The sequence below is a fragment of the Kosakonia sp. LAM2021 genome (assembly GCF_016620385.1).
GTDB lineage: Bacteria > Pseudomonadota > Gammaproteobacteria > Enterobacterales > Enterobacteriaceae > Kosakonia > Kosakonia sacchari.
Map to the genome: position 1 here is coordinate 1263148 of NZ_JAENHT010000001.1, position 99700 is coordinate 1362847.

Genomic DNA, 99700 nt, shown 5'->3' on the forward strand with positions numbered 1-99700 from the left:
TCGGATATGTGTTTCAGAATTTCAATTTATTCCCGCATCTGACGGTGCTGGAAAACCTGATTGAAGCGCCGATTGCGCACAAAAAGCTGAGCCGTAAAGAGGCCATCGAGCAGGCATACGATCTGCTGGATGTGGTGGGATTGCGTAATAAAGCCGATGCCTGGTCGCGTCATCTTTCCGGCGGACAGCAGCAGCGCATCGCCATTGCCCGCGCGCTTTCGCTGCGCCCGCGCGTGATGTTGTTCGATGAGCCGACATCGGCACTGGATCCGGAACTGGTGGGCGAAGTGCTGGATGTGATCAAAAAGCTGGCGCGCGCTGGTTCCACGCTGGTGGTGGTGACGCATGAAATCGGTTTTGCGCGCGAAGTCGCCGACCAGGTGGTGTTTATGGTCGATGGCAAAATTGTTGAACAGGGAAGCAGTGACGAGGTGCTGAATCACCCGCAGCATCCGCGCACGCGCCAGTTTTTATCGAAGGTCTTATAAGGAGCCACCATGAAACGATTACTGGCGCTGCTGCTGGTCAGCACAGGCAGCTTCGCTGCCGGGCAACTGGATTTAAAGGCCAATGAACAGCCGATCACAGTGCAGCGCAACGCGGCGGCGATTGCGAAAATCCCGGCGGATTATCGCTTTGTCGAACCGGGGACATTAACCGTGGCGATCTCGGCGCTTAACTCACCGCCACTGGCGCTGGTCGCCAGCGATAATCGTACACGCATCGGCAGCGATCCGGATATCGCGCGTTTACTGGCGCAGAGCCTCGGTTTAAAGCTCAGGCTGGTGCCAACCGCATGGGAAGACTGGCCGCTGGGCATTACTTCCGGGCGTTATGATGTCGCGCTGGTGAATATCGCGGTTACCGAAGCGCGCAAAGAGAAGTTTGACTTTGCCACCTACCGCGCGGATTCACTGGCGTTTTCGGTGAAATCCTCCAGCGCTATACAGGCGATCCGCTCCGCCGAAGATCTTGCCGGGCGCAAAGTGATTGTCGGTTCTGGTACCAATCAGGAGCGTATTTTGCTGCGCTGGAATGAAGAGAACCAGGCCGCCGGTCGCCCGCTAGCACAGCCGATTTATCTGACAGATGACGCCTCGGGGAATTTGTATATTCAGTCCGGGCGAGCGGATGTGGTGTTTGGCCCGCAATCTGTCGCGGCCTATAAAGCAGCGCTTAACGGCAGCACGAAAGTCGTCGGACTCGGGCCGAAAAAAGCGTGGGTGGCAACCACCACGAAAAAAGGGAACGGTCTGGTGTATGCCTTGCAGGCGGCGCTGGATGGCGCAATCACGCGCGGAGAGTATCAACAGGTGCTGGCGCGCTGGGGAGAGCAGGGGGAAGCGGTTGAACATTCGCAGGTCAACCCACCGGGGATCACTTACGATTAAACTAAAAAAACGCTGTTCCGCCGGGAGTACAGCTTGCGGAACAGCGTGGCGCACCCGAGTCGCCAGTGTCAGGCTGTGGTCGGCGTAAGCGTAATTCGCTCCAGCGAACCAACAATAAACAGATAAGAGAAGAGACCAATCAGCCCCATTGAGCCGACATAGAGGATCGCGTAATCAAAGGAATGGGTATTGGCGAGGATCACGCCAATCACCAGCGGTGTAACAATACTCGCCAGATTGCCGCACATATTGAACACGCCACCGGCTATCCCCAGCACCTCTTTTGGTGACGTATCGCTAAGCACGCACCAGCCAAGATTGCCAAAGCCTTTGGCGAAAAACGCCACGCTCATGGCGGCAATCACCACCACTTCGGAATCGGTGTAATTAGCGAGCACAATCACGCAGGAGAGCAGCATGCCACAGATAACCGGGAATTTACGCGCGGTGGTCAGGCTGTAGCCGCGCGTCAGCAGCCAGTCGGATACCACGCCGCCCAGCAGGCCACCGATAAAACCGGCGATAGCCGGAATGCTGGCGACAAAGCCCACTTTTAAAATCGACATCCCTTTGGCCTGATAAAGATAGGTGGGGAACCAGGTGAGAAAAAACCAGGTAATCGACGTCACGCAGAACTGACCAATATAAACGCCGATCATCATGCGATTCACGCAGACACTTTTTATTTGCGCGAAACTGATTTTCGCCGGACCTTTTTTACTGCCTAATTCCGGTTCGCCACCGCCATCACGAATATATTCAATTTCCTGCTGGTTAATCTCTTTATGGGATAATGGATCGCGAACTTTAATTAACCAGAATATCCCCAGCACTACGCCAATCACGCCAATATAATAGAAAACATAATGCCAGCTAAGAGTGTGCAAAATAATCGTCATCAGCGGCGTGATAATGCCTAACGAAATATATTGTGCAGCCTGGTAAACCGCCGTCACAAAACCGCGCTCTTTATTAGGAAACCACTGCACGCTAAGACGGCTATTGGCCGGGAAGGCAGGCGCTTCAATGGCACCCATCATCAGGCGCAGCACGACCAGCACAATGAGCGGGCTGGCATAGAGATAAATCGTACCCTGAAACATCGTGACGATTGACCAGCCAATTAACGCCGCACCATAAACTAACCGTGAACCATATTTATCCAGCAGCCAGCCGCCGGGAATTTGCATTACCACATAGGAGATGCCGAATACGGAAAATGCAAGGCCCAATGCTTCGGGATCAAAACCTAACTCTTTACTCATAATTGGCGCGACAACGGAAAGCGTCGCGCGGTCGGCGTAATTAAATACCGTGGCAAGAAATAAAAATAACAGGATGCTGTAACGCACATTGGTGCGTTTAATTATTGTATTCATCACAACTCCTTTTAAAGGGTTGAATGTCGGTGTAGGGAACAAAAAAGACGGAAGGAGCCTCCCGTCCGCAATCTATTGTTATGGGCGTTTGCCGAATTCGCAGCTTTGCTGAGTCCAGGCGCGCGCCTGTTCGCTCAGCGTGAAGCCCAGACCGTGGCGGTCGGAGACATACATCCGCCCATCGCGCAGTTCCAGCTGTTCGTTAAACAACGGATTCAGCCATTCGAAATGCTCCAGCCACGGTTCCAGCGGGTAGGCGGCGGAAAGGTGCAAGTGCACTTCCATGGCAAAATGCGGTGCCAGTTTGCGGTTGTGCTTGGCCGCCAGATCCATAATTTTCAGGAACGGCGAGATGCCGCCAACGCGCGGTGCGTCTGGTTGCACAAAATCACTGGCGTTACCGAGGATCAGTTGCTCATGTTCGCGAAAACTGGTGAGCATCTCGCCGGTGGCGATCGGCGTATCCAGCGCGGCAGCAAGCTGGGCGTGGCCTTCAACATCGTAGGCATCGAGCGGCTCTTCAATCCAGATAAGGTTAATTTTCTCCATCTGGCGTCCCATACGAATCGCCGTTTCGCGATCCCATTGCTGGTTGGCATCCACCATCAGCGGGAAGTCATCGCCCAGCGCTTCGCGCACAGCGGTAAGGCGGCGAATGTCCTCTTTGGTGTCCGGCTGACCGACTTTAATTTTGATACCGCCGATGCCGTTTTCACGCGAGATAATGACGTTTTTCAACACCTGATCCAGCGGCGTATGCAGGAAACCGCCCGAGGTGTTGTAGCACTGCACGGAGTCGCGGTGCGCGCCGAGCAGCTTCGCCAACGGCAAACCGGCGCGTTTGGCTTTCATATCCCACAGCGCAATATCAATAGGGGAGATGGCCTGCACCGCCATGCCGCTGCGCCCAACGGAGGCACCTGCCCACAATAGCTTGGTGTAAATCTTGTCGATATCGTTCGGATCTTCGCCGAGCAGGTTATCGGCAATCTCTTTGGCATGGGCGTAAATCCCCTGGCCGCCGGCGCGTTTGGAATAGCTAAAACCGACGCCTTCAAAACCGTCGCGGCTGCGGATTTCGGCAATAATAATCGCCACTTCGGTCAGCGGTTTTTGCCGCCCGGTCAGCACTTTCGCATCACTTACCGGCGTCGCCAGCGGTAAAAAGGCGAGGGAAAGTTTTACCCACTCGATGCGGTCGCCGGTTTCAGCCGCGGTTTTGACACCGGACGCGCGGGCGTAGGTTACGGCATCGGAATTAGCACTTACGGTCATGGTTTTGCTCCTGTGAATAATAATAATGTTTGCGCTAACATTTGTAGATCGACAAAAAAATAATCACCAGCGAAACGAGAAAATTTTGTACAACCGATCACAAACCCAGCGCTAAAAAGGGGGCTTATTGCTACGGCAATCACATTTTTTCGCTGATGGTGTCTCGTTACACCTCAAAATGGTAGCGATAACATTATGTGAAGGATATGCGAGTTAACTCACTGATTTATGAGGGGCGACAGGTAATGAAAGGAGAAAAGGGTATAATACAAAAACGCGAATTATTAATAGCCAATAACCGTCTGGTTCTCTGTGAGTGAACATGTCGAAAACCGCCCGTCCTGTGCCGCCGCGCGCACCCACGCTGGAAGATGTTGCCCGTGCCGCGGGGCTTTCCTCAATGACCGTAAGTAGGGCGCTTAACACGCCGCAACTGGTGCGCCCAAAAACGGTGGAAAAAGTGCTCGCCGCCGTTAAAGCAACGGGCTATATCCCGAATGCGCTGGCAGGTGGCCTGGCGTCGCGGCGCAGCAAATTGATTGCCGTGGTTGTCCCGCAGATTAACAACAATATGTTTGTCGATACGATCCAGGCCATCAGCGATGAACTGGCCAAGCGCGGTTACCATATGCTGTTGTGCGTCGCCGGTTATACCCAGCAAACCGAAGCGGAGCTGGTCGCAGCGCTGTTATCGCGCCGCCCGGATGGCATTGTGCTGACCGGTATTCACCACTCAACCGATCTAAAAAAAGTGATCCTCAATGCCAGTGTGCCGGTAGTGGAAATCTGGGATTTAACGCCCACACCGCTGGATATGCTGGTCGGTTTTTCGCATGAAAAAGTGGGGCAGGCTACCGCAGAATATCTGCTGCGCAAAGGGTATCGCCGTCCGGGGTTGCTATGGACGGTTGATAAGCGCGCCTCGCAGCGTAAAGCCGGGCTGTGTGAAACGCTGGCGCGTCATGGCATAACCGATCCGCTCAGTGTGGATGTGGCGCTGCCAGCAAGGTTTACCTCAGGGCGCGAAGGGTTGTCGCAGTTACTGGCGCTGGGTGAGTCCGACGTGATTGTTTGCAGTTCCGACACGCTGGCGCAGGGGGCCATTGTTGAAGCGCAAGCGCGTGGCCTGCGCGTACCGCAGGATGTGGCGGTTATTGGTTTTGGCGATCTCGATTTCGCCGCCGGGAATAACCCTGCCATCACCACGGTGAGCGTCGACAGGCAAATCATTGGCCAGCGCGCGGCAACCCTGCTGATGGAGCGTATCGAAGGGACAAGTTCCGGGGAGGAGATCGTGGATATCGGTTTTCACTTTATTGAACGGGAATCAGCCTGATCTCATGAGAATTAACGTTATCGGCACCAGCGGCAGTGGAAAATCGACGCTGGCGAAACGTCTGGCCAGCCAGCTCAACGTGCCTTACATTGAAATGGATCTGCTTTACTGGCGTCCCAACTGGCAGGGGACGCCGGATGAGGAGTTGTATTCGCGCCTGGAAAAACTGCTGGAACAACCCGGCTGGGTGCTCGATGGCAACTATAACCGCAGCCGCGACATTAAATGGCGGAACGTTGATCTGGTGGTGTGGGTCGATTACGGCTTCTGGCGCACGTTGCGCCAGGTGACGCTGCGCGCCATTGCACGCGCCAGAAGTGAACAGGAGTTATGGCCGGGAACCGGTAATCGCGAAAGCCTGCGTCGTGCTTTTTTGAGCCGTGAGTCGATCATTCTCTGGTCGCTAAAGACCTGGCGCCAAAACCGTGAACGTTATGCGCGGGATATGGCCGATCCGCGCTATCAGCATTTGCGCTTTGTCCGCCTTACCACGCCTCAACAAGTTGACGAATTTCTCGCCAGTCTGACCTAAGCTTAAGGCTCATCCTGAACTTAAGGAGCCCTTATGATTACGGTTTATGGTGTTCCCGGCTGGGGATCGGCCATCAGCGAAGTGATGCTGACGCTGGCAGAGATCCCTTATCACTTCGTCAATGTCGATGGCTTCGACAAACCCGGCCCACAGCAGGATACCCTGCGAAAATTAAACCCGTTGTGCCAGGTGCCAACCCTGCAACTGGATGATGGCAGCGTGATGACGGAATCCGCCGCCGTAGCGCTGATGATCCTCGACCAGCGCCCGGATTTCGCTCCCGCCGCCGGCACCGCACAACGCCAGCAATTCTGGCGGCTGTTGGTGTGGCTTGTCGCGAATGTCTATCCCACTTTTACCTACGCTGATTACCCGGAACGCTGGGCTGCGGATGCGCCGGATCAACTGGTAGAAAATTGCCAGAAGTACCGTAAATCGCTCTATTTGTGGCTCGACACGCAATTGCAGGCGGCGCCTTATGCTTTTGGCCAACAACTGACGCTGCTGGATATTTATCTTTGCGTTATGCGCACATGGGGGCCGCGTCATGCATGGTTTGCCGAGCACGCGCCAAATATTACCGCCATCGCCAACGCGGTATGCCAGTTACCGCAATTGCAAACCGTGCTGCGAAATAATGAAATTATCCGTTAACCCGTAATTTCGGATTATTTTAATATTCTTAGCATCTCGTATAAGTTGAAGCGGTATATAAACAGAGGGCGAGAAAAAATAATTTGAAATCGCCCCGCTTATATGAGACAACATTTGGCGAATTTTCGTAGTTGACGCAATATTGCATCTTTACAGCAAAATCGGAATAGTAATTTAACAGGGTGAAAGTGATGGAATATATTCATTCGTATTTGAAAGGTGGTTCATGGTTTACACTTGGCGACAGCATAACAGAACGAGGATGGTATCAACCAATCGTTGCAGAGAATTTAGGGCTGGCACACTGGACAAACTATGGTATTGGTGGAACCTGTATTGCGCAAAAAAATGAGCATGATAATTCCGCTATCTGCTTACGCTATAAAACCATGGGGGAAGATCCTGACCTTATTACTATCTGGGGTGGAGGCAATGATTTCGGTTTTAACTTCGGCTCGGAAGGCGGCACCGAAATAGGCGACAGAAACGATAAAATGTCATTAACCTTTTATGGCGCAATGGATCTACTACTTACCGGCGTCATAAAAAAATATCCGTTGGCCAGAGTAGGGTTTGTTGTTACGACACCCGTTTCAATTGCGCGTGGTCATGGGCAAAAAAATGCCAAAGGATATTATCTGGCCGATTATTGTAACGCTAGCAGAGAAAAGTGTGAGGAATATTCCATACCTTATCTCGACCTGCAAAAGAACTCCGGCTTTAACGAACTTAATATGGATATTATGACCAGTAATACAACTGGCGTGATTTCCGATGGTTTGCACCCTTCAAAATTAGGCATGGAAAGGCTGGCAACTAAGATTACGCACTTCATCTTATCGCTGTAGGAGAGGTGGCTATGAGAATTGCTTCCATCGACCTTCTGAAGATACTCGCCATCTTTCTTGTCATCCTGGCGCACGTGACGTTGTTTTTTCTCAATCGCGACGAAAGCGATGTCGTGTTGTGCTTTTTCAGACAGGCGGGGCTATCTGGTGTTGCCCTGTTTTTTATCTGTAGCGGCTATTTTTTATTAAATAACAAACACGAAAATCAAGCGAACTATGTGGTTGCCAAAATTAAAAGCATCGTTGGGGTATTGATTTTCTGGTTACTCTTTTATTACGCCTATGACACCTGGTGGATAAGTCGATTTACCGACATGCCGGAAATAGATCTCTTCAATTACCTGAATGTCAGCAAAGTCACCACGGAAGCAACACCGCTCTGGTTTATATTTTCCATTATCCCGCTGTATGTTTTTACGCCTTTAATGCGACATGCTTTTAAGAAAGAACGCGCAAATGAAATTCTCAAAGTTGTTGTATTAATGGTGATCATTGCCAACTTGACATTAATCAATGCATGGACTGAAGCCAGTTTCCATTTCTCGCTATTTGCATTTAACTTACTCATTCCTTTTCAACCCGAAGGACTGATCTGTTTTTTAATTGGCGGTTATCTCGGGCTGGTTAAAACAATCCTCAGGCCATTCTCCGTTGCGCATATTATGACGTTAGCACTGGCAATTACCGCATTGCTAATATTGGCGTTCATTTCGTCCAGCGCGGGAATTGCCATCTTTTATGGTAAGTTTTATAACCTATTATTACTTATCACATCGGTCGGTTTGTTTTTATTTGTGGTTAATCTGAATATTAACGCCTTGCCGCGCTGGGTCAGTAATGTGAGTGACAGTGTGTTAGGGATCTACCTTGTACACAACATCTTTGTGGTGGAGGTACACAGCGCGTTTATTCATGAAAAGCTGTTGAGAATCATCCCTGGAGCGAACCGTTATCTTTATATCATTGCTTATTCATTGCTGGCTTTTATCCTGGCTTACGGCCTCTGTGCGCTGCTAAAAAGATCAAAGATAACAGCCAGAATTGTCACACTTTGATAACCTGTAGGCGGCGCAATGAGCAGTAACTTGTGCTACTGTCACTCTCTTTATAAAACAAGGAGTTTGCTATGCCGCACGTTGATATCAAATGTTTTCCCCGCGATCTGACCGAGGAGCAAAAAACCGCGCTGGCGAGCGATATCGCCGAGGTTATTATTCGCCATTTAAACAGCAAAGATAGCGCTGTCAGCGTCGCCCTTAACGAAGTCACGCCGGATGACTGGAAAGCGCAGGTATGGGACACCGAGATTGCGCCGCATATCGACACGCTTATCAAAAAGCCTGGCTATTCACTGTAAATTTCCTGCCGCCTGCGCCTGTTGCGTGGGCTTTTTTTATCAATAAGTAAAAAATACTGTTATTTTTTTGAACCACCGCCCGGAATATATAATACGCGGCAATCTGATTATGCAGGTAAGCGCATCAGTTTTTTCATTATTTTTTCTTTCAGAAAATTCATATTTGCGCGTTCTTAAATACAACTCTAGAGTTTTTATTATCTCGCTCAGGCTCATAACCAGAGCACTATAATTATCACGGAAAGCGCTGATTCGATTAATTTCGCCAGCAAGATAGTAAACAAGGAACGTCTTTCATGAAGCCATCCCGTTCTTTCATATTATTATTGCCCCTGTTTGCAGCATTGCCGTTGCAAGCCACAGAACCCGCAGCGGAATCACAAAACTGGTATCCATCAATTTATGGTGCAAATGACGAAATAGGTGCCGCGAACTTGCTCACGCCCGAGGAGGTTTTACAAGCCGTTCACCTTGTGAAACAAGGCGTTGTGGTACCGCTGGCGGTACCGATTGATAAGGATTTCCCGGCGTTTCGCCACCGCAGTTTTCATCTTTACAATATTCAGCCCGGCCAGCAGGATGGGAAAACGCTTGGGCCGAATAAATTCACCTTTAACGATGAACTGGTCAACGCATGGACAGGCGTGGGCACGCAATTAAACGGAATCGGCCATATCGGCATTAATAATATCTATTATAACGGCAACAAAGCGGCAGATTTCGTCACTATTGATGGTGTTAAAAAATTAGGCATTGAAAAAGTTCCGCCAATGGTAACGCGAGGCGTGGTGTTAGATATGACCACTTATTATAAACAAAAGATTGTTCCCGGTGGCACAGAGTTTAGTGTCGAGGATATTCAGTCGGTATTAAAAAACCAGGGATTAACCTTAAAGAAAGGCGATATCGTTTTATTTAACACAGGATGGCTGGAACTTGTTGGTAAAGACAATAAACAGTTTCTGGAAAAGGAGCCTGGTATCGGCATGGAAGCAGCAAAATGGCTGGCGGACCAGCAGATCGTCGCGTTTGGCGGCGATACCTGGGCGTCTGAAGTGTATCCAAACCCTGCAACTAAGGAGGAATTCCCGATCAATCAATATCTGTTAGCAAAACGGGGGATCTACAACCTGGAGTTGATCGATACACGTCCACTGGTAGGCAAACAAGTTTGGGAATTCTTGTTCGTCCTTGGCCAACCGCTGTACACCGGTTCAACACAGGTCAACATCAACCCTGTGGCGATTTATTAGTTGTTTGTTGTTAGCGCTACCCTGAAGTGTTTTTCATTTTTAGTAAAACATTGTTCTGTGGAGCGGCTCGAATTTCATTTACCGGGTTAATGGTACATAAGCATCTTTGACATGGAGATGATTATGTTCCGGAAACTCAGTTCACTGACATTCGCGCTGCTCCTTTTTTCGCACCCTACATTTGCCGCTCAAGAGAGTTTTTCCATCTGGCCGCAGGGCGATGCGCCAGGCGCCAAAAATAGCCCGGTCAGTTTCGTGTTAACCGAACGCAGTAAAGATCCTGCGCTTCCCGACCGCGCTGTGACCGGCATCCGCGCGCCGCAAATCACCGTTTATCAACCGCAAAAACCCAACGGTATTGCCATTCTGGTAATTCCGGGTGGCTCTTATAAACGCGTGGTGCTGGATAAAGAGGGCAGTGATTTAGCCGCGCCATTCAATGCGCGCGGTTACACCTTATTTGTGATGACCTACCGCATGCCGGAAGATGGCCACGCCGAAGGTTCAAACGCACCGCTGGCGGATGCACAACGTGCGTTGCGTACCTTGCGCGCGCAGGCGGAATCACGCCATCTCAACGCGAAAAAAATCGGTGTAATGGGTTTTTCTGCGGGCGGGCACGTTGCGGCAAGTCTGGAAACGCGTTACGACGAGAAGGTTTACACGCCGGTGGACAACATTGATAACCAGCACGCGCGGCCAGATTTTGTGGTGTTGGGTTATCCGGTGATTTCAATGGATCAGGCGATTGCCCACGCCGGCTCACGAAAAGCGCTTATTGGCGAAACGCCAACGGCGGAGCAGATCAAACACTACTCGCCGGAACAGAATGTCACCGCGCAAACCCCACCGACATTTTTGCTGCATGCCGTGGACGATCCCTCCGTGCCGGTTGCCAACTCGCTGGTAATGTTCAACGCGCTGCATGCGAATAACGTGCTCACCGAATTACATCTGTTCAGTAAAGGGCAGCATGGGTTTGGCGTACGCGGTGTGAAACACCTACCGGCAGCGGTCTGGCCAGAACTGACGATGAACTGGATCGAGGCACTGCCGGAGTAAATGCTTCGTTACTCACCAGCGGTGATACGCTTGCCGCTGGTGACGAATGTGCCGCCTCCAAGGTGATGAATGGTGTTCAGTTTATCGTCATCAAAGTGCCAGCGCCCGTTGATAAATGCCCGTTCATCGGCGGCGGCGGAGACCACTTCGCCAAACAGCGTGTCATATTTTTCCTGCGCGGCGGTCGGTGGAAGCAAACGACACTCCATCCACGCCAGGCACTTCTCTTCGATAACCGGCAAGCCCAGCACCGGCCCGGCGAACGCAGGAATGCCATAGCAATTAAATTTATCTTCATCGCGCCCGGTGACGCTACCGACCGCGTAACTCCAGTTGGTTGCCGCAACGCCCGGCACCACAATGCCAAACATACCGCTGCGTTCAATTAATTCGCGCGACCAGGCGCTTTTATCTACCACTATCGCAATTCGCGGCGGAGAGAATTCAACCGGCATCGACCACGCGGCTGCCATCACATTGCGCCGGTCAATCTGCTCATCGCGGCTGGTAATCAGAATGGTCGGACCGTGGTTTAGCAGGCGGCTGGCATGTTCTAACGCCACCGGGCGGAAATAGCTCATAGCGGTTCCTCTGTGTAAACGTTTCTGCCATTAAATGGCCGAACAGGCGGAAAAATCAAGGCGTGGCGCATTATCCGGCACTCCTGGCCACCACAATCTGGCCGCGACCTTGTTCTTTCGCCAGGTAGAGCGCCAGGTCGGCCGCCCGCACCAGATTATCCGCGCGCGCGTGGCGCGGCCAGGTCGCCAGCCCAATAGAAACAGACACCGGGCCAATATCCTGTGACTCATACAACATGTGATGATTGAGGACATTATGCAGCAGCGTCTCAGCCACTTTTTTCGCCTGTACTTCATCCGCGCCGGGCAGAACAAGCAGGAACTCTTCGCCGCCATAACGGAACGCAACACTGTTGTCATCCAGCGTTTCGGTAATCAACCGTGACAACTCGCGCAGCACTTTGTCACCCGCGTCGTGACCATACTGATCGTTGAGTTTTTTGAAATAATCCACGTCGACCATCAAACAGCTCAGCGTTGTGCCTTCCACCATCGCCTGGTCGAGCATGTTGCGCAGCGTCTCATCCAGGCTGTGGCGGTTGAACAGGCCGGTCAACGAGTCGTGCATGGCGCGTTCCGTCAAGGTATCGCGCAGGATCTGGTTTGCCAGCGCCAGCGCCAGCGTTTCCGCCAGCAGTTCCAGGTAGATATAGGGTGGCTCTTTGCCTGGTGTGTAGTTATCGAAGGTGAGCAAACCAATGCTTTTATTCTGCGCGTTAAGCGGCACGCAAATCGCACGGGAGGCAATTTCGGGCTGAATATGCTCGCACGGCATGTCAACGCCGCCTTTCGCCGGGCTATGCAACTGCCCACGTTTTAACGCCCAGCAGTGCTCTGCCGGGAAGGGGGCGTCCTCGCCCGGCGGCAACCCCCAGCGCGCCACACATTTCATGCGCTTAGTGCGGGGATTGAGTACAAACAACCGGCCACCCATATCGGGGATGATTTGCGGTGCAAAGCGGCTGACCACGCGAAAAATCGCGCTATGTGAATCACATCCCTGCAGTCGCTGCGTCATTCGCGCCAGCAGCGTGCGCGTGGCCCACTCCGCATCACGCTCCTGTTCCAGCCGCTGCCGGGTCAGGCCATTTTCGCGAAATATGCGGATCGCCTGAGCCATATCGCCAATCTCATCGACCTGCGCCAGCACCGGCGCTTCCACATTGTAATCCTGGGTCGCGAGGCGGTTAACCACATCGCTTAACGTCACCACCGGGCGCAAAATGCGGTGTTTGATAATAAAACCGAGCACAAACAGGAACAGTAGCGCCGTCAGCCCGACCATAATTTCTGACAACGTACGCAAGCGCAAAGAGCGGTCAGTTGCTTCGGTTATCGCCGCCTGGACACGCTGATCTGACAAACTACGGAAGTGGGCGAAACGGTACTCTGTTTCGGAAAGCCGCTCTTCATAGCTGGCGCTATACAAAAGATTCATCGCCTCGTCCGTTTTTCCGGCTTCAATATCGGCAATGGCGATGCGCTGCTCATCTTCCAGCTGATCCAGCGTCGACAGCCCATCGCGCAGGATCAGTAGCTCTTCATCGGAAGCGCCACGGTCACGCAGGGCAACCAGATGATTTTCCAGAGCGATATCCTGCTGCTGGCGGGTTTTCCAGCTTTGAATCACTTCCGGTTGCTTTTTGATCACAGCTTCACGCGCCAGCTCAGTTAACGCATATGCCTCTTTTTCCAGATCGTCTATCAACTCATCGAAAACGCGGTTTTGCGCCACGGCGTCACGCTCGGCACGTTCCGCATTCGACGCCATGAACAGCGCCACGCCGGAGGTCAGCGTTAATACCACGGTCGCGGTATAAGCAAAATTGGTGATCGTCGCGATGCGCACGGGGGATCCTTTTCGACTTGAGTGCGGGAAGATGCCTATCAGTTTAGACATTCAGTTAAAAATCAATGCGCAATATTGACGTCATTTCTTCGTCATATTCGCTGCCTATAGTCAGCCGCAATCAAATCCCAAAGAGGATAACAATATGTTTGCTCCCCTGACTTTTGTGCAGGTGGATGCGCCCCGTCGGATGAAGACCACGGGAACGTCACGGCTTTCTGTTACGGGAGGGCGTGAATGAGCGCATTCACAGACATCCGCTTACAAGGCATTTCGTATGCCTTTGGCGCACATACCGTTCTTAATCACATCGATTTACATATTCAACCTGGCAGCATTGTCGCGCTGCTCGGCCCGTCTGGCTGCGGCAAAAGCACGTTGCTGCGCTTGCTGGCGGGGCTGAGTGAACCGGCGGAAGGCGAGATCTGGTTTGGCGATCGCCTGGTGGCGAAAGCGGGCTGGACGCTACCGCCGGAAGCGCGCGACATCGGCATGGTATTTCAGGATTACGCGCTGTGGCCGCATATGAGCGTCGTGCAAAACGTCGCTTTCCCGCTAAAAATGCGCAACGTACCGCGCGCTGAGCGCGAACTGCGCGTGTCGCAAGCGCTGGAAAGGGTTGGGCTGGCGGAATTGGCCGGGCGTAAACCCGCAGGCCTTTCCGGCGGGCAGCAACAGCGCGTTGCGCTGGCGCGCGCCATTGTTGCCGAACCCAGCGTTCTGTTGTTCGACGAGCCGCTCTCCAACCTCGACACCGCGCTGCGCGAATCCTTATGTCTTGAGATGGCGCGTCTGCTGCGCCAGCTCGGCACCACCGCCGTGTATGTCACTCATGACCACCGCGAAGCACAGCTACTTGCCGATCGCATTGTGCATTTAGCGTCCGGGACCGTTGAATCTGTACGAACCGTTACTTCATCCTCAGGGGAAATTGCATGAAAGCCTTACTGTCCGTGAAAAAAGGAGTCGCTTTAGCCATGGTGCTGTCGTCGATGATGATCTCCAGCGCGCACGCGCTGACTGTATACACCGCCGGTCCTGGCTCGCTGGCAAAAAGCCTGGCCAGCGGCTTTGAGCAAAAAACCGGCGTTAAAGTCAATATCTTCCAGGCCACCACCGGTAAAGTGATGGCGCGTCTGGAAGCCGAACAGGCTAATCCGCAGGCCGATATTCTGATTTCTGCCTCGTGGGACACCGCCGAAGATCTGCATAACCGTGGCTGGCTGCTGCCGTTTACCAGTGCCAATGCCGGAAATGTCCCGCAGACGTTAAAAAGCGCCGACTATGTGGCGCAGGGCATCTCCGCACTGGGGATTGTCTGGAACACCAAGAGCGGCACCCCGGAGCCAAAAGAGTGGAACGATCTGACATCACCAGACTTTAAAGACAAAGTGACAACGCCGGATCCGTCACTTTCCGGCGCATCGCTTGATCTGCTGATCGGTCTGCAAAACGGCATGGGCGACCGCGCCTGGCAGTTGTTCGATGCGCTGAAAAAGAACGGCATGGTGGTGAGCGGTCCGAACGCCCAGGCGGTAACGCCGGTGATGCAAGGGGCGAAAGCGGCGGTGTTTGGCGCGGTCGACTATGTGACGTATGGCAATATCGCGCAGGGAGAATCGCTGAAAGTGATCTTCCCGGCCAGCGGCACCGTCATCGCTCCGCGCCCCATGATGATCCTTAAAACCACTCAGCATGCCGACGACGCCAAAGCGTTTATCGATTACGTGCTGTCACCGGAAGGGCAGAAAATGGTCGCCGACGCCTGGCTGATGCCGGCCCGCACGGACGTGGAAGCGAAACGTCCGCTATTTACTGAGCTAAAAATATTGCCGACACAAAGCAGCGGCACCAGCGAACGCGGCGAAGTGCTGAAGCGCTTTAACGCGCTCTTTGCACAGTAATCCTTTCGATCTTTGCGGGGGCAACCCCGCTTTCAGGATACCCGTTGTGAACCAAAGATTAATTGCGCAAGCAACGCTGGCGCTGCTGCTGATACTGGTCGCGCTGCCGCTGCTGTTTATTCTCTTGCAGGCGGTATTTCCGCACTTTAGCTCGGGCGAGTTTGGCGGCGCTTTTTCCGCCATCCCCACATTGCTGGCCGAGCCGCAACTGCCCGCCATGTTCGGTGGCACACTGCAAATTGCCTGCGGTGTGGCGCTTTGCAGCGCGCTGATTGGCTTGCCACTCGGCGTCGCGCGCGGCTTATTTGATTTACCGTGCCCGAAACTGTGGGATCTGCTGTTTTTGATTCCCTTCTTAACCCCGCCCTATATTGCCGCGCTGTCGTGGATGCTGGTATTGCAAACCCAGGGCTACCTGATGCAGCTCACCGGGCTGGATCTCAATAATCTGCTGTTTAGCAAGAGCGGTATCATTCTGGTGATGACGCTGAATATTTTCCCGGTGGTTTACTTTGCCGTATCGCGCAGTTTGCTCGCCAGCGGGCAGCGCCTGGCACAAGTCGCCCGCGTTCATGGCGCCACGCCGTGGCGCGCTTTTTGCCATATCACGCTGCCGTTACTTTCTCCTGCGCTGGCGGCAGGTATGTTGCTGGCGTTCACGCTGGCGGTGGAAGAGTATGGCGTGCCCGCCGCACTGGGCACCCGTTCCGGCGTGGTGATGCTGACTGTCGGCATCGAAGAGAAACTGGCCGACTGGCCGATCGATTTGCCCGGCGCGTCGCTACTGTCGGTAGTGCTGATCGTCATTGCGCTATGCGGATGGTGGCTACAGCGCAAACTGACCGGCGATAAAGATGTCACCAGCGTATCCGGGAAACCGACCGAGCATGTCGGAGCGAAACTCGGCTTTGCCGTCTTGCCGGTACTGCTGGTGATGGCGGCGGTCGGCTTTCTCGCCGTGGTGCTACCGGGATTGTCGATGGCACTAACCGGCTTCAGCGCCACGCTTTCCGGCGGCGTGTCGCTGGATAATCTCACGGTGAAACATTTTGCGGCGCTGTTCGAACAGCGTGGTGATGCGCTACCCGCGCTGGGCACCAGTTTGTCGCTGGCATTCGGCGCGGCGCTGATTACCGGCGCGCTGGGCTTGTGCGCGGCCTGGTTGGTGGTGATGCAGAAGATAAAAGGGCGCTCGGTAATGGATGCGCTATCACTGATGCCCGCCGCATTGCCCGGCGTGGTGGTTGGCGTTGGCTTGATTTTGCTGTGGAACCGCAGTTTCTGGCCGGTTTCACCCTACAACAGCTGGGCAATTTTGCTCCTCTCTTACTGCTGCCTGCTGTTGCCGTGGCCGGTGCGTTATATCGGCAGCGCTATGCGCCAGTTGGGCGGCAATCTGGAGCCTGCCGCGCGGGTTCACGGTGCCAGCGCGTTCCAGGCGCTACGGCTGATTGTGCTGCCGCTGATTTTCCCGGCGATGCTCGCCTCCATGTTAATGGTGTTCGCCATTGCCTCGCGCGAGCTGGTCACCTCGCTGTTGCTGGCACCAGCGGGGACACAAACCGTGGCGGTATTTATCTGGCGGCAATTCGAGCAAGGTTCAGTAGGTCAGGGGATGGCGATGGCCACACTGACGCTGCTCACCGGGCTGGCGTTGATGCTCACCGCGCTTGGCATTTTGCAACGCAGCACAAAGGGATAAATCAAGGGCACGAAATCGACGGTAAAGCGAAAAAAATGCGCTATAACAACGGGACACCATTCGCAAGGAGCCTGTATGCCCCCTTTTTTGACCGCTTATCTGGCCCGTATTGGCTGGGAACAAACGCCCGATGTCTCTCTGGAAACGCTGCGGGCGCTGCATTTGCATCACAACGGCGCCATCCCTTTTGAAAACCTCGATGTGGTGTTGCCACGCGAAATTGAACTGAGCGATGAGGCGATTTTCCATAAACTGGTGGTCGCCCGTCGCGGCGGTTACTGTTTTGAGCAGAACGGGCTGTTTGAGCGCGTGCTGAAAGAGGTTGGTTTTACGGTGCGCAGTCTGTTAGGGCGGGTGGTAATTGCCAATCCTCCGCAGATGCCACCGCGCACGCACCGTATTCTGTTGGTGCAGATTGCGGGCGAGCCGTGGATCGCCGATGTCGGTTTCGGTGGGCAAACGCTAACGGCGCCAATTCGCTTGCGGGAGGATATCGAGCAGGCAACTCCGCATGGCGTCTACCGCTTGCAGCGTAAGGAGGAAGACTGGGTGCTCCAGTTCCGTCACCACGAGCGCTGGCAATCAATGTATCAGTTTGAGATGGGGCAGCAGTATCAGGCCGATTTTGTCATGGGGAATTTTCACTCCGCGCACTGGCCGGCATCCCATTTTCGCCATCACCTGTTGATGTGCCGCCATCTGCCGGACGGCGTCAAACTGACGTTAACCAACTTCCACTTTACCCACTGGAAAAACGGCCAGGTGCTGGAAGAGGTGACCTTTGCGGACGTCCCGGCGCTGTATGACGCGCTGCAACAGCGCTTTGGGCTGGGCGTGAGCGACGCACAGTACGGCTTTAGCCTGCAACAGCTGGAAACGGTAATGGCCGGTTTCGATTTGCACGGCGAAAAAATTTAACCAAGCTCTTTGTCGATCATGACGGCCAGATGGCGATTGAAGGCGGCTTCATCGACATCTGGCATGCCCAGCATGCAAATGCCGTCCAGCCCGCAGACCAGCGCAATCAGGCGCCAGGCAACGTTTGCCGCTGTATCGGTATCTGTGAATTCACCCGCCGCACGGCCTTGCTCAATCAATTGCACCACTTTGACGTGCCACATCTCCATGGTCAGCAGATATGCGCCTTTGATTTCCGGCTCTTTACTCGCCAGCAATAACGCTTCGCGCCACAAATGCACATAGGGTTCGAGGCCACCTTCATCGCTGCCCAACATCGCGTGCAACTGCTCGCGCCATGGCGCGGTCGCGGGTACCACTTCCACCTCCAGCAGTTCGGCAATCAGGCGGATAAACGCCTCAGCTTTTAATGCATTTCCCGAAGTGAAATGGTGGTGAACCTGGCCGGTGGCCACCCCGGCAACCGTTGCGATCCGCCGGACAGTCATGGCGGCAAAACCGTCTTCCAGCGCCACGCGCATCGCGGCTTTGAGGATCACTTCACGGCGATCGTCCTTGTTCAGGTAGCGCATACAACCTCGGCTAAATAGGGGGTAAACGGAGTGTAACAAAAAGCTGGACATGTGTTCAACTTTCCGTAGGATCGCCATTTTGGACGTCTGTCCAGGAATGAAAAACGATGGAGAGAAGTATGTTTCGTCAGTGGTTAACGCTGGTCATCATTGTGCTGGTTTATATTCCGGTCGCTATCGATGCGACGGTGCTGCATGTTGCCGCGCCCACACTGAGCGCAGTGTTAAATGCCAGCGGAAATGAGCTGTTATGGATAATGGATATCTACTCGCTGGTGATGGCCGGAATGGTGCTGCCGATGGGCGCGCTGGGCGACAAAATCGGTTTTAAGCGCCTGTTGCTTATCGGCAGCGGCCTGTTTGGCGCGGCCTCGTTGCTGGCGGCTTTTGCCGCGAGCGCCAGTTGGCTTATCGCCTCGCGCGCGCTGTTAGCTGTAGGCGCGGCGATGATCGTGCCGGCAACGCTTGCCGGGATCCGCAACACTTTTGCCGAGGCTTCGCAACGCAATACAGCGCTCGGCGTCTGGGCGGCAATTGGTTCCGGCGGCGCGGCGTTCGGCCCCTTAATTGGCGGTATGTTACTGGAGCATTTCTACTGGGGGTCGGTATTTTTAATTAACGTACCGATCGTCATTGCCGTAATGGCGCTGACCGCGCGCTTCGTGCCGCGCCAGCAGGGCCGCGCCGATCAGCCGTTACACCTGAACCAGGCGTTGAGCTTAATTGTCGCCATCTTACTGCTGGTGTGGAGTGCCAAAACGGCAATGAAAGGCACGCTTCCGCTGTGGATCGTGGCGAGCACATTGCTCATAGGCGCAACCTTGCTGACCGGGTTTGTCCGCATTCAGCTGGCCGCCAGCACGCCGATGATCGATATGCGTCTGTTTACACATCGCGTGATTTTAAGCGGTGTACTGATGGCGATCACCGCGATGGTGACGCTGGTCGGTTTTGAGTTGCTGATGGCGCAGGAGCTGCAATTTGTTCACGGTTTCACGCCATTTGCCGCCGGGGTGTTTATGCTGCCGGTAATGCTGGCGAGCGGGTTTAGCGGGCCGATTGCCGGGGTTCTGGTGTCAAAACTGGGCTTACGCCGCGTTGCCGCAGGCGGGATGGCGCTTAGCGCGGTGAGTTTTCTTGGTCTTTCCGCGACCAACTTCGCCACCCAGCCATGGCAGGCCGGAATATTGATGGCCCTGCTCGGCTTCAGTGCGGCGAGCGCGTTACTGGCTTCAACGGCGGCGATTATGGCCGCTGCGCCCAAAGAGAAAGCGGCAGCCGCCGGGGCGATTGAAGCGATGTCTTACGAACTGGGTGCCGGTCTGGGCATTGCCGTGTTTGGGCTGATTTTGAGCCGCAGTTTCTCCGCCTCGATCCAGCTTCCGCAGGGGTTAAGCCGCGAGGCCGCCGCGCAGGCGTCCTCGTCCATTGGCGAAGCATTCCGCCTGGCGCAAGAAGCACCGCCCGCAGTTGCCGAGGGGATCATCGCGGCGGCGAAAACGGCGTTTACCGGTTCGCACAGCGTGGCATTGAGCACCGCAGGCGCGCTGTTAATGCTGCTGGCGGTGGGGATCTGGTTTAGCCTGGCGCGAGTGGAAAACGCGTAGCGTTTGGCCGGATCACGCGCGCTGGCGGGTTGAGTACCAGCAGAGCAGCGATCCGGCGCACACCATCAGCGCGCCCTGCCAGAAGGAAAAAGAGAGCGGGGCGCTTAACACTACCGCCGCCAGCGCGGACGAGAGCACCGGGGTGAAATACGATGCTGTCGCCAGCACCGTGACGTTGCCGTGCAAAATCCCGATATTCCACGAGGCATAACCGAAACCGAGCGCAATGCCGGTCATCAGTAATTTCACCACCACCGGCAGCGTAAAAACCATTTCCGGTTGCGGTGTGAGGGCGAATTTGACCCATAATGTCGCGGCCGTCAGCAAGACAAATAGCGTAATGCCGTTCGCGCCGTTGGCATATTTGGTGGTGACAGTGCAGTAAATCGCCCAAATAAATGCCCCGGCAAATGCCAGTGCATAGCTCAACGGGCTGGAGATAATATTTTGCTGGATTTCCGTAATATCAAGACCGCGTTCGCCGCCAAGCACCCAGCACACGCCCAATATCGCCAGCAATAAACCGGGGATAACCCACAAACTCGCTTTTTGACCGTTGAATAATATTGCGCAAAGGATCGTCAGGCTCGGCCATAAATAGTTAACCATGCCCACTTCAATCGCTTGTTGTCGCGTCGCGGCAAAGCCCAGCGAGAGCGCCAGACACAGTTCATAACTGACAAACAGCACGCTGCCGACAATAAGATAACGCACTGAAAAACGGCGTAAATCCGGGATGCCAACGGTGACAATCAGCAGCAACCCGCTCAGGGTATAGATCATCGCAGCGCCGCCAACCGGGCCAAGACCTTCACTGACGGCGCGGATAAAACCGACCATCGTGCTCCAGAGTAATACCGCCAGTAAACCAATTAATGTTGCGCGTTTTTTATTCATTACTGCCATTAACCGCCGGAAATAAACGCACATTTTATAACACGGCTGAATGATTAAGCGAAATTCACCGTGCCACACCTACTCCTTTTGAGGGATAAAAATTCGACACGCGAAACTATTAGGTATCAAGCGCCAGGCGTTATTGATTTACCGCAATTAATTCACCCTGTGAAATGTTTAGTTTTCCGGCCGCAGTCAAAGACAATAATTGAGGAAAGCAATGGACGTCAGCCGCAGACAATTTTTTAAAATCTGCGCGGGCGGAATGGCAGGAACCACAGCGGCCGCGTTGGGATTTGCTCCCAAAATGGCGCTGGCGCAGGCGCGAAATTATAAATTGCTGCGCGCCAAAGAGACGCGAAATTCCTGTACATACTGCTCCGTGGGTTGCGGGTTATTAATGTATAGCCTGGGTGATGGTGCGAAAAACGCGAAAGAGGCCATCTATCATATCGAAGGCGATCCGGATCATCCGGTCAGCCGCGGCGCGCTGTGCCCGAAAGGGGCCGGTCTGCTTGATTACGTACACAGTGAAAACCGCCTGCGCTACCCGGAATACCGAGCGCCAGGCTCTGACAAATGGCAGCGCATCAGTTGGGATGAGGCCTTTAGCCGCATAGCCCGCCTGATGAAAAACGACCGTGATGCCAATTTCGTCGAAAACAATGCCGCAGGCGTAAAAGTGAACCGCTGGCTCTCAACCGGTATGTTGTGCGCCTCAGCGGCGAGTAATGAAACAGGCATGCTGACGCAAAAATTCGTGCGTTCACTCGGCATGCTGGCGGTAGATAACCAGGCGCGCGTCTGACACGGACCAACGGTAGCAAGTCTTGCTCCAACATTTGGTCGCGGTGCGATGACCAACCACTGGGTTGATATCAAAAACGCCAACGTGGTGATGGTGATGGGCGGTAACGCCGCTGAAGCCCACCCGGTCGGTTTCCGCTGGGCGATGGAAGCCAAAAACAATAACGACGCCACGCTGATTGTGGTCGATCCGCGCTTTACGCGCACGGCATCCGTTGCCGATATTTATGCGCCAATACGTTCCGGGACGGACATCACTTTCCTCTCCGGCGTGCTGCGCTACCTGATCGAAAACAACAAAATCAATGCCGAATACGTCAAACACTACACCAACGCCGCGTTGCTGGTGCGGGATAATTTTGCCTTCGAAGACGGCTTGTTCAGCGGCTACGACGCGCAAAAACGCCAGTACGACAAAACCTCGTGGAACTATCAGTTTGATGAAAACGGCTACGCCAAACGCGATGACACACTTAGCGATCCGCGCTGCGTCTGGAATTTGCTGAAACAACATGTTGCCCGCTATACACCGGAAACGGTGGAAAATATCTGCGGCACGCCAAAAGCGGATTTCCTGAAAGTGTGTGACGTGCTGGCCTCAACCAGCGCGGTGGACAGAACCACCACCTTCCTGTACGCCCTGGGCTGGACGCAACACACCGTCGGCGCGCAGAACATCCGTACCATGGCGATGATCCAGTTGCTGCTCGGCAATATGGGGATGGCGGGCGGCGGGGTAAACGCCTTGCGCGGGCACTCCAACATTCAGGGGCTGACGGATCTGGGTCTGTTATCGACCAGCCTGCCGGGTTACCTGACGCTGCCGTCGGAAAAACAGACCGATTTGCAACAGTACCTGGCGGCAAATACGCCAAAAGCGCTGTTGCCGGACCAGGTGAACTACTGGAGCAACTATCCCAAGTTCTTTGTCAGCCTGATGAAGTCGTTCTACGGCGACGCGGCGCAGAAAGAGAATAACTGGGGCTTTGACTGGTTGCCGAAATGGGATCAGGCCTGGGATGTGATCAAGTACTTCAACAAGATGTCGAAAGGCGAAGTCAACGGCTATATCTGCCAGGGCTTTAACCCGGTGGCGTCGTTCCCGGACAAAAACAAAGTTGTCAGTACGCTGAGCAAGCTGAAGTACATGGTGGTTATCGATCCGCTGGTGACAGAAACCTCCACCTTCTGGCAGAACCACGGCGAGATGAATGATGTCGATCCATCGGCTATCGCCACCGAAGTGTTCCGTCTGCCGTCAACCTGTTTTGCAGAGGAAGATGGCTCGATCGCCAACTCCGGTCGCTGGTTACAGTGGCACTGGAAAGGCCAGGACGCGCCGGGCGAAGCGCTGAACGATGGCGAAATCCTCGCCGGGATTTACCACCGCCTGCGCGAGATGTACCGCACTGAAGGCGGTAAAGGCGCGGAACCGCTGCTGAAGATGTCCTGGAATTACCGCCAGCCGCACAACCCGCACTCGGAAGAGGTGGCGAAAGAGAACAACGGCTACGCGCTGGCAGATCTCTATGACGCCAACGGGCAACTGCTGGCGAAAAAAGGCCAACTGCTCAATAGCTTTGCGCTGCTGCGCGATGACGGTACCACCGCCTCATCTTGCTGGATCTACAGTGGCAGCTGGACAGAGCAGGGGAACCAGATGGCGAACCGCGATAACGCCGATCCGTCAGGACTTGGCAATACGCTCGGTTGGGCGTGGGCGTGGCCGCTGAACCGCCGAGTGCTCTACAACCGTGCGTCTGCAGATGTACAGGGCAAACCGTGGGATGCGAAACGGATGCTTATCCAGTGGAACGGGGCGAAGTGGGTCGGGAATGATATTCCGGATTACAACACCGCGCCGCCGGGGAGCAATACCGGGCCGTTCATCATGCAGCAGGAAGGGCTGGGGCGGTTGTTCGCCCTCGACAAACTGGCGGAAGGGCCGTTCCCGGAACACTACGAGCCGATGGAAACACCGCTTGGCACCAACCCGCTACACCCGAATGTGGTTTCCAGCCCGGTGGTGCGTCTATTCGAGGACGATGCCAAACGGATGGGGAAAAAAGATCAGTTCCCCTATGTCGGCACAACCTACCGCCTGACGGAGCATTTCCACACCTGGACCAAGCATGCGCGCCTCAACGCCATCGCCCAGCCGCAGCAGTTTGTCGAAATCAGCGAAACGCTGGCGGCGGCAAAAGGCATTGCCAACGGCGATCGCGTGACGGTGAGCAGCAAGCGCGGCTTTATTCGCGCGGTCGCGGTGGTGACGCGTCGTCTGCGTACTTTGCAGGTACACGGTCAGCAGGTGGAAACCATTGGCATTCCGCTGCACTGGGGCTTTGAAGGGGTGGCGCAGAAAGGCTATATCGCCAATACGTTGACGCCAAACGTCGGCGATGCAAACTCGCAAACGCCGGAATACAAAGCGTTTTTGGTCAATATCGAGAAGGCGTAAAGGAGCGAAATAATGGCTATGGAAACGCAAGACATTCTAAAACGCTCCGCAACCAACCCGGTCACGCCGCCCCCACGGGCACGTGATTACAAAGCGGAAGTCGCCAAGCTTATCGACGTTTCCACCTGCGTAGGCTGCAAAGCCTGCCAGGTGGCCTGTTCGGAGTGGAACGATATTCGTGCTGAGGTCGGGCACTGCGTCGGGGTTTACGATAATCCGGCCGATCTGAGCGCCAAATCCTGGACGGTGATGCGTTTTAGCGAAACCGAGCAGAACGGCAAACTGGAGTGGCTGATCCGCAAAGATGGCTGTATGCACTGCGCGGAACCGGGCTGTCTGAAAGCCTGCCCGTCGGCGGGCGCGATTATTCAGTACGCCAACGGCATTGTCGATTTCCAGCAAGAGAACTGCATTGGCTGCGGCTACTGCATTGCTGGCTGTCCGTTCAACGTGCCGCGCCTCAACAAAGAGGATAACCGCGTTTACAAATGCACGCTCTGTGTCGATCGCGTCAGCGTCGGCCAGGAGCCTGCCTGCGTGAAAACCTGCCCGACCGGGGCGATCCATTTCGGCACCAAAGCTGAGATGCTGGAGCTTGGCGAGCAGCGCGTGGCGAAACTCAAAGCGCGCGGTTATGCCAGTGCGGGCATCTACAACCCGCAGGGCGTGGGCGGCACGCATGTGATGTATGTGCTGCATCACGCCGACCAGCCGGGCTTATACCACAACTTGCCGAAAGATCCGCAGATCGATACCTCGGTCAATCTGTGGAAAGGGGTACTGAAGCCATTGTCGGCGGCGGGATTCCTCGCCACCTTCGCCGGGCTGATTTACCACTACATCGGCATCGGGCCGAACAAAGAAGTGGACGACGATGAAGAGGAGCATCATGAGTAAGTCAAAAATGATTGTGCGCACCAGGTTTATTGACCGCGCCTGTCACTGGACGGTGGTGATCTGCTTTTTCCTTGTCGCGCTGTCCGGCATTTCGTTTTTTTTCCCGACGCTGCAATGGCTGACGGAAACCTTCGGCACGCCGCAGATGGGGCGTATTTTGCACCCGTTCTTTGGCGTGATTGTCTTCCTGGCGCTGATGTTTATGTTTGTGCGTTTTGTGCATCACAACATCCCGGACAAGCAGGATCTGCCGTGGCTGAAAAACATTGTCGAAGTGCTGAAAGGCAACGAACATAAGGTCGCGAAAGTTGGTAAATACAATGCCGGACAAAAAATGATGTTCTGGACCATCATGAGCATGATTTTTGTGCTGTTGGTGACCGGGGTAATTATCTGGCGTCCGTACTTTGCGCACTACTTCCCGATTCAGATAATCCGCTACAGCCTGCTGCTGCACGCGACTTCGGCGATCATTTTGCTGCACGCTATCCTGATCCATATGTATATGGCGTTCTGGGTAAAAGGCTCCATAAAAGGCATGATCGAAGGGAAAGTGAGCCGCCGCTGGGCGCAGAAACACCACCTGCGCTGGTATCGCGACGTGGAGCGTCTGGAAGCGAAGAAAGAGAGCACCGAAGGCATTAAATAATCCCAAACCGCTCCGGATAACCGTTCGGAGCGGTTTTTTATTTCTTCACACCCGCATTTCCCGTTTATTGTTTGCGCTCTCCCGTTTATTCATAAACCTGCCTGAATCCATGGATTTATAGGTCAGCCGGGGCATTTCAACTGGTCTGCCTGAAGTGAATAGTCAATAATGCCTGTCGCAAACTTTTAACAAGTGGTTAGTGGTATGAAAAAAACCGTTTTTTCGTTGGCACTTGCGACCTTTGGTCTGGGCATGGCGGAGTTCGGCATTATGGGTGTATTAACCGAACTCGCGAATAATGTTGGCATTTCAATTCCTTCGGCGGGGCACCTGATCTCTGCTTACGCGTTTGGCGTGGTGATTGGCGCGCCGATCATGGCGCTTTTTTCGAACCGCTTTTCGCTGAAAAACACGCTGCTGTTTCTGGTGGCGCTGTGCCTGGTGGGTAACGCCATTTTTACCTTCTCCAGCTCCTACACCATGCTGATTATCGCCCGTCTTATCTCCGGTTTCCCGCATGGAGCGATTTTTGGCGTGGGGGCGATCATCCTCTCTAAAATCGCGCCGCCAGGAAAAGTAACCATGGCGGTAGCCGGGATGATAGCCGGGATGACCGTTGCCAATCTGATTGGCATTCCGCTCGGCACGTGGATCGGTCACGCGTTCAGCTGGCGCTATACCTTCTTGCTGATCTCCATCTTTTTCGCGCTGGTGATCGTCTCAGTGATTGTGTGGGTGCCGTCGCTGTTTGATACCAGCGAAAGCCGCCTGCGCGAACAGTTTCACTTCCTGAGAAAACCGGAACCGTGGCTGATTTTCGCCGCCACGATGTTTGGCAACGCGGGCGTATTCGCCTGGTTTAGCTATGTGAAGCCGTTTATGGTCAATGTTTCCGGTTTCACCGAGAGCGCGATGACGCTGATCATGATGCTGATGGGGCTCGGCATGGTGCTGGGCAATATGTTCAGTGGTCGCTTATCAGTGAAATTCAGCCCGGTGCGCATTGCGGCGGTGACGGAATTACTGATTATGCTGGCGATGCTGGCGCTGTTTGTCGCCGGTGAAAGCAAAGTAGGGGCGTTGTCACTTGGTTTTATCTGCTGCGCCGGGCTGTTCGCGCTCTCTGCGCCGCTGCAAATCATGCTGCTGCAAAATGCAAAGGGCGGTGAAATGCTCGGCGCGGCGGGCGGGCAGATGGCGTTTAACCTCGGTAACGCGGTCGGTGCCTGGTTCGGCGGTCTGATTATCGCGTTTGGTTTCACTTACAGCTACCTGACGTTACCGGCGGCGGTGCTGACGTTTGCCGCCATGACCTCGCTTCTGATCTATGGTCGCAGAAAAACGAAGCATCAACCGGAACAGGTCGTTCAGCATTAACCCACCACCCGGTGAGCCTGCGCCCACCGGGTCAGTACTCACGGCAAATACGGCTCGCCAAGCGTTAACATCAGGCGGTTCGCCCAGGCGAAAAACGCAGCGGACTGGATAAGATCAAGTTGCTGCAAGGTATCCAGGCCTTGAGCATTGAGTTTTTCCAGGTGCGCCACCGTCAGCGCGGGCGGCGTTACCGACAGCGCGGCAGCGGCATCAATTTCCGCCTGCCAGCGCGCCGATTGCCTCTCGCTTAAAATCTCGCCTGGCTGTACGGCCAGCAAAGTTTCCACGGCATTATCATCCTTCGATAGCTGGCTGGTTTTACGCGCATGGACCGAGGCGCAGTAGATACAGCCGTTGATTTTACTGGCCGCCGTTGCCGCCAGTTCGCGCTCCGCACGCGGTAAGCCACCCGGCGTATAGAAAATGCCTTTATCGGTTAACGTGCGCTGTTCAAGCACCGGCAGGTTACGGCCCAGCAGGCGGAAATAGTCGGAATCCGTATGGCCAAATTTCGCCAGGATCGCCTGTTCATCGGGCGTAAACTCCGCCAGCGGTTTTGCCGCCAGCCACGGCTCCCAGCCTAATTCCTGCTGCGTAAATTGTACCGGCGCGGTTTTGCCGCTTTGCGTTTTCGCGTTGGTGTGCCAGACACCGGCCACCACCGGGATGTCGCTGTCAGCCACCGTTTTCCCGTTTAACAGCCGCAGCCCGGCCAGTAACCGGCTCTGGAAGCTGACAAACGCAACCAGTTGCGCCAGCGTGACAATGCTCTCTTTCTTCCAGCCCGCGGCAACCAGTGTATTGAGCGCCTGAGGCGTCGCTTTCACCGGCGAAAAAGTCAGTAAACGGGCGAATTCCAGCGCCGGAGTTAAACGTGCCGATGTCGGGTCGGCGAGGCCAAAACCGGCGTAGTGCGCCGCCAGTTCATTGGCGTTGTGCCACTTCGCCACTTTCGCCGCCACGCTATAGCGCTCATCGGCGGTGAATGCGTCTTCCTGAATATCAAACAGCGCCTGGTAACTGCCTTGCGCATGCTGCGTTGCGGCATCGCGCGTGTCGCGCGCCTGGGCCACAGGGGAACCAGGGGCGATTTCCGCCAGTTCAGAAAGAATGTCCTGAGTAAACGCCATAACGACTCCTTATAAAATCTGCGGGGCGATCTGCCCGGCGATCAGTTCGATGGAACGCAGGGTGTCCTGGTGCGAAGGTTCGACCGAATGCACCTGGAAAGAGATATCGGTTGCGCGCGCCAGCACGCTGTCTTTGCCGAGCGAATCCAGTACGGTTTTCGCATCGCCGATATGGGCATCAAATTGCTGAATATAATCAGTGACGTTGTCACCATTCACGCGATAACCCGCCGCGCGGTGTTGCTGCGCTTGCTTCGTAAGACCCGGTGTGGCGACCTGTAGCGCGTAATCAACGCTGTCGGCGACAAACGCGGTGCGCGACGCGAGAATACGCGGCGTAACGCCGGATGGCAGCGCGGCCAGATAGGCATCAATCATCGGATTCTGGATAGCATCCAGCGGCAGGAAGGGTTCATCCGCAGGGCGCGGTTGCGTGCGCGACAGCATCAATCCGTGACCGCCTTGCGCCGCACGGATAGCGCCTTCCACCGAAAAGGTGGCGATCCACACGCGCTCCGCCAGCTGCGGCGCGGGCGGATAGAGGTGGTTATCCGGGTGAGTGAGCGAATCCCCACGCCATGCACTCTGGATCAGATGCAGACCATCGGCAAAGGCCGCCGCGCGCTCGTTAATCGTCAGACCAAACGGCAGAAAGGATGTCGGCGTCCCGCCGGAGCCAAAGCCCACTTCCAGCCGTCCGTCGCTGAGCAAGTCCAGCACCGCCGCGTCTTCCGCCACCCGCAGCGGGTTTTCCAGCGGCAGGGTGATGATGGCAGTGCCGAGGCGAATGCGTTCAGTGTGCGCGGCAACGTGCGCCAGAAAAACCAGCGGCGAGGGTAATCCGCCTTCGTGTTCATGGAAATGGTGCTGCGCAATCCACGCCGTATCGAAACCGTGGCGCTCGGCATGGCGGATCTGTTCCGTCGCCAGCCGGTAACGCGCTTTCGGCGCGGCGTTATCGAGCAGGCGGGTAAAAAAGCCCAGGCGTTTTCGCGTCATGCGAACTCCTCCGTAGCGGGTGAAAAATGGGGAATGGCGTTGATTAATTCGCGGGTATAGTCGTGCTGCGGCGCGGCAAACAGCTGCTCAACCGGACCGTGTTCGACAACACGACCATTACGCAGCACCGTGACGCTGTGGCCAATACGACGCACGGTCGCCAGATCGTGGGTAATAAACAGATAAGTCAGCCCCAGTTGCTGCTGCAGTTGCTGAAGCAGGGCGAGGATCTGCGCCTGTACCGTGACATCCAGCGCGGAAGTGGCTTCATCCAGCACCAGAATACTCGGCTCAAGGATAAGTGCGCGGGCAATCGCAACGCGCTGACGCTGGCCGCCGGAAAGCTCCCGCGCCGTGCGTTCAAGTAACGACAGCGGCAGCGCGACCCGGCGAGCAACCGCCTCCACGCGCGCTATGCGTTCTGCTTTCTCAATGCGCTCAAAGTTTTTTAACGGCTCTTCGATAATCTGCGCCAGCGTCTGGCGCGGATCGAGCGAGGCGAAAGGGTTCTGATAAACGAACTGGATTTTGCGCCGCAGTTGCCGGTGCGCCTCTGGGCGCAACTGCGTGGCATCAATATCATCAATGATCACTCTGCCGCTGTCCGCTTGTTCAAAACCCAGCAGGATACGTGCCAGTGTGGTTTTACCCGAGCCAGATTCGCCCACCAACGCGTGGGTGCTGCCGCGCCGCACCTCAAAGCTCACGGCGTCCAGTGCCTGTAATGTATGGTCCTTACCGAGCGAAAAGCGTTTATGGATATCCAGCAAACGGATTGCCGGCGAGGACAGCGGCTGGCCGGAAACCGGCGCGATAGTCAGTGATTGCCCGTGTACATCGCTGAGTAACTGGCGGGTGTAAGCATGCTGCGGCGTACGCAAAATATCCGCCGTTTCACCCTGTTCCTGAATTTCACCGTCACGGAAAACCAGCAGCCGGTCGGCACGCTCGGCGGCTAGCGCCAAATCATGCGTGACAAATAGCACCGCCGTGCCGGATTCGCGTCGCAGCACGTCCAGCAGATCGAGAATACGTTTCTGCACGGTGACATCCAGCGCGCTGGTCGGTTCGTCGGCGATAATCACATCTGGTTGCAGGGCGATAGCCATCGCGATCAGCACACGCTGTTTCATGCCGCCGGAAAGCTGGTGCGGATACTGTTTGATGCGTTGTTCAGGATGGCTAAGTCCCACTTTGCTCAGCAGCGCCAGCACCTGCGCGTCGCGCTGTCGGGCAGTGAGTTTGCTGTGCAGATGGAGCACTTCCGCCACCTGCGCACCGATCGTTTTGACCGGGTTGAGCGAATTGCCCGGATCCTGCGGCACCAGGCTGATGCGCGCACCGCGCAGACTGTTCAGCCGCTTTGCCGACCACTGGCTTATCACTTCGCCGTTAAGCACAATGTTGCCGCTGTCGCGCCGGGCATTTTCAGCGAGCAGGCCAATAATCGCCTGCGCGGTGGTGGTTTTACCGGAACCCGACTCGCCGACAAATGCCAGCATTTCACCACGTTTGAGGGTAAAACTGACCTGATGCACCACTTCGCGCCATTCTCGCCCGGTGCGATAACTGACGCGTAAATTTTCTACCGATAACACAGTCATGCGCGGCCTCCGCTAAACTGGCGGCTGATGCGGTTGACCGCCAGCACCACCACAACCACTACCACACCCGGGAAGGTCGTCAGCCACCAGGCGGTGGATAAATAATTGCGACCTTCTGCAATCAGTAAGCCCCATTCCGGCACCGGCGGCGGGGTGCCGTAACCGAGGAAACTGAGAGTGGAAAGGGCGAGGATCGCCTGGCCGAATTGCAGCGTGGCGAACGCCAGCACTGCCGTGAGCGAGTTGGGTAAAATGTGCCGCCACAGCACGGCCAGAAAGGTGCCTCCGCTGCCTCTGGCCGCTTCGACATAATCGGTATGACGAATGCGCACCACTTCACCGCGTGACAGGCGAGCAAAACTGGCGACCGAAGCCACGCCAACGGCAATGGCTGCGTTCACCGTGCCAAAACCAAGCAAAATGATGACCGTCAGCGACAGCAACAACGACGGAATCGAGAGCAGCACATCGACCAGACGCATCAATACCGATTCGACGCGCCCGGCAAGCGCTCCGGCGACAACACCGGTCAGCGTGCCGATAATCAATCCCATCGCCACCGCCGCCAGTGCAGCAGAAAGGGAATGCGATGCACCATAAACAATGCGCGCATACAGGTCGCGCCCTAACTGGTCGGTGCCCAGCCAGTGCCCGGCTTGTGGCGACAACCGCTGCGCCCCGGCGATACCTTCTACCGGGCTATACGCGGTAAACAACGCAGGGAATAAGGCGGCCAGTACCGCCAGAATAATCACCGTCCACGCCAGCCATAATCCCGGCTGCCAGCGCAAACCCGACCAGACAGGAACTCGCTTGCGTGCGGCGATAGCATAATCAACCAGACTCATAACGCCCCTCCGCTAACGGTTTGCAGCCGCGGGTCGAACCACGGCATCAGTAAATCGACCAGCAGGTTGATCAGTACAAAACCGAGCGCCGAGATCATCACCACCGCCTGCAACACCGCGATATCCTGGTTATTTACCGCCTGCTGCGTGAGCTGACCTAACCCGGAACGGCCAAACACGGTTTCGGTAATGAGCGCCCCGGCAATCAATTCGCCCAGCAGCAACCCGGCAATATTCAGCACTGGCAGCAGGGCGTTGCCCGTCACATGTCGCCATAGCACGCCGGTTTCGCTAAAGCCTTTCGCACGCGCTACCGCAACAAAGGGTTGTGCGGCAATCTGATCGAGACTGCGCATTAAAATTTGCGCCAGCGGTGCACTAATCGGCAGGGCAACGGTAATAATCGGCAGGATCAGCCCCTGTAGCGGCGAAGGGTTAATGACCGGAATCAACCGCCAGTGAAATGAGAACAGCTGAATCAGCGCGATACCCAGCCAGAAGGTCGGCAGGGAGATCAGCAGCACCGGAACAGACTGAATTGCATTACTTAGCCAGCGCAGCGCCGGAAGTCGGGAGGCAAACGCCAGCGTGAAGGCCAGTGCTACCGCGAGCGCAAAGGCGGGAAGCGCCAGCTGAAGCGTGTCCGGCAAATTGCTGGCGATAAGCTCGCTTACCGGCACGCCCGCTTGCACCGAGTAACCAAAATCTCCGCGCACCATGGCAAACAGCGTATGAAAGTATTGCTGCCAGAGCGGGCTGTTTGCGCCGTAGGCCACGCGCATCTCTTCAATTTGCGCCGGGCTAAGACCCAGATCCGGGTTCTGAAACTTAATCAACACCGCGTCGCCCGGTAGCACCTGAAGCAGCACGAAGGAGAGAGTAAACGCGGCCCATAACACCAGCAGACCTTGCCCGGCGCGCCGCAGAAGATAATGGCTCATCGCCCGCCTCCTCAGTGTTTTTCAATCCACGCGCCGTAGAATGACGGGCGACCTACGGCTTCAAAACTTGCGCCTTTCAACCACGGCGCGCCGGCAAACACCTGCGGCTCTTCAAAAATTGGGATCACATAGGCGTTATCCAGCAGATAGCGCTGTGCGTCGCCGGTGAGTTGCAGCCGTTTTTGCCCGTCCACTTCGGCAGAAATGCTCACCAGCAAGTCGTTGAGTTTGTCATCGCGGAAATTTTTTACCTTGTCGCTGGAGCCGCCTTTTTGCAGCAGCGCGTCGCGGTTTGCCGGATAGAACATGCTTTTCACCACATCCGGATCGGCACGCCCGACTTCGGAAACGGTGAGCGGTGTTTTCAACGGATCGAGGTTATCCAGCGTGTGGCTACCCGCATCGCCTGCTTTTACGCTTAACGCCACACCGACCTGGCGCCACTGCTGCGCCACCAGTTGCAGCACCTCTTTGTTTTGCGGCTGCGGCAAGGATTCATACACTGCCAGCGCCAGCCGTTGTCCGTCTTTGCTGCGAATACCGTCCGCGCCGGTTTTCCAGCCCGCGGCGTCCAGCAGTTGCTTCGCTTTCGCTGGATCGAATGTCAGTTTGTCGCGCAGATTGACGTAACCGGCGGCAGAATGGGCAATTACAGAGGTTGCCTGCGGATAATTAGGTGAGAAAAGGGTATCCACCACTTGTTTAGCGTCGGTGGTGTGCAGCAGTGCCTGGCGGACCCGCACATCGGCAACCAGCGGGTTATCAGGGCGGAAACTGATGCTATCGTTTACGCCGCGTGTCGGCGCGGCATAAATTTTGAAGCCCTGATCGGTGGCCTGCTTTTCATCGTACGCCTGCACCTGGCGAATAAAGCCCGCCTGACCCGACAGCAACGCGCCAATGCGCACACTGTCTTCCGGCGTGACAATAATTTTTATGCCATCGAGATTCGCCGGGCCTTGCTGGGCGAGGTTTTTCGGCCCCCACTGATAATCTTTACGCGCGGTAAGGGTGACTTCACGCCCCAGTTTTTCATCGCTGACGACGAACGGCCCGGAACCAATAATCTGGCGCGCGTCGCCCAGTTGTTCAAAGTTACGCTGTAACGTACTGAGCGATACCAGACCGGAGCCGATAGTGGCGGTGCCTTGCAGGAAGCCCGGCGACGGCTTCTTAAAGTAGAATTTGACGGTCTGCGCATCGATCACTTCACTGTGATCATAGTTATTGATCACTTCCGATACCGGCAAGCGTTGCGCTTTGTTGCCAAGGCCGTAGGTGTCGAAGTTTTTCGCCACCGCATTGGCATCCAGCGGCGTGCCGTCGGAGAAGGTCACCCCTGGACGAATTTTAAATGTGTATTCGGTCTTATCGGCGTTGGTGCTCCAGCTTTCAGCAATCCACGGCTCCACCTGCAATGTTTTGGGGTTCTGCCAGGTCAACTTGTCGGTGATTTGGTTAAGAATGCCACCGTTGGGGTAAAAACCGCCGGCAGGAGGGTATAAATTGGTGTGCGCCTGCTGCTCAAGATATATTAGCGTGCCACCTTTAACCGGCGTCTGTGCCGCCCAGCTCTGAACGGAAGCGGCCGTTATCAGCGCCGTCAGCAGCGGCAAGCGAAAAAGGATGTGCATGGTGAATTCCTTTGTTATCTATTGTCTTAACGTCGGATTCATCATCCGGTGCGCGCTATAACAAGGGAACAAAGGAATTGAGATAAGCATTTCAGGAAAGCGCAAAACCGGGGCATGCCCCGGTAAGACAGTGTGTTAACGCAGCCAGGGCGTAATGGTCAACCCAACCAGTACCCCTTCAGGTGCAAGCAGGCGCGTGACGCTCTGCCCCCAGGGTTCCAGACGGTTAGCAACCAGCAGTTGATACCCTTTGTTGACCAACACATCGGTAGCGATAGCCAAATCCTGTACTTCGAATTCAACCCAGCTTTGCGGAACGGGGTGGGAATCCGGCCATTTCTCTGCGCCAAAGCACGACGCGGCGGCGTGATGCAGCGGCCACAGGGCAAAGTGTTTTGCGCCGTCGAGCGCATCGTGGTCGGCGACGAGGTAATCGCTCGCGCCCTCCATCGGTTTCAGCGGCAACCCAAGGGTGTGCTGGTAAAACGCCTGGCTGTCGGCCACGTTCTGGGGAATTGGGCCGAAACCTGCGATAAACAGCACTTCAAGCCCGGGAATAGTGGGGGTCATAAGCACCTCTGTGTCAGAAAAAAGGGGGCAGTAACGCCCCCGATTATAGGCAATGCCCGGCAATTAATGGCGGAGATCGATCACCATACGACCACGGATCTGGCCTTGTTCCATCTCTTTAAAGATGGCGTTGATATCTTCCAGCGGACGCAGCGCCACTTTCGGCACCACTTTGCCTTCCGCGGCGAACTGGAAGGCTTCGTTCAGATCCTGGCGCGTACCGACCAGCGAGCCAACGACCTGAATGCCGTCCAGTACCAGGCGCGGAATATCAAGGCTCATTGCTTCTGGCGGCAGCCCCACAGCCACCACGCGCCCACCGGCGCGCACGGCATCAACGGCTGAATTAAATGCCGCTTTCGCCACCGCCGTGACCACGGCGGCATGCGCGCCGCCGGTTTTTTCATGTACCACTTTTGCCGCATCTTCGCTGCGCGAGTTAATGGTCAGGTCTGCGCCCATGCTGGCAGCGAGTTTAAGCTGTTCATCATTTACGTCGATGGCGATCACTTTGGCGTTAAAGACATTCTTTGCGTATTGCAGCGCCAGATTGCCCAGCCCGCCGAGGCCATAAATAGCAATCCACTGGCCCGGTTTGATCTGCGAGACTTTCACCGCTTTATAGGTGGTCACGCCTGCGCAGGTAATGCTGCTGGCTGAGGCGGAATCCAGCCCGTCCGGCACTTTCACCGCGTAATCCGCGACCACGATGCACTCTTCCGCCATGCCGCCGTCAGCCGTATAACCGGCGTTCACCACCTCACGACACAAGGTTTCATTGCCGCTGTTACAGTACTCGCAGTGACCGCAGCCCTGAAAAAACCACGCCACGGAAGCACGATCGCCCACTTTCAGCGAGGTCACGCCTTCGGCCACCTGGGTGACAATGCCAATGCCTTCGTGTCCGAGGATCACCCCGGTTTTGTCGCCGAAATCCCCGTTTTTCACGTGCAAATCCGTATGGCAAACGCCACAGCACTCCATTTTCAGCAACGCTTCGCCATGTTTCAGCGGACGTAAGGTTTTTTGTGTCACTTCTACCTGATGATCTTTTGTAACAACAGCAGCCTTCATGGTGTTTCTCCTGTTATGAGGCATGGAACAGAGATCCGGGTGTGGCGTCTGGCTTCATCCGTAATATACGTCTTTAGAATTAATGGCTTAGGAGTGAAATTCAAGAGCAGGGCAACATGTTGTAATACTTTCTGCTCCTTTCCCCTGGTTTAGGTAGGGTAAACGGTCAGTAACCGTGCTGTTAATAAGGTTATGAAGCTCGGGGTGAAAATGTCATGCTACTGTCATCAATTCCCGCCAATTTGTTGCTTTCTAAAACAAATGAGTGACTAACAATGCATCTGGTGAAAAAACTGCTGGCCGTCAGCGTTCTCTTATCTGCCTCGGTTCAGGCACACAATATTCTTGAATTTCCGCAGCCGGAAAATAACCCGGAAGCGTTCTACGCGGTAACGGAAATCCCGGCGGGCGGCATCATTAAGTATGAAACGGACGCCAAAACCGGTTTTATCGTGGCCGACCGCTTCCAGTCAATGCCGGTGGCTTACCCGGCGAACTACGGCTCGCTGACGCAGTCGCTGGCGGGAGATGGCGATCCGCTGGATGTGATTTTCTACACTCGTGCGCCGCTGGCACCGGGAACGCTGATTAAACTGCGCCCGATTGGCGTGCTGAAAATGATTGATGGTGGTGAAACGGACGACAAAATTGTTGCCGTACCGGACAGTAAAATCGACCCGACCTATGACGACATTAAAAACATCACCGATTTGCCTAAAATCGAGCAACAACGGCTGGAGGCATTCTTCCGTGTTTACAAACAGTTGCCAGACGGACGTAAAAAAGTGGAGCTGAACGGTTTTAACGACGCGGCAACCGCGAAGCAGGAAATCAAACAGGCATGGGAGGCCTGGAAAGCGAAAAAACCGCAGCAGTAAGAAACCGCCTGCATGCTGCTGGCATGAGTTGCGCTTTTGAGTGACGTACCCACTAAAAAATCTCTGCCGGTTCTGCACGATGTCGATCCGAAGAGAATAAACCAGTGCCTGTTGCTGGCTCACGGCACAGGCTGGTGTTAAAAAAACAGGCACCTTGCGGCGCCTGTTTGCTGGGGTACTACAACCTCTGTTGAAGGCGGGCAATCTCCTCGCGCCACTGCGCCTGAAGCTGCGGTTTCTGGTGCTTCACTTTTCGCGCCAGATCTTCTGCCAGTTGGGTTTCAAGCTGAATTAACCGTTCCAGAAGGGCATCAATATCCTCTGGCTCAGCGGCGACGCTAAGCGCCTCCGGCGCTGCCTGTTCCTGGCGGACACTTTCACGCAGACGTTCAAACACCGCTTCAGCATCATGCCATTCGCTCAGCTCACCGTTTTCCACCAGCCAGAAGCGGTTACAGCTACTGCTGATAAGCGCTCTGTCGTGGCTGACCAGCAACACGCCGCCGCTGAACTGTTCAAGAGTTTGCGCCAGCGCCTCTTTGCCTGCCATATCCAGATGGTTGGTTGGCTCATCCAGCATCAGCAGGTTAAAGCGCGCCAGCGACAGACCGACAAACAGCAACCTGGAACGCTCACCACCGCTCAGTGTCGCCACGCGCTGCCCGTGGCGCGCCCAGGCAAAACCGGCGCTGATGAGCGCCATTTTGCGATCCTGCGGCGTGGGGGCAAACGGCTCTAATGCGTCAAACAGCGTCGCGTCATCCGGTAACTGATGCAGCGTCTGGTCGTAGTAACCCGCGTTTAGCCGGGGATGCAAACGCAACCCCGATGTGCTTTCCTGCTGGTAAGCCCGCCAGATAAGACGCAGCAGCGAGGATTTCCCGCAGCCGTTACGCCCGACAATGGCGACCCGATCGCCGCTTTTGAGCCGCGCGATGGGCACCTGAAACAAGTCGGGTAACCCTGGCGCAGGCGGAACAGCGAGCTGTTCCATCTCCAGCAGACGGTCAGCCCTGAGCTCCTCGCCATGCAACGCCAGCCGCCACTGACTGCCCTCAGTCAGCTCAGTCTGGCTTTCTTTCAGGCGCTCGACCTGGCCTTCCATCTGTTTCGCTTTGCGCGCCAGATCTTCGTTGTCGTAGACGCGCCCCCAGGTGGCCAGCCGTTTGGCGCTGGCGGTAACGCGGTCTATCTCCTTTTGCTCCGCTTTGTGACGCAGGGCATCGCTCTCATCGCGCGCTTCCAGCGCCTGACGCGCCGCGCTACAGGGTAGTGCGAAGTAGTGCAGCGTATGATCACGCAGGATCCAGCTGCCATTGGTCACCGCATCCAGTAACGCCGCGTCGTGTGACACCATCACGAAACTGCCGGACCAGCTTTGCAGAAACTGTTCCAGCCACAGCAATGTGGGCAGATCGAGGTGGTTACCGGGCTCATCCAGGAGCAGCAGATCCGGTTCGCGGATCAGCGCCCGCGCCAGCAGCAAGCGGGTATGTTGCCCGCCGCTCAGCGTGGCGGCCGTTAAGGTGATTTCCTGCGGACTCAGCCCCATGCTGGCCAATAATGCTTCGCCGCGCCAGCGCTGGCTGTCGCGCTCTGTCAACGGGAGCTGCGCCAGTACCGCATCAAGCAGCGTCATCGATAACAGGGCATCGGGCAGATGCTGTTCGACGCGCGCCAGCAGGCACTGGTTCGCCACCGTCACATTGCCGGAAAGTGGGGACAGCGAACCGTCCAGCACTTTTAGCAGCGTACTTTTGCCACAGCCATTGTCGCCAATAAGCCCAAGGCGATCGCCTTTTTTCAGGGTAAAGGAGAGATCGGAGAATAACGGACCAAACGCCGTTTCAACACGGATTGATTGTGCAGATAATAATGTGCTCATTGCTTACTCAAGAGTTACAGGCACGAGCGTGCCTCGTCAAACATCGCTGACGATAACCTGGTAAGCCCAAGGGAAGGGATTGTTGTCTTCGCTCAAGCCGAAGTTATCGCAGCACGATACCGATAACGCTTGAGCTGGCGCGATCGCCAAAGGCATGTGAATAGTCAAACAATTCACAATACAGCATAAGTAGCCTCCTTTTTTATATTCAGTAAGTTAATGGGTGAAAAGGAGTTTAGCGGGGAAATGAATATTTTACCAGCAGGGAGAAACCCGGCGCACAGCGGCGCCAGGTGCGGAGATTAAATAGAAGTACGGCGGTAGCTGCGGTACTTCGGCTCCCAGAAGTTATCATCAATGGATTGCTTCAGCGCTTCCGCCGAGGTTTTTGCCGCCAGGCCTTGTTGTTGCGCCATTTTGCCAACAGCAAACGCGATGGCGCGCGAAACTTGCTGAATGTCTTTCAGCTCCGGCAGTACCAATCCTTCGCCGTTCAGCAGCAGCGGGGAGTATTCCGCCAGCGTTTCGCTTGCCGCCATCAACATTTCATCCGTAATGCGCGATGCGCCACTGGAGATAACGCCGAGGCCAATGCCTGGGAAAATGTACGCGTTGTTGCACTGGGCAATCGGGTAGGTTTTTTCTTTCCACTGCACCGGTGAGAACGGGCTGCCGGTGGCAACCAGCGCCATACCATCCGTCCAGCTAATGATATCCTGCGGCGTTGCTTCCACACGCGAGGTCGGGTTCGACAGCGGCATGATAATCGGGCGCGGGCAGTGTTTGTGCATTTCGCGGATGATCTCTTCCGTGAACAGCCCGGTCTGGCCGGAGACGCCGATCAGAATATCCGGCTTCACATTACGCACGACATCAAGCAGGGAAAGGGCTTCGTTCTGCGTGCCGGTGTCCCAGTTTTGCAGGTTTTCGCGCTTTTGCACCAGCTTGCTCTGGAACGGCAGCAAATTCGGCATTTCGTCGGTCAGCAGGCCGAAACGGTCAACCATGTAGACTTTCTGACGGGCGTCCGCTTCGCTCAATCCTTCACGTTGAGTCTGGGCAATGATCTGTTCGGCGATACCGCAGCCAGCAGAACCCGCGCCAAGGAAGACGATTTTCTGCTGGCTGAGCTGGCTGCCCGCCGCACGGCTTGCGGCAATCAGCGTACCGACGGTCACTGCCGCCGTGCCCTGGATGTCATCGTTAAAGCAGCAGATTTCATCGCGATAACGGTTCAGCAACGGCATGGCATTTTTCTGCGCGAAGTCTTCGAATTGCAACAGCGCGTCCGGCCAGCGCTGTTTCACCGCCTGAATAAATTCATCCACAAAAGCGTAGTAATCATCGCCAGTGATACGCGGGTGACGCGAGCCCATATAGAGCGGATCGTTAATCAACTGCTGGTTGTTGGTGCCAACATCCAGCACGACGGGCAGGGTGTAAGCCGGGCTGATGCCGCCGCAGGAAGTGTAAAGTGACAGCTTACCAATGGGAATGCCCATGCCGCCAATGCCCTGGTCGCCAAGACCGAGGATACGTTCCCCGTCGGTTACCACGATCACTTTGATGTTGTGGTTAGGCACGTTTTGCAGAATGTCGTCCATGCTTGCGCGGTTCTGCCAGGAGATAAACACCCCGCGGGCGCGGCGGTAAATATCAGAGAAACGCTCACACGCCCAGCCAACGGTAGGGGTGTAGATCACCGGCATCATCTCTTCGAGATGGTTTTCCACCAGCCGATAGAAGAGGGTTTCATTGGTGTCCTGAATATTGCGCAGATAGATGTGCTTATCGATGTCGGTTTTAAAGCCCTGATACTGCAACCAGGCGCGTTCGGCTTGTTCTTCAATGGTTTCAACCACTTCTGGCAGCAGGCCAAGCAGGTTGAAGTTGCTGCGTTCTTCCATGCTGAAGGCACTGCCTTTGTTCAGCAACGGAAATTCCAGCAACACAGGTCCAGCGTAAGGGATATATAACGATCGGTTTTTATTATGCTTTGCATTCATCTTACAGCTCCTTGTTCAACTTTCTCCCGTGGGGGTGCGTCACGGGCGGGTACTGCGGCGGGCGCAAGTATAAAGCATCGCTTCAGCAAATACTTCCCGATTGCGGTATTCGTTGATTGAATTTTTAGCAATAACAAGGAGAGGGGGACAAAACACCACCCCGGATGGGGTGGTGAGGGTGGACAAATCAGCCTGCGCGGCGATGACGCCCGGAGCGGTGAGCGATCACCGTCTCTTCCTGGTTGTCTTTCGTGACAACTTTGCGGGTGTTCGACACTTTATAATCCAGCCCCATAAGATGACGTGCCTGACGGTTCGATTTCATGCTTACTCCTTAATCCAGTTCAATGTTTCAAGGACAAGCCCGGCGACTGACCGGGCGAAATTCAATCTCATCATTGCGCGGTACAAAAAACATACCGAGCTGTTATCCTCGGACATCCCAGCACAAAGTGCAATAAGAAAAGTTACCTTTAGGCTTTATAGCAATAAATAACTAAAGCATCGTTAACAGATTTAATTCTTACACACCATAGGGTTAACGAAAAAATACTCCGAACAAACTCTATTAAAGTAGAATATTCTTGGACTTGAGCACCTTCGCGTAGTTACTTAATGGTTACAACAATTAACGTTATATATTAAGGGTGAAACATCATTTCGCTTTTTTGTGTGACGAAAAGTAAAAAAATGGCATTATCTTCAATATTGCGATACCCACCTCTTTAATCCCTGGCTGTAATATGCTTTTCTTAACACCAATGGAATAATTAAAAATATCTTCGCAATGAGAAAGAGGTAATTCCATGGACGTCCGAAATGGAGCGATTTTTATTTCTTTTGATGCTGTTGCTTTTTCTGGTATCACCGTTGAAGCATTTAAAACGGCACAAGAGTTAGTACACAAGGGATTTAAACCTTATCTTGATCTGGGTTACGACATCAAGATAGATAAGGGTAGATTCAATAAACCATATGAATGGGAGAATGCTATATATAAAGGTGGTTTTATACTTGTGCGAATAAATGACATTACCAGCTTGCCTGATTACAACACTCATTTTATCGAGTACTCGCATAATGTATTGATTAGCCAGAAAATATCCGTTTCATCAACGGAGCGTAAAAGAATCCTTTCTGTTATTGATAAAACAGCGTACCAACTGGCAAAAAAAATCGTGCGGCAATGGGAGCAACTCAATATCGGTACTGTTTTCGTCGAAAGCGGAACGCTTCCGGAAAATATTATCTATACAAAAGCTCTATACATTGCGATTGACGCATATGGTAAACGCTATGATTTAGAGCAGTTCGTTACCTGGCGTGACCATGATTTAATGTGGAATAGCGAAAAAACGGTGATGAAGTATGGTGCCTATCCATACCCTTACGCCATTAAACCGATAAAATCTCGGTATATCACGTACTTTACGCTTAATGAGGATTTGAAAGAAAAACTTGAAGAGTGGTGCAATTATGCTGTTGAAATTAAAGTTAAAAAGAATGCTTATAACTTTACAGACGCGCGAAGTCATAGTGACATGAGGCGCAGTCTTGGTATTGGCTGTAATGATATATTGATTGCCCGGACCACACGTCTTATCCCGCAAAAACGGCTTGACCGTGATATTTACCTGGTTTCAAGGCTTAACCAACTCTTTCAACAACACGGACTTGAGCAGCGCGTATTTCTGGTTGTCGCAGGCGATCCCCATGAGGCGCCAGAGTGTTATCAATCACTGGTTGATTTAGCAAGGAAATTACAGGCTGAACCGTTTATACACTTTATTGGCTGGTTGCAGCACGGTTATATGCCACCAGGCATGAACACCTACACCATTGAAGATTTATATTACTCGTGCGACATCGTCTCTTTTCTAACGTCGTGGGATTATGACAGTTATGGCAATCCAATTGGTGAAGCGATTAGTCACCGGCGATGTTACATTTCGACACGTTACGAATATTATGACGAGGTCTATGGGCAATATGGTTTCTTTGCGCCAATTATGGACATCTCGGCCGAGAAAGATGATTTACCGGACGATGAGTTTATTCTTAGTGTTTATAAACTCATCACTAACAAACCATTAATGTCAGAAATGGCTTATCAAAACTTTCTTATTGGTAAGAAAATACTTAGCAGTAAGAGCATTGAGTCTTAATTATTACTCAGGGAGAGTATATATGCGTAACAATGTTTATGTTTCGATTGTTTTACCCGTTTATAACGAGAGAGACAGAATTAACGCTGTACTTATGTCGTTACTTAATCAAAAAACGCGTAATAACATGCTGACGCATGATAACTGGGAGCTGATCGTGGTGGATAATAATTCCACCGACGATTCAGTGGCGCAAATACATGATTTTCACCGACTCAATCCGGCAATGGATATTCATATCATCAAGGAAACCACGCAGGGTGTCTCCTCCGCGCGAAAATGCGGAATGGACTACGCATCGCTGCGTTCAAAAGCGCGTGATAAGCGCCTTGGCATAAACCGAAAGCACTATATCGTTTCGGCCGATGCGGACTGCACCGTGGACAGCTGGTGGCTGCATACGCTGATTGCAAAAATGATCGAGGAAGAAGGAGACTTAGGCACCTGTAATTACTACTACAACGAAAACGACTTCCGTCTGCGCCCAAACCTGTTTGCCGAGATCCAGAAAACGCTGCGCTGCCGTGATGTCTCATTCTCGCTGTTTGGCGGCTTCCCGGATGGCAAAGGTTTTGCCGTTGAACGCACAATGTACGATAACGTTGGCGGCATTGAGATCTTTTACCAGCTCAATAATGGTCGGTTTGTCGAGCATCTTTCCGATGACTGGGATTTCGGTATTCGCGTCATCGCCGCAGGCGGAAAACCTGTCTACGCACGTGATTCCCACGTTGAAATCAACAGCCGCCGCGTGGACACCATTCTGCAGGAAGTGATAACCGGTGTCGCCTACGGGCAGGATGGCATCATCATCATGAAAGATGTCCGCCCGGAAGGGGGGCAGCAAACCTCGCTGAGCGACACGACAGCGGAACAGTCATTGCAGGCCTGGCACTACTCGATCAAAGATTACGTGCCGAAAAACATTGTGCTGCCAGTGCTTCTCAACCCACACCTGCTATTAGATAGCGATGCCGTGCGTGACTTCTTCGGTCCGGTGGTGGCCGACCGTCTGTTCCGGCGCATTGAGGCCATCAAACACGAAACGCGCATTATCGATTTCACTCCCATCCATGCTTATAAAACGCCCGCTTACCGGCTCTATTTCGAGTTTCGCGACGAGATTTTCAGCGCCATGCGCCGCGCAATGGGCGAAGACATTGGTTTTCCACCGCCGCTGCCAGCCTGTTTTGACGAGGTTCAGGAGCATGATTTCCAGCGTTTCGTCTGGTATTTCTGTGAGGATCGCGAGTCCGGCATGGCGCATAACTACTTTGCCAACGGGGGAGTCTTCTGATGAACAGCTCTCTTCTGGATTCGTTGAACGATCTCGACCCGCACTACCCGGTGCCGCGCGTGTACGATTTTCTGACGGCACCGGAAAATCACACCTTACTGGAGTATGTCTACCGGGATCCTTTTGGCTGCCATGTGTTTCCGGGCGACATCAAAGACTATCCACAGGACGCCTTTTTCCGCGAGATGGAACACGACATTAAACAGGCAGCACAGATCCATCTCTGGGCGTCGATTCCCACGTGCCGCTACCGCTGCCATTTCTGCCAGTTCCCGACCATTATCATTAACCCGCAGAGCGCCCCCTCGCGGGCCGTTTTTCACCGGGTCGTGGATCAGAACATACAGGAAGCGAAATTGTGGCTGCAAAACGTGCCGGCACTTGCCCACGCTGAAGTGGGTGAATTTAACGTTTTCGGCGGCACACCGTCGTTGCTGCCGGAAGCGGAACTCCGCCGTCTGATTGCGTTTTACCAGCAAAATTTCAATTTTTCTGCCGCCACGCTGCGTTTTGAAGGGGAACCCGCAACGCTGACAAAAGCCTATCTGCAACTGCTCAAAACGCTGGGTTTCAGCAAAATCAGTTTTGGCGTCCAGTCGTTCAATAACCAGCTTATCGAGGCCTGCGGACGTAAACATAGCGCGGAAACCTGTGAAGAGACGATAGCCAACGCCCGCGAAGTTGGTTTCGACTGGATAAGCGTGGATCTGATCTACGGCCTGCCAGGACAAAGTATCGATGACGTGAAATTTGATATGGAGAAGTGCCGCGAACTGGCGCTTTCTCATGTCGTCTGCACAAAGCTTCATATGGCGGAATTTATGAAGCAGCGCACCGGGGTATCGGGGCAGCGCCAGAGCTTATGGCAGAAAAAAGGGGCCAACAGCGTCTTTCCGGGGTTGGGTAAGCAGTACCAGATGCGTGAACTGATCGAGCGCTACTTCGCCGATGATTACATTGAGCATCCCACCATGTATTTCCATCGGCGCACACAACCTGCGGAGAAATGGAAAGGGCTGATTACTGACCTTGATAAACAGTATCCGGAAGTGGCGATTGGCCTTGGCGGCAGTTCGAAATGTACGCAGTCGGAGGCTATCAACATTACGGATTACAAACGCTACTCCCAGGCGCTGGAAGAAGGGCGCTTACCGATTGAATCGCAGCAGGGTTTTTCACCGCTCCAGCGCGAAGTTAATGCTTTCAAAATGGCGCTTTCCACCCTGCGCCCGGTCAGCGATAACGAATTCCGCCAGCGCTTCGATGGTCGCAGTTTTTTCAACAACCCGGTGATTCACCGCACGTTAGAGACGTTAAGGCAAAAAGCGCTCATCACCGTCAATGGCGATGACGTCAGGCTCACGCCAAACGGCGTCACGTTAGTGGAAGCAATCATTAATACCCAATTCACCATGGAGCTTGTACATGAAACACACTGACGCATCCGCACCGGTTTTTAGCCTGTATTACATCGCAATCGACACCGAAGCCGGTGTCACCAATGCGCAATTTGAGCAGTTTGTTCGCGAGAAAGGGTGCCAGATCCCCTGTTATCCCGGCTGGCGCTGGACGTTGCTGCGCGGCCTGCGAGGAGAACGCGCCGGGCAATTTCTGATGCTGTATGAAATCGAAAACGCCGACATGCGCGATCGTTACCTGCGCGCAGACGGTAACCTCACCGAGCTGGCGCGTCAATTCTGGCGCGATCGCCCGCACGCACAGCAATTGCTACGCGAATGGCAACAGCTGGGAACATTCAGCGCGTTACCGACGATCTACACCGATTATCGGCTGCTGGCGGAGAACAAAAAAAGCACCGTAATGGATGGACCTCGCTATCGCGAGCGGCCGGGCGAGGAACCGGAAGCCAGGGTGATTGGCATCCATAACCTGGCGCTACGCGCGGATGTTGAGGCCGCCACCTTCGAAACCTTTATCGCTGAAAATTACCAGCGTATTGAAGATTACCCGGACTGGAAATTCCGTTTACTGAAAGGCGAGCGCGGCAACCGGCTGGATCAATATGTAGTGATGATGGAGATCGCAAGCCTTGCGGCGCTTGATGTTTTCTATCCAGAACCAGATATCGCCACCGATCAGGCGGCTGTTTTCGCTAAAGCGCATCGGGACACCAAGCAGATGTATGAGGAGTGGAAACAGCTCGCGTCTTTTTCGGGCTCGCCGCAGATCTACACCGATTATCTGGCCGTGGCCGAAAGTCAGGGTTGCGGGGATGAGCAGGGAGTGTAGCCAATGACCAATATTTACCCGGCAACAAATACCGGCGCACAGCATGCGACGCGGGCGATATTTTTTATCGCTGGTCTGGCGGTCTCGGCTTGGGCACCGCTGATCCCGCTGGTGAAAGCCACGCTGCACGTTAATGATGGCGCGCTGGGTTTGCTGCTGTTTTGTATTGCCGCGGGCTCAATGCTGGCGATGCCGTTCAGCGGCAGTTTAATCAGCCGCTTTGGCTGTCGGGCCGTGATCCTCTGCTGCGCCCTGGTGTTGTGTCTCGATCTGTCCTTCATGTTGTTTATCGATTCCCCCGTCGTGATGGGCGGGGTTCTGCTCTTTTTCGGCGCGGCAAATGGCCTGCTCGATGTGTCGATGAACAGCCAGGCGGTGGTGGTTGAGCGTGAATCCGGACAGGCAAGAATGGCCGGGTTTCATAGCTTTTATAGTCTGGGTTGCATCGCGGGTGCCGGAAGCATCAGCCTGTTGTTGTGGGCAGACGTGGCGCCGCGACACGCCATTTTACTGATTGCGCTGCTGATTCTGGCTATCGCGCTGGCTTCATCCAGCCATTTATTAGCCAGACGCCCGCAACAAACCGGCGAGAAAGGAAGCCTGCTGCGAACACTGGCGCATCCGCAGGTGCTTTTCATCGCCATCGTCTGTTTTTTTATCTTTCTGATCGAAGGCGCGATGCTGGACTGGTCCGCCGTTTTCCTGCATAGCGAACGGCAGATGCCCGCGCAGCAGGCGGGCCTGGGTTTTACGCTCTATTCCATTGCCGTCGCGCTGGGACGGATATACGGCGATCGCGTTATCAACATGTATGGCGACGTGCGCGTGCTGCTCTTTGGTGGAGTGTGTGCCGCAGCGGGGTTGCTGGTGATGGTTTCGCTGCATAGCGCCATGCTCTCTCTTGCCGGATTTGCGCTGGTTGGCGCGGGGCTGGCGAACATTGTGCCGGTGCTTTTCTCTGGCGCGGGGAATCAGCCCGGTGTGCCGTCGCACTTCGCGCTGCCCGTCGTTACGTTATTTGGCTATGCGGGGTTGTTGAGCGGCCCGGCGCTGATTGGTGCCATGGCCCAACACTTCAACCTGAGCGCGGTGTTCAGCGCCGGCATTGTGCTTCTGCTGCTGGTTAGCCTGCTGGCGCGCAAAATCATCCATTAATTCGCGGACGTGTCCGTGTTATCTCAACGGTACGAAGAAAGGAGTCTTTATGAATAATCCATCTCATGCAGTTTTTAGTGTGCACTACATTGGCCTCAACCTGAAAAAAGGGGTAACAGCGGGAGATTTTGAGCAATTCGCCCGCGAGCGCGGTGTGCAGATCCCGGCGTATCCGGGCTGGCGCTGGACGTTGCTGAAAGGTTTACGCGGTGAGCGAGAAAACGAATATCTGATGCTGTACGAAGCGCCGGATGCGCAGCAGTACGCCCGCTTTGTGACAGCCAGTGGCGAGCAGACCGCCGAAGCGCAGCGTTTCTGGCAGCAACACCCGCAGGCGCTGGCACTGATTGCTGAATGGAAAACCTTTGCGACGTTTGCCGAACTGCCGACCATTTTCACCACTTACTCCCTGGTGGCGGAAAATACAAACAGCTCCCTGCCGGAAGGGCCAAACTACCAGTCCAAATCAGGGCAAGAAACGGTGGCGCGCGTTGTCGGTTTCCACAATCTCGCGTTGCGCGCGGGCGTGCTACCGCAGACCTTCGAAAAATTCATTACTGATAATATCCACCGCGTCGAAGATTACCCCGGCTGGAAATTCCACATGCTGAAAGGTCAGGGCGGTAATCGTCTCGATCAATATGCGGTGATGCTGGAAATTGAAAGTCTGGCGTCGCTGAACGCCTTTCATCCGGGGCTGGATGTCTCCACGGAAAAATCATTGGCCTTTGTTGCCGCGCATCAGGATACGGAACGCATGTATGACGAATGGCGCACGCTCGCGTCGTTTTCCGGTGCGCCACAGCTCTATACGGACTATCTGGCGATAGCCGGAAACGCCGGTTAACTTCATTTATTCCTGTCGGGCGGTGGCGGTCATCAGATGGCTGAGATCACCGCCCAGACGGGTGTTTTGCAGCGGACGCAGGGGCGCTAAACGCTGGCGCAGCGCATCATCACACGTATAAAGCTGGCACCAGCCTTCAAGCCACGCCAGATTGGTCGGGTGCTGTAAAAACGACACATCCTGCGTAACGCCCGTTTTTTGCGCAAACGGCTGCGCATCGGTTAATCCGCCAATAACTTGTTCCCCCAGACGCCGCAGCGCGTCGTGATTTTCCGCTTCTGGATCGACACCGTTCGCACGGGCAAACAGCGCAATCATCACCAGCGGCTGGATAGCGTAATTGTGGTAAGAGAACGCACGCTGACGACGGCGCAGTTCGTTGGGTAAAAAACCTGCCTGATCAATTTGCTGCATCGCCGTGTGGTAAATATCCAGCGCGTCGGTAAAGAGATCGCGCCGCTGCGTGACGACCGCAGTTGCCATAATGGCCCAGGCTGCCCAGTAGCTGTGGTTGTTGACTTTATTCAACGGTAAATCATGCCACTCGCTAACCGTTAAATCGCCAAGTGTGCTAAGCCAGCGCTCAATATTAGCCTGCTGAGCCGGATAAGCGCGCAGCGGATGCAAAGGCGAATATTGCAACTGCAGCCAGGCAGAAGAGAAGGTGGCCAGCGCCCATTTACGCATGGATCTGCCGGTATGGTTCTTCGCATCGCCAGTTAACGCACCCGCGCTGGCCCAGCCCGCCAGGGCGTTGACCACGCAGGCGACATTCGACGGGTTCCCGTTTTGCGCCCAGGCGGTAACCTGGCGGCTGACAAAGCGTTCCATATCGGTAATCGTTTTTGTTTGCTGGCGAAAAGCGGCGTCGGCTTCAGGATTGAGCGTGGCACGCGCGCTGTCGGAGCCTTCATACTTGCTTTGAAAATCCAGCACGCCAGTAAAAGGGGCGGGTGCAGTGGGGCAGTTAACCGCTTTTGCTGTTTTGTGTTCCGGCGGTTGCATAAACCCGGCGGGAGGAGAGAGGCGTTCGGCACCATGGGCTGCTGCCGAAAGGATGAAGATCAGTGCTGCTCTGAGAAACACCATGCTATGTCCTGTTTTCCGCGACCGGGAGCAGCACTATAGCATGGTGTCCGGGGCTATCAGCTACCGCCGAAAACATGCACCGCGCGATGCAGGCGGGCGGCGCGTTCAGAGAGATCTTCCGCCGCGCTGGTGACATGCTCCACCATGCCGGTGTTGTTGTGCGTCATGGTGCCAATACGCGAAACGGACTGGTTAATCAACTCCAGTGCCTGTGTCTGTTCGTGGGTGGCGATGCCGATCTCTTTGATCATCGCCGACATATTGATCACGCTGTCGATCATCGCCGTCAGGTGCGTTTCGGTGTTCTCGACCATCTCAACACCGCTTTTCACGTTAGCCACGTTGTGTTCGATAAGCGTCTGAATTTCACGCGCGGCTGACGCGGAGTGTTGCGCAAGGTTACGCACTTCCGCGGCAACCACCGCAAACCCGCGCCCGGATTCACCGGCACGCGCCGCTTCCACCGCCGCGTTCAGCGCCAGAATATTGGTCTGAAAAGCGATACTGTCGATGACGCCAATAATGTCGACGATTTTGTTATTGTCCGCCGAAACAGACTGCATCATGGCAATGGTCTTTTTCATCACATCGCCGCTTTCCATCGCGCTGGCGCTGGTCTCATCCGCACGTGTCATCGCGTCTGTTGCGGTTTCCGCTGTTTGCCTGACTGCGCTTGCAATCTCTTCAACTGCCGCCGCGGTCTGATGCAGATCGCCGGAGGTCTCTTCCGTGCGTTGGCGCAGAGAGTCGCCCTCGCTGGAGATGCGCCCGCTAATGACGCGAATCCCTTTTATTTGCGCGGAAACATCGCCAACCAGCGAGTTAAGATTTAACCCAGACTGGTTTACCAGGCGCATCAGCAAACCAATTTCATCCACGCGGTTAAAATGGCGATAGTCAGCTTTTCTCCCGGAGACCACTTTTTGCATTTGCGACAGAACTATTTTTAACGGACGTGATATTTGGCTCTGCAAAAAAACGGAAAGTAATCCCAGAGCAATAACTGTTACACCGGCTTTTTCAGCAGCATTAACCGGCAGGAATTGCAATACCACTAACAGAGCAGCGGTAATAATAGCGCCCAGGTTAATACGTTTTGAAACACTAATCCGCTGAAAAATTGAAAGGAAAGAAAATAAACCACGGCGAACCACTAAACCTTTATAAAAACGGAAACCGCGAAGTTTGTTTTCATTCACCCGTTCATAAAGCGCGGCGCTAGCGTCAATTTCTTCGCGTTGTGGAATATTCCGCACTGAGATATAACCGGTCAACTCGCCTTGCTGATAAACGGGCGTTACGTTGGCGCGTACCCAGTAGTGATCGCCGTTCTGACGGCGGTTTTTCACCATCCCGGTCCAGCTGTCACCTTGCTGGATGGTAAACCACATATCACCAAACGCGGCGGGTGGCATATCCGGGTGGCGAATAATATTGTGCGCTTCACCCATCAACTGGTCTTCGGTAAATCCGCTGGCGTCAATAAATGCCGTATTGGCATAAGTAATATGGCTGTGCGTATTTGTGGTCGACAACAGCGTCGCCCCATCGTTAAGCAAATACTCTTTCTGTGTAACAGGAGTGTTACGCTTCATGAAAAACCCCGTAATGTACCGCGATCAATAAATTGCTGACGCGGTAATAGGCTTTTTTATAATTTACCGGCCAGTGAGTTTTTGTTATTACCCGTGCATTCTCCACAAAGTTATCGGCAACGGAAAGTAGCTGCGTTAAATATTTTTTTAGTCATACTTACGACTCAATTTATAAATATTGTTATGATTTTGCGAAAGAAAAATGACGACAAAAAAACAAACCAGCCATAAGTACATTCTTAAGTCAAATTAATAGCCAGTGATGCAGCAAAGGCGAATAAATAGACGATCAAAAATAGAAACATTAACATCGCAGGCTAACATTTTTACTTTTGGATAAAGTCCAGAGTATAAGAAAAGGACAATACCATTATTTTATTATGGCTATTAGCGATACTGGAGAATATTTGTTGCGGGCAGAAGTGCGGCGGAAACCCGCCGCATTACGATTAATGGCTGAGGATTTGATCGAGGAACTGGCGGGTACGTGGATGCGCAGGCTGGGTGAAAAACGTTTCCGGCGGCGCCGACTCAACAATGCGACCGTCGGCCATCAAAATCACGTTATCCGCCACGGTACGGGCAAAGCCCATTTCGTGCGTGACCACAATCATTGTCATGCCGCTGTCCGCCAGATCCAGCATCACATCCAGCACTTCTTTGATCATTTCCGGGTCCAGCGCCGAGGTTGGCTCGTCAAACAGCATAATCTCCGGTTGCATACAGAGCGCGCGGGCAATCGCCACGCGCTGCTGCTGGCCGCCCGAGAGCTGCAACGGGAACTTATGCGCCTGGTTGGCGATCTGCACTTTTTCCAGATAGTGCATCGCCAGCTCCGTTGCCTGCGGGCGGCTCATCTTACGCACCAGCGTTGGGCCGATAATCAGGTTATCCAGCACGCTTAAATGCGGGAACAGATTAAACTGCTGAAACAGCATCCCAATGCTCAAACGAATGCGGCTAATGTTGCGCACGTTGTCATTCATTTCGATACCGTTCACCAGAATCTGGCCTTTCTGATGCTCTTCCAGCCGGTTAATGCAGCGGATAAGCGTCGATTTACCGGAACCGGATGGGCCGCAAATCACCACGCGCTCGCCTTTTTTTACGCTGAGCGAGACATCATCCAGCACCTGAAATTTCCCGTACCATTTGCTGACGGAGGTCATTTGAATGATCGCGTCGTTCGCGGGGATTGTGGTTTGCATCAGGAAACTCCTTCAGGGTTGCGGCGTTCATCAATGCGTCCTTCGACCCACACCGCGTAACGGGAAAGCGAAAAGCCAAACAGTAAATACAGGCCGGCGATAAAGACATAGGTTTCGATGTAGTAGCGCCGCCAGACGGGATCCTGCATCACTGCGGTGGAGGCGGTCAGGACATCGAACAGGCCGATAATAATCACGAATGATGAGTTCTTCATCGCCGCAATAATATGGTTGGTCACCGCCGGCAGGCAGATGCGCAGCGCCTGCGGCAACACAATTTTGGTGGTGGTGTGCCAGTATCCCAGATTCAGCACCGCCGCCGCTTCATACTGGCCACGTGGCACAGCCTGCAAACCGCCGCGGATCACTTCAGCCTGATAGCAGGCAAAGAACAGGGCGATGCCAATAATCACCCGCAGCAGCTTGTTCACTTCCATCCCGGCCGGTAAAAACAGCGGAAAGACGTTCACGGCGACAAACAAAATCGTGATCAACGGTACGCCGCGTAACCCTTCAATAAACACTACCGACAAACCGCGTAAAAACGGCAGCGGGGAACGGCGGCCCAGCGCCAGCACCACCGACACCGGCATGCCAATAATCACCGTCCCGGAAAAGAGCAGCAGCGTCAGCGGCAGACCACCCCAGTCCGCAGAAGAAACAGTAGGTAGCCCGAACAGGCCACCGCTCATCAGCACCGACATGACAACCAGCGAGACTATCCACAGCGGCCACAACAGACGCGAGTGCCAGCACATCGGCGACAACGAAAGCCCGACGGTGACAAACCACACCAGCACCGCCAGTGCAGCGCGCCACTGCTCATCATACGGATAGAGCCCGAACAGGATCGGGCGATACTTTTCGCCGATCACCGCCCAGCAAGCACCGGTCGCCGCCCGGCATTGCTCAGCCGTACCGCTGAAGCCAACAGCGTCTATCACGCCCCAGCGCAGCAGTGTTGACCCGACCAGCGCCAGCAGTGCTAACAGCAACAACGTCAACACACTTTGCGCAACGCTGCTGAATAAATGTTGCCGCAGCCAAAAAACCACAGAGTTTTGCATAACGGTTCCTTAGCGCTCTTTAATGGCGACGTAGCGGTTGAACAGGTTCATCAACAGCGACGTGGTGCCGCTAATGACCAGATACACCACCATCATAATGGCGATAGCCTCCAGCGCCTGGCCGGTCTGACTCATCATGGTGTTGCTGATATTCGCCAGTTCCGGGTAGCCAATCACCACGGCTATCGAACTGTTTTTCGCCAGGCTCACATACTTGCTCGCCAGCGGCGGCACCATCACCCGCATCGCCTGCGGAATAACGACATGGCGCATGACATGCCACGATGAAAACGACAGCGCGCGCGCCGCTTCAAGCTGCCCCTTTGGCACGGACTGAATCCCCGCGCGAACAATTTCGGCAATATAGGCAGACGAGTAGAGCGAGATCCCCAGCAGCAACGCGGTGAATTCCGGGCTGATGGTAAACCCGCCGCGAAAGTTAAACCCGCGCAGCTCCGGGGTATTCAGCGCATGCGGCGCACCGGACAACCACCATACCAGCAGTGGCAGGGCGATAATCAGCGCGAAACGAATGCGTCCTGTCGGCAGCACTTTACTGCGCCGCTCGCGCCAGTAACGGGCAAGCAGTGAAACCAGCAGGCTTAACGCACAGCCAGTCAGCAGCGCCAGCAATGTCCACTGCCAGCCGCTGTGCGCTGCCGGAACGCTGAACGTTAAGCCCCGGTTGGTGAGAAAACCGCCCGGCAGTGCTATCGCCTGGCGCGGCGCGGGCAGGTTGCGGATCACCATTGACCAGAAGATCACATGCAGGATCACCGGGACATTACGCAGCAGCTCCACGTAAGTGACGCACACTTTCATCAATAACCAGTTTTTGGAAACCCGGCCAATACCAACCAAAAATCCGAGCAGTGTCGCCAGCACAATGCCACACAGTGTCACATAGAGGGTATTGAGGAACCCCACCACCAGCGCGCGGGTGTAGGTGTCGTTCGCGGTGTAGGGAATTAATGTTTCCCCGATGGCGAACTGCGCAGGCTGGTGCAGAAAACCGAAACCGGTCGAAATGCGTTGCGCATGCAGGTTTTCTACCACGTTGCTGTAGAGCCAGTAGCTAAAACCCACAAGCAGTGCCGCCAGCAGCAGCTGGTAACAGGCGCTGCGCACGGACTGACTGCCAAAAAAGGTGAAAAGGCGAAACGCGGTGGCCTCGCGCGTCGCTTCAGACGCCAGAACACCGGAGTTGTCAGACTGTTTCATCATTAAAATTACGACTGTGGCAGGAGTGGAGAAGGGCCGCCCCGCAAGACGGAGGCGGCCCGGCGATTAACGGATCGGTAGACCGTAAAGCAGGCCACCTTTGTTCCACTGATTATTCAAATCACGATCCAGCGGCTCAGCGCTTTTCGGGCCAAAGTGGCGGTTGTAAATATCGCCATAGTTGCCCACCTGTTTCACGATGTTGTACACCCATTTGTCATCCAGCCCCAGTTTCTGACCGAAGCCGCCGGTCACACCCAGCAGGCCCTGAACATCCGGATCGGTGGATTTCAGTTTTTCATCGACATTGCTCTGGTTAACATCCATTTCTTCGGCGTCGAAAGTGGCATAAACCACCCATTTCACAATGTCATACCACTGGTTGTCGCCTTTGCGCACCGCCATCGCCAGCGGCTCTTTGGAGTACATACCCGGCAGGATCACATGATCCTGCGGTTTGTCGGTATCAAAGGCCAGGATGCCGGGCAGGGCGACTTTATCGCGGGCGATCACATCACAGCGACCGGCAAGGTAGGCAGCGACATACTCTTTGTTGTTTTCAATAACCACTGGCGTGTAGTGAATGTTGCGCGAGCCAAAAATCTGCGCGACGTTACGTTCGGTACTGCTTGGCGTGACACAAACGGTTGCGCCATCGAGATCTTCGAGTTTTTTCACGCCACTGTTGGCGCGCACCATAAAGCCGGTGCCGGTGTAAAAATTAGGTGGAGCAAAACTGATGCCGAGCGACACGTCGTTAGTGAGCGTCGCGGTGGTATTGCGTGACAGCACATCCACTTCGCCAGACTGCAGCGCCATAAAGCGTTGCGCGGTTGAGAGCGGGGTGAAGCGCACTTTCGAGGCATCGCCCAGCACGGCGGTTGCCAGCGCACGGCAGAAATCGACATCAAGACCTTCCCACTGGCCTTTGCTGTTAATCGCGGCAAAACCGTGACGGGCAGGGTGAACGCCACACACTAATTCACCGCGCGCTTTGATTTTTTTTACGGTATCGCCATTAACAGCAGGCGCGTTTTCCGCCTGGGCAGGCGCAAGGAAACTGCCGAGCGCCAGCAGCAAAGCAGAGGCGGCAAGGTGAGATTTTTTGAGCATGACCGATCCTTTTTAAAAGTTGCTATCCGATTAATTAACTGTATTTATTACTGATTTCACTAACATATCCGTTTGTATACGTATGTTCCTCATCCATGACCTCTTTAGCAAAGAACGAATTCAGTAAAGCATATTCAGAAACCGACGATGGAATTATTGCAGCCATCCCCGCACACCTTGCCACAGCAACTGCGCACTGAGCAGGATCATGGTAATGCGAAACAGTATGCGGAACAGCCGCTCCGGTACGTTATCCAGCACCCGCGTTCCCAGCCAGGTGCCCAGCGCGCCGCTGATAATCATTGCCGCCAGCACCGGTAACCAACTGGCCCAGGCAAAGCCCATCAGCCCGAAAGCGAGGATCTTTAACCCGTGTTGCAACACCATGCAGGTCGCATGGGTGGCAATCAGCGGCTGGCGTTTTAGCCCTTGAGAACTGATAAGCCCGGCGACCATCGGCCCGGTTGCGCCAACAATCATCGTTCCAAGACTACTCACCGCGCCGCCAATAATAAACAACGGACGGCTCAGCGGTTTCTGTTCACCGCGTTTACGCAGCACCGACCAGAGAATAAACAACCCTAGCGCGATGCGGGCGATGCTGTCCGGGATCACCGCCGCAACCGGTGCGCCAACGGCAATACCGACTGCGCTACCCAGTAAAAACCACAGCACCAGCGGCCACACCACATGGACACGTTGAATCAGCGTCCGGCTAAAATTGGAGCCAAGCTGCACCATGCCGTGTACCGGCATCAGGCTGCTCACCGGCATCCCCAGCCCCATGATCGCCAGCAGCGCCGTGCCGCCGCCGAGACCCATGGCGGCCGTCAGCGCCGAGGTCAGAAAGCTGCAAAATACCATCACTCCGGCAAATAACGGGGAAATCTCCGGCGGAATCAACGTCAGTGTCATACTTACATCCGTTTAACGAAAATCATCCTGCAGCAGGCGATGATACAGCGCCTGAGCCTCTGCCGCTGGCAGAATGCGGCTGGCGCAATCAAGGAATTTCTGTTCGATCAAGTTATCCGGCAGCGGGATTGCCGGGCTGGAACCCCGCGCCCCGGCGACCCGCAAGGCAAACTGCCGCCCGTCGACGGTGGTCAGCGTGACGAAGGCGCTGTGTGTAATCTCTTCGTCATGGCGCTCCAGCGTCACTTTCTGCATTAACGTCTGTGTCGCCGGATCCTGAAAACGCGCGTCGTCGATAAAATCATCCAGCGTCAGGGTGCCGGTGACAAACGCACGCGCCACGCAATAATGCAGGCTGAATTTACCCGCCAGCGGGTTTTCCGGCTGCGGAATATTGATATGCGGGAAGCGGATCGGGTGAACTTTCACCTCGATATGTTCAATCTCGTGCGGCTGCAACCCGGTTTCCTCACGCAGCGCCAGTACACCATCCAGCGGCGACAAAATAGCGTAACAGCATGGGAAGTATTTGTAATTGTTACTCTTCACGGTATCGAGAATAAACGGCGTTGCATCCCAGTTTTCAGTTAACGGTAACGGGTCGACATTCGACTGGCCGTTATAGACATGGAAATACCCCTGATGATGCTCAAACGCGGTGGGACCTGCGCTGAAATCCTCTTTTGCCAGTTTGCAGGCCATCACTGCGCTGCGTGCCGCCTGACCGACCGCCAGGGCTTTGGTTTCCGTGCCGAAGTTCGATTTAATACCGCTGGCGAGTGAAGCGGTCATCGCCAGCGCCGTTGCGGTTTGCTCTTCATTAAGATCGAGTGCCACCGCGCAGGCCGCCACACCGGCGAAGACACCGACCGTGGTGGTCGGATGCCAGCCATGACGGTACTGAAACGGGCTCACGGCTTTACCCATGCGCACCGCGGTTTCATAGCCGGTAATATAAGCACGCAGCACCGCTTCACCATTGATGTCCAGCTCATCCGCCAGCGCCAGCAGCGCAGGCAAAACGGCGACAGATATATGACCGTGCAGCCAGGAGTTGGAATCATCAAAATCAAGCAGGTGCGAAGAGACGCCATTTAACAGGGCGGCATCCAGCGCGTTCAGCTTCAGATCGGTGCCAAACACGCGGCTGTTGCCAGTCGCGGCAGAAGGAACAATCACCGCACGCAGTTTGCGCGAGCCATCCTGCACACCGCCGGCAAGCGTCACACCTAACGTATCAATTATCGCGGTACGCGCCTGGGCGTACGCGGCCTGCGGGAAAGCCTGCCGGGAGAACGCCAGTAAATTACCGGCAAGTTGTCGGGCAATGGTCATGAACAGATTTCCTGTACAAAAAAGAATTAGTGGTCGCCGGCAAGTAATCCGGTGATGCGCGCCAGTGAACCCGGGCGCTCAAAATGCAGGGCGGCGTCATATAATTGTGCGCTTCGCGCCGCGCCGAGGACAGGGACGGTGAGGGCGTCAAATTTCGCGCGCAACTCGTCATCGCTCAGTGGATTTTGCGCGTGGCCGCGATAGACATCCGTATGCGCATGCAACACGCTGCCATCATCCAGCCAGACATCAATAAAGGCGGAACTGGCGGACTGCCCGTCAGCTGCTTCCACTTCCAGCAGCGGCAGCAGCGCGCGCGGGCGCGGATCGTCAACCGTCGCCTGCGTGAAATCGGTATCTGTCAGAGCGTAGCCGCTTAAGGCGAGGGTGATACAGTGAGGAATACTGAATTTACTCTCCAGCGGCGTACGCGGATCCATAATTCCGGCGTTAACCATACCCATCGGATGCACTTTTGCCGAAATTCGGGTGATAGTGCGCCCCTGCAATTGTGGGTAGAGTTTACGTGCGGTTTCAATGGAAGCGTGCGTACCACGGCAGCTGGCATACAGCTTGTAACCGTTGGTGAGCAGCTCCCAGCTCTCGCCGAAATCAAGCGGGGGAATTTCCGCGCTGCCGTCCTGGATAAAGATTTTTACCCAGCCGTCAGCTTCATAAAAATGGTGGGCACCGACAAAATTTTCCGCTGCCAGTTCAGCCGCCAGAATACCGTCCATTGCCGCCTTCCCGGCGTGAAACGGTTTTCCATGGGTGCCGGAAGATTTCTGCAAACCGCCCATCATGGTTGCCGCCGCGCCTAACGCGTTGCGAACCTGTTCTTCGGAAAGCCGCAAAATTGCCGCAGCAACGGCTGCCGCGCCGGCGCGACCGACCACAGAAGTAGGGTGAAAACCACGACGTTGCAGGTTACGTCCAACGCCCGGCACCCAGCCGCCGCCCAGTTTCGCCATCACTTCAAAACCGGTGATGAAGGCCAGCAGGATCTGCTCCTCGTCAACCGGATGCGCCTGCGCCATCGCCAGTGCCGTTGACCAGCACGGGCCGCCGGGGTGGCCTGCGCCCGCTGGATGGGTATCGTCGTAATCAGCGGCGTGCGCCATGGTGGCGTTGACTAATGCGGCCAGGGCAGGAGTGGTAGTAGTAGAAAGGAAAATTCGCGCATCACCGGCGGCGTTCCATTTTTTCGCCACCTGGCGAACAGCGTTAACGGCATCGTCATTAACGGCGCCGATCGCCACGCCGAGAAAATCAATTAATGCGCGTTTTGCTTCGTGCCGTACGGCAGGCGGCACAACGAGTTGATTAGCATGGCTGATGAAATGGCTTAGCTGTTCTCCACGGGTTAATGCAGTTTCTGCTTTCATTGTCATGGTAAAACACAGTTTCCCTGGTGTTGACTTGCAAATACGGTGTTGGCTTACAAAATAAAAAGCAAATATTCGTTTTGTGTATTGTTGAATTCATTTGTATACAATGAATTTAAAATAAACATAGCAGCGATTTCGTAAACGTCAAAAGATGTTTTTTAAATAAGCAAAGAATAAAAAATGCAAAAGCCTACCCGTTAGTGTGGCAAGATGAACGACGGCAGGGTGCAGACTTTGCAAAGCCATCATCAGTACATACGAAAGGAGCTAAAACGTGAAATCGACCGGTCGCGATGCGGGCTTAACGCCGTTTGAAATTCTTATTTCCGCCATTGAAGCGGGGGAGTTGCAGCCAGGAGAGCGTTTACAGGAGACGCGACTGGCAGAGCAGTTTGGCCTGAGTCGAACGCCGATACGTGAAGCGCTTCACCGCCTGGAAACGCTCGGGCTTGCCGAACCGGGACCGCAACGGGGGCTTATCATCGCCCATATCAGTTACGAGCGTCTGCGTCAGTTGTTCGATGTGCGTGAAGGGCTTGAGCGGCTGGCGATGGCACTGGCAGTTAATGCCGCTTCTGACGCGGAGATCGCACTGCTACAGGAGATGGTTCACGCCGAAGCCTCACTCACCGACAGCAAAGCACTGCACGACCACAACCGCATGTTCCACCGCCAAATTTACCGCGCGACCCATAATCCCTATCTCAATGAAATGCTGGACAATTTACGCATCCATTTGTCGTTATTGCGCAGCACCACCTACGAACTGAAAGAGCGTACCGAAGAGTCCAAACGCGAACACCAGGCCATTGTTGACGCGCTGTCGCGACGTGACAGCGCTGCGGCGCAGGAGATCGCCTGTGAGCATATTCGCCATGGCTATCGCGCACGTTTGACAATTTTAAGCCAACGAGAACGCTAACAGATTGCCCCTTATTTGACGGACGGGAATTCTCAACCGCTGATAGACTCCGGAATGGCGTAATTTTAATCGGGCTTTCTGTGGGCATTCTGAGGGTAGCATTTCGTGTTAGCGACTTTGATTTACCGTAGCCGACTGAATCGAACATTAGATCCCTCACAACTGGCAGGCCTTGTCGAGAGAGCAAGCCTGCGCAACGCGCAATTGCATGTAACGGGAATTTTACTGTTCGACGGCGATCATTTTTTACAGGTTCTTGAGGGGCCGCAGGCATCGGTTAACGCGGTGTATGAGCGGATCGGCGAAGATCCCCGGCACGGTAACGTGGTCGAACTGCTGCGCGATTTCGCGCCGCGCCGGCGCTTTGTTGACCGGGGAATGGTGTTGTTCGACTTGCGGGTGATGAAACCGCACGTGGTGCTACGCGCAATCCTCCGCTTTGGCACGCTGAAATATAAGCTTGCCAGCAATGATCGGGTCTACAAATTTATTCGCACCTTTATCGCCTCGCCCAACACCAACGGTGGGGTGCGTAACACATCGCCCGAGCAGTGGCGTTTCGCCATCAAAACATCACCTTTCGCCAGTGATACCCCGATATTTCATGAACAGCCGTGCCAGTTTGCGTTCCAGCCCATTATCGAACCGTTGCGCGGCAATATTTCGTCGCTGGAAGCCCTGATCCGTGGACCCGACGGCGGCAGCCCGCAGGACTATTTCTCAACGATTGCGCCAAACAAGCTGCACGAAGCCGACCTCGCATCGAAAGGCTGGGCGCTGGCAATGGCGCGTCGCCTCGGCATTGGTAACCACAAAGTCGCGATCAATTTACTGCCAATGTCGCTGGTCAAAATCCCCGGCGCGGTGGACATTCTGCTTAATCACATCACCCGTAACCAGCTTAATCCCGGGCAGATCATCGTCGAAGTGACAGAAGATGAAGTGATTTCCGGTTACGAAGAGTTTACCTGGGCCATCCGCCAGCTGCGCGCCGCCGGTATTGGTCTGGCGATTGACGATTTTGGTTCCGGTTTTGCCGGGCTGTCACTGCTGGCGAAATTTCAGCCAGACAAGCTAAAAATCGACCGTACCATCGTCACCGATATTCATCTGCATGGCCCGAAACAAGCGATTGTGAAAGCAATTATCGATTGCTGCGCCGAACTGCAAATTACCGTCGTCGCCGAAGGGGTGGAAAAAGTGGAAGAGTGGTGCTGGCTGGAGGCCGTTGGCATTCAGCGTTTCCAGGGGTTCTTGTTTGCCCGCCCGGTGCTTAACGGTGTCTCGGCAATTAACTGGCCACAGCGCATCCTGCACAAAATCTAATCTTTTCCGGCAAACCTCACATATAAGGAGGATCCAAACGGTATTCTCCTTTTTTATGCCTGCTCCGTGTGTATTACGCGGGAAATAGCGCAAACCCCTGCGTTATTTGGCTTATAAATCATCGTTCTTCTATGCTTAACTGAATAACAGTGGATGTGGTTGCGGGGGAGTAATGAAATTCAAAAGACGTGTTGCGCGGGCGCTGGCGCTCCATTCCTCCCTCGGGCGCAGTATCACTTTTTTTATGGTTGGTCTGTTACTCGCTGGCAGCGCGACCAGCGCATGGACGCTATCGCGGGCATGGGAGCGCGTCGTCGAAGACAGTGAACGCGATGCGATTAACCTTTCGGTTTCCCAGGCGCGTCAGGCGGAAGATACCTTTTTGCAAACGGAACTGGTGCTGCGAGACATTCGCCGCAACCTGCCAACAGACAGCATCGAAGGCATTGATGTCAACCAGTTCGGCGCTTATCTTGCAGAGCTGGCAGAGCGGTTACCGCAGTTGCATGGGCTGATGGTTTACGACACCCAGGGCAATATGAAAGCCACCTCGTTTGGCAAAATTCCGGTGATGTCGAACAACAGTGACCGCGAATATTTTGTCTACCACCGCCGTAACGGCCACGGCAGTATTCACATCGGCCATGTTATTCGCAGCCGTTCTACCGGGGATCTGGTGATCCCGGTATCGCTGCGCATCAGCGACAGTTCCGGCGGTTTTGCCGGGGTTCTGCTGGCAACGGTAAAAGTCGACTATTTCCGCCATTTTTATGGCTATTTTGAGTTGCAAAGCCGCGACCAGCTGGCTCTGGTCAATACCGACGGTACCGCCGTGTATGTGCGCCCCTATGGCGACGAGATCATCAACCGCAATCTCTCTGCCAGCCCGCTATTTACCCGCGAGCTGGCGAAAAAAGACCGGGGCAATGGCACCTGGATTTCCGCACTGGATCACATTGAGCGCATTTATGGGTTCGCCCGGCTGGAGCGCTATCCGCTGGTGGTTGCAGCGGGTTACGACAAACCCGCGCTGTGGCATAGCTGGCTAAAAGACAGTCTGCCGGATCTGGTGCTTAACGCTTTGCTGCTGCTGGGCACGTTGCTAATGGGAGCGATTATCTTCCGCCAGGTCAGGCTTAATGTGCGCAACCAGACAGAACTTGCCGTCCTGCGGGATGAACTCACCAGCATCAACCATACCTTGCAATTGATGGCGCTGGCTGACGGGTTGACCGGGCTTGCCAACCGTCGCCAGTTCGATCTGTTTCTGGCAAAAAGCCTGAAAGCCTCAGCAGTAACGCAAAAACCCGTCTCGCTTATCATGCTCGATATCGACTATTTCAAGCGTTATAACGATTTTTACGGCCACGTTGCCGGGGATAACTGCCTGCGAATGGTCGGTGAAATTATTGCCAAACTGAAAGTGCACAGTCACGATTTGATTGCCCGTTATGGCGGCGAAGAGTTTGCCATTATCCTGCCGGATACCGGTCCGGAAGGCGCGCTGTTTGTCGCGCGTCAGGCTGTTGCGTTGGTGCGCAGCGCCAAAATTCCGCACACCAAAACCAGTGGGCAGGAAAATGTGGTCACCATCAGCGCAGGCTGCTACAGCCTGATTGCCGATGCGAATTACGATGATGCCATCCGGCTGAAAGAGGGCGCAGACAAAGCACTTTACCAGGCGAAAATAGAAGGGCGCGACCGCGCAGTTGCCGCAACAGAGGCGTTGTTACGGCAACCGGGTTGAATATCAGCAAAGGGATTTCGTTAGATAGTGGCGCTGCATGCCGGTGTGCGGATAATCCGGCAGTGACATTTGCAATGCATAACCGAGTTTTTGATAGAAAGGCAGCGCCTGAAAACTGAAGGTATCCACCAGCGCATGGTGGCAACCCAGCGTTAACGCTTCCTGCGCGGCGCGCTGCATCAGTTCTTTGCCAAGCCCGCAGCCACGCCGATCCTCATGAACCCATAAATAGTGGATATTCAGCCATCCACCTTGCTGGTGGGCGATCAAACCGCCCTGCATGACGCCATTTTCATCGCGAAAATAGACGCCCAGATGTGCCCATTCACTCAGATTAACAAACTGCTGATTGTAGCGGCGCAAGCCGGTAAAGAGTTCCTGCTGATCCTGCCCGGTCACTTCGTGTTTAACTATCAGCGCCATTTCTCTCTTCTCCTTTTTGTATTTATCAGAATGATAACAGGTCGGTCAGCGGCGAGCGTCGTCTACCCTTAAAGACTGTTACCAATTCGCAAGGAGAAAGTACAGTGAGCATGAAAACCAGTGATTTCTTTGTTCAGCGTCTTAAAGAATGGGGCGTGACTCGCATTTACGGTTATCCAGGCGATGGCATCAACGGTGTGCTGGGCGCTATCCAGCGTGCTAATAAAGCAGGCGACGGGATTGAATTTATCCAGGTTCGCCATGAAGAGATGGCCGCGTTTATGGCGGTCGGTCACGCGAAGTTCACCGGTGAACTGGGAGTCTGCTTATCAACAGGTGGTCCGGGCGCCACGCATCTGCTCACCGGCTTGTATGACGCCAAAATGGATCACGCGCCGGTGCTGGCAATTACCGGGCAAGCAGAAACCACCGCGCGCGGTGCCAGTTATCAGCAGGAGATGAACCTGGATCGCGTTTTCGCCGATGTCGCCAACTTTGTGCAGGAAGCGGCATCGCCCGCGCAAGTCCGACATCTGGTCGATCGCGGCGTTCGTGTGGCGATTGCGCAAAACGGCGTTGGCGTGGTGATCATCCCCAAAGATGTACAGGATGAAGCCTGGCAACCGCCACAGCATGCGCACGGATTTACCCATTCAGGTTCGGGCTACCAGCGACCGCGCGTGATCCCACATGAAAACGACCTGCAACGAGCGGCGGAGGTGCTGAACGCCGGGAAAAAAGTAGCGATATTGATTGGCGCGGGTGCCCGCAACGCGGCGGTGGAAGTGGTGCAAACGGCAAATTTACTGGGCGCAGGCGTGGCGAAAGCGCTACTCGGCAAAGATGTGCTGCCCGATGATGCGCCATTCGTTACCGGATCCATTGGCCTGCTGGGCACGGAACCGTCGTGGAAGCTGATGCAGGAGTGCGACACGTTATTGATGATCGGGAGCGGTTTTCCGTGGACGGAATTTCTGCCGCCGGAGGGCAAGCCGCGCGCCGTACAAATCGATATTGACCCGGCAATGCTTGGCCTGCGCTACCCCTGCGAAGTCAATTTGCACGGTGATGCAGCCGAAACCTTGCGCGCGTTGCTCCCGTTACTGACGCACAAAAGCGATCGTAGCTGGCAGGAGGAGATTGCCCGCCAGGTGCGTGACTGGTGGCAACTGATGGAGCAGCGCGCCATGGCGCCTGCGAAGCCGGTCAACCCGCAACGCGTGGTGTGGGAAATGTCGCCGTTGCTACCGGACAATGCGACTGTCACCTCTGATTCCGGTTCCTGCGCGAACTGGTTCGCCCGCGACTATCGCGTTAAGCAGGGCCAGCGCGCCTCGCTTTCCGGCGGGCTGGCCTGTATGGGTGCTGCGGTGCCGTATGCCATTGCCGCGAAATTTGCCGCGCCGGAAAAACCGGTGGTGGCGCTGGTGGGCGATGGCGCCATGCAAATGAATAATATGGCCGAACTCATCACCATTCAGAAATACTGGCAACAGTGGCAGGATCCGCGCTTAATCATCTGCGTGTTCAATAACCAGGATCTCAACCAGGTCACCTGGGAGCAGCGAGTGATGGAGGGCGATCCTCGTTTTGAAGCGACGCAGCAACTGCCGGATGTGCAGTATGCCGAATTTGCCAAGTCGCTGGGATTACAGGGAATTTTTGTGGATACGCCAGAGGCGCTGTCTGGCGCATGGCAGCAAGCCCTGCAGGCCGATCGCCCGGTGGTGCTGGAGGTGAAGACCGATCCGGAAGTTGCGCCATTACCGCCGCACATCACCTTCAAACAGGCGAAAGCGTTTATGGCGTCAATGGTGAAAGGGGATCGCGGTGCGGTTCAGGTGCTGAGCGATACCGCCAGCCAGTTGTTCCATAAGAAGTGATAAAAAAGCCCGGTGCGCATGGCGTACCGGGCGAGTGCAACATCCGGAGGCGTTACAGTTTGTTCAGGAACGCCAGCAGATCGGCGTTCAACTGATCCTGATGCGTGACCGCAAAGCCGTGCGGGCCATTCTCATAGACTTTCAGTTCCGCACCTTTAATCAGTTCAGCCGACAATTTACCGGTCGCTTCAAACGGCACGACCTGGTCGTTACTGCCGTGAATAACCAGCGTCGGCACATCCACTTTCGCCACGTCCGGGCGGAAATCTGTTTCCGCAAACGCGGTAACGCAGTCAAGCGTGCCTTTCAGCGACGCCTGCAGGGCGATATTCAACGTCTGCGTCAGCACACCGTCAGAGACGTTCTGCCCGGCATTCAGACCGTAAAACGGCGTGGCGAAATCGCTGATAAACTGCGCGCGATCTTTCAGCAGACCGGCTTTAATCCCGTCGAATACGCTTTTATCAACGCCCTGCGGGTGATCGTCGGTTTTGCCAAAAATCGGCGTCACCGCGCCGAGCAGCACCAGACCGGCAACGCGCGCGCTGCCGTAGCGGCCGATATAACGGGTAACGTCGCCACCGCCCATCGAGAAGCCAACCAGCGTCACATCGTGCAGATCCAGCGCAGTGATGAGATCGTTAATATCGGACGCAAAGGTATCGTAGTTGTAGCCATTCCACGGCTGATCGGAGCGACCAAAACCGCGACGGTCGAACGCAATCACCCGGTAGCCGCGCTCAGCAAGAAAATTCAGTTGGCTGTCCCACATATCGCCATCTAACGGCCAACCGTGGCTGAAAAGAACCGGCTTACCCGCACCCCAGTCTTTGTAATAGATCTGAGTACCATCCTGCGTCTTGATTGTGCTCATGTGTTTACCTCATTGTTGTGTTGTGGTTTTTAACTGCATAACGCTTATCGTTGCGCGGGCGCGACCAGATGCCGGACCACCGGCGGCTCGTCGCCCTGATGAAAGGCCAGCACGCGCTCTCTAATCAGTTTGTCATTGACCGTGTGACGTTCATGCTGGCGCAAATGCTCGATCCACGATCCCATCACCCAGGTTTCAACAAACAGGCCAGCATGGTGGGCATCTTCATACACCGCCCAGCCCATCGCGCCGGTACGCCTGCGCACGCGGCGCATCTCCTGCATCGCACAGACAAAATCATGCGCATCTTGCGGGGAGACCCGATATTCGCAGCTAACCATTACCGGCCCGCGCTCATGCGGAATGTCGGTTTCGGTAGCGAAGCCCGTCGGATCAACCATGTCGAGATCCAGCGCGGCGTCTTTTTCCAGCCGCCAACGTAAAACTGTAGCAGTTCCCAGCACCATCCCCAGCGTGGCGGCACAAAGTGCCCACGTCACGCCGAATTCCGACGCCAGCTTGCCCCAGATGGCGCTGCCGACCGTCATTGAGCCGAAGAACACCGTCAGATAGACCGCCAGCGCGCGCGCTTTCACCCAGCGGGCCGCGCTGCGCTGCGCGCCGACGTTCAGCGTCGAGAGCACGGCAATCCACGCGAAGCCGGTAAAAAACTCAAACGCGTTGAGCAGCCAGACATGGCGAATAAACGCCAGCGCCACCATGGTGGCGGCAAACAGCAAGCTCGCGGCCACCATCATCTGGTCGGCATTCAGCCGCTTGCGCAATTTTGGCAGCAGCACCGCGCCACAAATCGCGCCGAATCCGATACAGGCCAGCATGATGCCGTAACCGCCAGGCCCGAGGCCCAGCTCGCGGCGCGCCACCAGCGGCAGCATGGCCCATCCGGCGCTGCCGAACAGGAAAAATGCCACCGTACGCGCCAGCACGTTGCGCAGCACCGGCGCGGCGTGAACATAGCGCAGCCCACCGCGAATAGCGGTAAAGAAATGCTCCGGCGGCAGGCGCTGGATGGTCACCTGGGGCTGCCAGCGATAGAGCACAAACGCCACGCCCAGCACCGACAGGGCATTCAGGAAGAACACCATCCACGGTCCGGCGAAAGAGAGCAGCAGCCCGCCCAGCGCCGGACCAATCGCGCGGCTGATATTGATGCCCAGTGAATTGAGGGCAATCGCCGGGCTCAGTTCGCGTTTTTCAACCAGATCCGGCACCACCGCCTGGAAAGCCGGTGAGCTAAGCGCCGCGCCGGTACTGAGTAAAAACGTCGCCGCCAGCAGCACTTCCGGCGTGACATTCCCGGTAAACGATAACAGCGCCAGACCGGCTGCCGCGCAGAACGTCCAGGCTTGTGAAAAGAGCAGGATCTTGCGCCGCTCAACGATGTCCGCCAGCACGCCAGCCGGCAGCACGAACAGGAACATTGGCAGACTGCTGGCCGCCTGCACCAGCGCGACCGCCAGCGGATCGGCGCTCAGCGAGAGCATTGTCCAGTTCACACCGATGTCGCTCATCCATGAGCCAACATTCGATACCACCGTCGCTATCCATAGCATGCGAAAAACGCGCTGGCGCAGCGGCTGCCAGGCAGAAGCGGCTGGGGCAGCATCAATATCAGGTGACACTGTCACCGCTGCGTGCAGTTCGTTTTGTTGCGTCATGCCAGTGCTCCTTTCGCCGCCACGCGCAGCCGCCAGCTTCCCGGCCCGGTTAACAGCAAGGTGGTAAAAATAATCAGCAACAGCCAGCCAAATTGCCCCTCGGCCAGCGACCAGTCCGCATGTACAACCAGCATCGCGACCAGTAGCACCACGATGATCGGGATACAGGCAAGTCGTGTGGTGACACCGGCGATGATCAGCAATGGGCAAACCACTTCGGCGAAAATCGCCGGTAGCAGGCTCATCCACGGCCCGAGGCCAAACGGATCTTCGATATGCGCCAGTTCGTTACTGAAATGCAGTACCTTCGGCAGACCATGCACATACAGCAACAGCAGGCTGCCGGTCAGACGCAGGAAGAACAGCCCCGCATCAACGCGGGGCGAAACAGCTGAAAAAGTGGATATTTTCATGATGTCAGAACGCAAAGCAGCTGCAGCCGAGCGCGCCCCAGAAGGCGTTCTCATCGGAAACCGGCATAGCGGAACCGCGTGCAACATCGTGTTGATGGATATGTACACCACACGGACCAGAGCAGTGGTGTACGCCCGACGCCTGGCCTACGCGAGCGGCCTGCGGCGGCGCGCTGCGGTAATGACCTGGGATCTTCACGACCGGCGACCAGTCTGGCAATACCGGGATCGCTGGCGGTGCCAGCGGACCAAACGCGCCAGCGGCATAAACAATCTCACCGCCGACCACTGTCAGCACTGATTCAATCCCTTTGATCTCTTCCTCCGGCACGCGGAAGTAGTCCTTGCTGAGGATGGCGAGATCGGCCAGTTGACCCACTTTGATCTGGCCTTTTTTCCCCTGTTCGCTGGAGAACCACGCGCTGCCTTGCGTCCAGAGCAGCAGGGCGGTATCACGATCGAGACGCGCACTGTGGTCGTACATTTGCATGCCGCCAACCGTTCGCCCGGAAACCAGCCAGTAGAGCGCTGTCCACGGGTTGTAGCTGGCAACGCGCGTGGCGTCGGTGCCCAGACCAACCGGCAACCCGGCTTCCAGCATTTTCGCCACCGGTGGCGTCTGTTTGGTGGCCTGCTGGCCGTAGCGTTCGGCGAAATATTCGCCCTGGAAGGCCATCCGGTGCTGTACCGCAATCCCGCCGCCCAGCGCTTTTACGCGCTCGATATTGGCTTCGGTAATGGTTTCCGCATGGTCAAAAAACCAGTGCAGACCGTTAAATGGAATGTCGCGGTTCACTTTTTCGAACACATCCAGCATGCGGCTGATCGATTCGTTATAGGTGGCGTGCAGGCGGAACGGCCAGCGGTGCTCAACCAGATGGCGCACCACGCGCTCCAGTTCATCTTCCATACCGGGCGCCAGATCCGGGCGCGGCTCAAGGAAATCTTCGAAGTCGGCGGCGGAAAAGACCAGCATTTCACCCGCGCCGTTGTGGCGGAAAAAGTCGCTACCCTGGCCTGGCGTTAACATATCGGTCCATTTTTCGAAATCTTCCAGCTCATGCCCCGGACGCTGGGTGAACAGGTTATAGGCGATGCGAATGGTCATCTGCTGTTTGCTGTGCAGTTCGGCGATCACTTCGTAATCTTCCGGGTAGTTCTGGAAACCGCCGCCCGCATCAATAGCGCTGGTCAGGCCCAGACGATTCAACTCACGCATAAACTGGCGCGTGGAGTTGACCTGCTGCTCCAGCGGCAGTTTTGGCCCTTTCGCCAGCGTCGCGTAGAGGATCATCGCGTTTGGCCGCGCAATCAGCATCCCGGTCGGGTTGCCGTTGCTGTCGCGCTGAATTTCGCCGCCCGGCGGGTTAGGCGTGTCTTTGGTGTAGCCCACCACTTTCAACGCCGCACGGTTGAGCAGGGCGCGATCGTACAGATGCAGGATAAATACCGGCGTGTCCGGTGCGGCCTCGTTAATTTCGTCCAGCGTCGGCATACGGCGTTCGGCGAACTGGAACTCTGTCCAGCCGCCCACCACGCGCACCCACTGCGGAGAAGGTGTGCGCAGCGCCTGTTCTTTCAACATACGCAGGGCATCCGCCAGCGACGGCACACCTTCCCAGCGCAGTTCCAGGTTGTAATTAAGGCCGCCGCGGATCAAGTGCAAGTGCGAGTCATTCAGCCCCGGGATCGCCGTATGGCCTTTCAGATCCACCACTTTTGTGCGTTCACCACGGTAAGCCATCACCTCGGCTTCGGTCCCCACCTGGACAAATTTTCCGTCGCGGATAGCCACCGCATCGGCGAACGGGTTTTCCCGATCAACCGTATGAAACTGACCATTCAGCAATATCAGTTCTGCATGTACGAGCGAATCCATACTTCCTCCAGTCTGGCGGCCTCATGGGCCGGATAAGCGTCTGGGCGGATTATGCTAAGCGTTGGGAAAGAATGAACAGTTATACGAACGTATAGGTATACGAAAGGATAGTTATACCTTCAGATAATAGTTATGCCGGGGAGGGATACCTAACATACAGCCAACGATAGCGATGGCGCGTGAGTTGCTGTCTGAACGTAACGTAACACTCCTCACTTTAACCTCTAAGGATGCTTGTATGACTACCGCGAAGCTTGAAGTTCTGACCCCGGCGAACTGTCAGTTAATCTTTATCGATCACCAGCCGCAGATGGCGTTTGGTGTGCAGTCTATTGACCGCCAGGTGCTGAAAAACAACACCGTCGCGCTGGCAAAAGCCGCCAAAGTGTTCAATATTCCGACCATCTTCACCACCGTCGAGACCGAAAGTTTCTCCGGCAACACCTATCCTGAACTGCTGGATGTGTTCCCGGAGAAAGATATTCTGGAACGTACCTCAATGAACTCCTGGGATGACCAGAAAGTGCGTGATGCGCTGGCGGCCAACGGCAAACGTAAAGTCGTGGTGTCCGGCTTGTGGACCGAAGTGTGCAACAACACTTTTGCACTGTGCGCCATGCTGGAAGGTGACTACGAAATCTATATGGTGGCAGATGCCTCCGGCGGCACCTCGAAAGAGGCGCATGATTACGCCATGCAGCGCATGATCCAGGCCGGCGTGATCCCGGTGACCTGGCAGCAGGTGATGCTGGAGTGGCAGCGTGACTGGGCACACCGCGAAACGTACGACGCGGTAATGAATATTGTGAAAGAGCATTCCGGCGCATACGGCATGGGCGTCGATTATGCCTACACCATGGTGCATAAAGCGCCTTCACGCGCGAAAGCGGGTCATCGCACGCTGGCACCGGTTCCGGCGAAATAAGTCTCTTGCTGGCCGGTGTACGCCGGTCAGCCTTTAAACGGCAGGAGAATGCCATGAGTGTCGGACTTGTCTCTTTCGCCGCAGGCGTGCTGATTGGCGTGATGTACGCCTTGCTGAAGGTGCGATCGCCCGCGCCACCGGCGATTGCGCTGGTCGGGTTGCTTGGTATGTTGATGGGCGAACAGCTCGTCAGCACACTTATCACACACGCTGCTGCGGGGTGAGCCTATGAAATCCTGGATCCTCTCCCTCCTGGTCGGTCTTCTGGCAGGGGGGATTTATGCTTTACTGGGGACGCGTTCCCCCGCACCGCCGGTGATTGCCTTGCTGGGGTTATTCGGCATGCTGGTAGGAGAGCAACTTGTTCCGATTACCCGTCGGTTACTTGCCCGGCAACCGTTAACCATGGCATGGTTTCGCCATGAGTGTGTGCCAAAGATTAGCGGTACGCCGCAACCTGAACCGCCGGACGCACCGCCGCGCCGGGATTAATGCCCCGAGGATAACCATGACGCACACCCTGCGTATTGCCATTGTTGATGATGAACCGTCCGTGCGTAGCGGGTTAAGCAATTTGCTGCAATCGGCGGGGTACGCCACGCTGACCTTCGCGTCCGCCGAGGCCTTCCTTAACGATGGTAGCGCGCAGCGGCAAACCGCACTGGTCATTGCGGATATTAAACTTAAAGGCATGAGCGGGGCGGCGCTGTTCGAAAAACTTCAACACAGCCCATGCCCGCCGCCGCTGATATTTATTTCCGGTCATGACGATGAAACCTGGCAACGGTTCGCGGGGCAACCCGGTGCCGTTGCTTTTTTGCATAAACCGATTGATATCGACATGTTGCTCGATCATATTTCGCGCACGCTGGCGGGAGGTGAAGAGACGCCATGACCGGAAACGCAAAATCACCGCCGTGGCCGCTGAGGGTGGCCGAAAACCAACCGTTTACCCTCCAGGATGATGCTATCTACACGCCGCTGGCGCAGGAGGGCTGCATTGTCTGGATGAATGCACACTACCCGTGGGCGAGCGATGCTTTCATTCTTGCCACGGCAGTGAGCGACGATGCCGAGCCGCGCGCCAGCCAGTTGCTGAACAACGAATTGGCGCTCTGCCCGCAGCTTGATAGCCGCTGGGCGGTAAAACCCGTTGCCAGCACGCAGTATCACGGCCGTGTCGCGTTGGTTTATCCCGCATTCGCCTTTCAACCGCTCACCCGTTTGACCAGCCAGCCGATGGCGTGTATCGCCAGCTGGCTTGAACTGACCCTGCGCGTCTGCACGCCGCTGCGCCAGATGCATCAGAGCAACCTGATCCATGGCGATATTAAACCCGGCAATATTTTTCTCACCGATGAAGGCTGCCGGCTGGGCGGGTTTGGTCTGACGGCCAGTACCGTCGGGGAACCGGCGCAGAGCTGGCTGCCGCTTTCCGGCGGTACGCTGGCCTACATGTCACCGGAACACACCACGCGCACCCATCACGCCGTGGACAACCGCAGCGATCTCTACAGCCTGGGCATTGTCTTTTATGAGCTGTTGACCGGCACGTTGCCGTTCGATCTCAGCGAAGGCGGACAGGCGGAATGGGTGTTGCACCACATTGCGTCTGAACCTTCGCCGCCGCATAGCCTGCGCGACGGGGTGCCGGAGATGCTCTCCACCATTGTGCTGAAGCTGCTGGCAAAATCGCCGGAAAAACGTTACCAGACGGTCGATGGCCTGATGGCGGATTTGCGCCGCTGCCAGGCGACGTTAACGACCGATGGCGAGATAGCCCACTTTACGCCGGGTCTGCAGGATCGCTCACCAGCACTGCATTTTGCTAACACGTTGTATCGCGCCCATCCGCAGGCAAAATCACTGGCAGACGCGCTGGATGCGGTTGTGCAAAGCGGTACGCAAACGCTGGTTACCATCAGCGGCCCCATCGGAATGGGGAAATCGTCGTTGATGGCCTCATCGTTAAAGGCTTTTCAGAGTCGCCCGTCGCTTATTGCGCTCGGGAAGGTGGAACAAAACTCTGCGATTCTGCCGCTGGGTGTCCTGACGGCCGCTTTCCGCTCGCTGGCGCTGCATTTACTGGGTTTGCCCGCAGAAGAAGTGGCGCGCTGGAAGGCGCGGCTCAGCAGCGCGCTCTCAGGTTATGAAGCGCTGGCGGTGAGCCTCGCGCCGGAACTAGGGCTGCTGATTAACAGTAAACCCGTGCTGTTTGTCGACACCTTGTCACTCGATTCACGCGCGCGGTTCAATCACATGGTGCTGCGGCTGGTGAATGTTTTCGCCACACCGGGTTGTCCGCTGATTATCCTTATCGATAACCTGCACTGGATCGATGACGCCAGCCTGCATTTACTGGAATACCTGTTACAGCACAGCCATGCATTGCCGCTGTTGATGGTGGTTTCACACCGCGACTTAGCCTCGTTAGACGATCCGGCGTTTGCCACCGCGCTTGCCCGCTTGCGTAGCGCCGCCAGCCGGGTAATTGAGTGTGTGCCGCAACCGCGCTCGGCAAAAGCCATCTCGCGCTGGCTGGCGACCGTTTTTCAGACGCGCCCGGCATCGACCCTTGAGCTGGCGAAACTGATCCATGAAAAAACCGGCGGCAACCCGCTGTTCGTGCATGAGTTCTTTAAGCGTATTACCGAAGACGGTCTGGTGAGCCATAACAGCTACCAGGGAAAATGGCAGTATGACCTGGCGGCGATAAGCACCCGCTACCACCGCGAAAACGTCCCCGACTTGCTGCTCCAGCAGCTGGCGCAAATGCCGCCTGAAACCCGCATCCTGCTCGGGAGCATGGCCTGTCTTGGCAGCGCGGGCGATATCACATTAATAAGCCGTGTGCTGAAACTTTCAGCAGGCGAGGTGCATTACCGCCTGCATCCTGCGCTCACGGTACAACTGGTCACACTTAACGCCGCCGAATACTCATTTACCCATGAACGGATCCACGAGGCTGCCTGCGCACTGCTGGAGCCTGCGCATTGCCGCCAGTTGCATCTGGCCACGGCCACGCTGCTGGCGCAAACGGCAGCCGAAGCCCCAGGCAATGAGCTGCTGTTTCGCGCCATCCACCACATCAATGCCGCTGGCGACGACATTTTGCCACCGCAACGCCAGCGCTTCAGCGAACTGAGCCTGCTTGCCGCCAGGCGCGCAAAACACACCGGTGACTACACGTCGGCCTTGAACTATTTACATCTCGCGCAGCGGCTTCGTACTGAAATGGGGCATGATTTTGCGCTATCGCTGGAGGAGACCGCCTGTGAGTTTTTGCTCGGCAACCTCTCAACCGCGCGCGGTCTGTGCGAACGGTTACTGGCTTCGCCCGGCGGGCTGACGGAAAAGGCGCAGGCTGCGACACTGCTGGCAGAAGTGCATATTCGCCAGTCCGGTTATCAGCTTGCACTGGAGACAACGCTCAGCTGGTTGACCGTGTTTGGCATTCACCTCAGCCGTTATCCTGACGATGCGGCCTGTGATCATGCGTGGCAGGAGATGCATGAGCGTGTTGGCGACAATCCTGCACATCTGTTCACCGCGCTGCCGCGCATGAACCACCAGGAAACCGACGCACTGATGAACCTGCTGGCGAGCGCCAGTTTGTATGCCAGTTTTAATTGCCCGCGTCTGCATTTCCTGTTGCTGTGCCAGATGCTGCAACTGACGCTGGAACGCGGGCTAACCGGCGCATCCACCTCGGCACTGGCGTGGTTTGGTGTGCTACTCGGCGAACGCTACGAAGAGTACGAACTGGGCTACCGTTACAGCGTACTGGCGCAGGAGCTGGTGACGCGCCACGGTTTACATGAATTTGCCGCAAAAGCCCTGGTTCCGCTGGGGCGTAGCTGTGTCTGGACACAACCGCTGTCGCGAAGCGTGGAGTGTGCTAACGCCTGTTTTACCGCGGCCGTTGCGCATGGCGATCTGACGATTGCCTGTTTTGCTGCTTTTCGCCAGGTGATCAACGCCATGAGTCGCGGCGATCACCTCGACACGGTATTAAGCCATATTGATCGCGGTCTGGCTTTTATTCGTGAAACCCAGTATTCGGACATGGATCATCTTCTTCTGTTACAACGTCACTTTGTCGAGTATCTGCGACAGCCGGATAGCATGTTAAGCGGCAAAGAAATCTTGCCCCGATCGCTGCTGCCACCGACGCCGCCCGCCACGATGCTGTTCTGGTTCTGGCTCTATCGCGGGATGGCGCACTTTTTCACCGGGGCCTGTTCCCGCGCGGAATCGTGTCTGAAAGAGGCAGGGAAATATGCCTGGTCCGCACCGGGGCATATCAGTCTGCTGGATTATCACCTTTACAGCGCGCTCGCACTGTCGATGCAACTTACGCCAGAGACGTTTTCCGCCGGGCACCGTCTGCGGCTGAACCAGCACTACAACAAAATCGCCCGCTGGGCGCGTGTCAATCCGGGAACCTTCAGCGATAAAGAAGCGCTGGTATACGCAGAAATCGTGCGCCTCGACGGAATGAACAGCATCGCGCTCGAACAGTATGAGAAGGCGATTACGCTTTCCCGCGAAGCCGGTTTTAACCCCAGCAATGCGCTGGCGCATGAACTGGCCGGGCGTTTTGCGCTCTCCAGTGGATACCAGACCGCGGCCGACGCCTATTTTCGCGGCGCAATGGCCGCCTGGGGACGCGCCGGGGCGCAGGCCAAAGTCCGTCATTTGCAGCAGGAGCATCCCCATCTTTTCACACCCGTGGAAAGCACACCCTATGACACCATCTCCTTTGCGCAGAACGATGAAATCCGCGATCTGCAAAGCATTATCAAAGCCTCCCGCGCCTTATCTGAGGAGATCAATCTCGAACGGTTGATTCAGATCCTGATGACCATGCTGCTGGAGCGTGCCGGTGCGCAGCGCGGCTTACTTATTCGCGTGCTTGACGACAACATTGCGGAAATCGAAGCCAGCGCGCACACCAGTAAAGAGGGCGTGCTGGTGCGGGTGATGAAAGAGATACCGCTGGCGACAGATATGCCGTTATCGGTGCTGGCGGCAGTGATCCGCACCGGGCAGGAGATCCGTACCGGTCGGCCGGAAGAGTACAGCCCGTTTAGCCAGGATCCGTATCTGGTTTCTTCCGGGGCGGCGGTGATGTGTGTGCCGATGTTCAAACAGGCGCGGCTGGTAGGGGTGTTATATCTGGAAAACCGCCTGATGCCGGAAATGTTTACCGCTGGCCAGTCACGCGTCGTGAACCTGCTTGGCGCACATGCTGCGGTGTCGCTTGAAACCGCGCGGCTGTATGCCAAGCTGGTGGAAGAGAACATGCAGCGTCGGCGCGTCGAAAAAGAGCTGCGCGCCAGCCAGACCTCGCTGATGCTGGGCGAACAAATCAGCCACACCGGAACCTGGCGCTGGGAGCTGGAACAGGATTTGATGCATATGTCGGATGAGTATGCGCGCATCCTCGGGCTGGAAGAGAAACGCAAACTGATCTCCATGGCTGAGTTTTTAACCTTTGTTCACCCGGATGATCATCCGCATATCAGCGCGCTGGTCACCCGCAGCGTTGCGCAGGGACTCACTATGCAGGCGGAGTTTCGCATTATCCGCACCGATGGCGAGTGCAGGTATATCCTTGGCATCGGCGATCCGGTCTCTTCCGGGGATGAGGTGCACGAATATTTTGGCACCATTACTGATATTACCGCCCAGCGGCAGAGCGAAGATGCGGCGCGCGTCGCCCAGGCCGAGCTGGCGCGGGTATCGCGCGCCACCACCGTCGGGCAGTTAACCTCGTCGATTGCCCATGAAATTAACCAGCCGCTGATGTCGATTGTCTCCAACGCCGGTGCCAGCCTGCGCTGGCTTAATCGCTCGCCGATCCCGGTCGAAAATGTGCGCATCGGGCTGGAGGAGATTATCAGCGAAGGGCAACGCGCCGGAGAGGTGATCCGTAGCCTGCAATCGCTGACGCGCAGGCAGGAACCGGTGTTCGAGCGCATCGATCTGCATTTCTTACTGCGCCATATCATGACGCTTTCGCGCAGCGAGCTGGCGCGGCGGCAGATAGCTGTTGAGTATGCGCTGGAGGCGCACAACAGCTTTATTTATGGCGATAGCGTGCAGATCCAGCAGGTGCTGCTTAACCTGGTGATGAATGCTGTTGAAGCGATGGCAGACATCGACGCGCGCCCGCGCGTGTTAACGCTCTCAACGCTGACGCAGAACCCGCAAGAGGTGATTTGCCAGATTGCGGATACCGGAAGCGGGATGAGTGCAGAGGTGCAGGCGCGGCTGTTTGAGTCGTTCTATACCACCAAAGCGCAGGGTATGGGCATGGGATTGACGATCAGTTATGCCATTATCGAGCGGCATAAAGGCAAGCTAACGGCGAAATCCAGGCTGCCGTTCGGCAGCGTGTTTGCCTTCACCTTGCCGGTGGCTGCGGATTAACGGCTGCGGGATTTAGCGATATGCAGGTGGCTTGCGGCATGTACCAGATCTGCCAGCGAGCGGGCCTGCATTTTGTCCATTACCCGGCGGCGATGGACTTTAACGGTGATTTCGCTGACGCCCAGCTCGGCGGCAATCTGCTTGTTAAGCAAGCCGCTGATCGCCAGTTCAAACACTTCCTGCTCACGCGGCGTCAGGGATAAGTGGCGCTGCTTGAGCGCAAAATTTTCCTGTTGTTGCTCGAAATCATGCGCCGCAACCGTCAGCGCATCCGCGACCGCCGACAGCAGACGTTCGGACTCTACCGGCTTCGTTAAGAACTCACGCGCCCCGGCTTTCATGGCTCGCACGGTCAGCGGGATGGTGCCATAACCGGTCAGAAAGATTATCGGCAGTTCGCGTCCGCGATCTTTTAACGCGCTGGCGACATCGAAACCGTCCGCAACCGGCATATTCATATCGAGAATCAAACAAGAGGGTACGGAAACCAGCGGGTGAGTGAGAAAAGATTCCGCAGAGGCGAAATCAATGGCGCGGTAACCTTCTGCTGCCAGTAGCCGGACAATTGATCGTCTGACGGCGTTATCATCATCGACAACATATACGATAGGTTCCATTATCTATCAGCCTCGGTAGGAAACGGCATGCAAGGAAAGCACACCGTAATTATGCATAACATACAGATAACACAAAATTTAACTGGATGAAATAATTGACATTTCCACAGCTAATGTGGGCTTTTTATCGGGCGACCTACAAAATGTGTGAGGTCGTAAATCACGACAGGCGAGCATATTTTATGCCCGATAAGAGTTTGAATGCTGTATAAATTTTATTCACCTGTTTTTACGCCATTATCCCGTCAACCGAAACCGCAGCGACGGGTTGACAAGTTAACACTCAAAATTCAGAACTTTTCGAACGTGCTTTGCCGTTTTTTATGATGAAAAAAGGGGATAACGATGCTACTCAGACTGGCCCGGCCCGAAGAGGCCGAAGTGATATGGCAGATCCGTAACCAGGCTATCCGCCACGGTTGCAAAGGCGTGTATGAGGACAAGGTTATCGCCGCCTGGACTCCGGATAAAATGCCGGAAAGCCAGCGTACGATGATTACCAACAACCCTTTTTATGTTGCAACCACGGTAGATGATAAGCCCGTTGCCACGGGTTTTCTCGATCTCGCCAACGCCAGCGTGGAAGCCATTTTCACGTTGCCGGAGTGGGAAGGAAAGGGACTGGCGACGCAGATAATAGAGGCGATTAAGCAGGAAGCCACAAAGCGCGGTTTGGTACGCCTCTCGCTGGCATCAACACCCAACGCCTGTACGTTTTACCAAAAGCAGGGGTTTGTCATATTACGGGAAAGTCTTTACCCCTCCGCACTGGCGCGCGCGGAATTACGCTGTATTGAAATGGAATATAATTTTTCTGTTGATAAATAAACAATATTTATTCAAAAGATGGATTAACGAGAAGAAAATTCTCATTAAAATAAACAAGTTACTTAACACTTCATCATAAAACACCGTCCTATAATAATAACGCCACACTATCGCGTGGCGTTATTTCATGATTCATCACATAAAGGGACTTTTTATGAAAATCCGTGCATTACTTTCCATTTTATTATTTGGTTTATCAATGAATGTCTTCGCCGTCAGCCAGACTGAATGTGAGGTGAATGGCGAAATGGACTGGAACTGCATGTGCCAGATCCTGTGCCAGGCGGGCGAGGGCGGCGCAGCCTGTAATTGCGATGGCGTGCCATAAGACGATATTGTAAAGGGGATATTAATTTTAATATCCCCTCTATTTCTCCCCCACCGATTCCTCTGAAACTCATTTCCCCGCTAAATAGATCCATCCGATAACGCTCTTCACATGCTACCCTTCACGTCTGAAATCCAACAGGGAGAGCTGTGATGTCGGCGATTAAAACGCTTGCCACAACCGAAGTGTACCGCAACAAATGGATGCGTCTGCGTGAAGACAAAATCCTGCGGGCAGATGGTAACGAAGGTATTTATTCCGTGGTTGAAAAAGCCGATTTTGTCGTGGTTATCGCCCGGGAAGGCGACAGCCTGTATGTGGTTGAGCAATTCCGCTATCCGCTGGGCAAGCACACCATTGAGCTGCCGCAAGGCGCATGGGAATGCGCGCCGCAGGCGGATCCTCTGCGTGTGGCAGCCGGTGAACTGCGCGAGGAAACCGGGCTGGTGGCGGGAAAGATACGCCATGTTGGGTATCAGAAGCTGGCGCAGGGCTATTCCAGCCAGGGTTACCATATCTTCCTCGCTGAAGCGTTGGTTCATCAGCAGCAGGAACTGGATCCTGAAGAGTTTGGTCTGACGACGCGCAAAATTACCCTGAAAGAATTTGAGTCGTTGATTTGTGCAGGAGAGATCAGCGATGCCACGTCAGTCACCGCGTATTTACTGGCAAAGCTCAAAGGCATGCTGGAATAGCGCAGGCATTTTGCTTTCATCACACCCGTATGCGTCGAATCTCTGGGTTAACGCGAGATAAACATGAACAGCGCCGCACAACATATTCTTTCGATCTATCAACGCCACGCTCAAACATTTGCTGAGCAGCGCTCACAGTCGTTGTTTGAACAACGCTGGCTGGAAAAATTCGCCGGCCTGCTTCCTGATGCTGGCAGCATTGTCGATATCGGGTGCGGTAACGGGCAGCCGATTGCGGGCTGGTTTATCCGCCAGGGCTTTCAACTCACCGGCGTTGATGGCGCAAGCGCAATGCTGGACCGCGCGCGCCAGCAGTTTCCCGCTCAGCGCTGGATCCAGCAGGATATGCGCAAGCTGTCGCTCGGCGAAACCTTCGATGGGCTTCTGGCCTGGGACAGTTTTTTTCATCTGCCCCATGAAGATCAACGCAGCATGTTCGATCGTTTTGCCGAACATAGCCATGTGGGCAGCGCGTTAATGTTCACCAGTGGAACTGACCACGGGATCGCAATGGGACAGTTTGCCGGTGAACCGTTGTTTCATGCCAGCCTTGCACCGGACGAGTATTACGCGTTATTAGCAAATCACGGTTTTGAAGTTATCGACATGGTTCAGGAAGATCCGCACTGCGCCGGGCATACCGTATGGCTGGCGCAGCGCGCTCGCTAAAGCGGCGATGCCGATATCTGCCGGATGCGGCTCAGACTAAAGAGGATCGCAATCAGTGTCGCCGCAGCGGCCAACCCTAAGCCAAGCCGGACAGCAAAAGCCTCCTGCTCTACATTGCCGGAAGGGGCATAGAGCGAAAGTATCCCGCCAAGCAGCGCCGCGCCAAGACACTGGCCGAACGTACGCATAATCGCCAGTACGCCGGACGCGTAACCGCTGTGCTCCCTTGAGGCGTTCGCCATCATCTCTTTATTGTTCGGGCTCTGGAAACAACCGAAGCCAATACCGCAGATCAGGCTGCGCAGGCTGATGTCCCACACCGGCGGATTATGCGGTAATCGCGCCAGCAAAATTAACCCCACCGCGAAAAGGCACAGACCGACGGTGGCAATCAATGAAGGTGCGTAGCGGTCAGCGAGCCGACCGGCATGAGGCGCAACCAGCATGATACCGACAGGCCAGGCGGTAAACAGCAGTGCCGAGGTCAACGCGCTGTAACCATATACGCTCTGAAACAGAAACGGTAGGGCGACAAACGTCATCCCCTGGCTGACAAAAGAGGCCAGCGATGTCAGTGCCGCCAGCGAAAAACGCGGCGAGGCAAAAAGCGTCAGCGGTATCAGGGGTTGCAGTGCCTGACGCTGGCGAAAAACAAACAATGCCCCGGCAGCCAGCCCAACAAGCCCGTAACTCAAGGCAGTTAGCCCTGATCCGGAACGGGAAACGGCGCTCGATGCCATTACTACCGAGCCCAGCATCAGAGCAGAAAGCAGCGCACCTGGCGTATCAAATGGCCCGCGCAGCGCAGACGTTGCAGCCGGGATCACCCGTAATGTGAAGAGCAGGGCAAGGATGCCAGGCGGGAGGTTAATGGCGAAAAGCCATTGCCAGCTTAACGTTGCCAGCAGGGTGCCGCCCAGCACCGGCGCGATAGCGGTACTCGAAGCGATTAGCAGCGCGTTCATTCCGAGGATGCGCCCCAACAACCGATTGGGAAAGACCGAGCGTAAAATCGCCGGTGCAATGCTGAGTGTTGCCGCCCCGCCAATCCCTTGCAGGATACGCATCGCGACCAGTGTTTCCAGCGATTGCGCCAGCGCGCAGCCCAGCGACGCCAACGTGAAGAGTCCCAGCCCGGCCGCGAATAATCGGCGAAAGCCAATATGCGCAGCTAATGCGGCGAAGATCGCCAGTGTCATAGCGGCAGAAAGCAGATAGCCATTCGCCACCCAAACAGCTTCTGCGGCGGTGACATCTAATGCCCGCGCAATTTGTGGCAAGGCGATATTCACCATCGAGCCATCAAACACCGCCATTGTGGTGCTGGTCATCACCGCAATCATGGCCAGCAACCGCTCGCGCCCTGGCAATCCTTCATCGCCGGGTTTATCCAAAAATAGTGTCATAAACAACCTCTGCTGATTTTGTGCTTGCGATAACTATAATTTCGCGGGATATATGGCGGAAGGCGCAGCATTTGCATTAATACGTTGCAGCAAACGCCATATCTGATCCTTCTGTTGTGGACACGACGATGAGTGAACCCGATCTGAATTTGTTAGTTGCACTGGATGTGCTGATTGCCGAACGCAGTGTGGCGGCGGCAGCGCGGCGGCTTGGTTTGAGTGCCTCGGCGATGAGCCGAACACTTAGCCGTCTGCGGGAAACCACCGGCGACCCGCTATTAGTGCGCGCCGGGCGCAATATGGTGCTGACGCCTTATGCAGAAACGCTTCGGGCACGTACGCAGAACGCTGTTTTCGAGGCGCGGGCGTTGCTGCGGCCCGCGCAACCCGAACTCAATATTGCCTCGCTGGAGCAGATGTTTACCTTGCGTGCCAACGATGGTTTTGTTGAAGCATTCGGCCCAACGCTGATTGCGGAAATGGCGGCTGTTGCGCCATGCGTAATGCTGCGGTTTACGCCAAAGCCGGAGAAAGGCTCCAGCGCCTTGCGGGAAGGACGGGTCGACCTGGAAATTGGCGTGCTGAGCGAAATGGGGCCAGAAATCCGCGTGCAGGCACTGTTCCGGGACCGCTTTGTGGGCGTCGTCAGAGATACGCATCCGCTGGCGCAACTTAGTGGTGTGACGATCAACGAGTATATCGCCTGGGGTCATGTCGTGGCATCGCGTCGTGGGTTAACAAGCGGCCCGGTTGATGAAGGGCTGACAGAGCAGGGCGTGCGCAGGAAAATCGCCGCCGTGGTACCGGGTTTCCCTGCGGCGTTAGCCGTGGCGCGAGCGTCCGATCTTATCGCACTTATCCCGGCCTCATTTCTTCTCAACCCTGCGGCCAGGCAGGGAGTGGCAATGTTTGAGTTGCCGGTAAAAACGCGCGCCATTACCGTATCTCAACTGTGGCATCCGCGTTCAGAAGTCGATCCCGCGCATCGCTGGCTGCGCCAGTTTATGCTGGGAGTGTGTCGGCGTTTAGTGCCAGATGAGTACAAGGTGTGATGCAAACACAAACAGGCCGGAAGGAAGATGATGAACAAAGAAGATGAGTTACTGGCGATGCTAGTGAGATATGAACAGCAGCTTCATGATCCTGAAATTCGATGCCAGCCCGAAATTGTTGAGATGCTTTTACATCATGACTTTTTTGAGATTGGCCGATCCGGTAAACGATACAGCAAAGAACAAGTGATTGCTGCACTGGCAAATGAGGACGCTGAGCCGATCGCGTCAGATGATTTTGCATTGTCGATGCACAACAACGGTTATGCATTGTTGACGTATCGAAGTTTTATCCTCAACGGACAAGGACAGAAGACGAAGCAAACATTGCGAGCATCATTGTGGGAGGCGTGTAAAGCAACGCCGGGTCGATGGCAGATGCGTTTTCATCAGGGAACGCCCATGGCGGAATGAATGGTGTAACTCCTGGTACAAGCACTAAGGCAAGAAAATCAGCGATAAATGACCACGGCAATCATGATGGCAAACCGCTGGATTCTATCCAATGTCATGTTGGTACGCATAATGTATATTATGTTAAATATGGTGTAAGCTAATAGCCTCGACAAGACCCAGTCCAAGCTGAGCTATCTACCCAGCGCTCAGGCCGCTCACCTCTCCTGTATCGCACTTCCGATTCACGGGCTTCGCCTTTCATAAGCTGTTTTTACCCGGCACTCAGTAGTCATCAATTTTGCAATTTGAAAACACTATCCCAGGCAACAGCACAGCATCCCTATGCAGAGTTACTGCGCTGTTTGTTCATTCCGGCGCCTGCGTCAAAACAACGAAAAGTGCTGCAGAATTTGCCAGCCTACAGAAAGCCCAACAACACAGGCCATTGCCGCCAGCGCAAAACGGTGACGCGTTCGGGATTGGACAAATTGCGTTTGTAACGCCGCAACAACGTTATCCGTGTTGGTCTGGCGGTCGACAGCCTGAGTTAACCCTTGCTCCAACGCATCGCACTGGTTCGCGGTAGTTTTGACTGAATCAAACAGTGCCACGCGATTTTGCTCGATTTCGGCGAGCAATTGCTGATGAGACAACTGCTGTTCTTGTGCCAGCGATTGCTGTATTGCTTCAACACGACGTTGCTCGGCAGCATGGTTTGCCGCCATAACCTGTTCCAGAATTTCATGCTGCCTTCCCTGCTCTACCAGGCCGCTTTGCAATTGCTGTGCAAAATCTGACGCGGATTGCGCGACACGCTGTTCAATCTCAGCCAGTAATGTCGCGTTTGCCTCGCCGATTTTATTTTCTGCCTCGGTTACCCGTTTCACGCAGCCAACCAACTGCTGGGCCTGTTCTTGTGTGACCCCTTTGGCATCCATCAGCCCCTGGTTGGCCTTATTAATCTCTTTTTGCTGTTCTTCCAGCAAGACCTGCTGCTTCAGGATCTGCTCATTCTGTTCAGCAAGAGAACGCGTCTGGCCTTCCAGAATATGTTGTTGATTCAATAAAATCTGCTGCTGCTGATTAAGCAGCTTGGAAAGTGCGGTGTTAACAATCAGCAACTGAGATGATTTTTGCGTCAGACGGCCAATGGATTTGTTGAGATCAATCTGCGCGTCCTGCAAGAGATCGCCCCGATCGTTCAACCAGTTAGTGAAAAAGTTACCATCCTTCTGTTCCTGTCGCAGATGGTCAACATGCTTCGCGCTCTTCTGAACGGATTCCTGCTCCTCAGTCATTCCGCTAATGAGTTCTTTAATATTGCTGTCGCGAAAGAAACGTTCCGGTAAATCGGCTGACGAAAAGGCCTGAATGACCTGTAGTTCTTGTTTATTTAACGCACTCATCTTCTTGTTCTCAAAGGTTTTTCAGAAAATCATCAATTTCAGACTGGCTTTCATTAATAAACGCAACCACAGCGGCGCTTTTCGCCACCTGGACAGCTGTCTCCTGTGTTGTCCGTTCCAGGCTTGCGAGGGTAGCCGTCGTCGAAATCGCGGCGGTGGCAAGGTTCGCCCCGATGGCCTGATACTGCGTTACCGCCTTCGAGTAATTTTCAATATTGCCCAGAGAACTTTCTGCAAGCGTCACCAGTTCGCCGGCAAACGCTTCCCGACGTTTGCTATCGGCGATCATCTCATCCATCATTTTTTCGCTCAGCGAGAAACGGGAGCGATCGAAAAACGTGTCAATTTGATAAGCGAGAAAAGCGGAAAGCAATCCGGTAGCAATACCAATAAGCACGGGTGTTAACATATCTGCGAACGGTTTCAGAAATGGTAAAGTGGCCATAAACGTCGCGATACTTTCATTTAATAACATGCCGACTGACGTCACGATAACCGCAGTGAGAATTTTCAACCCTTCCTGCAACGCCTGCTGTGCTGTCATCTGTTCAGGCGGGAAGAAAATCATTTTAAACGCACGAAAAAGCCCCAACAGCCCTTCGCGGATCACGGTCACGAAACGTTTTGCGGTTGAAAGAAAATTGTTCAGTAAGAAGGTGAGCAAGTTACTCATAAAACCGCTCACACCACCCTGGAACATTTGACCTACGGCATCGGGGATCTTTTTAACCACGGACGCGATAACCCGTATTAAGCGCTGGCGGATCTCCTCAAATAGTGTCTTGCCCGCTTCAACGCCGTGTTGAATAAGCACTTTGAATTCATTAAACAAGCCATTAACCAGTTCAGTGAGCAGCAGACCCAGTGCCTGGCGCATTCCCATCTGCAGCGCCTGTTGGCCACCGGTTTGTAATAACTCTTTGCCCTGCTTTTTCATCAGCGCCGAGTTCAGTGTTTTCGAAATATGCTCATCCGAGCGTTTCTGCGCCGCTGCGACTTTCTGCGGATCCAGTTCGAATCTTTCGCCATTTTTTTCTGCGAAGGTATCCAGTTCACCAGCACCTTTCGAACGGTTGATCGATTTGTGCGTGGTCACCAGATTTTCATCGGCATTCGCCATTTTCACGACTTTTTCGACGCTGTCCCCGGTTTCCAGGGCAAGATGCACTTTCTTATTTTTCGCTAGCGTCTTAAGTGAAGTGACATGATCGAGATCCATATCCGCAGCATCGGTCGTTTTACCGGTATAACCATCAACACCGCCTGCGCGAAGCTGCTGACTTTTTTGGGTGAAATCTGTGCTTTCATACTCTTTGCGCTGGTAATCCTGGCGCGATTTTGCATGACTGGAGATATCTTTATCGGCGATGTAATCGGCCTCTTCGCGCTCGAAATTATGCAGCGTCGTCACGTTGCCGCCGTTGCGATCTTCAAACATGGCAGTTGAAAGCCCGAAGGGGCCGATAATTTGTGACAATACTTGCTGCTGACAATCGTCAAAAAGTTTTTGCAGGCGCTGCTGTTTTAATTCTTCGTATGTTAAATCCATTTATCCTCCAGCCTGATCGAGCCGATGTTAAAAAGGTCTAAAGCTTGTCCACATAGTGCGTGAACCACTGTGCAAAACTGTCCGCTTGTTTTTCACGCGCACCGTCGTCATGCCAGAGCGTAATAATCTGGCCTCGCGCCCCCTCACCTGACGGATCGAGATCCAGACAAAGATGATCGCCGGCCCCGTTATAGGTGAACGGGATCCAGGCGGGACTCCACCATACCGGGCGGATGCCGCTTTGCGGGCTAGACTCAGCCCCCTCGAAATCGCCGCCATCAAGCAGCCCTTTCCAGATGCGCCACTCCTGTAAAATCCGCGAGGTGGATAAGAACTCAGCGTCATCAAATAGCCCGTGGCTGTTACCGTGCTGGCCGTTGTGAATTTTCAGGCAGGCCACAAAATCGGCGGGCAAACTCATATTCAGCGCTTGCTCTAAAGACGCAATCTCCGCATCCGTTGCCGGTGGTGCGAGATCGGCTAATAAAGCAGGGTCGGTGTCTTGCAGCATGGCTTCCAGTTTTGTCCATTGTTGCTTCATTGTTTCCGCTCCTTTTAAATCCATCCATTTATTAACGGCATATTCACCAAAGACTTAAGTGATATTTTTACCTGCAAGGCTATCTACAAATGAGTTAATCAGAGCCGACTGTCATCTGATGTCAGCCATTGTGAAAAAGGTTTACGCACGCGGTATTCGCCGCGTGCGTATGAGGTTAGCGGTTTGAGTTCTTGGGTTCTACCGACTGCCAGATTTCAAGATCCCAGTTGCCATCAAGACCATCGCAAAGGTAGTTTTCGAAACAAACGCCGCGAGCAAGTTCGTAATCGCTGTTTTCTATCGCAGCGTACAAATCGCTCCATGCTTTGGCGTAAGCGCCGTCCCGCACAAGCGTATGCCACACGGCGTATAGCCCTCCCGGCACAATTTCTTCTCTGAATGCCGTACCGGTAAGGTTCACCTGTGTTTGCGCATCAACCGTAAGCGCGACATCGGCACGCAAGTCGGCAACATCCGTTTGCGCAGGATCATCCCAGCAAAACACCAGCGCTTCCCGGTAAGTCACGCCCTGCTCTTGCGCCCAGCCAATAATTTGTTGAAAACCAACCGGTACCGTCTCGTTCCATGGACCACCAACGCGCACACAAACGATGCTCCTGGGAAGCGCATTTTCAAACCGTAAACTCATAAATCCTCCGCACCATTATTAAGAATAACGTTTATAAACGCAGCAGCCCGCCATCAACCACGTACTGACTGCCTGTGACATAACTGGCATCATCAGATAACAAAAATAACGCGACAGCGGCCGCTTCCTCCGGTGTTCCTGGGCGCTTCATCGGCACAATGGCGCGGATCTGCGCGTCATATTGATCACGAAATGGCGCCGGGATCGCCTCAAGCAAACCAGTTTCTATCGCGCCTGGAACTAGCGCATTCACCCGGACCCCTTGTGCGGCAAAGGCCGTTGCCCAACAGCGAACCAGCGCCAGCTGCGCCCCTTTACTGGCAGCGTAAATCGCAGCAAGCGGTGTTCCTTCATATGCGGCGGTCGATGCGGTCAGCACCACAGACGCGCCCGCTTTCAAAAAGCGGGCAAGACAGGATATTTGCAGTACCGCGGCGCGAACATTGTTCTTCATCATGTTATCGAACAGCGCGGCACTACCCTTTTCGGCAGGTGCAAAAGCCAGCTGCCCGGCATTTAGCCATAAGCCATCCAGCATGCCGAAGGAAGCTACCGCTTCAGCCAGCGCTTGCGCCGCTGCCGGATCGGCTCCGTCGTTTTGCAGCAACCGGGCCTCAGGTGGCAGCACCTTGCGAAGGCGCGCCAGTTTGTGCGCATCACGCCCGGTGATCATAACTTCCCCCTCTTCCGCAACAATGCGTTTCGCCCCTGCCAGACCAATACCACTGCTGGCTCCCGTAATGACAATTTTCTTACCTGTGAACCTGGCCATCTCGCCTCCCTGAAGACGTTTTTCTGCCAAACAACGCTTTTTACCTTCAATGACAATTAAAATAAAACAATAAAAACTTATTGTAAAACGATAAACACCAGGCTAGCCTGCATCCACTTCAACCACCTTTGCCAGGAGAGGCATCGAATGAAAAGAAGTCTGCAACAGGGTGTTTTGTTTTCTGGATTACTCATCTGTGTGCCGACACACAGCGCAGAGTTGTCCGGTTTTGCCGGGCTGGGCGTCAGCACGCGCCCCATTTACTCCGGTTCAAGCCACATGGCAGTGGGACCACTGCTGAAAGCGGGCGTGAATCTTCATAGCGAAAACTGGGGGCTATTCGGTTTGTCTACCGACGGGCTGATATGGGGACTGACGCCGGATTCGCCCTTCAGCGTGAGCCTGCTGTTAACGCAAGATGAGGCGCGAAAAGAGGTGTTTAACTATCCGTTTTCCGGCAGAAAAAACCGCAATCTGCAAGGGATGGGCAACCTGTCGGCTGCCGTGATGGCAGGTACAGACCTGCGTTACCAACACGAAAACTGGACGTTGTGGCTGCGCCTGTTAACCGCCACGGAAAAGCAGCGATATGGCGGCGAAGCACCGGGCAGAAGCCTGATTGTCACGAGCGGCGCGGAAAACGAATTCTGGCGCTGGCAGAGTGCCGCGCTCTCGGTCGGTGGCGACATAAGCTGGGCGAACAGTGGCTACCAGCAGCGCCACTACGGCGTAACGGCGCAGCAGGCACAACGCACCGGTTTTGCAGTTTATTCCCCTTCGTCAGGCCTCCAGCAAGGAGGTTTGTACGCCGAAGTGATATGGCATTTTGATAAAAATCTGGCGGCAGGATTGACCAGCCGCGCGCAGTATCTGTTCGATGAGGCGGGGAGCAGCCCTCTGGTCAACCGCCGAATGCAGTACACCCTGGCGTCACTGATTCAATACACATTCTGAGGCGGCGCCATGAGCAAATGTCACTTTCGCAGCCGCGCGCGGCTGCTTGCTGCGGGCGCGGTATTTATCGCACTGATTGCCACCGGTATTTACCTGCAACCTGGTTTCAGCACCCCGTCTCCTCGCCAGACGGGAGACGCCAGTTTGGTGTCGTTTTTAACGCCGTTATTGCAAGGATCGCGAGGCAGCGTCGCCGCCGCGCTAATCACGCCGCGCGGGGTGCAATACGCCCTCTGGGACAGTGATTACAACCAGCAATATGAAATCGCCAGCCTGACCAAAACCATGACCAGCAGTTTACTGATGGACGCTTTTCGCCGGGGTGAAGCGACAGCGCAAACCCGCGTCGGCGAACTCATTCCTGAGATCAGCGGCCCGGCGCGAGAAATTACCCTTGAGCAACTGGCATCGCATCGCTCTGGCCTGCCGCCGCTGGCCTCATCGCTGCGCCAGAAGATCCGGGTGATCAGCCAGATAATCCTGCGTGAAAACTTCTGGGAGTATGACGAAAAATCAATCATCGAAATGGTGAATAACACTCGCTTAGCCACGCCCGCCAGATTTGATTATTCCAATACCGGCTACGCCTTACTGGGACTGGCGCTGTCGCGAGCAGCACATCAGCCTTTTAATTCGCTGTTGCAAACGCGGGTTTTTGCGCAGGCAAAAATGACAAACACCATCGTTGCCGAAGCATTAACCCCTGACACGCCCACGTTTCGCCACGGTTGGGCGGTGTCCGGATTTGCCGAAGCGCCATGGATACAGCATGCGTTCACGCCCGCTGCCGGTGTGCGGTCGACCATCGTCGATATGGCGCATTATGCGCAGGCCTTACTGGCGGGCAAACTTGCCGGTAGCGCGGCAATGCAGCCACGCTTTGCCACTGACGATGCAGATTCACGCGTGGGTTACGCCTGGTTTACCACCCATATTCGTGGGCGGGACATCACCTGGCACGACGGTGAATCCTCCGGTTTTGCCTCCGCGATTGCGGTCGATCCACAGCAACAATCCGCCGTAGTGATCCTCTCAGATACCGCATGGCCCGTTATTGGTCCGGCCATGCGTCTGTTGTTAACGCAGACTCCAGCTAAAATGGACGCTCATCATGAACTGGATTGATATGTTGTGGGCAATATTAACCTTTGTCTCGGTTATTCTGTTTATTTGCGGCTTATGGGTCGCGCATTACAAAATACGGTTGTTGAACTACATCCTGCTGGCTTTGATTGTCATTTATTGTGCCGAAATGATGCAGACAATCACGCATCTGACCAAGACCGGTTATCTGTTCAGAATGCTGACATGGACCATACAGGCGTCGTTTATTGCCATCAGCGTTTATCGCGCGTGGCCAACGCCCTGGTTAACGCGCAGTCCGCGCGTACTGGCGGCTGGCAAGATTGCCATTTCGCTGATGCTTATGTCATGCTTGAGCATGCTGGTTTTAAAATAGAATCCTTAATTCAGGAAGGTACAAAGTGAAAGGTGTACGAAATAAACTCAGCCTGATGTTTATCACAGGGATATTACCGCTCTTTTTTATCCTCGCCTTAATTACACCGCTGTGGTTATATTTTTCCGGTGAGTCGTTTTTTATTTCCAGCATGCTTAAATTTGCCGAAATGCAAGCAGAAAGCCAGCCAGTGGCTGCCGTATCGCCACTTCACCAGTTACTGCTGTTGATCATTCTCTATTTTCCCGTTGGGTTATTTGCTTTTGCTATCTGGCAGGGAATGCAAGTGATGCGTCTGGTTGGTAAACGGCAAATCCTCAACCTGGCGCTGGCGCGTTGTGTGCGTAATATTGCATTGATGATGCTAAGCCTTGGCATCGTATTGCCGGTGTGCCGCTTTTTAATACCGCTGGTCGTCTGGTGGCCGGAAAAATATTACCAGGTCACCCTGCTGATTGGCGATGTGATCCTGCTACTCACCGGCGGCTTGTTATTTGTGACGTTTCACGCCATGCTCGCGGGGATCAAAGCGGAAGAAGAAACCAGGGAGTTTATCTGACTATGGCTGTGGTGGTTCATCTGGACAAACTGCTGGTAGAGAAAAAAATGACGTCCAGAGCACTGGCGGCCTTTATCGGCATCACCGAGCAAAACCTCTCACTGCTCAAATCCGGTAAAGTAAAGGGGATTCGATTCGATACGCTGGCGAAAATTTGCGAAGCCATGGAGTGTCAGCCCGGTGACATTATCTCCTGGGAACCCGACCCCGCTGCGCCAGACGAAGAGTGACACACCGGGACTCGTTTTGCAGACAATAAAAAAGCCGACAACATCGCTGCTGTCGGCTTTTTTTATTTACGACGCAAATCAGGCGTTCTGTAACTGCTGACCACAGGCAACCACACTTGCCAGCAGAACTTTAACGTCCTCCAGACAAACGGTCGGGTTCAGCAACGTCAGTTTCAGGCAGGTCACACCGTCCGCTTCCGTTACGCCAACGTTGGCGCTCCCGGAGGCCAATAGAGCATCGCCGATACGCTGGTTCAGCAACGCAACGCTTGCCGTATCACCCTTTTCCGGGCGGAAACGGAATAATACGCTGGCCAGTTGCGGCTGCATCACCAGTTCCAGCTGTGGCTGTTCGCCAACAAATTGCGCCACCTGCTGCGCCAGCGTGACGCCGTTATCAATAATTTCGGCGTACTGCTTTTTACCCAGCGCTTCAAGACCCATCCACAACTTCAGCGCATCGAAACGGCGCGTTGTCTGCAAGGATTTCGACACCAGGTTTGGTACGCCCTGCTCTTCGTCAAAGTCAGAGTTCAGGTAGGCCGCCTGGTAACGCATCAACTGATAATGGCGCGCATCTTTCAGCAGGAACGCGCCACAGCTGATGGTCTGGAAGAATTGCTTATGGAAATCCAGCGTCACGGAATCAGCCAGCTCAAGGCCATTGAGGAAATGGCGATACTTCTCAGAGAGCAGCAACGCGCCGCCCCAGGCCGCATCAACGTGAACCCAAATCTGCTGTTCAGCGGCCAGCGCGGCGATTTCCGCTAACGGATCAATCGCGCCCGCATCGGTGGTGCCAGCGGTAGCAACAATTGCCATCACCTGCTCACCGTTGGCTTTCGCGTCGGCCAGTTTCTGCGCCAGATCGTTCAGATCCATGCGCGAGAACGCATCCGTTTTCACCAGCGTCACAGACTGATAACCCAGCCCCATCAGCGCCATGTTCTTCTGCACCGAAAAGTGCGCATTTTCAGAACATAACACTTTAATTTTGCTGAGATTACCAGTTAAGCCGTGCTGCTGAACGGAGTGGCCCTGGCGTGCAAAAAAGGCATCGCGCGCCAGCATCAAGCCCATCAGATTGCTCTGCGTGCCGCCGCTGGTAAACACACCTGCGTCACCGGCCGGATAACCCACCTGTGCGCGCAGCCATTCGATGAGTTTCATCTCAATGATGGTTGCCGACGGGCTCTGATCCCACGAATCCATGCTCTGGTTGGTGGCGTTGATCAGCACTTCCGCCGCCTGGCTAATCACCAGGCTCGGGCAGTGCAGATGCGCCACACACTGCGGGTGATGCACGGACAAGCTGTCTTTAAGGAAATATTCAACAGCGCGCTCAATAGCGGCCTGGTTGCCCAGGCCCTGAGACGTGAATTCTAAATTGATGCGCTCACGTAATTCGGCGACAGTTTTGCCCTGATACATTTCAGGTTGCTTGAGCCATTGCACAACCGCTTGCGTGCTCTGCTCAATCGCTTCCTGATAGGCAGCAATACTCTGCGCGGAACCCGAGAGAATCGGATTTAAATCAGACATTCGCTCACTTACTCCGATTAAACAGGCTTCACGCCAGCGCTCAGCAGCGCGTTTTCAAATTTATCGAGGAAAATTTCCAGCTCTGCGTTGCTGATAAGCAGCGAAGGCAGCAGACGCAGTACGCAACCGCCACGGCCGCCGCGCTCCAGGATCAGACCCGCTTCGAAGCATTTTTTCTGCAACAGTGCAGAAAGCTCGCCGTCTGCCGGGTAGCAACCCATGTGATCCTGCGCTTCGTGCGGCTTAACGATCTCAATACCGATCATCAGGCCCAGGCCGCGTACATGGCCAATTACCGGGAAACGTTTTTGCATTTCAGCCAGTTTGCCTTTCAGCCATTCACCCTGCTCTGCCACTTTATCGGCGATGCGATCTTCTTTGAGGATCTTCAGCGTAGTGAGGCCTGTCGCCATCGCTAGCTGGTTACCACGGAAGGTACCGGTATGGTGGCCCGGCGCCCAGGCGTCGAACTGTTTTTTGATACCCAGTACCGCCAGCGGCAAACCGCCACCGACCGCTTTGGACATCACAATGATATCCGGCTCGATACCAGCGTGTTCGAAGGCGAACAGTTTGCCAGTACGGGCGAAACCAGCCTGCACTTCGTCCAGGATCAGCATAATGCCATGTTCCTGGGTCACTTTACGGATGCGCTGCAGCCACTCGATTGGCGCCGGGTTCACGCCGCCTTCGCCCTGCACCGCTTCCAGGATCACGGCAGCCGGTTTACGTACGCCGCTTTCAACGTCGTTGATCAGGTTTTCAAAGTAGTAAGTCAGCGCTTTCACACCGGCTTCGCCACCGATGCCCAGCGGGCAACGATACTGGTGCGGGTAAGGCATAAACTGCACTTCCGGCATCATGCCGTTTACCGCTTCTTTCGGCGACAGGTTGCCCGTTACGGAAAGCGCGCCGTGCGTCATGCCGTGATAACCGCCAGAGAAGCTGATAATACCGGAACGACCGGTCACTTTTTTCGCCAGCTTCAGCGCCGCTTCCACGGCGTCCGCGCCGGAAGGCCCGGTGAATTGCAGGCAATATTCTTTGCCCTGACCCGGCAGCAAAGAGAGCAGATATTCTGAAAACTCATCTTTTAACGGCGTGGTCAGGTCGAGCGTATGTAACGGTAAGCCACTGGTAATGACACTTTGGATGCTTTGAATCACATCAGGATGATTATGGCCCAGCGCCAGAGTACCGGCGCCTGCAAGGCAGTCAAGGTATTGATTATTCTCAACATCGGTGATCCAGACGCCCTGCGCTTTGGCAATCGCTAACGGCAATTTGCGCGGATAGCTTCTGACATTGGATTCAAATTCGGCCTGTCTTGCTAAAAAGGTCTCATTGCTTTGCGGGAATGATTTAGCACTCAAAGAATCAATACGGACTTTATCCGTCATCATATCTCTCCTACAACCTGGGTTGGTTTAACACCGGGTTGAATAAGGGTTTAAGGGGGGCTTGTAAAAAACGCGGCTAATATATGTGTTTTCAGCAACGGACTCAATCTTTTATTTTGCCTGGCTGTTTATGTCATTTTCTTTAAAAATCAATGACAAAAATTATTTATGCGCGGGGATTGTTCAGCATGAATTGTAACCAATTCTGTTACAAGAATATTCCAGGCGGCATGGCGAACAACGCGATGATAAGACTCGATTTTTAATATTTATGCTCTTTTTATGTTATTAGGACGTTATTTAAGCCAAACTTCGCCAGCAAGCACTGAATAAATCATGATATTTTCCATTGGCTTATTGCAAATGCTGAGGAAAATATCGATTCAGCGAGTTAAATCACTTACTATGCCCGCGATAAAAATCCCTAAGCCGAAAAAAGGAAGCATCTATTTAACCATTAATGCGCATCACACCCGGTAACTCGTGAGAGGCAATACAGGTTATCGACAACGGGAGCAGAATCCTGGGTTGTAAAAAGAAATGTTCGCGGGCGGACATTTCGTAAGGCGAAGCACGCTTCCCTTATGCCGAGAATGAAAATTTTCATGCCATTAAAATTATGGCGCCCTGATATGAGATTGTTATGACTCGCATTTATCCACACACCATCGTTGCCAAATTTGGCGGAACCAGTGTCGCCGATTTTGACGCGATGAGCCGCAGCGCCACCATTGTCCTTGCTGATAAAGATGTTCGTCTGGTTGTTTTGTCTGCCTCCGCAGGCGTCACCAACCTGTTAGTTGAACTCTCTGGCGGTCTGGAAAGCCATGTTCGACAAGATAAGATCGCCACCCTGCGCACCCTGCAATACAACATTATTTCACGCCTGAAACAGCCAGAAGCCATCGGCCAGGAGATCGACCGCCTGCTCGATAATATCAGCCATCTTGCAGCCATGGCCGTTGATTCCCGGTCAGACGCGCTATGCGATGAACTGGTGAGCCACGGGGAACTGATGTCCTCCCTGCTGTTTGTGGAAGTCCTGCGCGAACGCGACGTGGAAACGCAGTGGTTTGACGCGCGCAAAGTAATTCGTACGAACGATACTTTCGGCTGCGCGGTACCCGTTATAAGCGAGATTGCGGAACGAGTGGAAAAGCATTTGCGCCCGCGCATTGCGCAGTCTCTGGTGGTCACGCAAGGCTTTATTGGTAGCGACGCGGCGGGGCAAACGACCACGCTAGGCCGTGGCGGTAGCGATTACACTGCCTCATTGCTGGCGGAAGCGTTGCAGGCAGCGCGAGTGGATATCTGGACCGATGTCGCCGGGATTTATACTACCGATCCCCGAATCGTCCCCCAGGCGAAACGCATTGATACGCTCTCATTCTCTGAAGCCAGTGAAATGGCGACCTTTGGCGCGAAAGTTTTGCATCCGGCCACCCTGCTACCGGCGATGCGTAAAAATATTCCGGTCTTTGTCGGTTCAAGCGCTCAGCCGCGCGCAGGCGGAACGCTGGTGTGCCGCGACACGCACGAACCACCGCGTTACCGTGCGCTGGCCGTTCGTCGCCAGCAAACGCTGTTGAAATTATCCAGCGTCAATGCGCAACCCGCTCACCGCTTTTTAGCCGAGATGTTCAACATTTTGTCGCGTCATGATGTGGCGATGGATCTGGTGACCACCTCGGAAGCCAGCATTGCGCTTATCCTCAACTCCACCGGTTCGACGTCCGGTGAAGCGGACACGCTGACTACCGCGCTGCTTACCGAACTGTCGTCGCACTGCCATGTTGAAATCGAGACCGGGCTGGCGCTAGTTTCGCTTATTGGTAATACGCTCTCGCAGGCACCGGCGGTGTGCAAAGAGGTGTTCGCCGAACTGGAAAACCATTCCGTGCGGATGATTTGCCACGGCGCATCCAGCCATAATCTTTGCTTCCTGCTCCCTGCGGAATGCGCTGACAGTGCAGTCAAAACGTTACACCGTAACCTGTTAGAATAACGGCGGTTAATGCAACCCCGGCGAGTGCTGGCAGCGTTTCTGCCAGCACATTAACCATGACATCCTCCCTTTTCCCGTGATACCGCCGCGCTGAAATTCCGCCTTACTGGAGATAGCCGGAACAACCACTTTCCGCAGAAAATCGCCTGTGCCTGTCTGGACGGTAACGTTTAGCGGTGCAAAGCCCGTGACGCTCAGCGGGCTTTCTTGTAACCTTCCGCAAAACTTTTCCCGAAAACCGGACTTCACATGGCCGCTCATATTTCAAAAGATCCTTTGCACGGCGTGACGCTTGAAATGCAGGTTAACGCGCTGGTCGCCCGCTACGGTTGGCACGAACTCGGCAAACTCATCAATATCAATTGCTTTAAAAACGATCCAAGCGTTAAATCCAGTTTGAAATTTTTGCGACGCACGCCCTGGGCGCGCGCGGAAGTTGAGGCGCTGTATCTCGAATCGCTGGAAGAGCGCGCCCCGGCCAAATCAGACGAACCTGCGTTTAACCCGTGGACAAGCGGTCGAACGCCTAAGAGCTAATTTTCAGATGTCACTACAAAAGTCAGGCGTGCTTATTGCCACTGCGCTTTTACTCGCCAGTTGCGCCTCGAAAGCGCCGAAATCACTCGTCACGCCGTTGCCGCCGGTGGCAAAACACCCACTCGCAACGACGCCTGCAAAAAATACACAACCCGTGCGAGGGATCTGGCTGGCGACCGTGTCGCGTCTCGACTGGCCGCCGGTAAATTCGGTGAATATGAGCGCCCCGTTGCGCGTTAACCAGCAGCAAGAAGCGCTGAGAAACAAACTGGATAAGCTAAAAAGCCTCGGTATCAATACCGTCTTTTTCCAGGTCAAACCCGACGGCACCGCGCTGTGGCCGTCAAAGATTTTACCCTGGTCAGATATGCTGACCGGCACGATTGGGCAGGATCCGGGTTACGATCCGCTGCAGTTTATTCTCGATGAAGCCCACAAACGCGGCATGAAAGTGCACGCGTGGTTTAACCCCTACCGCGTTTCAGTCAATACCAAACCGTCGACCACCGCAGAGCTTAACCGCACATTATCCCTGCATCCGGCCAGCATTTTCGTGCTGCATCGCGACTGGATCCGCACGGCGAGCGACCGTTTTGTGCTCGATCCCGGCATTCCGGACGTGCGCGACTGGATAACCAGCATCGTGGCAGAAGTAGTGGCACACTACCCGGTCGATGGCGTGCAGTTTGACGACTATTTCTACTCTGAAACCCCCGGTTCTGCGCTGAATGACAGCCAGACTTACCGGCAATATGGCCAGGCGTTCAGTTCAAAAGCAGACTGGCGGCGCAACAATACGCAGCAGTTGATTGAGCAGGTTTCACGCACCATCCGCCAACTCAATCCCAATGTCGAATTCGGTGTCAGCCCGGCGGGAGTCTGGCGTAACCGTTCATTTGACGCAGCTGGTTCGGACACGCGCGGCGCAGCGGCGTATGACGAATCATTTGCCGATACGCGCCGCTGGGTGCAACAAGGATTACTGGATTACATTGCCCCGCAAATTTACTGGCCCTTCGCCCGCGATGCGGCACGTTACGATGTGCTGGCAAAATGGTGGGCGGATGTCGTGAAACCGACAAAAACGCGTCTCTACATCGGCGTGGCGCTGTATAAGGTGGGAGAATATTCGAAGAATGAGCCCGACTGGACAGTCAACGGCGGCGTGCCTGAGCTGAAAAAACAGCTCGATTTAAACGAATCGCTGCCGCAAATTAACGGCACGATCTTGTTCCGCGAAAGTTATCTGGAACAGCCGCAAACTCAGCAGGCAGTGAATTATTTGAAGAGCCGCTGGGGCGGCTAAGCAGGAAGGAAAAATTTTTGATAGTTTCCCCGGGGGTTCTCGCACTCAGATTCTCCAATTAGCGTACCGTCGGGGAACACGCTGTAGTTGAATGCTTGCATCGCAATATAGTTGCTAAATAGATCAAAATCGCTTATTCCACCATAGTTGATGAAATCGTTTTCATCGCCAGCAAAATATTTCTCAATTGCCCGCATTAACTGCAAATCAATGCCCACAATGATTGCGTTTTCATCTTTATTTTTATGTCTGTTTAATATAACAAACTCCCCCCCAAAAAACTGCTCGACTCTGAAGGAGTATTGTTGAAAATCGCTTTCACCACCGTTCATTAATTTATCAGCAAGCGAGAAAAAATTAGCAAACTTGAACCAAGCTGCATAATTTCTAACTTTTACCCATTCGGCTGAAAGCTCAATTTCGTAACCGATATTTTTCCCTGGCGGATCGACATAAATGATAGCGCTGTTAACGGGTTGCTTTTCACCACGTAGGGCAGAATGCATCGCATAACCATTATTGATATTAGTTGTGGGACTGTTGAGCCAGGGATCTACCTGTTTATCTAAAGCTCGTTTTAACGACGATTTAATCTCAGAAGGGTCGTTAAACTGCAACGCGTAGGAGCTTTTAGATTCAAAAATAACTCTTTCTGAATCGCCACGGGTTTAACAGACACCTCAGAGTCATTTAAGATGGCTTAAAGAGAGGTGCCCATGAGCGGTAAGCGTTATCCCGAAGAGTTTAAAACTGAAGCAGTCAAACAGGTTGT

90 protein-coding genes (1 of these 90 cut by a window edge) are annotated in these 99700 nt (G+C 54.7%); 49 read left to right on the forward strand and 41 right to left on the reverse strand.

Going from position 1 to position 99700, the window contains the following annotated elements; translation table 11 throughout:
* Both JKP81_RS06005 and JKP81_RS06010 read left to right on the forward strand, forming a co-directional pair.
* A protein-coding gene (locus tag JKP81_RS06005) for an amino acid ABC transporter ATP-binding protein (protein WP_200550961.1) crosses the window boundary here: on the forward strand, positions 1–488 show its 3' portion. It extends 286 nt beyond the left edge of the window; 488 of the gene's 774 nt are visible here — the last part of the coding sequence; its start codon lies beyond the left edge, outside the window; it ends in the stop codon at positions 486–488.
* A gap of 9 nt (positions 489–497) precedes the next feature.
* A complete protein-coding gene (locus JKP81_RS06010; RefSeq protein ID WP_200550962.1) occupies positions 498–1391 on the forward strand; it encodes a transporter substrate-binding domain-containing protein in 894 nt (297 codons plus the stop codon).
* Between the two features lie 68 nt (positions 1392–1459).
* On the opposite strand, the gene JKP81_RS06015 is transcribed toward JKP81_RS06010, so the two are convergent.
* Together JKP81_RS06015 and JKP81_RS06020 are read right to left on the reverse strand one after the other, a co-directional pair.
* The gene (locus tag JKP81_RS06015; RefSeq protein ID WP_200550963.1) at positions 1460–2770 is read right to left on the reverse strand and encodes an MFS transporter; all 1311 of its coding nucleotides are present in this window, start codon (positions 2768–2770) and stop codon (positions 1460–1462) included.
* Positions 2771–2848: 78 nt separating this feature from the next.
* The gene (locus JKP81_RS06020) at positions 2849–4045 is read right to left on the reverse strand and encodes an L-talarate/galactarate dehydratase (protein ID WP_200550964.1); all 1197 of its coding nucleotides are present in this window, start codon (positions 4043–4045) and stop codon (positions 2849–2851) included.
* A 322-nt stretch (positions 4046–4367) separates the two neighbouring features.
* Between JKP81_RS06020 and JKP81_RS06025 the strand changes: the two genes are divergently transcribed.
* The 8 genes from JKP81_RS06025 (at position 4368) to JKP81_RS06060 (ending at position 11087) form a co-directional block, all read left to right on the forward strand.
* Complete coding sequence (locus JKP81_RS06025) at positions 4368–5381, forward strand: LacI family DNA-binding transcriptional regulator (RefSeq protein ID WP_200550965.1); 1014 nt, start codon at positions 4368–4370, stop codon at positions 5379–5381.
* A gap of 4 nt (positions 5382–5385) precedes the next feature.
* Positions 5386–5913, forward strand: coding sequence for an AAA family ATPase (locus JKP81_RS06030; protein ID WP_200550966.1), 528 nt, complete (start codon positions 5386–5388; stop codon positions 5911–5913).
* Positions 5914–5946: 33 nt separating this feature from the next.
* A complete protein-coding gene (locus JKP81_RS06035; protein WP_200550967.1) occupies positions 5947–6567 on the forward strand; it encodes a glutathione S-transferase family protein in 621 nt (206 codons plus the stop codon).
* Positions 6568–6758: 191 nt separating this feature from the next.
* Entirely contained in the window at positions 6759–7415 is a 657-nt protein-coding gene (locus JKP81_RS06040) for an SGNH/GDSL hydrolase family protein (protein ID WP_200550968.1), read from the forward strand.
* An 11-nt stretch (positions 7416–7426) separates the two neighbouring features.
* Positions 7427–8470: an acyltransferase gene (locus JKP81_RS06045; RefSeq protein ID WP_200550969.1), complete on the forward strand. Its 1044-nt coding sequence runs from the start codon at positions 7427–7429 to the stop codon at positions 8468–8470.
* Between the two features lie 71 nt (positions 8471–8541).
* Complete coding sequence (gene pptA / locus JKP81_RS06050; protein ID WP_065368486.1) at positions 8542–8772, forward strand: tautomerase PptA; 231 nt, start codon at positions 8542–8544, stop codon at positions 8770–8772.
* A gap of 296 nt (positions 8773–9068) precedes the next feature.
* Positions 9069–10025 (forward strand): cyclase family protein, encoded by a 957-nt coding sequence (locus tag JKP81_RS06055; RefSeq protein ID WP_200550970.1) that lies wholly within the window; start codon positions 9069–9071, stop codon positions 10023–10025.
* Positions 10026–10148: 123 nt separating this feature from the next.
* Positions 10149–11087: an alpha/beta hydrolase gene (locus JKP81_RS06060; RefSeq protein WP_200550971.1), complete on the forward strand. Its 939-nt coding sequence runs from the start codon at positions 10149–10151 to the stop codon at positions 11085–11087.
* A gap of 8 nt (positions 11088–11095) precedes the next feature.
* Here JKP81_RS06060 and JKP81_RS06065 read toward each other — a convergent pair whose 3' ends face one another.
* Together JKP81_RS06065 and JKP81_RS06070 are read right to left on the reverse strand one after the other, a co-directional pair.
* Positions 11096–11668 carry a flavin reductase family protein gene (locus JKP81_RS06065; protein WP_017456901.1) on the reverse strand — a complete coding sequence of 191 codons (573 nt, stop codon included), beginning with the start codon at positions 11666–11668 and terminating at the stop codon, positions 11096–11098.
* A gap of 70 nt (positions 11669–11738) precedes the next feature.
* Positions 11739–13517, reverse strand: coding sequence for a diguanylate cyclase (locus tag JKP81_RS06070; RefSeq protein ID WP_200550972.1), 1779 nt, complete (start codon positions 13515–13517; stop codon positions 11739–11741).
* A gap of 237 nt (positions 13518–13754) precedes the next feature.
* Here JKP81_RS06070 and JKP81_RS06075 point away from each other — a divergent pair, with 237 nt between their 5' ends.
* From JKP81_RS06075 to JKP81_RS06090, 4 genes are all read left to right on the forward strand, one after another.
* The gene (locus JKP81_RS06075) at positions 13755–14456 is read left to right on the forward strand and encodes an ABC transporter ATP-binding protein (RefSeq protein ID WP_200550973.1); all 702 of its coding nucleotides are present in this window, start codon (positions 13755–13757) and stop codon (positions 14454–14456) included.
* Positions 14453–15421, forward strand: coding sequence for an ABC transporter substrate-binding protein (locus tag JKP81_RS06080; RefSeq protein WP_200550974.1), 969 nt, complete (start codon positions 14453–14455; stop codon positions 15419–15421). The genes JKP81_RS06075 and JKP81_RS06080 overlap by 4 nt, the downstream gene beginning before the upstream one ends.
* Before the next feature lie 46 nt (positions 15422–15467).
* Complete coding sequence (locus tag JKP81_RS06085) at positions 15468–17123, forward strand: iron ABC transporter permease (RefSeq protein ID WP_200550975.1); 1656 nt, start codon at positions 15468–15470, stop codon at positions 17121–17123.
* Between the two features lie 75 nt (positions 17124–17198).
* Complete coding sequence (locus tag JKP81_RS06090; protein WP_200550976.1) at positions 17199–18041, forward strand: arylamine N-acetyltransferase; 843 nt, start codon at positions 17199–17201, stop codon at positions 18039–18041.
* Here the strand turns inward: JKP81_RS06090 and JKP81_RS06095 are convergent.
* Positions 18038–18613, reverse strand: a complete 576-nt coding sequence (locus JKP81_RS06095) for a TetR family transcriptional regulator (protein WP_200550977.1) — start codon at positions 18611–18613, stop codon at positions 18038–18040. The two genes, JKP81_RS06090 and JKP81_RS06095, sit on opposite strands and share 4 nt — an antisense overlap.
* A gap of 119 nt (positions 18614–18732) precedes the next feature.
* On the opposite strand from JKP81_RS06095, the gene JKP81_RS06100 reads away from it, so the two are divergent.
* The gene (locus JKP81_RS06100) at positions 18733–20220 is read left to right on the forward strand and encodes a SmvA family efflux MFS transporter (RefSeq protein WP_200551079.1); all 1488 of its coding nucleotides are present in this window, start codon (positions 18733–18735) and stop codon (positions 20218–20220) included.
* 12 nt (positions 20221–20232) lie between these two features.
* On the opposite strand, the gene yddG is transcribed toward JKP81_RS06100, so the two are convergent.
* A complete protein-coding gene (gene yddG / locus JKP81_RS06105) occupies positions 20233–21117 on the reverse strand; it encodes an aromatic amino acid DMT transporter YddG (protein ID WP_200551080.1) in 885 nt (294 codons plus the stop codon).
* A gap of 220 nt (positions 21118–21337) precedes the next feature.
* Here yddG and fdnG point away from each other — a divergent pair, with 220 nt between their 5' ends.
* From fdnG to araJ, 4 genes are all read left to right on the forward strand, one after another.
* On the forward strand, positions 21338–24385 hold the full coding sequence (fdnG, locus tag JKP81_RS06110) for a formate dehydrogenase-N subunit alpha (protein ID WP_200550978.1): 3048 nt from the start codon (positions 21338–21340) through the stop codon (positions 24383–24385).
* A 12-nt stretch (positions 24386–24397) separates the two neighbouring features.
* Positions 24398–25282 carry a formate dehydrogenase subunit beta gene (gene fdxH / locus JKP81_RS06115; RefSeq protein ID WP_200550979.1) on the forward strand — a complete coding sequence of 295 codons (885 nt, stop codon included), beginning with the start codon at positions 24398–24400 and terminating at the stop codon, positions 25280–25282.
* Complete coding sequence (fdnI, locus tag JKP81_RS06120) at positions 25275–25931, forward strand: formate dehydrogenase-N subunit gamma (RefSeq protein WP_200550980.1); 657 nt, start codon at positions 25275–25277, stop codon at positions 25929–25931. The genes fdxH and fdnI overlap by 8 nt, the downstream gene beginning before the upstream one ends.
* 204 nt (positions 25932–26135) lie before the next feature.
* Positions 26136–27308 carry an MFS transporter AraJ gene (araJ, locus tag JKP81_RS06125; protein WP_200550981.1) on the forward strand — a complete coding sequence of 391 codons (1173 nt, stop codon included), beginning with the start codon at positions 26136–26138 and terminating at the stop codon, positions 27306–27308.
* A 38-nt stretch (positions 27309–27346) separates the two neighbouring features.
* Here the strand turns inward: araJ and JKP81_RS06130 are convergent, their stop codons facing one another.
* The 8 genes from JKP81_RS06130 to adhP form a co-directional block, all read right to left on the reverse strand.
* Positions 27347–28438 (reverse strand): alkylhydroperoxidase domain protein, encoded by a 1092-nt coding sequence (locus JKP81_RS06130; protein WP_200550982.1) that lies wholly within the window; start codon positions 28436–28438, stop codon positions 27347–27349.
* 9 nt (positions 28439–28447) lie between these two features.
* Positions 28448–29437: a putative FMN-dependent luciferase-like monooxygenase gene (locus tag JKP81_RS06135; RefSeq protein WP_200550983.1), complete on the reverse strand. Its 990-nt coding sequence runs from the start codon at positions 29435–29437 to the stop codon at positions 28448–28450.
* Positions 29434–31041, reverse strand: coding sequence for an ABC transporter ATP-binding protein (locus JKP81_RS06140; protein WP_200550984.1), 1608 nt, complete (start codon positions 31039–31041; stop codon positions 29434–29436). Before JKP81_RS06140 ends, JKP81_RS06135 begins: the two co-directional genes overlap by 4 nt.
* The gene (locus JKP81_RS06145; RefSeq protein ID WP_200550985.1) at positions 31038–31889 is read right to left on the reverse strand and encodes an ABC transporter permease; all 852 of its coding nucleotides are present in this window, start codon (positions 31887–31889) and stop codon (positions 31038–31040) included. Before JKP81_RS06145 ends, JKP81_RS06140 begins: the two co-directional genes overlap by 4 nt.
* Positions 31886–32830: an ABC transporter permease gene (locus JKP81_RS06150; protein WP_200550986.1), complete on the reverse strand. Its 945-nt coding sequence runs from the start codon at positions 32828–32830 to the stop codon at positions 31886–31888. The genes JKP81_RS06145 and JKP81_RS06150 overlap by 4 nt, the downstream gene beginning before the upstream one ends.
* An 11-nt stretch (positions 32831–32841) precedes the next feature.
* Entirely contained in the window at positions 32842–34464 is a 1623-nt protein-coding gene (locus JKP81_RS06155; RefSeq protein ID WP_200550987.1) for a TIGR04028 family ABC transporter substrate-binding protein, read from the reverse strand.
* 135 nt (positions 34465–34599) lie between these two features.
* A complete protein-coding gene (locus tag JKP81_RS06160) occupies positions 34600–35034 on the reverse strand; it encodes a glyoxalase (RefSeq protein ID WP_200550988.1) in 435 nt (144 codons plus the stop codon).
* Positions 35035–35097: 63 nt separating this feature from the next.
* Complete coding sequence (gene adhP / locus JKP81_RS06165) at positions 35098–36108, reverse strand: alcohol dehydrogenase AdhP (RefSeq protein ID WP_200550989.1); 1011 nt, start codon at positions 36106–36108, stop codon at positions 35098–35100.
* 275 nt (positions 36109–36383) lie between these two features.
* On the opposite strand from adhP, the gene JKP81_RS06170 reads away from it, so the two are divergent.
* Positions 36384–36986, forward strand: coding sequence for an inorganic diphosphatase (locus tag JKP81_RS06170; protein ID WP_200550990.1), 603 nt, complete (start codon positions 36384–36386; stop codon positions 36984–36986).
* 178 nt (positions 36987–37164) lie between these two features.
* On the opposite strand, the gene JKP81_RS06175 is transcribed toward JKP81_RS06170, so the two are convergent.
* The 3 genes from JKP81_RS06175 to sra form a co-directional block, all read right to left on the reverse strand.
* Complete coding sequence (locus tag JKP81_RS06175) at positions 37165–38871, reverse strand: ABC-F family ATP-binding cassette domain-containing protein (protein WP_200550991.1); 1707 nt, start codon at positions 38869–38871, stop codon at positions 37165–37167.
* Between the two features lie 302 nt (positions 38872–39173).
* The gene (locus JKP81_RS06180; protein ID WP_200550992.1) at positions 39174–40877 is read right to left on the reverse strand and encodes an NAD-dependent malic enzyme; all 1704 of its coding nucleotides are present in this window, start codon (positions 40875–40877) and stop codon (positions 39174–39176) included.
* 187 nt (positions 40878–41064) lie between these two features.
* Positions 41065–41202: a stationary-phase-induced ribosome-associated protein gene (gene sra / locus JKP81_RS06185; protein ID WP_017456816.1), complete on the reverse strand. Its 138-nt coding sequence runs from the start codon at positions 41200–41202 to the stop codon at positions 41065–41067.
* A 481-nt stretch (positions 41203–41683) separates the two neighbouring features.
* On the opposite strand from sra, the gene JKP81_RS06190 reads away from it, so the two are divergent.
* The 6 genes from JKP81_RS06190 (at position 41684) to JKP81_RS06215 (ending at position 48591) form a co-directional block, all read left to right on the forward strand.
* Positions 41684–43042, forward strand: coding sequence for a glycosyl transferase family 2 (locus JKP81_RS06190; protein ID WP_200550993.1), 1359 nt, complete (start codon positions 41684–41686; stop codon positions 43040–43042).
* Positions 43043–43136: 94 nt separating this feature from the next.
* Entirely contained in the window at positions 43137–44339 is a 1203-nt protein-coding gene (locus JKP81_RS06195; protein WP_234455480.1) for a glycosyltransferase, read from the forward strand.
* Entirely contained in the window at positions 44339–45778 is a 1440-nt protein-coding gene (locus tag JKP81_RS06200) for a radical SAM protein (RefSeq protein WP_200550995.1), read from the forward strand. The genes JKP81_RS06195 and JKP81_RS06200 overlap by 1 nt, the downstream gene beginning before the upstream one ends.
* Positions 45765–46589 (forward strand): hypothetical protein, encoded by an 825-nt coding sequence (locus JKP81_RS06205; protein ID WP_200550996.1) that lies wholly within the window; start codon positions 45765–45767, stop codon positions 46587–46589. Before JKP81_RS06200 ends, JKP81_RS06205 begins: the two co-directional genes overlap by 14 nt.
* 3 nt (positions 46590–46592) lie before the next feature.
* Positions 46593–47744: an MFS transporter gene (locus tag JKP81_RS06210; RefSeq protein WP_200550997.1), complete on the forward strand. Its 1152-nt coding sequence runs from the start codon at positions 46593–46595 to the stop codon at positions 47742–47744.
* Between the two features lie 49 nt (positions 47745–47793).
* Positions 47794–48591 (forward strand): hypothetical protein, encoded by a 798-nt coding sequence (locus tag JKP81_RS06215; RefSeq protein ID WP_200550998.1) that lies wholly within the window; start codon positions 47794–47796, stop codon positions 48589–48591.
* Between the two features lie 6 nt (positions 48592–48597).
* Here JKP81_RS06215 and JKP81_RS06220 read toward each other — a convergent pair whose 3' ends face one another.
* The 9 genes from JKP81_RS06220 to JKP81_RS06260 all read right to left on the reverse strand — a co-directional run bounded on the left by JKP81_RS06220 (position 48598) and on the right by JKP81_RS06260 (position 59525).
* Positions 48598–49680: a mannuronate-specific alginate lyase gene (locus JKP81_RS06220; RefSeq protein WP_200550999.1), complete on the reverse strand. Its 1083-nt coding sequence runs from the start codon at positions 49678–49680 to the stop codon at positions 48598–48600.
* 56 nt (positions 49681–49736) lie between these two features.
* On the reverse strand, positions 49737–51275 hold the full coding sequence (locus JKP81_RS06225) for a PAS domain-containing methyl-accepting chemotaxis protein (protein ID WP_200551000.1): 1539 nt from the start codon (positions 51273–51275) through the stop codon (positions 49737–49739).
* A 449-nt stretch (positions 51276–51724) separates the two neighbouring features.
* On the reverse strand, positions 51725–52483 hold the full coding sequence (locus tag JKP81_RS06230; RefSeq protein ID WP_234455481.1) for an amino acid ABC transporter ATP-binding protein: 759 nt from the start codon (positions 52481–52483) through the stop codon (positions 51725–51727).
* Positions 52483–53550 (reverse strand): amino acid ABC transporter permease, encoded by a 1068-nt coding sequence (locus JKP81_RS06235; RefSeq protein WP_200551001.1) that lies wholly within the window; start codon positions 53548–53550, stop codon positions 52483–52485. The genes JKP81_RS06230 and JKP81_RS06235 overlap by 1 nt, the downstream gene beginning before the upstream one ends.
* 9 nt (positions 53551–53559) lie before the next feature.
* Positions 53560–54774 (reverse strand): amino acid ABC transporter permease, encoded by a 1215-nt coding sequence (locus JKP81_RS06240; RefSeq protein ID WP_200551002.1) that lies wholly within the window; start codon positions 54772–54774, stop codon positions 53560–53562.
* 63 nt (positions 54775–54837) lie between these two features.
* Positions 54838–55884, reverse strand: coding sequence for an amino acid ABC transporter substrate-binding protein (locus JKP81_RS06245; RefSeq protein WP_017456806.1), 1047 nt, complete (start codon positions 55882–55884; stop codon positions 54838–54840).
* 153 nt (positions 55885–56037) lie between these two features.
* Positions 56038–56799: a sulfite exporter TauE/SafE family protein gene (locus JKP81_RS06250; RefSeq protein WP_017456805.1), complete on the reverse strand. Its 762-nt coding sequence runs from the start codon at positions 56797–56799 to the stop codon at positions 56038–56040.
* 12 nt (positions 56800–56811) lie between these two features.
* Positions 56812–58134 carry an MmgE/PrpD family protein gene (locus tag JKP81_RS06255; RefSeq protein WP_200551003.1) on the reverse strand — a complete coding sequence of 441 codons (1323 nt, stop codon included), beginning with the start codon at positions 58132–58134 and terminating at the stop codon, positions 56812–56814.
* Positions 58135–58160: 26 nt separating this feature from the next.
* Positions 58161–59525 (reverse strand): MmgE/PrpD family protein, encoded by a 1365-nt coding sequence (locus JKP81_RS06260; RefSeq protein ID WP_200551004.1) that lies wholly within the window; start codon positions 59523–59525, stop codon positions 58161–58163.
* A 271-nt stretch (positions 59526–59796) separates the two neighbouring features.
* Here JKP81_RS06260 and JKP81_RS23750 point away from each other — a divergent pair, with 271 nt between their 5' ends.
* From JKP81_RS23750 to JKP81_RS06275, 3 genes are all read left to right on the forward strand, one after another.
* The gene (locus tag JKP81_RS23750) at positions 59797–60444 is read left to right on the forward strand and encodes a GntR family transcriptional regulator (RefSeq protein ID WP_200551005.1); all 648 of its coding nucleotides are present in this window, start codon (positions 59797–59799) and stop codon (positions 60442–60444) included.
* 105 nt (positions 60445–60549) lie between these two features.
* On the forward strand, positions 60550–61770 hold the full coding sequence (locus tag JKP81_RS06270) for a diguanylate phosphodiesterase (protein WP_200551006.1): 1221 nt from the start codon (positions 60550–60552) through the stop codon (positions 61768–61770).
* A 172-nt stretch (positions 61771–61942) separates the two neighbouring features.
* A complete protein-coding gene (locus tag JKP81_RS06275) occupies positions 61943–63517 on the forward strand; it encodes a sensor domain-containing diguanylate cyclase (RefSeq protein WP_200551007.1) in 1575 nt (524 codons plus the stop codon).
* 3 nt (positions 63518–63520) lie between these two features.
* Here the strand turns inward: JKP81_RS06275 and JKP81_RS06280 are convergent, their stop codons facing one another.
* The gene (locus tag JKP81_RS06280) at positions 63521–63940 is read right to left on the reverse strand and encodes an N-acetyltransferase (RefSeq protein ID WP_200551008.1); all 420 of its coding nucleotides are present in this window, start codon (positions 63938–63940) and stop codon (positions 63521–63523) included.
* Between the two features lie 104 nt (positions 63941–64044).
* Here JKP81_RS06280 and JKP81_RS06285 point away from each other — a divergent pair, with 104 nt between their 5' ends.
* Positions 64045–65823, forward strand: coding sequence for a thiamine pyrophosphate-requiring protein (locus JKP81_RS06285; protein ID WP_200551009.1), 1779 nt, complete (start codon positions 64045–64047; stop codon positions 65821–65823).
* A gap of 52 nt (positions 65824–65875) precedes the next feature.
* Here JKP81_RS06285 and JKP81_RS06290 read toward each other — a convergent pair whose 3' ends face one another.
* The 4 genes from JKP81_RS06290 to JKP81_RS06305 are packed head-to-tail and all read right to left on the reverse strand — an operon-like array spanning position 65876 to position 70668.
* On the reverse strand, positions 65876–66697 hold the full coding sequence (locus tag JKP81_RS06290) for an alpha/beta fold hydrolase (RefSeq protein WP_200551010.1): 822 nt from the start codon (positions 66695–66697) through the stop codon (positions 65876–65878).
* 44 nt (positions 66698–66741) lie between these two features.
* Complete coding sequence (locus JKP81_RS06295) at positions 66742–68376, reverse strand: MFS transporter (RefSeq protein WP_200551011.1); 1635 nt, start codon at positions 68374–68376, stop codon at positions 66742–66744.
* Positions 68373–68789, reverse strand: coding sequence for a DoxX family protein (locus tag JKP81_RS06300; protein ID WP_200551012.1), 417 nt, complete (start codon positions 68787–68789; stop codon positions 68373–68375). Before JKP81_RS06300 ends, JKP81_RS06295 begins: the two co-directional genes overlap by 4 nt.
* 4 nt (positions 68790–68793) lie before the next feature.
* The gene (locus JKP81_RS06305; protein WP_200551013.1) at positions 68794–70668 is read right to left on the reverse strand and encodes an amidohydrolase; all 1875 of its coding nucleotides are present in this window, start codon (positions 70666–70668) and stop codon (positions 68794–68796) included.
* A gap of 238 nt (positions 70669–70906) precedes the next feature.
* On the opposite strand from JKP81_RS06305, the gene JKP81_RS06310 reads away from it, so the two are divergent.
* Genes JKP81_RS06310 through JKP81_RS06330 form a run of 5 tightly spaced genes read left to right on the forward strand, consistent with a single transcriptional unit; the run spans position 70907 to position 78028 of the window.
* Positions 70907–71593, forward strand: a complete 687-nt coding sequence (locus JKP81_RS06310) for a hydrolase (protein WP_016496081.1) — start codon at positions 70907–70909, stop codon at positions 71591–71593.
* 53 nt (positions 71594–71646) lie between these two features.
* A complete protein-coding gene (locus JKP81_RS06315; protein WP_200551014.1) occupies positions 71647–71817 on the forward strand; it encodes a DUF1427 family protein in 171 nt (56 codons plus the stop codon).
* Positions 71818–71821: 4 nt separating this feature from the next.
* Positions 71822–72085, forward strand: a complete 264-nt coding sequence (locus JKP81_RS06320) for a XapX domain-containing protein (RefSeq protein WP_045508421.1) — start codon at positions 71822–71824, stop codon at positions 72083–72085.
* Positions 72086–72101: 16 nt separating this feature from the next.
* Positions 72102–72488, forward strand: coding sequence for a response regulator transcription factor (locus JKP81_RS06325; RefSeq protein WP_200551015.1), 387 nt, complete (start codon positions 72102–72104; stop codon positions 72486–72488).
* Positions 72485–78028: an AAA family ATPase gene (locus JKP81_RS06330; RefSeq protein WP_200551016.1), complete on the forward strand. Its 5544-nt coding sequence runs from the start codon at positions 72485–72487 to the stop codon at positions 78026–78028. Before JKP81_RS06325 ends, JKP81_RS06330 begins: the two co-directional genes overlap by 4 nt.
* Here the strand turns inward: JKP81_RS06330 and JKP81_RS06335 are convergent.
* Positions 78025–78645, reverse strand: a complete 621-nt coding sequence (locus JKP81_RS06335) for a response regulator transcription factor (RefSeq protein ID WP_200551017.1) — start codon at positions 78643–78645, stop codon at positions 78025–78027. The two genes, JKP81_RS06330 and JKP81_RS06335, sit on opposite strands and share 4 nt — an antisense overlap.
* Before the next feature lie 345 nt (positions 78646–78990).
* On the opposite strand from JKP81_RS06335, the gene JKP81_RS06340 reads away from it, so the two are divergent.
* From JKP81_RS06340 to JKP81_RS06355, 4 genes are all read left to right on the forward strand, one after another.
* Positions 78991–79473 carry a GNAT family N-acetyltransferase gene (locus JKP81_RS06340; protein WP_200551018.1) on the forward strand — a complete coding sequence of 161 codons (483 nt, stop codon included), beginning with the start codon at positions 78991–78993 and terminating at the stop codon, positions 79471–79473.
* Positions 79474–79627: 154 nt separating this feature from the next.
* On the forward strand, positions 79628–79801 hold the full coding sequence (locus JKP81_RS06345) for a hypothetical protein (RefSeq protein ID WP_200551019.1): 174 nt from the start codon (positions 79628–79630) through the stop codon (positions 79799–79801).
* A gap of 152 nt (positions 79802–79953) precedes the next feature.
* The gene (locus JKP81_RS06350) at positions 79954–80496 is read left to right on the forward strand and encodes an NUDIX hydrolase (protein WP_200551020.1); all 543 of its coding nucleotides are present in this window, start codon (positions 79954–79956) and stop codon (positions 80494–80496) included.
* A 63-nt stretch (positions 80497–80559) separates the two neighbouring features.
* Complete coding sequence (locus JKP81_RS06355) at positions 80560–81165, forward strand: class I SAM-dependent methyltransferase (RefSeq protein WP_200551021.1); 606 nt, start codon at positions 80560–80562, stop codon at positions 81163–81165.
* Here JKP81_RS06355 and JKP81_RS06360 read toward each other — a convergent pair.
* Positions 81162–82571, reverse strand: a complete 1410-nt coding sequence (locus JKP81_RS06360) for an MFS transporter (RefSeq protein WP_200551022.1) — start codon at positions 82569–82571, stop codon at positions 81162–81164. The two genes, JKP81_RS06355 and JKP81_RS06360, sit on opposite strands and share 4 nt — an antisense overlap.
* A 128-nt stretch (positions 82572–82699) precedes the next feature.
* On the opposite strand from JKP81_RS06360, the gene JKP81_RS06365 reads away from it, so the two are divergent.
* Positions 82700–83623: a LysR family transcriptional regulator gene (locus JKP81_RS06365; RefSeq protein WP_200551023.1), complete on the forward strand. Its 924-nt coding sequence runs from the start codon at positions 82700–82702 to the stop codon at positions 83621–83623.
* Between the two features lie 27 nt (positions 83624–83650).
* A complete protein-coding gene (locus tag JKP81_RS06370) occupies positions 83651–84037 on the forward strand; it encodes a DUF4440 domain-containing protein (protein ID WP_200551024.1) in 387 nt (128 codons plus the stop codon).
* A gap of 365 nt (positions 84038–84402) precedes the next feature.
* Here the strand turns inward: JKP81_RS06370 and JKP81_RS06375 are convergent, their stop codons facing one another.
* The 5 genes from JKP81_RS06375 to JKP81_RS06395 form a co-directional block, all read right to left on the reverse strand.
* Positions 84403–85425 carry a hypothetical protein gene (locus tag JKP81_RS06375; RefSeq protein WP_200551025.1) on the reverse strand — a complete coding sequence of 341 codons (1023 nt, stop codon included), beginning with the start codon at positions 85423–85425 and terminating at the stop codon, positions 84403–84405.
* Between the two features lie 10 nt (positions 85426–85435).
* Positions 85436–86974 carry a hypothetical protein gene (locus JKP81_RS06380; RefSeq protein WP_200551026.1) on the reverse strand — a complete coding sequence of 513 codons (1539 nt, stop codon included), beginning with the start codon at positions 86972–86974 and terminating at the stop codon, positions 85436–85438.
* Positions 86975–87011: 37 nt separating this feature from the next.
* Entirely contained in the window at positions 87012–87515 is a 504-nt protein-coding gene (locus JKP81_RS06385) for an SMI1/KNR4 family protein (RefSeq protein ID WP_200551027.1), read from the reverse strand.
* Between the two features lie 175 nt (positions 87516–87690).
* Positions 87691–88164: a GyrI-like domain-containing protein gene (locus JKP81_RS06390; protein ID WP_200551028.1), complete on the reverse strand. Its 474-nt coding sequence runs from the start codon at positions 88162–88164 to the stop codon at positions 87691–87693.
* 31 nt (positions 88165–88195) lie between these two features.
* Positions 88196–88936 (reverse strand): SDR family oxidoreductase, encoded by a 741-nt coding sequence (locus JKP81_RS06395; protein WP_200551029.1) that lies wholly within the window; start codon positions 88934–88936, stop codon positions 88196–88198.
* A 147-nt stretch (positions 88937–89083) separates the two neighbouring features.
* Between JKP81_RS06395 and JKP81_RS06400 the strand changes: the two genes are divergently transcribed.
* Genes JKP81_RS06400 through JKP81_RS06420 form a run of 5 tightly spaced genes read left to right on the forward strand, consistent with a single transcriptional unit; the run spans position 89084 to position 92138 of the window.
* Positions 89084–89890, forward strand: a complete 807-nt coding sequence (locus JKP81_RS06400) for a MipA/OmpV family protein (protein WP_200551030.1) — start codon at positions 89084–89086, stop codon at positions 89888–89890.
* A gap of 9 nt (positions 89891–89899) precedes the next feature.
* Positions 89900–91015: a serine hydrolase gene (locus JKP81_RS06405; protein ID WP_200551031.1), complete on the forward strand. Its 1116-nt coding sequence runs from the start codon at positions 89900–89902 to the stop codon at positions 91013–91015.
* On the forward strand, positions 91002–91349 hold the full coding sequence (locus JKP81_RS06410) for a hypothetical protein (protein WP_200551032.1): 348 nt from the start codon (positions 91002–91004) through the stop codon (positions 91347–91349). The genes JKP81_RS06405 and JKP81_RS06410 overlap by 14 nt, the downstream gene beginning before the upstream one ends.
* 25 nt (positions 91350–91374) lie before the next feature.
* Positions 91375–91908 (forward strand): DUF2975 domain-containing protein, encoded by a 534-nt coding sequence (locus JKP81_RS06415; protein ID WP_200551033.1) that lies wholly within the window; start codon positions 91375–91377, stop codon positions 91906–91908.
* Between the two features lie 2 nt (positions 91909–91910).
* Positions 91911–92138 (forward strand): helix-turn-helix transcriptional regulator, encoded by a 228-nt coding sequence (locus tag JKP81_RS06420; protein WP_086869080.1) that lies wholly within the window; start codon positions 91911–91913, stop codon positions 92136–92138.
* Positions 92139–92216: 78 nt separating this feature from the next.
* On the opposite strand, the gene JKP81_RS06425 is transcribed toward JKP81_RS06420, so the two are convergent.
* Together JKP81_RS06425 and JKP81_RS06430 are read right to left on the reverse strand one after the other, a co-directional pair.
* On the reverse strand, positions 92217–93680 hold the full coding sequence (locus tag JKP81_RS06425; RefSeq protein WP_200551034.1) for an aspartate aminotransferase family protein: 1464 nt from the start codon (positions 93678–93680) through the stop codon (positions 92217–92219).
* Positions 93681–93697: 17 nt separating this feature from the next.
* Positions 93698–95083 (reverse strand): diaminobutyrate--2-oxoglutarate transaminase, encoded by a 1386-nt coding sequence (locus JKP81_RS06430; RefSeq protein WP_200551035.1) that lies wholly within the window; start codon positions 95081–95083, stop codon positions 93698–93700.
* Positions 95084–95723: 640 nt separating this feature from the next.
* Between JKP81_RS06430 and lysC the strand changes: the two genes are divergently transcribed.
* The 3 genes from lysC (at position 95724) to JKP81_RS06445 (ending at position 98928) form a co-directional block, all read left to right on the forward strand.
* Positions 95724–97085 (forward strand): lysine-sensitive aspartokinase 3, encoded by a 1362-nt coding sequence (gene lysC, locus JKP81_RS06435; protein ID WP_200551036.1) that lies wholly within the window; start codon positions 95724–95726, stop codon positions 97083–97085.
* 249 nt (positions 97086–97334) lie between these two features.
* Entirely contained in the window at positions 97335–97622 is a 288-nt protein-coding gene (locus JKP81_RS06440; protein ID WP_200551037.1) for a VF530 family DNA-binding protein, read from the forward strand.
* Positions 97623–97629: 7 nt separating this feature from the next.
* Entirely contained in the window at positions 97630–98928 is a 1299-nt protein-coding gene (locus JKP81_RS06445; protein WP_200551038.1) for a glycoside hydrolase family 10 protein, read from the forward strand.
* Here the strand turns inward: JKP81_RS06445 and JKP81_RS06450 are convergent.
* Positions 98925–99545: a hypothetical protein gene (locus JKP81_RS06450; protein WP_200551039.1), complete on the reverse strand. Its 621-nt coding sequence runs from the start codon at positions 99543–99545 to the stop codon at positions 98925–98927. The genes JKP81_RS06445 and JKP81_RS06450 overlap by 4 nt on opposite strands.
* Positions 99546–99700 lie beyond the last annotated feature (155 nt).

Bases quoted from the DNA above. Each gene is read 5' to 3' on its own strand.
- JKP81_RS06010 (WP_200550962.1), top strand. From the start codon at position 498: ATGAAACGATTACTGGCGCTGCTGCTGGTCAGCACAGGCAGCTTCGCT.
- JKP81_RS06015 (WP_200550963.1), bottom strand. From the start codon at position 2,770: ATGAATACAATAATTAAACGCACCAATGTGCGTTACAGCATCCTGTTA.
- JKP81_RS06020 (WP_200550964.1), bottom strand. From the start codon at position 4,045: ATGACCGTAAGTGCTAATTCCGATGCCGTAACCTACGCCCGCGCGTCC.
- JKP81_RS06025 (WP_200550965.1), top strand. From the start codon at position 4,368: ATGTCGAAAACCGCCCGTCCTGTGCCGCCGCGCGCACCCACGCTGGAA.
- JKP81_RS06030 (WP_200550966.1), top strand. From the start codon at position 5,386: ATGAGAATTAACGTTATCGGCACCAGCGGCAGTGGAAAATCGACGCTG.
- JKP81_RS06035 (WP_200550967.1), top strand. From the start codon at position 5,947: ATGATTACGGTTTATGGTGTTCCCGGCTGGGGATCGGCCATCAGCGAA.
- JKP81_RS06040 (WP_200550968.1), top strand. From the start codon at position 6,759: ATGGAATATATTCATTCGTATTTGAAAGGTGGTTCATGGTTTACACTT.
- JKP81_RS06045 (WP_200550969.1), top strand. From the start codon at position 7,427: ATGAGAATTGCTTCCATCGACCTTCTGAAGATACTCGCCATCTTTCTT.
- pptA (WP_065368486.1), top strand. From the start codon at position 8,542: ATGCCGCACGTTGATATCAAATGTTTTCCCCGCGATCTGACCGAGGAG.
- JKP81_RS06055 (WP_200550970.1), top strand. From the start codon at position 9,069: ATGAAGCCATCCCGTTCTTTCATATTATTATTGCCCCTGTTTGCAGCA.
- JKP81_RS06060 (WP_200550971.1), top strand. From the start codon at position 10,149: ATGTTCCGGAAACTCAGTTCACTGACATTCGCGCTGCTCCTTTTTTCG.
- JKP81_RS06065 (WP_017456901.1), bottom strand. From the start codon at position 11,668: ATGAGCTATTTCCGCCCGGTGGCGTTAGAACATGCCAGCCGCCTGCTA.
- JKP81_RS06075 (WP_200550973.1), top strand. From the start codon at position 13,755: ATGAGCGCATTCACAGACATCCGCTTACAAGGCATTTCGTATGCCTTT.
- JKP81_RS06080 (WP_200550974.1), top strand. From the start codon at position 14,453: ATGAAAGCCTTACTGTCCGTGAAAAAAGGAGTCGCTTTAGCCATGGTG.
- JKP81_RS06090 (WP_200550976.1), top strand. From the start codon at position 17,199: ATGCCCCCTTTTTTGACCGCTTATCTGGCCCGTATTGGCTGGGAACAA.
- JKP81_RS06095 (WP_200550977.1), bottom strand. From the start codon at position 18,613: ATGCGCTACCTGAACAAGGACGATCGCCGTGAAGTGATCCTCAAAGCC.
- JKP81_RS06100 (WP_200551079.1), top strand. From the start codon at position 18,733: ATGTTTCGTCAGTGGTTAACGCTGGTCATCATTGTGCTGGTTTATATT.
- yddG (WP_200551080.1), bottom strand. From the start codon at position 21,117: ATGAATAAAAAACGCGCAACATTAATTGGTTTACTGGCGGTATTACTC.
- fdxH (WP_200550979.1), top strand. From the start codon at position 24,398: ATGGCTATGGAAACGCAAGACATTCTAAAACGCTCCGCAACCAACCCG.
- fdnI (WP_200550980.1), top strand. From the start codon at position 25,275: ATGAGTAAGTCAAAAATGATTGTGCGCACCAGGTTTATTGACCGCGCC.
- araJ (WP_200550981.1), top strand. From the start codon at position 26,136: ATGAAAAAAACCGTTTTTTCGTTGGCACTTGCGACCTTTGGTCTGGGC.
- JKP81_RS06130 (WP_200550982.1), bottom strand. From the start codon at position 28,438: ATGGCGTTTACTCAGGACATTCTTTCTGAACTGGCGGAAATCGCCCCT.
- JKP81_RS06135 (WP_200550983.1), bottom strand. From the start codon at position 29,437: ATGACGCGAAAACGCCTGGGCTTTTTTACCCGCCTGCTCGATAACGCC.
- JKP81_RS06140 (WP_200550984.1), bottom strand. From the start codon at position 31,041: ATGACTGTGTTATCGGTAGAAAATTTACGCGTCAGTTATCGCACCGGG.
- JKP81_RS06145 (WP_200550985.1), bottom strand. From the start codon at position 31,889: ATGAGTCTGGTTGATTATGCTATCGCCGCACGCAAGCGAGTTCCTGTC.
- JKP81_RS06150 (WP_200550986.1), bottom strand. From the start codon at position 32,830: ATGAGCCATTATCTTCTGCGGCGCGCCGGGCAAGGTCTGCTGGTGTTA.
- JKP81_RS06155 (WP_200550987.1), bottom strand. From the start codon at position 34,464: ATGCACATCCTTTTTCGCTTGCCGCTGCTGACGGCGCTGATAACGGCC.
- JKP81_RS06160 (WP_200550988.1), bottom strand. From the start codon at position 35,034: ATGACCCCCACTATTCCCGGGCTTGAAGTGCTGTTTATCGCAGGTTTC.
- adhP (WP_200550989.1), bottom strand. From the start codon at position 36,108: ATGAAGGCTGCTGTTGTTACAAAAGATCATCAGGTAGAAGTGACACAA.
- JKP81_RS06170 (WP_200550990.1), top strand. From the start codon at position 36,384: ATGCATCTGGTGAAAAAACTGCTGGCCGTCAGCGTTCTCTTATCTGCC.
- JKP81_RS06175 (WP_200550991.1), bottom strand. From the start codon at position 38,871: ATGAGCACATTATTATCTGCACAATCAATCCGTGTTGAAACGGCGTTT.
- JKP81_RS06180 (WP_200550992.1), bottom strand. From the start codon at position 40,877: ATGAATGCAAAGCATAATAAAAACCGATCGTTATATATCCCTTACGCT.
- sra (WP_017456816.1), bottom strand. From the start codon at position 41,202: ATGAAATCGAACCGTCAGGCACGTCATCTTATGGGGCTGGATTATAAA.
- JKP81_RS06190 (WP_200550993.1), top strand. From the start codon at position 41,684: ATGGACGTCCGAAATGGAGCGATTTTTATTTCTTTTGATGCTGTTGCT.
- JKP81_RS06195 (WP_234455480.1), top strand. From the start codon at position 43,137: ATGTCGTTACTTAATCAAAAAACGCGTAATAACATGCTGACGCATGAT.
- JKP81_RS06200 (WP_200550995.1), top strand. From the start codon at position 44,339: ATGAACAGCTCTCTTCTGGATTCGTTGAACGATCTCGACCCGCACTAC.
- JKP81_RS06205 (WP_200550996.1), top strand. From the start codon at position 45,765: ATGAAACACACTGACGCATCCGCACCGGTTTTTAGCCTGTATTACATC.
- JKP81_RS06210 (WP_200550997.1), top strand. From the start codon at position 46,593: ATGACCAATATTTACCCGGCAACAAATACCGGCGCACAGCATGCGACG.
- JKP81_RS06215 (WP_200550998.1), top strand. From the start codon at position 47,794: ATGAATAATCCATCTCATGCAGTTTTTAGTGTGCACTACATTGGCCTC.
- JKP81_RS06220 (WP_200550999.1), bottom strand. From the start codon at position 49,680: ATGGTGTTTCTCAGAGCAGCACTGATCTTCATCCTTTCGGCAGCAGCC.
- JKP81_RS06225 (WP_200551000.1), bottom strand. From the start codon at position 51,275: ATGAAGCGTAACACTCCTGTTACACAGAAAGAGTATTTGCTTAACGAT.
- JKP81_RS06230 (WP_234455481.1), bottom strand. From the start codon at position 52,483: ATGCAAACCACAATCCCCGCGAACGACGCGATCATTCAAATGACCTCC.
- JKP81_RS06235 (WP_200551001.1), bottom strand. From the start codon at position 53,550: ATGCAAAACTCTGTGGTTTTTTGGCTGCGGCAACATTTATTCAGCAGC.
- JKP81_RS06240 (WP_200551002.1), bottom strand. From the start codon at position 54,774: ATGATGAAACAGTCTGACAACTCCGGTGTTCTGGCGTCTGAAGCGACG.
- JKP81_RS06245 (WP_017456806.1), bottom strand. From the start codon at position 55,884: ATGCTCAAAAAATCTCACCTTGCCGCCTCTGCTTTGCTGCTGGCGCTC.
- JKP81_RS06250 (WP_017456805.1), bottom strand. From the start codon at position 56,799: ATGACACTGACGTTGATTCCGCCGGAGATTTCCCCGTTATTTGCCGGA.
- JKP81_RS06255 (WP_200551003.1), bottom strand. From the start codon at position 58,134: ATGACCATTGCCCGACAACTTGCCGGTAATTTACTGGCGTTCTCCCGG.
- JKP81_RS06260 (WP_200551004.1), bottom strand. From the start codon at position 59,525: ATGACAATGAAAGCAGAAACTGCATTAACCCGTGGAGAACAGCTAAGC.
- JKP81_RS06275 (WP_200551007.1), top strand. From the start codon at position 61,943: ATGAAATTCAAAAGACGTGTTGCGCGGGCGCTGGCGCTCCATTCCTCC.
- JKP81_RS06280 (WP_200551008.1), bottom strand. From the start codon at position 63,940: ATGGCGCTGATAGTTAAACACGAAGTGACCGGGCAGGATCAGCAGGAA.
- JKP81_RS06290 (WP_200551010.1), bottom strand. From the start codon at position 66,697: ATGAGCACAATCAAGACGCAGGATGGTACTCAGATCTATTACAAAGAC.
- JKP81_RS06295 (WP_200551011.1), bottom strand. From the start codon at position 68,376: ATGACGCAACAAAACGAACTGCACGCAGCGGTGACAGTGTCACCTGAT.
- JKP81_RS06300 (WP_200551012.1), bottom strand. From the start codon at position 68,789: ATGAAAATATCCACTTTTTCAGCTGTTTCGCCCCGCGTTGATGCGGGG.
- JKP81_RS06305 (WP_200551013.1), bottom strand. From the start codon at position 70,668: ATGGATTCGCTCGTACATGCAGAACTGATATTGCTGAATGGTCAGTTT.
- JKP81_RS06310 (WP_016496081.1), top strand. From the start codon at position 70,907: ATGACTACCGCGAAGCTTGAAGTTCTGACCCCGGCGAACTGTCAGTTA.
- JKP81_RS06315 (WP_200551014.1), top strand. From the start codon at position 71,647: ATGAGTGTCGGACTTGTCTCTTTCGCCGCAGGCGTGCTGATTGGCGTG.
- JKP81_RS06320 (WP_045508421.1), top strand. From the start codon at position 71,822: ATGAAATCCTGGATCCTCTCCCTCCTGGTCGGTCTTCTGGCAGGGGGG.
- JKP81_RS06325 (WP_200551015.1), top strand. From the start codon at position 72,102: ATGACGCACACCCTGCGTATTGCCATTGTTGATGATGAACCGTCCGTG.
- JKP81_RS06330 (WP_200551016.1), top strand. From the start codon at position 72,485: ATGACCGGAAACGCAAAATCACCGCCGTGGCCGCTGAGGGTGGCCGAA.
- JKP81_RS06335 (WP_200551017.1), bottom strand. From the start codon at position 78,645: ATGGAACCTATCGTATATGTTGTCGATGATGATAACGCCGTCAGACGA.
- JKP81_RS06340 (WP_200551018.1), top strand. From the start codon at position 78,991: ATGCTACTCAGACTGGCCCGGCCCGAAGAGGCCGAAGTGATATGGCAG.
- JKP81_RS06345 (WP_200551019.1), top strand. From the start codon at position 79,628: ATGAAAATCCGTGCATTACTTTCCATTTTATTATTTGGTTTATCAATG.
- JKP81_RS06350 (WP_200551020.1), top strand. From the start codon at position 79,954: ATGTCGGCGATTAAAACGCTTGCCACAACCGAAGTGTACCGCAACAAA.
- JKP81_RS06355 (WP_200551021.1), top strand. From the start codon at position 80,560: ATGAACAGCGCCGCACAACATATTCTTTCGATCTATCAACGCCACGCT.
- JKP81_RS06360 (WP_200551022.1), bottom strand. From the start codon at position 82,571: ATGACACTATTTTTGGATAAACCCGGCGATGAAGGATTGCCAGGGCGC.
- JKP81_RS06365 (WP_200551023.1), top strand. From the start codon at position 82,700: ATGAGTGAACCCGATCTGAATTTGTTAGTTGCACTGGATGTGCTGATT.
- JKP81_RS06370 (WP_200551024.1), top strand. From the start codon at position 83,651: ATGATGAACAAAGAAGATGAGTTACTGGCGATGCTAGTGAGATATGAA.
- JKP81_RS06375 (WP_200551025.1), bottom strand. From the start codon at position 85,425: ATGAGTGCGTTAAATAAACAAGAACTACAGGTCATTCAGGCCTTTTCG.
- JKP81_RS06380 (WP_200551026.1), bottom strand. From the start codon at position 86,974: ATGGATTTAACATACGAAGAATTAAAACAGCAGCGCCTGCAAAAACTT.
- JKP81_RS06385 (WP_200551027.1), bottom strand. From the start codon at position 87,515: ATGAAGCAACAATGGACAAAACTGGAAGCCATGCTGCAAGACACCGAC.
- JKP81_RS06390 (WP_200551028.1), bottom strand. From the start codon at position 88,164: ATGAGTTTACGGTTTGAAAATGCGCTTCCCAGGAGCATCGTTTGTGTG.
- JKP81_RS06395 (WP_200551029.1), bottom strand. From the start codon at position 88,936: ATGGCCAGGTTCACAGGTAAGAAAATTGTCATTACGGGAGCCAGCAGT.
- JKP81_RS06400 (WP_200551030.1), top strand. From the start codon at position 89,084: ATGAAAAGAAGTCTGCAACAGGGTGTTTTGTTTTCTGGATTACTCATC.
- JKP81_RS06405 (WP_200551031.1), top strand. From the start codon at position 89,900: ATGAGCAAATGTCACTTTCGCAGCCGCGCGCGGCTGCTTGCTGCGGGC.
- JKP81_RS06410 (WP_200551032.1), top strand. From the start codon at position 91,002: ATGAACTGGATTGATATGTTGTGGGCAATATTAACCTTTGTCTCGGTT.
- JKP81_RS06420 (WP_086869080.1), top strand. From the start codon at position 91,911: ATGGCTGTGGTGGTTCATCTGGACAAACTGCTGGTAGAGAAAAAAATG.
- JKP81_RS06425 (WP_200551034.1), bottom strand. From the start codon at position 93,680: ATGTCTGATTTAAATCCGATTCTCTCGGGTTCCGCGCAGAGTATTGCT.
- JKP81_RS06430 (WP_200551035.1), bottom strand. From the start codon at position 95,083: ATGATGACGGATAAAGTCCGTATTGATTCTTTGAGTGCTAAATCATTC.
- lysC (WP_200551036.1), top strand. From the start codon at position 95,724: ATGACTCGCATTTATCCACACACCATCGTTGCCAAATTTGGCGGAACC.
- JKP81_RS06440 (WP_200551037.1), top strand. From the start codon at position 97,335: ATGGCCGCTCATATTTCAAAAGATCCTTTGCACGGCGTGACGCTTGAA.
- JKP81_RS06445 (WP_200551038.1), top strand. From the start codon at position 97,630: ATGTCACTACAAAAGTCAGGCGTGCTTATTGCCACTGCGCTTTTACTC.